This window comes from Novosphingobium sp. Sphag1I (assembly GCF_056279125.1).
The window spans coordinates 1-92,959 of sequence record NZ_JBWBQS010000017.1 but is presented as its reverse complement, the minus strand read 5'-3'; the positions used below and the strand labels follow the sequence as shown (position 1 = coordinate 92,959).

Sequence of the window (92,959 nt, the reverse complement as noted above, 5' to 3'; positions counted from 1 at the left end):
CCGTGACATTATGCCCCGCCTTGCAAAGCGCTATCGCGCTCGTCAGGCCCCCAATGCCCCCACCAATGACAAGTATGTCGAGTTTGTTCATGGCCTGTACCTTTGCGGATGCACCAACGCGTTGCGCGTGAAGATCAGTCTCTGAGCGCGCCACCCGTCGGCTTGGGGGCGTTCTCCTTTCGGAAGAAATCGAATTTTTGTTGATCTGGCCAAGGGGCGATCTGGGCCGTCGTTCCAAGGCGGAGCAACATCGGCGCCTTGGGGTCATAAACTTTCCAATGCAAATCGGGCGTTTCTGGGCTGCCGCTGCGAGCAAAGGCTACCAGCGAACGCGTCATCATCTTGCTGAACGCCACATCGGCAGGGGTCCACGCGCGGGTGGTGCGATAGCGATTGAAGCTGTCCAGCGTGCCCAGCCAGAACGGCACCTCCGATGTGTGATAGGCCCCTGCTGTGGCCGGATCGAGGTCCGAGAATTTGACCCCGACGGCATAAGAATGCGGCCGCGCAAATTCATAGGAATAGACCTTTGCGTGACCATGGGCCGTGATGGCATCGGCCCATTGCCCCATGGATGCTGCCATGGTGCTGTCACGGTCGGCAGCGCGGGCCTGATCGCGGGCTTGCTCGTCAGTGCTGGCGGGATAGAGGGCCAGAAACCTGGGCGCGTGATCACCGTAACGGGCCGAGGCCTTGGCTTGATAATCGGCAAGCCCTTTGACAGCGCCAAGGCCACCAAAGGATTCGTCATGCGTGAAACCCAGCAGAGTGGGCACATCTCGATGAGCGCCGCGCGCGAAACGCTGCTCGACACTTTCGTTCAGCACATAGCCATCGGTAATCGGACCAATCTTGGGCGCATCGGCTGTGCGTTGAACAACAATGCGGTCGGCAGGCATGGCGCGCAGATCCGCCAGACTTTTTGCGCGCAGCACAGTTTGAAGTTTCAGCCCTTCCTGTTCGGCATCTGCCAACGGCAACGAGGCACTGGGGCCACCGGCGGCGGCTCCGCTCATTCCGACAACGCGATGGAAAAGGCCCTGCGCCAGCGGACTGGCCTGCAGCGTCTGTACCGACATGGATCCGGCCGACTGGCCCGCGATCGTTACATTGTCCGGGTCGCCACCAAAGCGGGCGATGTTGCGCTTTACCCATTTGAGCGCCGCGATCTGGTCCAGAAATGCATAATTGCCAGAGGTCTTGTGCGGCGATTCAGCCGACAGTTCGGGCAAGGCCATGAAACCCAACGCGCCGAGGCGATAGTTGAAGTTCACAAACACTGCGCCTTCGCGAGCGACCGCTTCACCGCCATAAAGCGGCATGCCGGCGGTACCGATATAGAAGGCCCCGCCGTGGATATAGACAATCACCGGGGCCTTCTTCAGGCCCGGGCGCGCCCATACATTAAGGTAAAGGCAGTCCTCGCTGGTGATTTCGGCCCCCGAATATTGGTTGACCATCACGTTGCGCTGGGGCTGTGTGCATTGTGGACCAAAACGATCAGCGTGATATGTGCCCCGCCATGGCGCGACAGGCTGGGGATCTTTCCAGCGCAGATCACGCACCGGCGGAGCCGCATAGGGGATGCCAAGCCAAGCCTGAGAACCCGAGGCCAGGATAACCCCTTCCACGCGGCCACTGTCAAGCGTGACGACTGGCGCCACGGATGTTGCGCCATGGGTGGATGCGTGGACCGGCAATGACGATGCCAGCAAGGACAATGCAGCAGCAGACTTGAACTTCATGATACCGACACCCAAAGGTTGATACTTGCGCGGGAAAAGTGTCGGCCCACCCTGCGAGCGGGCCGACAGAAACCGGGCGATGAGGCTCGCCCGGCGCCATGGGCAGATCAGAACCTGAAGCGCGCGCCTCCCTTGAACGTGCGGCCCATCAGGTCGTAATAGGCGCTGCCATTGGCGGGCAGCGGCGGATCGCGATCAAACAGGTTATTGATATTGAAGAAGATCGTGTACTGTTTATCCGCGCCAAAACTGTAACGCATGCCAATGTCGACATAGGTCACGGCCGGAATATTGTTATTCGATATACTCGTTGTAAGGGTGGGGTCGTATCCTGCCTGATCCGGGCCAAAGAGCCCGTTATTCTGGCGCGAGGGAGATACGTAGCGAATATTGGCATTCGCCCCAAAACGCCCGACTTCATAATCCAATGAAGTGTTGATCAGCCATTTGGGCAAACCGGCCGGGCCGCCAAAAGCCGCGCCAGTTTGACCGGCGCGATCAATGCCGTTTGGAAACAGCGTCGAAATATCCGTCGACGACCAGAACGACATGACATGCGTGGCCATCATGTTCGCCGTCAGTTTACCATGCAGGCCGATCTCCTCCAGCGACTGGCGATAGGTGGCCTGAATATCCAGACCCCGCGTTTTGAACGAGGCCACGTTGGCGGTGACACCGCGTACGCCGGTCATCTGTCCGGCAACGGGATCGTTGTTGGCAAAGCTGATCAGCGAGCACCACGAATTGCCGGTGTAAGCCCCGCCGATGAAGCAGTTGTTGACCACGCCCTGCGTGCTGGTCGAGGTGATCGCGCCCTCAATGCGGATGTCATAATAGTCGACCGAGAGCCGCAGATTGCGCAGGAACGAAGGCTGCCAGGAGACGCCTGCGGTCTGCGTGATCGAGATTTCCGGTTTCAGGCCGGGATTGCCGCCGACAATGAACCCGGCCGTGTTGGTCGGAGCGGCCACGCCTCTGCGCGGATCGGTGGGCAACGGAAGCGACTGGGTCTGGGGGGTGTAAAGCTCGATCAGATTGGGCGCACGAATATCGCGTGAACGGGTGGTGCGGAACAGCAATCCGTCCACAGGCTCCCAGGTCAGACCTGCTTTCCAGGTCGTGACGCGCCCGGAGGTGCTGTAATCGGTGACGCGTGCCGCGCCGTTGAAATCAAGCTTTTTGGTAAAGGGGGCATCGCGCAGCAGCGGCACGATGGTTTCGATATAGGCTTCCTTCACCGTCTGGCTGACCGTGGGCAGGGCAGCGCCCGTGCCGGTAAGCCAGCCGGAGCTTTGTGAAAGGGCGTCCGTATTCAGGCGCACCGATTCCCTGCGGTATTCCGCGCCCACGCCAATGGAAACCGGCCCGGCCCATGTCGAGAAAGGCTCGCCCTGAATGTTGGCCGAGAGATCATGCAGGCCGGTTTTGCCCGACCCGGTTGCCGTGCCCAGAATATAGCTGGCGGCCGCTGCTGAAACATTGGCCTTGCCCAGAATGTTGATCGGAACGCAGCCTGCCGCCACCGCGGCGGCGCTGCGGCAGACAATCTGGCCGCCTACCGAAACGGCATCCAGCGCATTGCGGAAATTCGCGGTTTTAAAGGTGTTGCTGATCGCGACATGGGATGTGTTCTGACCAAAGAGATAGGAAGCGTCCCATTTCCATTTGTCGCCGAATTGCCCCTTCAGACCCGTATGAACCCGTATCAGTTCATTTTGAATGCTGCGGACACTGGGGCCAAAATCCTGCCCCGAATAACCGATGCTCAGCCCGCCCGCCGGGACAAGCGCCAGTTGGGCAGGCGTGAGCGCCTGCGCCAGATAGGCATTGTCCTTGGCAATGGTCAAAGCCGGACCAGCGCCGGCGCCATCGCGACGGATGATAATGATGCCGGTTGTTTTCACATTGGAATAGAGTGGCTCAACATAGGCGGTGATATTGTCATTGATGTCGAATGTCACCTTGCCCATGACATTGTAGCGGATCTGGGCCGGTCGCAATTGCTGCGTGTTGAGATTGTTGATCCCGGCCGCTGCGTTCGCGGCCAGCGCCGAGGGTGTGAAAAAGTCCAGCGATGATGACATGTTGCTCAGGCCGGGGCTGAAGGCCGTCGTGGTGACGCCGCCGCTGGCCGTGGGCACGAACGCCAGACCCTTGAGCGCGCCATTAGTAAGGATCAGGCCACCGCTCGTCGCCGTACCGAAATAGCCGCCATTAGGCCCGACGATCGTGTTGGCCGTGCCTGCCGGACGATTGGTGATGGTTTGGCTGCCCCATGCCTCGCGGCCCCATGCTCGCGCAGTGTTGTAATAAGCGGTTCCACCATCGTCATTATATTCACCACCAATGACAAAATGGCCACGGCCTCCGGCAAATTTCGTGCCAAAGGCCAGAGTTGCAAACTTGTCTTTGGCATCATTATAGCGGGTCTGGCTGTATTGGGCGGAACCCTTGACGCCAACAAAGCGGTCATCGATCTGGAAATTGATAACGCCCGCGACCGCGTCCGAGCCATAGGCCGCCGAAGCGCCGCCGGTCACCACGTCCGAAGTCTTGATCAGCACGGTCGGGATCACGTTGAGGTCGGTCGTGCCGGCCGAAGACGTCACGCCGGGGATGATGGTCTGCGGCATGCGCGCCCGGTCAAGCAGCACCAGCGTGCGGACCGAGCCCAGCCCCCTCAAGTCGGCGAGGAAAGCGCCGGTATTGCCAATGCCGCCCGCATTAGGCGAGACGGCCGCGCGAAACGCGGGAACAGCATTCAGAGCGTCGCCGATGTTGACCATCGCACGCTGCTGTACAAACTCCTGCCCGACCACCGTGGTCGGCGTGGGCGCGGTATAGCCGTCACGCGCGATGCGTGTTGCGGTCACCACAATATCGGCGGCTTCAGTCTTGGCCGCCGAGGTCGATGCGGGCGAAGTTGTTTGTGCCTGAACATGCATGGGCAGCAGCATTGCTGCACCAATCAGAAAGGAGGCGCGGCGTTTGAATGATCCGGTCCGATTGGAAATGTAGGCCGCGCCATAAGGCGCGTTCATTGTATGCATTATCATGTCCTCCCACCAACAATTTTCGGGGCTTGATTCCACCCATTGGTTAGGCCGATTGATGTATTCTATTTGACCTATGCATGATAATGATTATTGAAAATGGTAATCCATCGCTTTTAACGATGGTTTGGTGTGGGCCGAATGCCCGATCTGCTCCATCAAGAATTTTCAGTCATCTATATGTTTAAAAAAGATTTTTGTCTCAGCGAAATTCTGACTTCCTGTACTGATGCTGAGTTGTCAGTCGATGTCTTAAAATCTGTCAGTCCAATTTCATCGTGATATCAAATGATGCCAAGCCGATTTGGGGGCCAATGTCGCGCCATTTGGCCTCTTGACCAGATTGCGTGAATTTTGATGGTGACCAAGCCGGGCTGGCAGATTGAACCAGGAAAGAACGACAATGCGGCTTGACCAGTTTGACCTCAACCTTCTTATCGCCTTTGACGTTTTGCTAAGGGAGCGCAACGTAACCCAGGCGGCGGCGCACCTGCACATTACACAGTCGTCGATGAGCGCAGCTCTCAAGCGCCTTCGAGTCTCGTTGAATGACGAGATTTTGGTGCAGCATGGTAAGAAAATGATTCCCACGCCCCGCGCCTTGGCATTGGCGCCCGAGATTGCCGCCACCATCCAAAACCTGCGTAATCTTATCGCATCGGCCACCATTTTTGACCCGGCGCATTCGACACGTCGCTTTCGTATCGCGGCCTCGGACTACATTACCACCGTGCTCATCACGCCATTGCTCGCGACGCTGCAAAAAGTGGCCCCACGGATCGAGCTTGAAGTGCTGCTTCCGGACAACAGTTCGCGAAAGGCGATGGACGATGGAGAACTCGATCTTCTCCTTACGCCACAGCAGTTTTTAAGCCCGGATCACCCAAGCGACTTCCTTTTCAGCGAGCGTCACGTCATTATCGGCTGTGCCAGCAATCCGGTGTTTCGAGGTGAGCTGACGATTGAATCCTTTGAAAAATGCGGCCACGTGGGCGTGCATATTCAAGGCAGTCCGATCTTTATCGATGAGGCACTCCACGCGGTGGGCGATCACCGGCGCATCGAAGTCATCGCCCCTTCCTTCCTTCAGGTTCCCTGGCTGTTGCGCAACACAACCCGATTGGCGCTCATTCATGAAAGGCTGGCGAATTTATTGGCCGAACCTTTCTCGCTTGCCGTTGCGAATTGCCCAATCAACCTTCCCGCCATGAATGAAATGATGCAATATCATTGCGCAAGAGCAAATGACCAAGGTCTGCTTTGGCTAAGAGAATGTTTGAAGGATATTGCGGTGCGAAGTGAGCCATCGGTGATGGAATGGATCGGAAAAGGCGCATAATCATCCGTGATAATTATACGCCATCTCGTTTGCTTTGGGCCTATATGTTCAGAAAGGGAAGGCGCCGGCCATCAGTACGCAGAACTCAGCGTAACTTCATGGTCAATGGCTCCGGCTTCATTCCAGAACTGAACGGTCAATTCGGCTGATTTTCCGCTGCGGGGCGGAACAACATTCATCTTCAGAAAGCCGCCATCAGGACCAGCCTGCAGATAGGGCTGCTTGATAAGCGCATTGGGGGCGGTGCCTCTGGGGTTTCCGGGGGCGACGCCGGGACGGGAATTTTGCCGGTGGATCGTCCCACAGGAGAATTCCTGTGCGCCGGTCGGATGGATGGAATGATATTTCCAGTGGCGATCGCCATTCACGATATAGGTGTTGGCCAGTCTGGCGTTGGCCTTGAGAAATTCGAGGAAGTGCTCGCCTTCATTTTGGAAGCCACCCAATGATGCGTGGTTGTCGCGTTTGCGGGCGTCATCCGGGCCGATCACCGGGGTCGGGCTGATGATGATCCGGAAATCGGCATCGCTGGCCAACAGTGTCTTTTCCAGCCATGCCCTTTGCTCGGCGCCCCAAATCGTCTTGTCGGGTCCATCGGGCATGGCATTGGGCGAGCGATAGTCGCGTCCCTCAAGCATCCATATCTGAAGATGCCGGTTGACCCGCACGGTCCGATAGGTCGGCCCATGCGCGACCACGGGCACTTGTTCAAGGAATGCCCGCTTGCCATCGGAAACGGCCGGAAGCTCGGTCCCCGTGTTGTCGGCATCATCAAAGCGGAAATCGTGATCGTCCTTCATAAAGAAGGTGGCAATTTCGCCAAATGCGTCTTTGACCGAAGGCACGGCGAGTTGGCGATTCCACATCAACCGCATTTCGGGCAAGGTCTTGGCCCAAAACCGTTGGTCCCCCATCGGGTGATCGTAATAGACGGTATCGCCCGTGGCGATCATGAAATCGGGCCGCGCATGGCGAATATGGTCCATGGCGGGATAGCCTCTGCGCCGCACTTCTTCGCTCGCCAGCGGCCCGCCTTGCGCATAGGGATTGGCTGCCCGGTCGCCAAGGCCATAGAAATGCTGATAGCTCAGGCAACTGAACACCGCCACCGATACAGGCTCGGACGATGCTTCTTCGGGCAGGGTCCTGAATTGGCCCATGGTCTCGGGCTTGTGAATCTTGCCCATAGGGTCGCGGAATTCGACGCGGTAAAAATGGCTTTTGGCTGGTGCGAGACCTTTGACCTCGGCCTTCACAACAAAGTCATTTTCCGCAATGGCGGCATTCCATGGCGTTTTCATGGCGCGGGCAAACTGTGCATTGTCCGCGACCAGAAAGCGGATGCTGCCCTCGCGGCCGGGACTGCGGCTGGCAAAATCGCCGGGAGTGGCCAGAGCGCTGGATACTCTGGCCTGGAGGAGGGCGTAATCAGAAGGATTTTGCCCTGTTTCGCGATTCTTAGGTTCATAATAAATCAATATGTTAGGAAATTTGTCCGTCTGTGTTCACCCCCGTTCAGCACCGCTTATTTGACGCTTATTTGACAAGTTTGTATAGTCGAGGGATGTCAAAAACCCTTGTAGATGCTCCCCTTACCTCTCGTAGTTCGCGCAAGCGTTTGGAGCCAGGTGTGTACTGGCGCGTCGTGGATGCGGATATCCACCTCGGCTATCGGCGGGGTAAAAGAGTTGGTGCCTGGTTGGTCCGCTGGCGGAACGACAAAGGTTACAAACAAGCGGCGCTTGGAACGCCTGATGACGAAGTCAGTGTCGGGACGCTTGATTATCATGCAGCGATCAGAGCCGCCCGGCTTCATGTCGAGGCAGTCCGGACGGAGACCAAGGCTTTCGCCGAAGGTCCTATCCAAACGGTAGCATCGGCGGTGGCGGACTATATTGCAGAGCGGGATGCTCGAGATAGCCGCCGGGTCGGCCGTGCTACGCGCTCAGATGCTGCACGTCGGCTTGAAAAATATGTCATCGGTCGACCCTGCGTTGGAAATCGCGCCGCCGTACAGGCCGCTCCACTGGCAGCGATTCCACTCCACAAACTTAAAGATTCTGATTTAATTTTGTGGCGTGATAATCTGAATTCAAGTCTGAAAGAAACTGCTGTCCAACGCCTTCTGAATGATCTTAAGGCAGCTCTCAATAGGGCGGCCCAGAGGCATAAGGCAAAATTGCCGTTGGCATTTTCTGGTATTGTAAAATCGGCGCTGAAGGCGCGTGTGAGCGATGAAGATGAGGATGTTCCTCTCGCTCGAGAAAGTCAGATACTGAGAGATGATCAGATTCGGGAAATTTTGACGGCATGCAGTAAAGTAGATTCTGAAAATAATTGGGATGGTGATTTGTTTCGACTCATCTTGGTGATGGCAGCGACAGGAGCCCGCTTCTCACAGGTTGCGCGATTGCGGGTTGGCCATGTGCAGTATGAAATGGGCCGTGTCATGATGCCCAAGAGCAGGAAGGGAAGAGGTGGGAAGGGTGGTGAAATCCCTGTTCCAGCGGGCGAAGATGTGCTGGCTACCTTAAGGATTGTGACTACAGGGCGGGATAAAAATGATTGGTTGCTAGAGCGCTGGCGTCACGAGCAGCAGTCGGGAGAGATTAGATGGCGTCGTGTGAGTCGTGGCCCTTGGCAATTACCTGGAGAGATCGTGCGCCCCTGGTCGCTCATTCGACAGCAGGTCAATATTCCCGAGGCAATCCCCTATGCCTTGCGTCATTCCTCGATTGTTCGAGGCATACGCGCCAATTTGCCTCTTCGCTTGGTAGCGGCAATACATGATACAAGTGTTGTTATGATAGAGCGGCACTATGCACGTTACATTGCTGACGGTCTGGATGAAATGGCTATGCGTGCAGTCGTGCCACTGGTCTCATAAGATGCTCTATGGCGACCAAGATTTAGTATAGAAGATGCTTGTATAAGCCAATTTTGCAGGCATATTCAATTTTATTTGAAAAAATTGAGGTCGTCGTCAATGATTTTTATGAGGTCGCTGTTGCTTGTTATTGCTCAGCAATGCCTCAAGGCTTGCCACAGGAATCAATGTTGATCGGCCAATCTTGACGGTGGTTACGTCACCGGATGCCATCAGTGCATATAATTTTGTCCGGCCAATTCCGGTCATGCGAACGGCTTCAGGAATGCGGACGGCAAGCGGCTTGAATTGGGTGAAATTGCCATCGGGTTGCGACGCCGAGTTGATAGCATTAAACTTTTTCATTTGGAAACCATCCTTGGATGGTCTACCCGCCACGTCGAAGATATAACATTGAAAATGTTACCGCGTAACACTTTTTTTGCCCATTTTGGGGGGCGTTAATTCGCCTCCTGCCAAACCACTTGGTTGATGTATTGCCTGCGCGAGGATTTTTTCGTGGAAATCATCGAACCTGAAAACCCGTCAATAGGCAATCCTGCTTCGAAGACGAGTCCGCGTCTGCGCGATTACATCTGGCGCCCACATCTCGCCAAAGTCTGGTGGAGCGCATCCTTGCTCTGGTGGGATGGTTTTGTGCAGGCGCAGGAGACCGGCTGGCTGCTTGATTATTTCCAGACCGCTGTGGCGGGTTATCTCAACGTGCTGTTTTTCCCGGTGACCATCATCTTGGCGCTGGGCGTTCCCTTCGCCTGGGCAAAGCTTGATTGCGGCGATTGGGTGATCTCGCCAGAGCCATTACCGCAAGATCAGTCTTTTATGTCTCGCTCGGTCGGTGGCATGCGCGATCCCGCGTCCGACCCGCTGGATCCGAGGTCGGGCATTTTGCATTGGCGAAAATTCCACCCCGATGAATGAGATCAATCATCATGACGATCTTTGGAATCATTGTCACCATCCCCTGATCCATGGCCTGTATCAGTTGAGAAGCGGCCAGCCTTCAATACCGATGATTGCTCCATTGAGGTCAATGGGGCGGTGATGTCGAACGTTCCTCGACCTGCATCCGCGTGATTGAGGTAGCGGCTCCGCAGACCATCCTTGCCTAGAATCTGATTGCGCAATTCACTTGTGAAGGTTTCGGTCGGTGTTTGGGATTGGGCGGCCTTGCGTTCGGCAGCGGCAATTGCATGGCGAACATCGTAATTGACGATATCGATTTTGGCATCTGCGCTTTCTGAGGTCATCCCACGATCCGAACTTTGGAAGCCGACACTCCCGCTGACATTTGCCCCAATCGAACCGCCTGCTGCCCGACCACCCGCCTTGCCAGTCCCGCCAGCAAGCTGCCGCCCCGCCGACCCGGAAATCCCGGCATTGATGTCGGTCCCTGTCGAAGTCTGATCCTGCGCCGAGCGCGAGAGTGAGCGGGTCCATCCGGTCTGCGCGATGATCGCCTGAACATCGCGCTGGAGCGTGTCGGCGACCTGAGGCTTCAAACGCCATTGCCCCTTGCGGTCCATCTCGAACCCGCCTCTGAGCCAGCCTTCCATCATCGCCTGACCCTGCTGGCCGCCACTGAGGAAATGCTCTATCGTATCGGGCCCGGCCTGCTTGCCCGCCTCAAAACGGGTGCTGGTGTCCGAGCGGGCCGACTGGCTGAACCCGGCGCTGCTCGAGACAAGCAGATCGTTATGGGCAAAGCTGAACCGCGCCCGCCCGCCATTGGCAAGGGCGCCGAGCTGGTTTTCGTTGATCAGCCCTCCCTTCCACATCGCTGCTGCGCCTTCGGGCGAGAGATTGAGGTTGAGATCGCCATTCTGATCCATCGCGATCTGGCGCCGCGACAGATTAACGCCGTGTTCGCCCAGCAGCTTCTGCATGCGGGTGAGGCGTTCCTGCTCGATAATCCGGCCGAGCCTTTCGTTGCGTGCGCGATCGGCAATGCCAGTGGCACCGCCTTCCGCCATGTCGGTCTGATTGCCCGATGTGCGCCCCAGCGCCTGAATGAAACCGTCGAGCCGGGCCGCTTCGCGCACCGATGCGCCGGCAACTGCGGCTCCTTGGGCAAAACCGGTATTGTCGGCCTGCCGCCTTGCTTCGCCGATGTGCGCCGCCGAGCGGGTGCCTGCAGGCCCCACCTCACGCTGAGCATCGAGCTTACCCGCCCTTTCGGCAAAATCGTAGCGAGAGGCCTCATGGCTACGTCCATAGATGCTGGTATGTTCGCGCGCCGCCTCGGCATTGGCGCCATCGGCGGTGCCAAGCTGGCTGGCAGCATGATAGGTCGCCAAAGCGCGTTCGACCTGCGCCTCGTTGCGTCCGGTGCTTCGCGCCAACTGGGTAACCGCCGAAGAACGGGCTTCTCCTGCCAGCGTGTTGATGAAGCTGATCTTGCGGCTGGCCTCGTCGAGCGGCAATCCAAGCATGGATGCGGCCTGCCGCTGGCCCGCATTTGAGCCGCTGCGCCAGGCCTGTTCGGTTGCGACATTGCTGCGTTCGCTGGCCGCAACCCGGTTTCCGGCAAAATCCCGGCGTCCTTCCATCGCGCCAGCATTCACCTGCGCGCCTGTGAGATCGTTGCGCAGCATCTGCTCCTGATCGAAAGCATTGGCCGAGAGCTTGGCCAAGGTCGGGTCTGCTGAGGCCTGAGCGATCACGGTAGAGGCCTTGAGTGCGGCGTCCTTGGCTTCATAACCGCCGCGCTCAAAATGCCGCTGCGCACCGGACATCATCATGTCATAGGCATTGGTGTCGCCAAAGGCCTTCCACTGCACCATATTCTGGGTGAAAGCGGCAAAGGCGCGTTCGCCTGCCTGCCCATTTCCGAAATATCCCGTCCCAAGACGCCGCAGCGCATCCTTCTCGGCAAAATTATGGATGGCCCCGGTGGCGGCATTGGCGCGCACCGCCTGCGCGCTGGCCGGATCGGCCAGATCGCGCCCGGCCAGCGCGGGGGCGAGACCGCCCAATTCACGCGAAGCATCGATCCCGCCAAGCGCAAAAGCGGCACCACCTGCCAGAGCGCCACCATGTTCGCCGATCACGGTTCCGGCCATGCCAAAACTTCGATTGGCGCCAAAATTGCTGCGCTCGCCAAAGTCCCCGAAGGTGGATGACGCGGCGCTCCTGGCCATGGTTCCGCCTGCCGAAGCCTGAGCCTCAAGCGCGGAAGCATAGCCTTCCTTCGTCATCAGCGGGGCTGCGGCAGCGCTGGCCATGCCTTGCGCCTGCAGCGCCTCGCCGGTGAAAGAGGAGAACACATTGCCCGAGAAGCGGAAGACGGTGAAGGTAAAGGCGCCCGCCACGCCGGCCGCCGCCATGCGGAAGGAGCCGAAGATCGCCAGCGCCTTCATCGCCGAAGAGGGAGCCAGCAGCCAGGCATTGGCACCCAGATGGTTCGAGCGCATCTCGGCCAATACGGCCATCGCCCGTCCGAGGGTCAGCTGATAGATGCCTGCATCAATGACGCCCCAGAGCGCGACAAAAACGAAAAGCCCCAAGGCAAAGCTGGCCACCCGCAGATTGATCGGGGTGAGGATGAACATCAACGCGATCGGCGTCATAAACAGCATGATGCCAAACACCGTTGCGCGGATAGTGGGCATCCATTCATTGGCGACCGACATCAAGGCCAGCCCACCCGAGATCACCGCGCGATTGGCCATGACGCGCGAAGCGGTTGCCGGACTATCCTCGAAGAGGACATCGCCAACGGCATTGCCCAGCATGATATCGCTCATCAGCGCCTGCATGGTGAGCGAGGTGCCCATCATCATGTCACCCATCTGGCCCAGATTGCTGCGGCAGCGCGAAAGCTGCCCTACATCGCCCACATCATAGCCGGTGCGGGCGCAGACCTGCTTGGCATAATTGTCGAAAAGCGTTGGGTCGGACAGGCGCGTCTGGATCGCATCCCAGGCCTCGGCGCAGGTGACCGTGGTGCCGCCCTTATCGGTCGCGGAATAGACGGTGCTGTAGGTGGCGGGACCAGCCATCGCGGCAAAACTGGCGGGCAGGTTGGTTGTGCTGCGAAAAAGCTGGTCATCATCGACAGGGTAGGAACCTGAGGTTCGGGCGACCGGGTAGCACTGGCGGACATAATCCCTGATCGTCGCTTCAAGAAAGGTGTCAGCCATCGGCCCGCGCGGTGAGACGGCATTGAGGAACAGGTCGAAGGCATGGCCGCCCGCACCGAATTCGAGCTTGGCATTGGGATCGGTGGTGTTGTCATCGATCACCTCGGACAGTGCACGCTCCATCAGATTGGTGGTGCCCGCGACCATCACGATGAGATTGGGAACACCGTCGACACTCTGATAGGCATTGCGCACCTTGTCATAGACGTGGACGGTACCGGTCGTCGAGACGAGGCCGACGAAGAGACCGATGCCGAACAGCATCTGAAAGCCGAAGGCGACGATGCCCATGCCCTGTCCGCGAATGCCGGCGAGCAGCGCGCCCAGCGCGATCCCGGCCACCGCGCAGATCACCACCAGCGTCTCGTAGCGCGCGTCGGCGAAGATCAGCGAGACGAGATGGAAGGCATCGACCGTTTCAGCAAAGCCATCGTAACTGTAGAAACTCGCGTCCAGCGCGTGGGCCGGGCTGCCGAGCAGAGCCAGATGCGCGGTCAGCAGTCCGGCGGCGATCCGGTAGCAGGCGTTACGACGGCGACGGCGCGAAAGGATCTGGCGCATAGGCAGGGGCCTTCCCATCAGCGGTTGCGATAGGCGGCGGTGCCTGCGGCTTCGCGGGCATCGCGGTCGCGCTGGCGCAGAAGCCCGGCGTAGCTGGCCGAAAGATTGGCCTGACTGAGGGCGGCAAGATAGGACTGGCGCATCTGCGCGCGCTGGCGCAGCACGTCCTCGCGCAGATCACGCAATTGTTCGATCCCCTTCGAGAGAATCTTTGTCTGGCAGATCTTGCTGCTCTCGGAACTGGCAGCTCCGGCCACCGTGGCTCCGCGTTCTGCATTGGTCAGCGTAAAGTCGATCGAACGGGTCAGGTCGTTGAGCATCTGATAGGCTAGGCTCAGGGCCACCAGTTGATCGGTGTCGGAGATCACGGAATCAGGTACGCCCTGCCGCACGCCCCATTCGAGCAGGCGATAGACCGGCATGGTCTTCACATTGGCGACGAACTGCTTTTCCTCCGATGTCAGCCCGGCGCGGGTGCGGATCTTTGCGCTGATCGAGGCCATGCGCTCGCGGGCCAGTTCGAGGGCGCCCTTGCCGCCCTGCGCCGAACAGTCCGAGGCGGTTGCAGGCACATTAATGCTGCGCGTCTGCACCTTGCCGGTCAGGAAATCCTCGGGCGTGTCACTGTCCTGATGCGGGCAGGCCGGGATTGCCGAGAAGACCGGTACTTTGTCATTTGCGTCCCAGCGCATATAGACATCGCCCACGCGGGCGCGCATCACGCCTGCCCAGTCGCCCGCGCCCACGCGCTGGGCGGCATGGGCGAGCAGTGAGCCGGTCCGAAAAATGTCAGTGACTTCGGTCGGGCAGTTTTCCAGAGCCTCCTTCAGGTCCTCGGTCGGATTGCCATTGTTGGCTTTGAGCTTCTCCCGGCTCTGCTGATAGCTTTTGGCAAAACCAGCCGAGACCGATTTGGAGCCGGTCATCTCCTCGATGATCCCGCTCATATTATCATCGCCCCGCGCCATCTGGACCATGCGGTTGGCAAGGCGGCAATCATTGACCTGGATCGAGTTGAGGTAATTGGTTGCCGCCTCCATCTTTGAGATGATGTTGCCCATCTTCTCGTCGAGCGTTTCGAGCAGGTATTGGAAGGCAACGGCAGGAGCTGCCTGCAGGATGCTCTCGAGCTTTTGCACAAGGTAATCGGGATCGAGGAAGGACATGCCGCCCAGAAACATGTCGATGCCGCCGCAGCCCGCTTTGACCTTGGGCAGCGAGAGCGACATCAGATAATCGTCATGGACATCGAAGCGCCCTGACATGCCCCCTGCGGTAACATAGCCGCGCGTCTGATCGCTGAAGCTGCCGGGGGAACTGTAGGTCGCATTGTCGAACCAGCTTTCGGTCCAACTTTGCGCGAAGGCCGGTTCGCTGGCGGCGCAGCTTGTCAGCAGGGCAGCAAGGGGAAGGTTCAGGATCGGGCGGGTTTTGGGCATGGCGGGCCTCTTCGACTGGGGAAGGGATGAGGATGCACGCCCGCCCTGCGCGGCATCGTCGATTGCGAGGGGAAAGTTTTTTGCATCATTGGCCGCGCCTTTGCGGCTGGCTGTCGGTACCCACGATGCCGGTATATTTGGCCATGGCGCGAAGACCGACATCGGGCCTGACACCTGCGAGCATCTTGGTTGCCAGATAGGCATTGCGCGCCAGATTGGCGAGGTGATCGGCGCCGATGGCAATAGGGATGGCTCGTCGCTCGTCATTGGCGGGCCTGACCCAGGCGACCGGATGTCCCACCCATGGCAGGCCGAGCCTACCCGAGCGCAGCATGGCTTCATCGCGGCTTATGATCCGCACCTGCCAGTGATAGCGGGCGCGAAACTCGCCCAGCCTTGCCCAGAGGTCGGCGCAGGGGAAGCAGCCTGACGCGGTGGTCATTTCGATCACGTTGAGCGAGGCTGTGCTGAAAAGGGTTTCGGCAAAGTCGGGCGGGAAGTCGCGGGTTACAGGCACACGAGCGAGCCATGCCTGCATCTGGGCTGCATCATGGACGGGATGGATTGCTGCGCGGGCAGCATCGGCGCGGGTGATGGGGCGGGCCGACAAGGGGGCTATCCATGGAACCGCAAGAAGCAGGACAAGAATCTTGATGGTAAGGCGTTTTTGCATTACCTTGGCAAGGCTGCTAAGGAAATAAGCCATGACCACTCTGACCGTCACGACCAAGGGCCAGATCACTCTCAGGAGGGATCTGCTCCAGCACCTGGGAATCCATCCCGGATCGAAGATTACTGTGCAGAAGCTGCCCAATGGCCGGATTGAGGTTGCGGCCGAGCGGCCCAAGGGCAAGATTTCCGATGCCTTCGGCTTGCTGAAAAGAGAAGGCCAGCGGGTCATCTCGATTGAGGAAATGAATGAAGTGATCGCCAAGGGTTGGGCGGGTGAGCCGTGAAGATTACCGCCGATACCAATGTCCTGGTGCGTGCCGTCGCCGCAGATGATCCTGAACAGACCCGAATTGCCCAAAACTTGCTCGAACGTGCTGAACTGGTAGCGATGCCGGTTATGGCCCTGTGCGAGTTTTGCTGGGTCATGGGGCGGGCCTACGGATTTGCATCCGTAGAGATTGCTCACGCTCTTCGATTGCTGACCGGCGGTGACAATGTCTCCGTCGATGGGCCTGCTGTTGAAGCGGGGCTTGCCATGCTGGATGCAGGAGGTGATTTTGCAGATGGCGTGATCGCGCAAGGCGGACAATGGCTCGATGGCGAGACATTTGCCTCCTTCGACCGCAAAGCCGTTTCCCTGCTGCGGGCGCAGGGCGTGAAGGTCTTGCTGCCTCAGTGAAGCCAACTGCCTGATGGTCGCTTCTGTCACGGCCTCTTCCCGCTCACCATATCGCCGCCGATCACTCGCGGATCGCTGGCCGATACCGGCCCGTTGGCGAGTGCATCGAAGAACCCGTCCTCTTCGCCGGCCCCGGTCAGGAATTGCTCGGGCCTGATATCCCCTGTGAGCAGGCGCACGGCATTATAGGCGGTCTGGATGAGATTGGGATAGGCCTCGACGCCATTGGCGATCACCATGCGCTGGGACGAATTGCGGCGAATGACCATGGTGGTGGGCGTGACTTCGACCCCGAAACGGGCGGCAAGGTCAGTGCGCTGGTCGAGATCCATCCGCGAGACCTGCCAGCCCGTCTCCTCCTGAAACCGCTGGAGGATTGGCCATTGTACGCGGCAATAGGCGCAGGATGCGCGCGAGAACATGACCAGCGCGAATTCGCTGCCATGGGCGCGCAGATACTGGCGGCGCAAAGCGTCCTTTTGCGCGGTCATCCGGTCGCGCGCATCGCCCACCATCGGATTGGCCGATTTCGAATTGAGTTCGGGATGCGCGAGCATGGCGATCTGGGTGACCCCGGCAAAGGCGCGGGCCTTGCGGCGGGCAAAATCCTCCAGCTTCCAGAAATCGGCGACCGCCTCGACACTCAGGACCGTGGCGGCATAATCGCGCTGCGCCTCGATCAGCTTGCGGATTTTTGCCGGGGACAGGCGCGCAAGTTCGGCCATCGGCGGGATGGCGGGCTTTGCCAGTTCATCCGGCTCACTTGCAGGTTCATCTGCTGCGGGCCTGGGCCGCGGCTGATACCACCAATAGCCCTGCGCGCCGGGCCGGCTGGACGGTGCACTTTGCGCGAGTGCCATTGGAGCATGGACAAGAGTTACTGCGAGCAGCCCGGCGCGAATAAGCGGGTTCACAGCACTTTCTCCATGCGGTGCAGGCCGGAGATGGCGATGGGCCCGTAATAGCGGCTGTCGAAACCACGGGGATGGCCCGAGCCCACATAGACATAGCCTGCCGGAATGACCGCGTAGGCCGGCTGCCAGTGCGCCAACTTTTGACCTTTGCTCCCGACAGGCCGGCTCGAGCCAAGCAGCCTGCCATTGCAATAATACCAGCCGTCTTGAAATCCGGGATGCATCGGGGAAGGCCGCTCGACCATCGCGATCCTGTCGGCGGGCAGGCACAGGACATATTTGGTGACATCGACGGGCGCGGGACCGGCGAGCGGATGGGAGAGCTTGAAAGACACCAGATCCCCGCGCCGGATCGGACCGGGCGCGGCATGGACCAGATAGGCATCGATCGAAGGGCTGGCGACCAGTGTTATGCCGGGAAGAGCATACCAGGTAAAAAGGCCGATCGGCAGGACGATGCCACAGGCTTTCCAGAGCTGCTGCGGGCGTGGTGGCTCGCCAAGCCCCGCGCTGCCCAGCGCGACAGAGGCGCGTAAGGGGAGCAGCCTGACCTCAGGCCAGAGGCGCTTACCGGCGTTCCAGACGCGTCGTAACATCGCGGACCTCCTCTTTGCCGCCGAGGCGGCCATATTCATCGAGCAGTGCGGAGAGGGAAGCGTCGCCATAGATGAGATGAGCGCCGCGCTCGCTGTCCTCCTCGCGCTCGCAATAGGGCAGGGTGGGATCGCCCGGGATCAGGGTGAGGGCCGGGACCTGGCGCACATCATGCTGACGGAAGATCAGCGGATCGACGATCACCTGCACTTTGCGCATCGCGCAGGCAGGCCCTTCGCAGCCGGGATCGAGGCGCGGGGCCTGAGCGACCAGTTTCGCCATCGGGCCGACGCGGCCCATGCCGCCCACCATCCCCCGAAAAGCGATCACCCCGCCGACAGGTTCAAGCTGCCCGGCATAGGCGCGAAGCTGGGAAAGCGGCATCGAGGAGGAGGCAAACAGCACAGGGACATAGGCCTTGGGGCCGGTGGGGGCGATGGCACCTTCAAGCGCCGCGCGATCGGGGGCCTCCAGGCCCAGCGCCTGGGCCACACGTTTCGCCATGGCTTCGCGGCTTGCGGCAAGCCCGGCGCGGCCAGCATTCAGTGCCGCGCGGGCGCGGGTTTCCATAGCGGGCGAGGGGGAGCGTTGACGAAATCCTTCAAAGGCTCGGCGGGCCTTGTTGTCGGGAGCCGAAGGCAAGGCGATGGCTGGCAGAACGGGCTGCGGTGTTCCGGTCCCAGGCCGGCGCTTTTGCTGCGCGGCGATGGCGGCCTTCAGGCGCTTCATCGCGGCATCGCCTTGCGCCTGCGTGTTCACTCGATAATTGCCGGGCGCGGCCGGGGCCTGTGCCAGTGTGGCGGTGGTCAGCATGGCCGGGCCAAGCGCGAGGCAAAACCTAGGGTATGACCGTCTGCATATAGGCATCGATCCGCTCCTTCATGTCGATCTGGATGTTGCTCTGGGTTTTGGCGGTCAGGTCCGAATAATATTCGGAGAGATCCATCCTGCTGAAGTCGAGCGCCTGAAACTCTTCCGCCGTAAAGCCCCGGCAATAAGGGTCCTTGGGGCTGCCCCAGCCGATGCGGTTAAAGGACTTCAATTGTGGGCGGCCCTGTTCCTGAATGATCCGGCCAAGCTTGGTGTTGAAGCAGCAATTGCCGACCGACTTCTGGATGCAGATGCCAAGGATGTTCGAAGAACACCAGGCGCCGACCTCGTGGCACATGCCCGAGCCGCGCAGGATGCCCGCTTCCATGTCCTGCTGATCGCAGCCCGAGAGCAGGAATTCGAGGACGAGATTGATCGCCAGACTGATCGCGAGCGAGGTGGGATCGATGCCGATAATGGCGCCGGCCCCTGCGCTTGCCGCCTGACTGGCCGAAGCCCCCGCCTGGAAGGCGGCATAGGCTGCCCGCATCCCGGAAAACACGCCCTTGGCCACAGCGATCTTGGTCGAGAGCGAGGTGAGAGCCGAGCCGGTCCCGTCCTTGATGATTGATCCGCGATTACGGCAGCAATTGGAAAATGTCGTGAGCAGGCCCGCCGGTCGGCAGCGCAAAGCCCGCCCGGAAAAGATCTCGATCGCGCCGGTGCAATTGCCTGCATCATCGAGTGTCCCGTCATTGGCGACGCCCGGATCGTCGATCACCGGGCTGGTGGTGATCGCGCCGGCGCTGGGGGTGCAGGCATTGGGTGAGCAGGCGGGCGTCCCGCCGCTTTCGGGCGTCAGGCATTGATACTGGCTGCCGAGCGGACAGCTATAGGCGCCCTGCGCATCGGTGGTGCAATCCGTCCGTCCGAGTGGGCAGAGATAGGCATAGCCCGCCATGGCTGTGCAGTTGGCGATCTCGCCGGGATCCGCAGCATCGCCATTGCCGTTGAGATCGGCGGCGCAAAGTTGCGAGGTCTGCGCCCGGGCAGGCATGACGAGGACCAGACAGCTTGCCCCGAGCAGCGCGGGCAGGACCATGCGCCGGATGAGCGGTCGGGGCAGGGAAGGCGCGCGGTTCATCGCCGGCTCGCCGTGCAGACAAGATCGGCCCCGCCGAGACGCAGGCTCTGCATCATGACCGCTGCTTCGGGAAAATCATCGAGGCAGCCGCAGGCACTGACGAGTTCCTCGCCCGCGCCGAGCGGACAGACATTGTCGCTGCCGCAGCTATGGTAGAATATGTCATAGCCGGTCGGCGCATTCTGTTTTGTACCCACGACCCCATCGACCGCAGTGTCATTGTTGGCTTTGGGCGTGCGGGTCTTGCAGATGGCCTCGCAACTCGCCACCGAAGCCTGGCCCGGCAGGGCAAAGGCGCGGGTAGTCGTCGAAATTGTACCATCGGCAGCGGTGATGCGGTCGGCGAGCAGGCTTGGGCTCGAATGGTCGATAATATAGGTCGCGCGCGAAAGATCGGGTGTGGCGGTAGAGGCTACGCATTGATAGCGCCGCTCCTTCTCGAAAAAGCTGCGCGTCACGCTTTGTGAGCAAGCAACGGAACTCACAATCCTGGTCTGGGCCAGAGGTCGCAGGCCGGTGGCGACGCCATTGCGGAAGGTCTCGACCCCATCGACACTCTCGCTCTTGAGCGTGCAGGACGTATCGGCGGCATTGCCCATGCAGGCATCTGTAAGCGTTTCGCCAAGCTCGCAGGACGTATCGACTTCGGCATGGACCTGAAGGTTACCCTCGCCGCGGTCGCCCACCGCGACGCGCAGGACAATGGTATGATCGCCTTTGGTCATCCAGGGCATCAGGTCGATGTTCGGGTAGAAATAGCTGGTGCGCCCGCGATCGCAGGATCCGGGCGGATTGCCGGAACCGGTCCATGCGCCGGGCCCATAGGAAATCAGCTCGCCATCGATGCGAACCTGCCCCCAGTCATCGGCGAACCACGCGGGGATGGTGACGGATTTAAGTCGCTCGGGTTTCTCGACATGAAGCGTTATAGGATAATCGAAGAGGGCGCAGGAGCCGCCATAGAGTGTGTTGTCGCCGGGCGAACCTGTCAGGAAATCGGCGCTGCCGGGCGTTGGGCTCGAAGTTGCATAGCCGCCCGAGCTGCGCTGGATGACATCCTCGAGTGAGATGGCCGTCAGCGTCAGATCGCGGGTGATCGCGCAATCGCGTGTGCTTGAGGTTCTGCCGGTCCCGACGGGCGATCCGGCGAGCGTCTGGAAGACACCGCTGCTCTGCGCGGCGCTATAGGCGTCGCCCGAGAGCGCCGATGGATTGGCCGCATAGCTGCTGGCGGTGAGCGAAGGGCTTGATGTGCAGGCGGTGGTCTGCGCGCCGCTGTAGCGGATGAGCGGGCCATCGACGCTGGCTTCGAGCACCCCGATGCGCGGGTCTGCCGAGGTGAGCGCGCCCACCACGCCGCCGCCCAGATCCTTCAGGATCGAGGCAATATTGCCCCAGGCCAGATTGGCGCCGCAGGCATTATTGATGCAATAGCAGCCCGCCAGCTGGGTGAGATCGACTTCGGCCAGCTTGAGGTTGCCGGTTGTTCCGGTCGCCCATTGGAAATTCCGGCAATTGTTCCAGCTTCCAGGATCGCAGGCGATGATGCCATTGGCGCAGATGCCTGAGACCGGCCGGGGCACACTCAGCACCTCATCGAAGGAACCGTCGAGATTGCTGTCGCGCGAGATGGTAAGCGTAGCGATATCGCCGCTGGCCGCGGGCTGGGCGAGCAGTTCGAGCATGGTCGCGCTTTTCTGGCAGGCGATGGTGGGGGTGAAACTCTGACTGCCATCGATAGTGCTGACGGCATTGCCCGCCAGAGCAGGGGTAAGGTAATTCTGGCGCAGTGTGTCGCTGGTGCTGCTTTTGCCCTGCGCGGCGGAAGCGGCGGCGCGGGCGCGATCTTCCATGGTTTGGGCATTGGCGACATCGGCGATCATGAGGCTGATGGCACTCAGGAGAAGGGCGAGCGACAGGCGAAAAGTACTGGTCATCGCGTACCTCCTGTTACCAGGCGCTGTCCCTTGCGCAGGCGAAACAGCATGTCGTGCGGGAGTGCGGGTTCTTCGCTCGCCACGATCCGGAAGACGGCCTGCCCTTCAAAACAGGTCAGAACCGCGACCGGAACCACTTGCTGTATTCGGGTTGCAGATGGCTCGGTCTCGATGCTAAGAAAAAGGGGTGGAGCGACGCCGCTGAGAGGCGGCGGCGTCGCTCCTTCTGCGCAGTAAGCCGGACTGCCAGGGGGGCTGTGGCGGGCAGACCGATCCAGGCCCGGCTCGGCTTCGCAGAATGGGGGAAGAGGGGTGCTCATGGCGTGGCAATCCCTGCGCAGCAGATCGTCTTCTCAAAGACCATGAACTGGGCATTGTCCTTGCCCGGTGCGTGTTTGGCCGAGGTCCAGAGCGAACCGGGGCGGCCGATATTGACGCATTTGCCGCCTTTGACCGGCTCCATGATCTGGAGCTTGTAGCGGCTCTTGGTCCAGATCGGCTGGGCCTTGAACGAACAGCCATCCGATGAGGAAATGGTCGAAAGACCCAGCCGCCCCATCATGAAAATGCCGCGTGCGGCAAGGCCGGCCCAGGCCTCGACACTGTCGCTGAAATGGATGTCGCCCGCGATGGGATAAGTGTTGCCCCAACTGCCCATGCACCAGAACAAGGGATCGAGCGTGGTGCCCGCGGCCGCCGCTGCGCTGTCGGCCATGCAGGCAAGGCCGGCGGCGGGATTGCCGAACAGGATGCTCTCGGGCTGGATGATCGCGCCCAGTGTCCCTGATTGCCAGGTCGGCATGACCTCGGTGATGAGTGCGACATCGAAACCCTCGTCGGTAAAACAGGGCAGGTCGGTGAACATGTCGAGCATCTTCCAGACCGGAGCGATGTAATAGTGCATCTGAGCAAAGAGCTTTTGGGTGTTGGTGCCATCGGCCATCGAGGACTGGCTGCCCTGAAGTCTGCCGCCCGTTGCCATCAGGTCGGCGCCGAGACCCATCATGCAGCCCGGCTCGGTCACGACATCGACCATGCGGCTCGGCGACCAGAAACTGACCTTGAGCCCGAACCAGAAGCCGGCGCCCTTGCGGCAGGCGCAGAGCGGTTTGGAGGCGCTTTGCGCATCGAGCGATTTGTCGAGTCTGTCGCCGCCGATGCGCACGCCGCCGATGGTGATCGGGAAGATGCAGGACCAGCGGACCTTGGTCATCGGGTTGAAGACGGTGCCGGCCTCGCATTGCGAAGCATGGGCAGGGCTGGAGATAGCGGCGAGCGAGGCAAGGAGCGCGGCGCCGATGGCGAGTGCAAGGTGGGGTCGCCTCATGTGCCTGCCCTCCGGGGCGGCAGACGATATTCGTCGAGTTGGAGGCGCTGGCCGACCTGATGGACGATGACCGGGGCGACAGTCAGGCCGAGGCGTTCCTTCACCCGCGGTTCGAGGATGAAGAGCGCGCGCGCCTTCTTCCTGCCCAGAGTGATCGCATCGCTGTCCTTAGGACCGCCTGCCGCCAGCAGGATGAAATCGCTCTCCTTCGCGCGGGTAAGCGCCCAGTCGAGATCGCGCGGCGCCACGATGATGAGGTGCTGGGCCAATATCACATAGGAGAGCGGGTTAAACGTGTAGCCCTTGGCGTAGAGCAGGCGCCCGTCGGGCAGGCGGATGTCCTCCTCGAGCGTGTGGAAGGGCACGGAAAACCGGGTCCGGTTTACGGGCGCGGGAGCCAGCGCAGCGGCGCGAAGGGCCTGCCACCGGTTCATCGGCCCGAAACGGCCGGCCATTGTCGCGGGCTGGGCAGCGACCTTGCTCTCGATCTCGCTCAACGGGTCGGCCTCGGCGATCGGGAAGGTCCGCCCGATTTTGGAAACCTCGGCATGGGCGAAGCCGGGCAGGGCAAGCGCCAGCAAGCAGAGCTGCCAGACTGCGCAGGGCCTGACGGCGGCCCGGATGCCGCCAGGGAGTATGGTGGCCAGCGAGGTCATGGCCGCCACGCAGGCTTGGCTGCAAAGCCGGTGGCACAGGTGGCGAGAAGGCCCGCTATGCCCGATGCGAGGGGCGGCAGGCCGGAGGCCAGGGCGAGGCAGGCGATGGCAAGCCCTGCGGTCAGCGCCAGGGCTTCGTCGGCCATATCCATCCGGTCCTGGCCATCTGCCCCGACCTCGCCCGAGGGGCCGAGCAGATCCTCGATCAGATGGTCGTCAGCATCGTCTGGGACCGGCGCCAGACTGGCAAGGCTGCGGGGCAGCGTGGTCTTGCCGCCGCTCACCGCTTGTCGCTCCGCGCCTTGCGGAGCGTCTGCCGCCAGAGCGACATGCGCGTGAGCAACCGGCTCGTCAGCGCCGACAGGCCGATCAGCAGCATGCCGGTCAGCAGGCAGGCGATCCCGACCAGCACCGCGTTCTGCAGCGCGGTGCGGAAACCATGGTTCATGGCGAGACCTGCGCCCAACAGCAGGGCGGCCATCATCACGCTCTCGATGAAGACGAGACGCAGCCGCCAGCGGATCGCCTCGCGTTCGGCTTCGATCGCGGCCAGCTGCGAGGGCAAGGGTTGGGGGGACTCGCTTTGACCATAGTGGATCGGCAGCTGGTCGGGATGAGGCTTGCGTCCGTTCATGGTTGCATATCCTTCTCTTTGGGGAGGATCTCGGCCGGATCGACACCGGCCAGATGGCAGATCGCTTCGAGCGGGCTGGCGCCCTGCCGGATCAGGCTCTCGAAAGCGGCGACCTCGCGCGGGGCTGAGGTGTTGATCCAGTAGGAGAAAGGATCGACGACAAGCCGCGCGATGCCGACGCCCAGCGGGCTGTCGATGAAGATCTCGCTGTAATGGGGCTTGGCGTTGCGCACCGATTTGAGGAGGTCGAGCAGGAAGGGCGAATAGTCGATGATCCTGTTCTCGGCTGCCTGCGCATAGGTCGAGCCTTGCAGCAGGAAGCGCGTTGCGGCGTTCTCGAGGATCACCTGTCCGGTGCCGCCAAACAGCAGCAGGTCGTTGAGGCTTTGCAGCACCACGCCGAAGCTGCCCTGATATTTGCGGGCGCGGCGATAGCCCTGACCGAAGGCCTCGGCGAGACGCGAGAGATCCTGGCCTTCCGAGCGGGTGAGGAATTGCGCGGCCTCGTCACACAGCACGAAGCGGGGCCGGTCGCGGGCCGAGAGATAGAGCTCCTGCGTCACCGCATTGACCACGACCATGACGATTACATTGAAGAGATCGGGCATGGCCTTGAGGCGTTCGAGTTCGAGTACCACGAATTCGTCGCGGGAAATGTCGAAGCTCGAGGGACCGTTGAAGAAATGGCCGTAAGCACCGTCGGAGGCAAAATCGCGCAGGTTGAAGGCCAGTTCGCGCGCGGTGGGCACCAGATGCTCGACCCGGTCGAGGTCGCTGGTTGCTTCAGCGGGGTAGGCGCCGAGCCAGTGGCGCACCGCATCGATACCGTCCTGCGCTCGCCCGCTCTCGATCGTCCATTGCACGGCGGATTTGAGCAGATTCCACTGCGAGGTCGATACGCCTTTGCGGGTGGCGGCATTGGCCATCTCGGCAACGATGGCAACCGCCATCGAGATGGCCGACTGCTTGTCCTCGCCATCGAGGGCAAAGCCCATGTCGAAGGGGTTGAGCACGAGGCGTTCCTCGCCAATGTCGATGTAGCGGCCCGAGCAGAGCGTGCAGAGCTTGCGATAGGACCCGCCGATATCGATGATGCGGATGAGTGCGCCTTGCGCAAAATATTGCTGACACAGATTGTTGAGCAGGAAGCTTTTGCCGGCTCCGCTTTCGGCTGAGACGATGAAATTGTAATTGTTGATGCGCGGATCGAAGAGGTCGAGTGTGACGAGCTGGCCCTTCCGTCCGGCATAGAGCAGGGCCGGACGCCCGCCGCCGCGAAAATCGCTCTGGACCGGGCTGAGCAGGACGGCGGCTTTCACCGGCATTTTAAAATCGCGTTCGAGCAGGCGCATCGTGCGCTTTTCCGGATAGAGCCCGAAAGGCAGGCTCATCGGCAGCAGCACCGGATTGAGGTAGCTTTCCTCCTGTATCATCCAGGGCAGAGGTTCTGCTTCCCACAGCCGTTTGGCGCGCGCGGCCATCTCGCGGGCCTCGGCGCGGGTTTTGCCAAAGACCCAGACGATGGGAATGATGGTGAGGAACCGGCTGCTTCCGGCCTCGTCGAGCACCCAGCTGATCTCCTCGATCTGCTTGCCGACCTCGACGGCAAAGGAGCCGGCGGCCTTTTGGGCGGAAAGGATCTGGGCGCGCTTGTGGATCTCGAATTGCGAATGGTCGAAAAGCACGTTGAGGGTGAAGAGGAACGGTCCCCCGATCTGGTCGCTGTCTTCAGCCGCGCCGCGCATGCCGCCCAGCAGCCGGTTGGCGCGTTCGGCGGTGATGCGGCGCGCCGGGCTGCGCGGGGTCAGGCAGCGGGCGACCTGGTTGCCGAGAAAGACTTCGGGCCCATCAAAGACAAGGTCGGGTCCGGCATCGATGATCTGCTTGCGGATTGGGCGGTACAACGCTCCATCCTCGCCATCATCAAAATGGCCCGGAGCATGGGCAGTGAGGCCATTGAAGATGCGGCGATAGAGGCTGACCGTTTCCTGCGGCTCCATCGCACGGATGGAGAGTTTGGCGAGTTGTTCCTCGACCTGTCTCCGCAGATCCTGACCCAGCTTCTGCCTTGTCTTGACCGAGAGGAAGAGGCGGAAGTCGCGCAGGGGTATACCGCGGAGCGCATCCAGCCCGTCGGTGCCTGCGCGCAGATAGTCGGCCATCCGCCGCGCCGAGGCCTGGATCAGCGGGTCGGGCCTGGTCTTGAGATCGAGGAAAGCGTCGAGTGCGTCATCGATCACCGGATCGGCGAGGCTATGGAGCTGCAGCACCGTGCCTTCGGGGAAATGGATATTGAGGAGGCCTGTCAGCGCCTGCTGGACATGGGAAAACATATAGGCAGAGGGGGTCAGTTCCCAGCCATAGGCCCAGCCATCGTCGATGCAGATGAACGCCTGTTCCTCACCGTCCCAGGCGACGAGCGGCAGGAAGTCGCTATAGGCCTCGCGCGCGACCGCGCGCCGGAGCCGGGCGAAGGTGAGGCCGCCCGCGCCTTCATGAGCAGGCGCGTTCATTGGCCCTGTCCTTCGGGCGGCGCGGGAACGGGGGCGGGATCGCCCTGCGCCGCAGGATTGCCCGCAGACTTTTCCTTCACCTGTCCCAGCACCGGCAGGCGCGCGGCGGGCGCGGCGGAGCCTGCCAGATAGTCGCCGACCACCCATTGCGGGCGCTCAAGGATCGAATAGACGTAGCGCGGCATATAGAGCCGGTCGGGCTTCTCGCGATCAGCGTAAGGCATGATGAGCGTGCGCACGGTGTGTCCAGCGCGCAGCATCGGGGTCTCCGGCGCCTCGATCAGGCCCTGCATTTCGCGGTAGAGACTGTCGCGATAGGACAGATAGGGCACGGTTTTTTTGCCCTGCGTCTTTGCCTGCGGCGCAGCGGGCGCGGTGGCATCGCCGGTGATGGCACGATCCTTAAGCATCGCCTTGTCATGGGTGACGGCGGGATCGGAATGCGAGGGAATGCCTGTGACCGCATCGGCATAGGCCCGGTCGGGATGGATGCACTGCCCATGGTCGCGGTTCCTGCAGGAGAACTTCTCGCTATAGGGCGACATCATCGAACCGATGGTTGTGCAGCCGTTCAGCAGGGACAGCGCGGCGATCGCCAGAGCCGGGCATGGAAAACGGCGGGCGGCGAACCGGGCGGCGGCACGGTTTCTGCGGCGCTGGCCTGCACGGGACATCGACGTGGGCATGGGCTGATCTCCTGAAAAGTTGCGGGGCATCAGAACCTCTCCCCGGCGGCAGGCTTGATCTCGAGGGTCACGCCCTCCTGGATCACAACCACGACGTCCTTGGCGGCGCCGACCTCGACGATGGGACCGGCCTGACGTGCGAGATCGAGGTAGAAATCGCTCAATTTGTCCGAGGATTTGGAAATGCCGCCCGCAAGGCTGCTCTTGGCGGCATCGCCTGCATTGAGCGTGCGGATCGAACCCAGCGCCGAGGTCGAGGTCGAGCCGAAACTGCCTTCGACGGCACTCGCAAAGCCCGAGGCGGCGCCGGCGAGGAAAGTGCGGGCGAGCGCCGCGCCCGCGCGGGTGACGACCTTGCCCGACAGGCCCTTCTTGCCGTCGGTATCGACGAAGAAGCCTTTGACCGGCTGGTCGACCACCGAATGCTCGTCAAAATCAACACAGGAAAGCGAGACGAGCTGGACCTCGACCCTCTCCTTGGCGAGGCTGCCGGTGGCATTGCCGATGACAAAGCAGCCCGAGAGGTTCGCCTTAACGTCATTGGGCAGCACGGCAGGGGCCTGAACCCTTGCAATCAACGGTTCGGGGTTTTGCGTCGCATCACGGCTCGCCATGGCGTCGATACCGGTGAGCAGCCGCGCCTTCATGAAACCAGGCGGTAAAAAGATCGTCCTGGTCTTTTTTTTAGCGCCATTCGGGGACCGATCCTTCGCGCTCGAACCATCGGCGGCGGCGGGCAGAAGGCTGCTGGTGGCAGAACCGATGGCACCGACGCTCTTTTCCTGCGGCGGGGCGGGGGGAGCGGGCGGTGTGCTCTGGACTGACATGTTCGCGGGCGGCGGAGGCAGGCTGTCGAGTTCGCTGCGCTCCCCTGGCCGGCTGCGCCCGGCGACAGGCGGGCTGGCGGGAATGTCGAGATCGGGAAGCGCGGGGGGCAATTCACCCGTATCATGGGCGCCGCTGACGGGTTTTGCGGCAGGACTGATCTTGCCTTCCTCGATGGCGGTGATGCGCTCGGCAAGCTGCTGCTGGCCTTCCCGGATCTGCTGAAAGTCCCCGTGCAGCTTGGTCTCGAGACTGTCGCCGCGCAGGCCTGTTCCCATTTCCAGCTTGGTTGCACTGACCTGGGTGGCTGCCTCGTTCTTTGAGGGTGAGGAGGCGGTGTAGAGACCGTAAGCCAGCATCAAGGTCGCAAGGCCGACAAGGCCCTGCTTGACGCGCAGCCGTCTCCGGGCCGACAGCGCCTGCCAGCGTGCTCTGAAATCGGGAAACGGATTTGGCGATGAAGCCCTGTCAGGTGACGTGCTTTGCCTGTCTTCCTGTGCGGCGCGATTGAGCTGGTCCTGATAGGAGCTCGCATCACGAGGCATTTGCTGCTCAGCCTGTCCGTTATCGCTCATCGGATCGGGCGGGGGAGGATTGCTCATTGGCCTGCCTCCCGGCGTACGACGATCACCCGGGCGGGTTCTCCGACTTTGAGCGCCAGATGGTCGGCGCTCACCGCGAAAATCCGCGTGCCGAAAATGCGGTTGAGGAAGGCGCGTTCATCGAGCGTGGTGTCTGCCGCAACCTCGATCCGGTATTCCGAAGCCGAAAGGCCTGCGCCCTCGATCTCGACCCGGCGGTTCTCGGTGATGCGCGCACCGGGCAGGGCGGCAAGGGCAAGCGCGCCTGCGCGCGGCGCCACGCTCGAAAAGCTGGCGGGGATGCGGTCCTGGAGCATGGCAAGCGTGATCGAGACCGCACGTTCTTCCTCGACCAGCGGGCCGAGCAGATCGTCATTGGCCCGCGCGCGCTGGGCCTTGCCCGGCGCGAGCGTCACGGTCTGGGCGGGGATCTGCGAAGGCTCGGCATAGAGAGCATAGATCGCCCCGTTGCATGAGACGAAGAATTCCGACGGCTGGGTGACATAGCTGCGGGTAACCTGGCCTGCATCGTCGATTTCCTTGACCAGAAACTTGATCCAGGCATCCGACCCGGCCTTTTCGACGGCGATCGCTTTCTCGGCTGAGAATTTGACGTCCTCGATCTCGCCGCCAAGACACACGACATGGTTCACGTCGCGGTTGGACAGGCGGATCGTGCTGGTCTGATCGGGAAGGGCGGACATGGTACGGCCTGAGGCGGCAGATTCTGCTGCATGCTGGGGCTCGAGCTTTTGCGGTCCGACACTGCCTTTCTCAACATTGTGCTGAGCGAAATGCTGGATCACGGCCTTCTGGGCGCGAAGCGTTCCGGTTGCAGTCATGGCCAAAGCAGGGAGGAGCGAGATGGTAAGGGCGCGCGGCAGTGTGCGCACCGACCATGCGGGATCAGCGTGTTTGGGCATCGAACTTGTCCTCGATGAGATGGGTGAGCCAGAAGCGACCGTTCTCGATGGCGTAGCCAATGCGCAGGTTGCCCCGGAATTTGCGGATCGTGCCGCCGATGACCCGCACCTTCTCGACCGGCACGGTGATCTCGCTGGCGCTCCAGGTGACGGGCTGATCGGCGCGGATATAGGTGGCGATCGAGAGTGTCGGATTGTCCGAAAGATCATCAAGAATGGCGTTGAGACTGTCGCGCATCGCATTGTAGGCCGATGGATGGGCGATGCCGAGCAGCGCCTGAAACTGCTGGCTGGCAGAGTAGGCCGAATAGGTTCCGGCCAGCGCCACTACATTGCGGGTTATCGCGCGCAGATAGTCGCTCGAAGGCACACTGCCGGTGACATAGAGATCGCCGCCCGCGCCGAAGGGCACGATCACCGTGCGCCGGTTCTGGTCGGAGGAATAGATCTCGGCGCCCAGCACCGCCGTGATGGCAAAGAGGCCGACAATCGCGAATTTGAGCAGGCGGTTCTCTTCAAAGAGATTGGCCGAGCCCTGCAGGTAGCGATGGATGCCAAAGCTGGCAGGCTTGCCGAGCAGGGGATCAACCTCGTTCTGCCGATGGCGTTTTGGGAACAGCATCGCGCACCTCATTCGAAGAAGCGGGTCTGGGTCGGACCCGGATAGTGGGGGAAGGAGACGAGGCCCCAGCGCCAGGCCAGATGCGGCAGGAAACCGCGCGGCTTGGAGCGCTTCCATGGGATGAAAAGGAGAAGAGCCGCGACAAGACCCCAACCGGGCAGGCCGCCGACAATCGTGGCGACAAAGATGCCCGAGAGCGCCAGCACGAACTCGTCCGCGGCAAACCACAGGATCTGCACCGGGCGATGGAGGTATTGGGGCAGGCGTTCGTCCACGTCTCTTCTCCTTCCCGCTTACGAACCCGGACAGAAGCCCGAGTTGGGCCGGACCCGTTTGTTCGGGGCCGGTTGAGGTTCGCGCGCGGCAGGCGTATCGGCGCCCGCCGGGCCGATGGCGTCAGATCAGCATGCCGAAGGTCTGGAGGATCGAGTCCGACTTGATCAGACAGACCGCCGCCACGATCGTGGGGATACCGATCATGATATTGGAAAACAGGCGCGAGACGCCGAACAGGAAGGCGGCGACCCCGCCGACGAAGCCCAGCGGTCCCTTGACGCCCTTGTTCACGACGATGTCGTAAATGTCGTAACCCAGATCGCCCTGTGCCGGCGCTGCAAAGGCATGGGCAACGCCGGTCGTGGCGACCAGAGCGAGAAGGCCGATAAGCGCGACATCGGAGCGTGAAACGGTTCGGGCCAGCAACTGTGCCATCGTCCGGCCGCCGATAGGGTTCTTGTGAAAAAGTCTGATCATGGTGGTATTCCCTCTGCAAGAAAGCCGTCCGTGAGCCTGTGCCGCGGGGAAATTCCGTTGGCTGCCGGCGCGCGTGTCGGACGGCTTCATGGAGCCGCGTGCGTCGGCATTTCGATCCGCCGGGCTTGCGGGCGATCCCGCAGGCGCCGGAGCGGCCGCCAGAAAATGGGAAGCTGGATCAGCGTGTATCCGGTTTTGCCGGGAGGGCCGGGGAAGCAGCCGGAGGTTTGGCCGCCTCCGTCTTGGGTCCGGGTTTGGCATGGCTGGCCAGAAAGGCTTCGAGTTCGCCTTGCTGGAATCCGGAGACGAGCTTGCCGTCGAGGATCAGGGTTGGTGTGCCGGTGATGCCCACTTTGGCGACCAGCGCGGCATCATCGGCAACCTTGGCATGGCCTTTGGCGCATGTGGCAAGCGGGGCGGGCGCCGCGCCGCTGTAGAGCGCCTTGAAGCTGGCCGCAGGGTCAGGAGAACACAGGATATGCTCGGCCTTGGCGGCGGCTTCGGGATGGATCCCCGATACGAAATAGATGAGGCGTCGAACCCGCTTGCCTTCAGCCTGTTTGCTCGCCCAGAAGCGGTCGAGCGCTCGGCAATAGGGGCAGTCGGGATCGGTGAACTCGATGACGGTCGGGGCGTCTTGCGGGCCAAGGATGAGCGCTTTGGCCGGGTCGATGGCGGAGATGCGCTTTTGTACGCGGGCGCCTTCGGCCAGTGCCGTCACGTTGACGCCATTGGTGTCATAGACTGTGGCAAAGAGGATATGCCCGCTTTGCGGGGCGTAATAGAGGATGCGGTTGCCCGCGCTGGCTTGATAGATCGGGCCTTTGACAGGCGCCGGGCCGAAGTCCTCGAAGGCGAGATTGGCGAAGCTCTGATGGAGTTGGCGTTCGGCCTCGGCAGCGGCGCTGGCGATTATGGCGGACGGTTCGGACGTTTGGGCCATCGCGCTGCCCATGGCCAGCATGGCGGGGAGGGCGTGCAGCGTTGCCGTCAGCGTGCTGGCGCGGCTCACTTGCTTTGCTCCCGAACCTCAACGGGGGGCGCTGGCGAGGGATTGTTTCCCTGCAGCATCTCGCTGTCGAGCCAGATGTTGCTGCCGAGCCGTTGCGGGGGCAGGCGCAGGAATGAGGCTGTGCGGGGGGAGGGTTCTGCCACCGGGACGGAGCGCCGGGTGATGATGAAGCTGTCGGCCCGGTTGATGATAGCGAGCGGCTCTGTGCAGCTCGTCCCGTGCGCGTCGGCTTGCTGCGGGGGCTGACAGGCCTGTGCGAAGGAGGCTGGCAGCGCGAGTGCCAGCATGGCCGTCATCATCTTGCAGGGCGTAAGCATCATTCGCCTCCTCATGCCGCGCCGCCTTGGGCGGAGCGTGTTGGGGACGGAAGGGCGTATTTTGCCGAAATGGTCGGTACACCCCTCGTCGGGATGGATCAGGGGATGCGCTCTGATCGGCCGACCGGGCAACGGAGGAGGAAATGTGTTGCCGGTTTGGGGAAGTGAGGTGCCGATAATCGGAAGTTCATTGCCTCAAACCGGAAGTGAAGTTCCGGTTTCCTGGTTTGTTCTTGGGTCGCGGTGAGTCGGGATCTCGCGGCGGAATGGGTCTTTGGGCAGGGTAGATTCGCGGTCACGCTTCGGTGTGAGAGGCGGAAGGGGGGCGCCATGCAGACAACGAAATCGCGGGCCTACAAGCTTCAACTGTCGCCGGAAGGCATTCAGCTCTTTTTGCGCTGTCATTATCGGCTGTGCCGCTTGGCGGGTGATCTGTTGCCTTACGGCACGACCCTGCTGGTTGCGGTCACCCTGCTGGACGAATGTGATGGTGATGCGCAGGCGGGCGAGGTGCTCGATCCCGATCTTGCGCGTTATGGGGGCAGGATTTATCGCTATGTGGGGACTTCGTCAGCGCTCTCAGCGGCGATCAGCAGGATTGGGGAGAGCATCGGGCGGACCGGCCTGGTTCATCCGACGCCGCCGGTGTGGAGGCTGTTTCTGGCTGCGTTGGCGCATATGGAAGGGGTGGCGGTTGACAAGCTGTTACGAGGCTTGGGCATTGAGATTTATGATGCGATGGGAACACCTTCAAACTCATGACATTTTGTATATTTGTTCCTGGGTAGGATGACCGAGGCTGAAACTGTCCGGAAGGGCCGCTCTGGTTTTGGAAGCGCTCCGAATTGCCTTTATGGAATGGCCCGCCCCTTATCCTTCGGTATCATCTATGATGCCGGTGTCTGAAAAGGGAAAGGAACGGACCGGTGTCTATTGTGATCCTTGGTGTTGATCTGGGCAAGAACTCTTGCAGCATAGTGGGCGTTGATGGCGCTGGCGCAGTGATCGTGCGGCGCTCGATGCGCCAGCAGACGCTGATTGACTATGTACTGAAACTTTCACCATGCGTGGTGGCGATGGAAGCCTGCTGTGGCGCTCATCACATGGGTCGCCTGTTCAGGGCGCAAGGCCACGAGGTTCGGCTCATGCCACCGGAATATGTCCGCCCCTATGTCAAGGCGCAGAAGAATGATGACCGCGATGCCGAGGGGATCGCTGAGGCCGCATCGCGGCCAACGATGCGCTTCATCGAACTCAAAACCCAAGCGCAGCTGGATATCCAGACTCTCCATCGGGTACGTTCGCGTCTCGTGGCGGAGCGTACGAACCTCATCAACCAGGCGCGGGCAATCCTGCTGGAACGTGGCGTGATCTTCCCGGCAGGACGCCGCAAGTTTGAGCTGGGTCTCGATAGCATGCTTGCCCACAATGATGATGGGGCGTTATCGCCTCGCCTGCGCAAATTGATGCGCGACTTGCGCGCCGAATGGCAGGCACTCGACAAGAAGATCGAGACCCTCAACGGCGAGTTCATTGAAATGGCGCGGCACGATCCTGACGCGCGGCGGCTCACTTCAATTCCTGGTGTCGGGGTCTTGAACGCTACCGCTCTGGTGGCAGCTGTCGGCAACGCCAGCGGTTTTGCCAAGGCACGCGATCTGGGCGCCTGGCTCGGACTTGTTCCTCGTCAACACACGACGGGCGGCAAGCCACGGCTGCTCGGCATATCCAAGCGCGGTAACACCTATTTGCGTACACTGTTGATCCACGGTGCCCGAGCCGCGCTGCCGTCGCTCTCCAAGAGCGATACACCGTTGGGGCGTTGGTTGGGCGCAATGATCGAGCGAGGCGTTCACCGCAACGCGGTGGTCGTAGCGCTGGCCAACAAATTGGCGCGGATAGCTTGGGTGGTGTTGCGCAAGGAAACCAATTTCGAACGCGCCTATGCCGCTGGTGTATAATTAAGATCGCCGCGCGCCCTTACACGCGTAGCCCACGAGGTTTGCAGGAAGGATCGTAAAGATGGCCTGACAGTCAATCGGCGTTTGGAAAGCCCGGTGAACGAAGTGGCACTTGATGCCGTTGCCTTTTGGGGGCTCCAGACGTGCGGATGTCCATCTTGGCCATGGGATATCCCATGAGACCGTATACGTTGACGCAGACTGATCAGAACACCGAAAAATTCTGCTTGCAAACGGGGCGGGCCATACGTTCGTTCATGCAGATAGATTGCACCATCAACGTCCAGCATGCTGTGGTCTCTGTAAGGTCAGTCTCAAAAGCCATGGAAGGGCAATCCCCTTGCCATACTGCGAGCCTACCACCATCTTGCGTATCCATACGGGGGGCGTGGCCATGGAAGTTAATCTGCGGGAATTGCACGGCAATTGGGACAAAGGCTTCGCCCTTCATAAGCAAGTTTTGAAAAGCGTTTGCATTGGCCATTACGATAATGGGCGTCCAAAGTTCGATACCGAGCGTTCGGAGCCGGGAGAGGCGCTGTTTCGTCTCAAATATCGTGGTGATTACAACCAGGCCGAGCCGTTGGCACAAGCGATGCGCGATCATATCGTGCCTGCTCTGAGTGATTTCGCGATAGTCATACCGATGCCAGCGTCAACGCCACGCCCGCGTCAGCCGGTCCACGAAATCGCCAAAAAGCTGGCCGTGAAACTCGGTTTGTTTTACGCGAATGGGTTGCTGACCAAAATGCCACCGCCCCCCGGCACGCCAGCGATCAAGGATCTGGCGACCAAGACGGAAAAGGCCGCCGCCCTGGCCCACAGCTTCGTGCTGAATCCCGCGATCATTACGAACGACGGGAAATGGGGCGCTTTGCTGGTCGATGATCTATATGATTCCGGCGCAACGCTAGAAGCGGCTTGCGCGATTCTGCGCGGATATGCGAAGATCAGCCAAATTTTTGTAGCAACTTGCTCATGGTGACAGAGATGGAAACGGTCTTCATTGCAGGTTCGATCGCGATCAGCCGGCTCGATCAGCGGGTTAAGGATCGGATCTCGAAAGCGGTGAGTTCGGGGCTGTCCGTGGCGGTCGGCGATGCCGACGGCGCGGACACCTCGATTCAACAGCACTTGGCTAGCATCAACGCTGAGCATGTAACGGTCTATTGCAGCGGCGATCGGCCGCGCAACAATGTCGGCGACTGGGCAGTCGAACATGTCTATCCAGATGCTGAGCCGGGTACGCGCGCCTATTTCACAGCAAAGGACGTGAAGATGGCAGAGGCGGCCCATTACGGCCTGATGATCTGGGACGCGAAAAGCACCGGCACCTTGAGCAACGTGATTGAGCTGCTGAAGGCCAAGAAAGCGTCGGTGGTGTTCGTCAACAAGGCCAAAACGTTCGTGAACGTCAAGGATGGCCGCGCCCTCGAAACGCTGCTGGCCAATATGTCAGACGTGGCGAAGGCGAAGGCCGAAAAGAAGATGGGGCTGTCGTCAAAGGTCGCCGCGCTCAATCAGCCGCAATTCGCGCTGTAAGCGATGCGGTAAGGAAAGAATTGTGGGCATTTTGAAACGCGCACGCCGCATCGCGGTCGGCCTGATCGCCGGAGCCAGTCTGGCCACGTCAGTCCGTGCAGGCGAGCTGGTGCAATGCTCTCACGCCGGCGTGGCGGACATCTCAATATCGCTGGGAATCCGAACGCGGTTTGGTGAAGCCCTGGGCTGCATCAAGGCCCCGTTTGCGGTTGATATGACGCCCTGCGCGCCCGCGAACGGCTTTGGCATGTCGGCAGGCACGGGCACAGCGCCATTGGTGGGTATCACGCACCAATGGCAGGGCTATATGAACCATATGGGTCCGGTCATGGGCTTTCGGATGGACGAAAGCAGCTATGACTTTTCCGGCATGTTCGTTGGGTTCGGGAAGATGACGCGGCAGTGGGATTTCCACTTGTCGCGGATCACCGGTAAGGGGTTGGCCAAGGTGCCGGGAAAAGCCTCCGTCACCTATGATTGCACCTCGGTTCGACAAAAGCTCTGATCAGAGCCTTGACCGCGCGGAAGGGTTGTCGAGCCCACTTCGGCTGCGCCGCAAAGCGGCTCCGCTTCCCCGGCGAAATTTATTTTCGCCTAGGGGCAAAAACCGCCCGTTTTGGGCAGCGTTGAGCGTGGCAACGAATCTTCCTGTAACGGGTCCGCTAAACACATCTAGCTTGAAGGCCAGGGTCGGCGTGATCGGGAGAATGGGTTGATGCGGCGCGTCGGGCACGCAGAACTCACCCTCGCGGGCTGTCAGAAGGCCCCAGGAGTGTCCCGCCATATCAGTCACTACTCGGTCGATGTTGAGCCTGATGACGGGAGCGGCAATGTCGCGCGCAGCGATGCTTCCGTCCGCTCTGAAACCGATTATGCTATTCTTTTCGAGGTTTTCGAGTTCGTCCCGCGTATAAGCAACACGAGGCGTTCCTGACGTCTTTAGCGTCTGACTGACAAGCTGACGGTGGTAGGCACGCGTACCCCACAGAGCAAAAAATTCGGTGATGGTATGCTGCCGCGCAGGACTGGTGCGGAATTGACCTTCGGCCAGCACATCATCCGTGAGCTGCTGGAAACAGTCCTCGATCTGCTTCATGAAACCCTGCTCAGCCCCATGGCTCCACGCGCGATCGGCGCAGAACATAGAATCGTTAGGCCGTGCCTTTCGACGTTTACCATTTTTTCAATCGAGCAGATCGACGCCGCCGGCTTCGACGAACCGTTCGATGCTCTTAGCCGGGTAGACATGCTGCCTGATCGTCAATTCGTGCGGGTTACCCGGTTGGGTTTTCTCGGATCGGCTTGGCTTGTCCATGATACGTATCCCGAGCGCATTGAAATGGTCGTTTCGATGATTAGCAAGCCGATATTATCGCTTCTTTCGATATATGTCCGCTGGCTCTACGGTCGGTTGATCGACAGCGAAAGCACCGTTTAGTGTTCAGCTTGGCGGTTGCTGTATGAACGACCGGCTGCTGTCTGAGAGCTAATCCGAGGTGCTCAACAGCAACTCTGTCGGCGCGGTTCCGACAACACTCCGTGGACGATGGAGCAGGAAGCTTGGCGAACGTTTATGCATGCTGTTTTTCGATGAGGTGAACCTCGACCGTGAACCCCATGAGTTCAAGCCTTTGCGCGGCCGATCTCAGGCTGACCTTGCTGAAGAAGGGCAGGCCGAGCTTCTTCGAGCACTTGTAGGCATGGCGCATGATGCCATACACGATACGGTACTCTGACGTGGTTGGTTTCTTCTGCCGACCGTCAGGCAGGACGCTCTCAAAACCCTTCTTTTTAGTTTCCTTCTGCCGCTTTAGCGCTTTGGTGCGCATCTCATTGCGGAAGGTAGCATCGCGCACGAACGATTCCGCCGAGACTACGCCTTGATTCCATAAGTGGCTGATCGGGTCCGATCCATGCCCGTCCTTCAGATGAATAAAGGCCTTGTCCCGCGACAAGAAATCGCAAGGCTCGATATTGGCACCAGTGGCGCTTGCTGGCGAAACCTTGACTTGGTCTAGCATCAGCAAGTCAGGATCGGCATCGAGCTCTTTTATCAGCTCTCGTTCGTTGAGTGCCTTGGTCTTTGCAATCAAGGGCTTGTTGCTGAGAATCTTCTGGAAATCGGCTTCGACACTTCGGTAGAAATCGTTATCGACACAGTACCAATCTCCCGCAAACAAGACATAGGTGCTGCCCTTGTGTATGGTCTCGAACACCATGCAGTCGTAGACCTTGCGCCTGTTTGGTCGCTGACCTTGGCCGTCGATGACGACCCGGATCTCGTGGCTAGCCTTGATATCCTGTATGCCGGTGAGCTCGGCTGGCCTGCCGTTCTTCAATTCGTGGATGTAATCCTCGATGGTCAGCTCGCCGTAGGCCCTTTTGCTACCGCTACGGAAGCCGACGCCGAAAAAACCGATCTCGTGGGACTGTTCCGGATCGATAATCTCAGGGATCGTGAGGTGGAGGTCGGAGGGCTTGTCGGCCAGCAAAAGCTGAATCTCGTCGTAGACGAGATCGTCGAGGGCTTCGGCAATATCGGCCTCCCGCACAGGCGTAACCTGGTCGATGAAGGCATAGTCCTTCTTATAGTCCTGTGCCTCGAACAGCTTGAGCGCCGTCCGACACTTGTCTGCAATGGTGGTCGGAATTATACGGGTGTTTAGAGTCAGAGCGTCGCGACCAGCGAGAGAATTGGCGAAATCGGTATCGGTTGGCACTCCGCCTGCTAGACGGAAAAGGTCTCGTTCGACATCGATCCCGAAGCCGCCCAGGTCGGACTTGCGACTCGCCTGCACGCGCTTCTGGAACGATGTTGCATCGAGTGTTGCAACATCAACGTTTTTAAGGTTGGCCCTTGCCACCGAATTGAGCGCGACCTTAAGGCCGAAGTTGCGTTCGAAGGCATTCGCTTGGAGCGAGAGATGCGCCGCGCCAAAGGCGAAGGCGAAAGTCCGCTTACTTTTCTTCCCCGTGGTGACGTCGAGAAACAGTACCGCCGAACAACTTTGGTTCTGGAGTTTGAGTGGGTCGCCTGCAACGAAGGCGTTGACGAAGCCTAGCCAGCCGGGGGGAGACCCACCCGTCTGTTCGTGAAACAGTCTGCCGGTCGTAGTCGCCTGTTCCGTTAGCTTCTTGTTGTCGCGGACGGACTCATCGACTGTATAATTCTTGCGCAGCAGGCGAATTGAAATTGTGGATGTAGAATCAGCTGGCGCTTTGGTTCGTTTCGCAATCATCAACATTGACCTCACCAATTCCATATTTAGGGAGGATATAGAACGTTCTGTTGGATTTTGAGGAGTTTTTTCGTCTGAAATTGCCTCTGTTCAATTTGGGGGCGCTGGTCCGAAAGAATGTGTACATCCTCTCTCACCCAAGTCACGCATCAGATAATTTGTCTTCCTACCAACGTGACAGTGCGAGGCCATAAAACTTCGCGTTCGGTGCCCATGCTGACCGGCTTGACCTATGACTCCCACGATCAGATCAGGGGTAGGAAATGTCGGGCGTGTCGGCGGATAAGTTTATACCTAGGATGAAATGTGTGCGTCCAGAAAGCGCAGCTGGTTAATGCGATGCTCGGGTCAATCCACAATTTAAGCGTAATGTTGTGAGCTTGCTCAAGAGCGATCTGCGGTGTCATGTCAGGTATTGCCCATAGGAATGTTGACATTGTCAGGTTCTTATGTCACTCAAGCTGACAGGAGGGCTTCGTATGAGTGATGGTCCGTACCGTTCGTTGCCGATGTCGCCGAAGTGGAAGCAGGCCGCTAAGCGGGCCTATCTGTCATCGTTCTCGCCTTCTGAAGTCTCTGAAGCCCTTCAGCAGGCAGCGGAGCGTGACTGTCGTGCGGAGCTGTCGACCGGCCTCTTGCGCAAGGTGACAGCGTTGCTTATCGGGCCGGCCGAGCCGGGGCTCTTCTTCGATCTACCGATCACCGATCTAAATGCGCTGCACCGAGAATGCGCTTCGACCATGGAGCATGGGTTCGTGAACAACGCGATCGAAGCACTGCAGGGCGGCGAACGCGGCCAAGCAGCGCTCCACTGGGCGGCGGAGGCCAGCGTGTCGGATCGCATGCTCGCTGGCTGCCGTCAAATTGAGGAGCATATGCACCGTGAAGCCAACGATTACCGTGCTCGATCGACTCGCGCGCGGCTCGAAGAGGCGCATGGAGGTGTTGATGTGGCCGGCGTCGCGCGGATGATGTTGGGTACTCCTGACGCGCCAGCGCGAACCCGTACCACTGTCTATTCCGGCCTCGACGATGGACCTGCTTTGTGACTGCTAAGGCATATCATGTCGCAGACGCGGTGCCCTACCGCGTTGATGCCATCGAGCCTGGAGAGCCACCGCGCGATGGCGCGCGCGTGGCGACGCTTGGCGAAATCATAACTTTGTCGATTGAAGGGCTGAAGGACTTCTTCTTTGCCAGTTGGCGGCCTGATCTGATTGACCTGCTCGTGATCGCAGCCGCCGTCGAATATTGCGATCTTAGCGTTCGGCGGCCTGCATGGGGCTGGGCACGGTCGTTTGACCTGTTAGTCGCGGTGGATGAAGATGAGAAATGGAGCTCGCCGCCCGTGCGTGACGCACTCGAGGAAGCTCTCGCCTTTCTTACCGGAGATCGGTGGAGCCTGAGCTTTACCAAGCGCCGCAATCCCGTCGAGGAGACCAAATCTCGTCGCCTCGATCTCGACACCCCCGACAAGGTGATCATGCCTTATAGCGACGGACTCGATTCCCGGGCAGTCGCCGCGATCGTCGAGGAACAAGAGAAAGGCGGCCTCGTCCGTGTTCGCCTCGGCTCTAAGGGCGTCGATAGTGCGAAGGTTCCGCGCAAAAAGCGTCGTTTCGCAATTGTCCCATTCGACGTGAAGCTGGGCAAGCGCCAGCGCGTCGAATCGTCTGCTCGCTCACGCGGCTTCAAGTTCGCGGTCATTACAGGGATCGCAGCGCAACTGGCGCCCGTCACTCGTATCGTGGTTACAGAAAGCGGGCAGGGCGCGCTTGGGCCCATCCTCACTTCGTCCGGACAGAGCTATCCTGACTATCGCGTCCATCCCGCATTTACTCGACGCATCGAGAGGCTGCTCTTAGCCCTCACCGACAAGGCCCCAACCTATGAATATCCTCGTATCTGGAACACCAAAGGCGAAACTCTCGCTGCGGCGAGCGCGCTTGCCAACCCACCAACCTGGCACGATACGCGTTCGTGCTGGCAGGATTCTCGTCGCGTTAGCTTTGAAGGTGAGCGTCGCCAGTGCGGTATCTGTGCAGCTTGCATGTTGCGACGCATGAGCGTCCACAGCGCTGGGATTGACGAGCCAAACTCGCAGTATATTTGGGAAAACCTCGGCGCGGCCGAGATGGAAGACGGCGTCGTGGCGGGTTTCTCCGGCATGTCACCCGCTTTTCGCGAATATGGGCTCGCCGGTATCCTGCATCTCGATCATCTCGCGGCGCTCAGCGGTTCTGCTCTGCATGAGCGGGTCGTCCGCCGCGTAGCGCGTGAAACCGCCGATGCGCTTGGGATCGAGATGGCCGAAGGCGAACGGGCTCTGAAGAGTTTGCTGGAACGACATCGATTGGAGTGGCTTGGTTTCCTAGCCAGCCTAGGCAGTCGTTCGTTTGTCGCGCGGGTGGCCATGGTGTCGCCATGGCACTGATTCCGGGCAGCCTATCGCCGAAGGATTTGGGAGATTTACTCCGTCAGGCTCGGGAGAACGCGAAGATCACTCAGGCTGCTGCGGCAGCCGTGCTTGATGTCGCGCGCACCACTTTGGTCGCGATGGAACAGGGGCAGCGTCGGCCGCGGGTCGACGAGCTGCAAAAACTCGCGGTGTTCTATGGCCTGTCGCTCAATGAGTTGCTCCGCCAGGACAGCGTCCGCGTCGATTTGCGGCCGCGCTTCCGTCAATCCGGCGAGCAGAACGAGAGGCTGCAAGCCGCAGTTGATCTGCTCAACCATCTCGTTCAGGCCGAGGTCGAGTTAGAGGATTTATTGGGCATCCAGCGCGCGCGGCTCGATCCGCCCGAGCGTCCGCTGCTGCCGGGCAATGTTGGATCTCAGGCTGAGCAGGATGCAGCTGAACTGCGGCTATGGTTGGGCCTCGGACTGGCGCCGGTCCATGATATAGTGAGCCTGCTTGAACTGCAGCTCGGCGCGCGTGTCTATATTCGCAAGCTCGATCCTAAGATTTCCGGCCTTTACGCCTTCGACGAGCGTGCAGGTGCCTGCATCCTACTCAATGCCGACCATCCGCGTGAGCGCCGCACTCAATCCGGCGCGCACGAACTGGGGCATTTCATCTCGACTCGTCACGCGCCGGATACGCTGCATGACGGCACGCTCGAATCGACCCGAGAGGAGCGCTACGCGAACACCTTCGCGCGCTGTTTCCTCACTCCAGCTCGGGCCGTGCATGTCAAATTTCAGGAGCTGACTGCCGGTGCTTCCAAGCTAACCCGTCGGCACATCATCCTGCTGGCCCATATCTTCGGGGTGTCACGTGAGGCGATGGTGCGTCGCCTTGAAGAGCTGGGGCTCGCGAAGCCCGGCACCTGGGACTGGTTTATCCATCAGGGTGGGATCACCGATGCGCAGGCACGAGAGGTGCTCGGTGACCTGATCCTGCCGGACGATGCAAAAATAGACGCGCGGCGTCAGATTTCGATGCGCATGGGTGTAATGGCCAGCGAAAGCTGGCGCCAGGCTCTGCTCAGCGAGGGGCAGATCGCTAGGCTCCTTCACATTGACCGTGTCGACGCTCGAGCCCTGATTGACGAGTTTGAAGCGGAAGGAGCTGAGACGGATGGATCCCGTTCGTTTTCGGCCTGAACCGCCGCTTGTCGCCGACGCAAGCGTCTGGATAAATCTTGTCGCCGGAGGGCGTGCAGCCGACGTGCTGCGGCCTTTGGCGAAGCCCACGATCATTCCGAGCATCGTGCTAGGCGAACTTGAACGCGGTCGCGATACTGGGCGTAGCGCTTATGCTGCCATCACGCCTCTGATCGCGGCCGGTCACGTCACCGTCATGGATTTGCCGGAGGCAGCGGAGGACATATACCTGAGCTTGGTCGCGGGACGAGCCAGTCAGACGTTGGACGACGGAGAGGCGGCTACACTTGCACTCGCTCTTCACCTCGGTACAACTGCTTTGATCGACGAGCGCAAGGCGATTGGCATCGCTAGAGCGCGCTTTCCTGACTTGATCGTCGCGACTACCACCGACCTTCTGTTAAGCGCATGTGTCCGCTTGGTGCTGGACGCTGACACGCTCGCTGTAGCGCTGTTCGCTTCGCTTACGCAAGCGCGCATGCGGGTTCCCGATCATCTTCTCGATGAGGTCTGTGACTGCCTCGGACCCGAAAGAGTGCGGCTGTGCTTGAGCCTTCCCGCGCGTGTCCGTGCCGGCCTGGCCGAGGCAGCCGAAGCTTCGGAAATTCGCGACTCCGATTGAAAGAAATCGACGCACTCTTGGTCAGTCACTGCCGCCCCAGCTTATTCATGCTTATGGACCTACGGCAGCTATTGACGGGCGATTTGGGGCCCGCGAATGCCGCTTAGTCAGCGGCTGGGAGCCTTATAGTGCGATATTCCAATATAGGAGCGCGTCACGCACTTTCTCTCGAGGGTAGAATTCGCCAGCGTTTTCGAGATCGCGTTTAATGGCTACCTTGCGGTTTCGCGCTTTGCCGCGAATCTTGTCATTGATCGGGACGATCCCTAGCACGAAACCCGACGATGCGTGCTTCCAGCTTTCAGGATAATCGGCAGGATCGAAGGCATCGTCTGCTTGTGGCAGCAGGTCGGGATGATCGCAGGACCAGCCGAAGAGGTCACCGGAGCACCGACGCAGCATTGCCTTCACCTCGGGCATGACATCCGTGAACGCTTTGAGGGGTGTCGGCAAAAGAACCATGTTAGCGATGCAGGAGAAGAAGCGATGGTCCTGCACGACCGAATTTGTTTTTACGAAGGTCGGATCATCGACCCCCCAAATATGGCAGCAGGTCCAATGCGGCCTTTCTTTGAGGGTGATGCTCATGGCCTCGCATAGCGCCTTGTTTGCCTGGGTATTCCCCTCGATCTTATCATTGGTGTCACCTGACAGGCGGTTAGTGTTCTGGCGGCGGACTGACCAGTTCGCATTGTAAAGTGCGCTACGCCGCGCAAATTCGGGATACCATACGGGCAGGAGTTTGAAGGTTTCGGGATCAACCCAACGTGCAGTCCGCTCGATGAGCGCCGCGACACTGCGGGTATCTATATGGCGTTTGAGAACCTGCAAGCCATCTTCCACTTTGTTACTCCCGCTTGTGGCCGAACTTTAGAGGACCCGCCAGCCTTTAGCTTCCTGCCTTCGCATCCAGGTGCCGGCACCTCTATATGATGAATCAACAGCCGGTTCGACAACCGTGCAAAGAGCCCTTGAACGTCGACTTTGCGGGCGGTAATTTCCATCACGCCGCGCCGACGGTAGTCGACCAACTTAAGACATTGGCGCGGTTGCCTTTAGCGTCAGCTTTTATCGTAAGCTGGCCATTCATGGGCGTCCAGACAAAGCCTCTCGCGCCCGGACGACACATTATTTAATGCTGGACGTAACAGGAATTTCACAGGACGCGCGTTGCGCCTTTCTCGCCTTGCTTCCATCGTCTGCGCTTGGGGAACCCTTATGACGCCGATCGAGCTGAAAACGATCAGGGAAGCACTAGCGGATGGGCGTGCCGTTAACCCTGTGACTGGGGGTGCTACGCCCCATGGTCTTGGCGCTGTTACATAAAAGGCTTAGCCTTGCAGATTAGAGGGCTTTGTGGACACTGACGGCAGCGTACTCGATAGCACGGAAAAGCTGGTATGCAGTTCCTGCATTGGCGACAAAATCTTGAGTGCCGAAATCCATGCCAACGGGAGCGTAGGCAAATGCGCTTTCTGCGGACAGATGGGTCCAACAGTCTGGATCTCTGGCATCGCATGTGAAGTCATGAACCTCTACATACGCTACGTAGATGCGTGGGAACCAAATCAAAACGGCAATATCAATCAACATGGACTGACTGCAGCTTCTGTTGTCGGCAAAATGCTGAAATGCAACATTGAGATCGGCATGGCGATTTTCGATCAATTGCGGATAATCGATGCTGGTGAATATGAACAATTTTCTCAAGGAATTCGGCTCTTCGACCCGAATGGACTTTATCGCTTACACATCACCTTTTGCGATATCGAGGACTTGCATTGGAGGTGGTTTTGCGAATATCTCGAAACCGGTAGCGAATTCCTCAGAGATTTTGTGAGCGACAGGCTCGAGAGAATTTTCTCCGATCTTCCCGTTTCAAGCGTCGTCGACATTGACCCGAAAAGGGATGGAATCGTTCTCTATCGGGGGCGTCCTGCGCCTAACCGTTCAAGCCTCGCTACAATACTGGCTAATCCGGCTGGAGAGTTCGGCCCCCCCCCTCCCGACAGGTGCCAACCGGGCAGGATGAACACGCCAGAAATGGTGGTTCTCTACACAGCGTTGTGCCCGGAGACGGTCAAGGCAGAGGTTCGTTCTGAGGTCGGAGGCTTCATTGCCGTGGCTGAACTCATTCCTAATCATTGCTTCAAGGTGCTCGATCTCACCCGTCTCGGCGATTACGATCTGGATGTTCATTATTGCGATCCCGGCGTTGATGAGAAATTGAACAGGCAGGATTTTTTGCAGGGCTTTGCAGATCGATTGGCGCGACCGGTTGATCTCGAGACAGATAAAAATGGATATTTGGCAACCCAGGCCATATCGAAATATCTCCAGTCAAAAGTCCAATCTGCATTGGACGGTATCAAGTATAAGTCTGCGGTTCATAACGGTGGAATGAACATATTACTCTTTCAGCACATGACCTCATTAACACCCGACCACCCCGAATTTCCTATCTCCAAAGAGAATGTGATCGTCGATACGGACGACGCAAGCATTGACATCTCATACAAAATGAACCCAATTTCCACACCCTGCGCCGATTCCAACTCTGCTCTCACAATTTTGACAGGAAAAACAAAAGTCTCAAGGATTTGCGGTTGAGTTAGTGGAGCAAGCCTGCCTGTTCGGTCCGAGCTACCATATCGAAGGCCCGCGCAACGCCCCCTGTAGGGCCTGGGGGCCATTTGCCGCCACGCCAAACGGTTCCGCAAGAGTGCCACGCAGGTAAACAGGTGAGCGCCTGTCGACTGCGTAGCAGCGCCAGTGTGCGCTCATCATCGCCCGCGTTCCTCTTGTATCGCGTTCTGCAAGATGCATTGCATTCCACGCTTATATAAATATATTCAGCATCAACGTGAATGCGAAAGGCGATTCGATGAATATGGAAACCGGGTCAATCTTGGCGGAGGTGCGGGCATCGTCGGGACTGACGCAGCGGCAAGTCGCTGAACGGATGAGTGCCAATCAGACCCGGGTCTCGCGGATCGAAACGGGCCACGGTGACGAAACTGACGTCTCCGCCTATCTGTCGGCGGTGGGCACGCCCGAGGCCGCCGAACTTGCGGAGCTTCTGGCGCTTGAATGGGTGCATTTGCCGCGGCCTTCGCTGCGCCATCCTGATCTCCCCACCTTGGTGGCGGTCGAACGGGGTCTCCGTACGGTGCGAGAATTCCTAGGCGACGGCCACGTGCCGACCGTGCTCGCCGGGCAGGCGCAGCTGCTCGATCGGCGGCTCGAGGACGCCGGACGCTATCTCCTCTCGCTGGATCACGAACTGGTCTATGTCGGCGAGATCGGCGTCGGCAAGACGACCGCGGCGTGTCGGCAGGCCGGGCTGGTGATCGACGAGGCGACAGCCGCCGACCTCAAGGGCATGCTGCTGGATACCGGCGGAGGCCGCACCACCTTGTGCGACGTGCGCGTGGAGACAGGTGAGCGGTTCGCGCTCACCGTCGAGCCGGTGAGCGACGAGGAAATCTACAAGCTCGTCGGCGAGGTCTGCAAAGGCATATTCGAGAAGCTCTCCGGCGAGCCTTCCTCCAACAGCGTGGAATTCAGGCCGGCCGAGGAAGTCGAACGTGCGCTGCGCAACATGGCCGGACTACCGCGACCGGCACGGGCGCGAAAGGGCGCCGCAACCGCGCCCGATCCTGCCGCCGAACTGGCGAAGGGTTGCGATACGCTGGAGGCGTTTACGGCCGAATTCGCCGCGCGGCTCAGCCTCTGGCGCCGCAACCGGCGCACGGTCGAGTTCGAAGGAATCGATGCCAAAGCGGGGCGCCAGTGGCTACGCACGACCTTCACGGCGATCAACAATGGCCGGCACGAGGATTTCTCCTTGCCCGACCGCATCACCGTCACCGTCCCTTTCGCGCTGATTTCCGACGCGCGATTGTCGATCACGGTCATCGACACCCGCGGAGTCGACGGAAGCGCGGTGCGCCCTGACATCCTCCTGCATCTGAAGGATCCGCGCGCAGTCACCTTGCTCTGCTCGAAATGGGGCAGCGCGCCTGATCCGAGCGCGCAAGCGCTGCTCACCCATATCAATGAAACCGATGCTGATCCGACCCTGCTCGACCGCGTCGCGATCGTGGCGCTGGCCCGCTCGGGGGACGCCTTGTCAATGCGGCACGATTCCGGCGAGGCGGCAGGGGACGTCGCCGAAGGCTATGAGATCAAGCTCGGCCAGGTCGAGGACGCCTTGCAGAAGATTGGCCTCGCCGGAATCGAGAGCTATGCCTTCGACGCGAGCGGGGACGATCCCCGCGAGCTGACGGCCTTTGTCCTCGACCGCATCCTCGCGGTCCGGAACGCCCAAGCGCAAGCGGCGACGGCGACGGTCGAAGCGATCAACCAGATGATCGAGAACCGTGCCGAAGCCGAGGCGATAGCGGCATTGGCCACGGTCAGCGGCAATCTCACCCGGTTTGCCGATCGCAAGGCTGGGCTACGCGGGGCTAGGCGTCATCCGTACGAACGGCTTCTCAGCGCCGTGACCAGCCTGCACGCGCGGACGGTGTGGGCCGCCACCCTGCGCAACGGCCGATTCTGGAACTTCGACGTCTTTCAGTATCTCGGCGATGGCGCTGCCGCCGAAGCCAAGATCCGATCATCCGAGGTGGTCGCGGGCCTGACCGCGATCATCGAGTCGGATCTGGACAATGGCGAGCTGGAGAGCGCGCGCGGCTTCCTGATGCAGGTTCTTGCCAATATCGCACAATGGGAAGCGGACTTCGTCAACGCCGCGCGGCATCACGGCAGCGCGGTCTACCTGCAGCCGCTCAGCCGCGCGCAAGAGCTGTGGGACGCCTGCGAGCACGACTACGGGCTGGGCATAGGTGGATATCGCGATGGCGTCGCCGAGCGGTTGCGGACCTGGTTCGAGGACAGTGTCGAGCTGCGAGAGGAACTCGAGCGGCGGGTCGCGCGGGCCTGGGAGACGAGCTTCATCGCGCCGCTCAAGCAGGCGGCCGGCATCAGCCCGGATCGCGCGCCGGAAGCAGCTTCGTCACAGGACTCGCAAGCGGAAGTGGAGGAATAAGAGATGGTCAGCTTCAGTAATTTCCACCGGCTCGATCCGGCGGCGCGCGATGTCGCCATCGAATTGCTCGCCAACGCGCAGGGGCAGCCGCCCTCGTTCATGGCGTTCATGTACCGGTGGATGGCCTTCAACGGGTGGATGTCTGCGGTCACCCTGAAGGACACTGACCGGGAGATGATCGATGCGTTCGTGGCTGCGCCGCGGCTGATCGACGCTTTCGATCAGCTGATGGCCGGCGATCCCGATTTCCGGCAGATGGTCACCGAGTTCACCGCCTTGTGGCCCGTGCTCAACGTGCGCAGCGTGCGGGCGAAGCTCGGCTATGACGCGTTTCGCCAGCACGACCGCGCCGCGCTGCTGGCGCTCTGCGCGGCGGAGCATGTCAAGCAACAGCCCCCCGGCTGGGTCGCCGGCGGCCAGCCAAGCTGGGAGCAGCTGCTGCGAACCATCTACCAGGTTCGATGCAATCTCTTCCACGGCGAGAAGTCGCCCCAGAGCTTCCGCGACCGTGATCTCGTGTTCGCCTCGGATCGTATCCTCGCGCGCTTCATCGCGGCAACGGACTGCTTCGACTGGTACGATCTTTGAGCACGCTCGCGCTCTGGGCAGCCGACAAGACGGTGGCGCTGACCGGCCAGCGCCGCCATCTCCACAAGGGCGCAATGGTGGCCCCGGCCTTCACCGCGCCGGTGCTGGCACCGCACATCCAGTTCGGACCAACCGCCCTGGCCGCAGCGATCGCGCGCACCGCTACTCTGCGCAACGCGCCACCGGCCTTGCTCGCGCACATGAAGGACAGCGCGCTGAGCGAGGCGCAGATTCTGCTCGCCGACGGACCTGGTTTCGAACTGTCGGACCTGCTGTCCCACCTGGCCGATAGCGAACGCACCCATTTCGCCTCGCGGGTGGGCGCAGGCATCACCGATCTCTACATGAATGCGCTGGGCTATGGCTGGCGCGACAATGCGGCCTGCCTGTCGTCATCGCTCGAGCCTCATGCCGATTTCCTCTATCATGGCGGCCCCGCGCTCGGTCATGGCGTCGTGCTCGCCGAGGCGCGCGGTTCGTTCGCCGCGAAGGCCAGCGACGCCAAGATGGCGGCGGAGGCGCAGCGTAAATATCTGCGTCAGGTCCGGCCCTATATTGGCGCGGCCTCACCCCACGGCCAGGTCATCCACGGCTACTCGATCGCGTTCGGCGCGCGTCCGGGGATACCCGGTGCCTTCCTGCGGCTGTCGCAAACGCTGCGATCCAAACCCAAGGCGGGGAAGCCGGCCGCACCGGTGCCGGCGGCGGGGCCATCGAACCCCGTGCCTGCGGCGATGGCGTTGGCGACGCACCGCTCGAACTTCATCCTTATGGACGCGCTGCCGGTGGCAGGCTGGATCGACTGGCTCAATGGCGCTCGCGATTTCCCGGAAGATGCCGAGCCAGTGACCTTTCTCAGGTTTGATTATGCGGGCCGGTCGTTCCTTGCCTCGACCGACGCGCTGGCGCCGTATCGATCCACCTATCTGTGGTTCGACCAGCTCCATGACCATCCGTTCTGGCGTCATCGCTGGGAGCGGCGCTGGGCGAGCGGCCTGCCGCCGCTCTATATGTTCGTCATCGAAGAGAAAGCCGGCACCGCGTTTCTCGACGCATTGACCGGCATGATCCGCTTCGGTCCGCGGGAACGACCCGAAACCCTGGAATTGCCGGTGAGCGACCTTGCGGGCTTCGCCACCGGCGACGCGGAACCGGTCGGCCGACGCACCCGCGAGGATTACGACTATGCGCTGTTCCGCGACGGCCTCGCCTTGCTGGCCGGGCCGCCGCCGCGGAAGCTGACGGGTATTCGGACCTGGCACCCGAAGGAAGGCTTGATGTGAGGACGGCGCACGCCTGCGAAGCTGTGCGGGCGTAGCCCCAGCCTTTCAGCGCGTGAAGTTGACCAGCAGGGGCTCGTCAACGAGCGAGAGCAGCTCTTCCCCCGCCAGCTCGGCGAGTGCCCGGGCTTCGGCGGTGACATGGGACAGTGGCACGCCGGCATTGTCGACCGCGAAACCCTTCTGAACGGCCATCATCACGCGGTCGCAGGGAACATGTACATCGCCGACCGCGTGCAGGCCGAGCAGGGCGAGAAGCTGGTCCGGTCCCCGCGCGCGGAGGAAGTGCTTGCGGCACAGGCTGACCGGATCGCGCGAGCTGCCGCGGTGCAGATCCTTCATGATGTCGCCCGCGAAGTCGGCCCGGTCCTTGGCGGGCTGGCCGAACGCCTTGTAGGCACGGCGCGAGGCCTTCTCCTTGACGATGAGATCGGCCAGCGCCTGGATCACGTAATAGTCGCTATAGAGATAGCTGACGTTTCCTTCGTCGTCGGTGTCGTCGATCTCGATGAGCACGAAGCCGCCGCCCACGCCGCAGTCGCCGGGCGCGAGACCAAGCTTGTCGCCATAAACTTCCTCGAGGCGCATGAACCGCTTGGTGCTGGCCCAGGATGCGGTCTTTGCCGTCTTCAGCACCGTTTTGAGCTGGACCCGCCGCTGGGCGTCGCCGTCGTCCAGCATGACATCATAGGAATCTCGATCCACCTCGGGCTCGAACAGGCTGAGCGCATAGCCGCGGCGCGCAGCGGCCAGCTTGAGATCGAAATAGAGCTTGTGGAAGAAGATGCGCTCGCGCGTAACGCTGTTCGAGGGTATGCGACAGAATTGGGCGATCGTCATTGTCATGGTGAGTCCAGCTCGGGCGGGGGTGGGTCCGTTGCGGCCACCTCATAGCCTGGCGACGGGCGGAAACCCAAGTCCGGCGATTACGGTGCCGGTCTATCGAGGCCCTATTAGGCGAGGGCGACGAACATTCGAATGGCCGTCCGGCGTGAGACCGCAGGGACATCCGGAGCTGTCTCCACTTGGCTTATGATTCGGCCGGCGTCGACCGCTTGGTCTGATCCTGCCATGCTAATCAGGCCACAGATGAGTGCCCGCTTTTGATCAGAGTTGCCCTTCGACCTATGGCTTTGGAACGTCAGAAATGTCCCACACCCCGGCATTCCTGCACCCCGTGATATGGTGTACCAACGACCGGTTCCGACGCCCCAGGCAATGGGCCTGAACGTCAGGAATGTCAGCGGAGGTGGCACCGATCACCTATTTGTTTTGATTCTCACGAATATTTGATACCCTTCATCATTGCCATGGCAAGGGCAGTGCAATCGGGAGAGTTGGTTTGCGCACTGTCTGCATGAAACAAGGCTTGGCGGTCTTGGCTCTCCTATGCGGCATGGCTTCTTCCGCTGAGGCGGACGTGACCGCAACCTTTGCTGACAAGGGCCGACTGCGCACCGTGATCGAAGCTGCCTCGGATGGTTCTGCGCGCATCAAGCTGGACAGTGGCGGCATGATCGATCAGGGCTACACGCTCATTCGTGATGGCAAGGTCTATCAGGTTTCTCCGGCCCCCGGTGGGCCCGTGGCGGTTTCGGCGGAGGCCGAGGCTTACAGCTATCGGCAAAGCGTGGCGCGCGGCGAGATCATTTTTACCGAGAGCCGCCATAAGCGAAGTAAGCAGCGCACATTGGTCGCCAAAGGGGCGGCTCATATCGCGGGCTATCACGGCACGCGGTATGAATTTGCCGATGGCAACGGGCCAAGTCTGGTGGTGACCGATGATCCTCGGTTCAAGCCGCTCGGCATGGCTCTGAATCGGTATCTCAGCCAAATTCTCACCGAAGGGCCGGAGTCCAACCTTGCCCAGTTTCGAGCTCTGGCCGCAACGCATGGCGTCCTTTCCCTTTTTGGGGAGCAGGATCTGACGCAGGTCACATTCACGCCTATCGACCCCAAACGCTTCGACCTTCCAGCCAAAGTGGTGGAACTGGCTGATGTGACATCACCGGATGCCGGGACGGCAGCCCCGAAGCGCAACGAACTCAAACCGGAGGTCGTCAAGGGGGCATACCACAATGGACTCCTCTACCTTCTTGACGACAGCGGTGCGGTTGAAATCTGGCCTGAAGGCAGTGATCGTGGCACGCCTTACAAGACGCCCGGCCCCGTCACCAGCTTTTGCTTTGCCGGTCAGCAAATGTGGGCCGCGACCGTGGATCGCAAGGCGAAACAAACCTTGTTGTGGTCGCGCCCAGTGTCAACCGAGCAAGAGGCCAATGCTGGCGTCTGGTCTAGGGCTGGCACCTTTCCTCAAAGTGATGAAAGCTCGGTCTTGGCGGTCGATTGCAGCGGGATCGAACCGATTGTGGTGTTCAGCGATCACTTGACGATGCCGCTTTCCGGAAGAAACGTCGCCCTGAAGGGGGGCAAGCCGATCGGCCCGGGCTATGTGGTGTCGCAAGTGCAGGGCGGTGTGCTCTGGCTCGGGCTCAATGCCGGCGAATGGGGTGGCGGGCTGCGGCGCATCACCCTGGCAGATGGTGTGATGGGCGCACCGTCAGACATTGATCCAAAGACCTTGTGCGGTGGAGCACTCAATCCTGGCTGTCATCCCGTCACAGGGCTGGCGCCTGACCCTTCGCATCCCGATTGCGTGTTGGCCGCGGTGGGGTTGGTCCACATGATGTCGCATGGTGGTGTGGTTCGCGTATGCGGCAAGGACGTGTCGCTTGCTTATGCCAAGCCCTATACGCTCAACCCGGACTGGCATTGGGATGGCAAGGTGAGTGACAAGGAATCCAGCGTGGCATTTCACTCGATGGCTGCGGGCACAAAGGATGATCAGGCATTCGCGGTCGGCGAGGATGGCGTCTATATTTTCACGCAGGCGCCGCTTCCCGAATTCAAGGCATTTTCAATGCAGCAAACCGGCGCCGTGGATTGGTCCCATCGATCTTACGTGCTCATCACAACCCACATGAACCAGCGCCATTCGTTGAGCGGAAGCAGCTTCATTCTTGTGCCCCGATAACAGTGGAATCGCCGTAAGAAGTGCGCAACAAACGCGTGTTGCGATTCCACGCTGTCTCAGCAAGGGCCGAACCTGTGAGCTTCGGTCGCTGAACCAAGGGCAGGTTCCAACGAGGCGAGATGGTGCTGGGAATGGCCGCTTTGCGGGCGACAATCGTCGGCCCGTGGAACCAGGGCGCCGACGGTGGCTATCGCCATCTCGCGCAAAGGCCGGGCTTGCCGGACACGACAGCATTGCGAACTTTGCCTCTTGATTGTCTGGCCTCTTGCGCTGGGTAGGGCCAACTGCGAAAATCCCACGATGATTGAGATCGCGACGATAGCGGACACTGTCCCTCTCCCGACTACGCCGGAGGGTTGGTTCGATTACGGCTACACTGCGCTGGCCGATGGACGATTGGCGCTCGTTCGCACACGCCAGGATGTTCATGCCGAACACATGCGTTGGAGGGAGGCCGTGAACGGCGGCGACCAGTCGCGGAAATATCCAAAGGTCTGGGATGCCAACATGCGGCTGTCGATATTTGACGGAGCAACCGAGACTGACGTGGCGGTCATGCAATCGCGCGCGCACCCTATCGTTGACAAGATGGCAGACGGCAGATGGCTCGTCGCCGGATCACGCGCGCAAGAGGGCGAGAAAAACGGGCGTATCCATGCCGTTGACGGACAGGTTGAGCATACGATGATCCTCGGGGATGGGATCGAAAACCTACTGTGCTCTGCGGACGGCACGGTATGGGTGGGCTACTTCGACGAGGGCGTTTTTGGAGGGCCGAACAAGGGCGGAAGCTGGCCGGTGTCGTCCGGAGGAATCGTCCAGTTCGACGCCGCTGGTACGCCGCTATGGTCGTTCAACGAGCAAGTTCGCGAGAACCACTCGATTGCTGACTCATATGCGATGACGCTCTCCGGCACCGATTTGTGGGCCTGCTTCTACACGGACTTTCCAATCACCCGAATCAGCGGCGGTAAGCCGGTGTTCTGGTCGAACAGCGTCGCCGGAGCGAAGGCCATCGCCGTAAAGGATGACATTGTGATGCTGGGCGGCGGCTACAGCGAGGACGCCAACCGCATCACGCTCGTGAAGCTCGACGGCGAGTCCAGTCGTGAGCTTGGTAGCTTCAGCTATGGCAAAGGGAAGCCCGGCGCAGCAGGCCTGCTTCAGGGGCGGGGAAGCGTCATCCACATCGTCAGCGATGGCGTTTGGTCCAAGGTGCCAGTCTTCAAGGCGGCGGAGGCCATCAGCCGAAAGCGCGACCAATAATGCTTCCTGATGCATCTGTGTGCGAAGGGGGTAATGTCAATCGACAGCTCTCCCCGCCATTGCCGCCGATCGGCGATGCATACGGCCGCACTGTCAGCCGCCGTTCGCCGCCTCTCCCCAGAAGATGAACGAAGGAGCGGTTTCGTGGTCGGCCTCCAGTCCCTGCAACGTCGCCTATGGCGGCCGGAATCGCATCGTAGACGTCAGCCAGGTTGTCCTTAGACCAGATCCTTCCTTGCCGACCTTTCGATGCGGAAACTAGCCCGCCCCTGTCTATCAGGCGATCGCGCTGCGCATAACAGAGATGAATGCGTTAGCAGCTCCTGATAAATTCATCGGCGCCGTTCGCGGCAATGGCGGCCATGCCAGAGCGATGGCTCAAGCCACCGGACAGGACGCCGATGTTGCGGTATGGGAGTGTCATGACGACCGAACCCGATTCCACCTTCATTCCGCCCAAGTATGCCGATCGGCTCCATCAGCTATATGATCTTGCGACCGATGAGGTGATCGATGCCATTCGCGCGCAGCTCGGCGAGGGCAAGAAGCCCAAGCGCGTCGCGCGCCCGCAGGTCTCGGTTCGCGACAATGGTATGGCCACAATCTCTGACCCACCGTTCATGGGACACAACGGTCCAGTCGAATACAGCAGTGTCCTCGAGCCGCCTTGGGGCGACGACGCGGCGCGCGCCGAGGGCAAGTTCCCGCCCGCGCGCTTTCCCGCGCTGCGCGCCCTGCTCGATTTCATTCGTGCTGAGTCCGAGGTGTGGGTCAGCTACATGTCGGCGCCGCACGAGCGCATCTTCGAGATTCTTGTCGAAGGCGGCGTGGAGGGTGCAGCGAACAGCCATTTCCTGAGGTTCGGCGAAACTGCCTCGAGCCCCAGGACCCGCAAGAGCGTTCTGGCGCCCGTCCTCAAAGGCCTATTGGAGCCGAGGCTGCCGACACCCGTGGTCATCCCAATTGCACTGACGCGCTTCGCATGCGACCGCGCCCGACTCGCCGAGGACGCGCTGCTCATTAGGATGTCAGAGGGGCTTCAGAGGGCGCGATGGGATAACAAGGCGCACGCGGCCAACGGCCATGATGTAGTGCTGGCCTCGGCGACGCATGCGCTGGTGCTCACCACTTGGTCAATCGCTAATCAGCCGAAATGGGACCTGGGGCAAGCGCTGTCGGCGCCCGAACCGGCAGTCACCCAAATGGTCGATTCCTTCTTCGCTGCGCTCAGGCTCGAACTCGGGATCGCGACCGGCTATGCGCAGGAGATCCGGCTGGCGAAGGGCTGGCGCTCCTACCGTCGCCTGGACGAGCCCGAGGTGTACGCTGTCGGTGCGCGCCGCTACCCCGCCTGGTTCGACGACTACGGCTGGAACGCCGATCCGCTGCCGCTGGTTGATAAGGACGGCGTCTATGCCGTCGCTCGCACCTGGCAAGCGCTACGGTCGATCGATGACAACCGGTTCGCGCTCGCGTTGCGCCGGCTGAACGCAGCGATGACGCGCGACGAGCCAGCCGATGCGATCCTCGACGCGACGATCGCACTTGAAGTCCTGCTCGGTGACGGCGACGGCCAGTCGATTTCATGGAAGCTGCGCATGCGCGCGGCGGCGCTCATCGGAATCGAGGCAGATCGCGAAGCAATGGAGGAGGTTAGAACCGCGATTCGCGACACCTACGAGGCGCGCTCGGCGATTGTTCATGGTGGCCGCAGAAAGAAGTCTACGTCCGACGATGGTGGCTACGCGGCGTCCCAAACGGCGATCGACGTGCTGCGCCAGGTGCTCAAGGCGCTGGTACGGCATCCCGCATATCTAGACCCGCTAAAGATCGACGCCGATCTCCTGCTGACCTCATGTCTGGTAATTTAGGTGCTCGGCAGCTGCTTTACAAAGCGCTGAACAAACGTCAGCTGTCAGGATGCCGGTTTGAACGGCTGAACGTCGGCTAAGGCGGCGATTCTGGTGGCCGGTCGGGTGGTGCTGGAACCGGCAGCACCCGACCACAATATGCCGTTCCGATGCGGTGTAGGGTATGTCGGCTCAGCTCGAAACATGCCATTCGCCTCTTCTCGAACTGTCATTTGACCGCCCACTCCGTCGCTCGGAACTAATCCCCGAGTGTCAGCCTTCCATCAAAATGATCAAGCATTGCTCCCCCCAAAGATTTTCGTCGAGAAAAAATAGGAAGCATGGTGCAACACTAGAGCATAATCCGATCACTCTGGCTCATATCCTGTTGCTGTGAAGAAGTTTGCGCATTCCTGGGGAGTGAAGCAGGTCAGCGCCACGCGGATTGCGTCCCACAACTCGGAGACAGTTCGAGCTGGAGCCTTTCGCAGGATAGGCTTGAGTTTCGAGAAGGCGTTCTCGATTGGGTTGAAGTCGGGACTGTAGGGCGGCAGGAACAGCATCCTTGCCCCTGCAGCTTCGATGGCTTTCCGGGCCGCCACCGTCTTGTGGGCCGGCAGATTGTCGAGGATGACGATGTCGCCTGGGGACAGTGTCGGGGCCAGAACCTGCTTGGCATAGGCTGCGAACCATTCGCCGGTCATGGGGCCGTCCAAAACCATCGGCGCGGTCATTCCAGTCAGGCGCAGCGCGCCTGTGAAGGTAGTCACTTTCCAGTGCCCATGTGGGATCGGCGATCGACATCGCGTGCCGCGCGGGGCCCTTCCTTGCAGGCGCGCCATTTTCGTCGATGCGCCGGTCTCATCGATAAAGACCAGCCGTTCAGGATCGAGATCAGGCTGGGCCTTGAACCAGGCGCGCCGCCGCGCGAGAACGTCGGGCCGCTCCTGCTCGCTGGCGTGCGCCGTTTTTTTTGACAGTCATCGAGTGGCGATCAAGAAAACGCCAGATCGTGCTCGGGGCGAAGACGGCCCCATGTTCGAAACGGAGCAGCTCGGCCAGCTCAACGAGCGTGATGTCCACCTGCGCTTCGATCGCGCCAAGTATGACGTCGTGATACGCTTCAATCCGCCGCGAACGCATATCGCCGCCTTGAGGCTTGGCCCGCGTCGATCCTGTCTCCTGCCATGCGCGAACCCAACGGACCGCGCTGGCGACAGCAACGCCAAATCGCTCGGCTGCCGCGCGTCGTGAGAGCCCCCCATCAACCGCTGCAATAACCCGAGAACGCAAATCCTCCGAGATGGACTTCGTCATGCCGCGCTGGCCTCCTTGTCCAGCAGACATGATGAATCACATTTGCATGGCCAAGGGAATCACCAGCGATTCCGTTAGGTCGGATTATGCTCTAGCGCGATGGACCAAGAGCCGGGCAAGGCCGCCAAGGATGAGGAAGAAGGCTCCAGCCCGATCGGGCGCGGGGGCGCTGAAACCTATATAGAGGGTGAACTGGGCGCTTTCTACCTTCTGCAGATGCTCGCGGGCAGTGAAGCGCGCGGTTTGCCGGACGCCCGAATTGATCGGGTTCAATTTCAGGGCGAGAGCGAGGGCTTTACGCTCGACGGCTCTACCCGGGGCAACTGTGAGTTCGACCATCATCCCGATCAAGGTATAGCCCCGCATCTATGGCCCGACGGAAACCCGGCCCCATGACGGAGCAGGGGCCAGCGGTGGATCATGCCTGCGTCACGAACTCCTGCGCGGTGATGGCGTTGGCCTAAAACGGCGCAATCTCTGACACGAAGTCGTCCTGCTGCTTGCGCGTATAGCCGGCCGACGCGTCGTAGATGACGTTGGTGTTGTAGCCAAGGTCATGGGCATTGCGCATCGATGATTCGACGCACTGACGCAGCGAGAAGCCGGCGAGGTAGATATCGAACACGCGGTTGTTGCTCAGGTAGCCGTCGAGCGTGGTTCCGACGAAGACGCTGCTACCGCCGGCGCGCTCACGCACGACATGCTCGCCCGCCGCCGGCTCGAAACCGGGGAAGAAATCGGCCTGCTCGCCCAGGAACGCGCCATGGTCGCGCACCATCTTGCGCAGGCCGTACTTGGCCTCGCCCAGCACCTTGAAGGTCGGCTCGAACTTCAGCGCTGCGTGGATCACGTGCATGCCGCGACGGCGGGCCTCTTCGAGGATGATCCTCGAAGAGGCGATGGCGGTGTCGACCTGCTCCCGGTCCTGAAACACCGGATAAATGCCGCCGGTCGGGGAGAGCCAGTCGTTGACATATTCGACCAGGATCAGCGCGCTATTGGATGGGTCGGTCATGGTATCACTCCTTGGAATTCTGGTTGTTAAGCTGCAATCATCGCGCCTTGCCGGCGCAGGTGGTCGCGAAACAGGTCGGGATAGGTGTCGATCACGGCGTTCCTGACGCTGGATCGCTCGGCAAGTGCTGCGCGCCACGCCGTCACACGGGGCAGGCCAGCAAAGATCGGGTCCGCCACGGCCGGATCAATGATCCCGAAATAGCGGAACAGCGGTGCGTAGACCGCATCGACCAGGCGAAACTCCGCCCCGGCGAAATACGGGCCGTCGCCCAGTTCCGCTTCGATCTTGCTCAGCTGATCGCGGAAGGCAGCCCGCCTGACGTCGGCGTTCGCCATGTCCTTGGCGTGAAGGAACTGCCATCCTTCCGTAAAGGTTTGGGTGGCAAAGTCGATCCAGGCGCGATGCCGGGCACGCAGCAATGCATCGTCGGGATACATCGCCGCGCCACCCTGCGTCTCGTTGAGATATTCGCAGATCACCACACTTTCGAAAAGGATCGCATCTTCACCGGTCGGCTGGCGCACCATCAGCACCGGCACCTTGCCGGTCGGCGACAGGGCCAGAAACCAGTCGGGCTTGGCCGACAGGTCGACGTTGACGCGCTCGAACGGAACGCCTTTTTCCAGAAGTACGATCGCGGCACGCTGGACGAATGGGCACAGCGGATGGCTGACAAGAGTGAGGTTTTGCTCGGTCATGACGGTGTCTCGATGTGCTGGAACAGAGATCAGAGCGACTGGCCGCCCGACACGTCGAAGGTCGTGCCGTTGGCCCAACCCATGTCGTCGGACAGGATCGCTGCGACCGCGCCGCCGATGTCGTCGGGCTGACCGACGCGGCCCAGCGCGATCTTGCTCGCGACGAAGGCATGAGCCTGTTCGTTATCGCGGACCCGCCCACCGCCGAAGTCAGTGGCGATGGCGCCGGGCGCGATGGCGTTGACGCGGATCTGCCGCGTGCCGAGTTCCAGCGCCATGAACCGGGTCAGCGTCTCGAGCCCCGCCTTGGCCGCCGCATAAAGGCCGAAGCTGGCCATCGACGTGCGCGTGAAGCCCGACGAGACGTTGAGGATGCGTCCGCCATCGGCGAGAACCGGTAGCAATGCCTGCGTCAGGAACACCGGCCCGCGCAGGTGCATGTCGATCATCGCATCGAACTGTTCCTCGCTCGCGTCGGCAACCTGCACGTTGACGACGGCACCGGCGTTGTTGACCAGATAGTCGAACCGGTCGCTGCCGAAGCGGCTCTGGAGCGTCTCGGCGAAGGACGCGGCGAAAGCCGGAAAGCTCGCCACCTCGGTGATGTCGAGCGCGAGCATCGCCGCCGTGCCGCCCAACGCCTGGATCTCGCTTACCAGCGCATCGGCTTCCGCCGTGCCCTGGCGATAGGTGCCGACGATGCCGACGCCGCGACGGGCGAGGTGCAGCGCCATGCTGCGACCGAGGCCGCGGCTGGCGCCGGTGATGAGTGCGATCTTCTGAGACATGGCTGCGTTCCTTGCGATTTGAATTTTCCGGACGGCGCGCTGCTTAGGCGTCGCGTTCGCTGCCAGTCGGATAGGGGATTGGCGTGTCCGACGCCTCGCCTGATGCTCTCAATTTCTTGCCTGATTGTCTCAGGCTCTTTGCGGACGTGAGGATTGATGTCATACGCCTTGGCATGACCGACAGCCTGAAGCCCCTTTGCGATCTCGCGCTCCGCCACGGGCGGACAGGAATGACCCTTACGCCCATCCCGCGCCTTGAAATCGGCGTAGGACAAACGACCTCGGGCACGTCACCGTGTCTCTATCGCTCGATGATCTGCTTCATCCTGCAGGGATCGAAAGAGGTAGCCATCCACGACGACCTGCTGCGATACGATGCGTCTCAATATCTGGTCAGCGCACTCGATCTGCCGTTGAGCGGCCAGATCCATGACGCTGACGACGGCAGTCCCTATGTGTCGGTTTCGTTGATCCTCGACCCGGCGCTTCTCGCCGAGGTCGCATCGACGATGCCGGCGGTGCGCGACGCGGACGCGCCAGGCAGCGGCATCGCGATCAATCTGATGACGCCCCCGCTGCGCGACACGCTGCTGCGACTGCTGGCGTTGCTCGACACGCTTGCGGACATCCCGGCGCTCGCGCCGATGGCCGAACGCGAATTGCTCTATCGTCTCCTGCAAGGCCCGCAGGGGCGACTGTTGCGTCACATCGCCCGCCCGGAAGGCGCAATTGGCCGTATCCGCCGCGCGGTCGAATGGATTCGCGACCATGGTAACACGCGGCTGCGGATCGACGCGCTGTGCGAAGCCGCTGGCATGAGCCGTGCGAGCCTGCATCGCCACTTCGTCGCACTAACTGGACTGAGCCCGATCCAGTATCAGAAGCAGCTACGCCTTCAGGAGGCGCGCCAATTGCTGCTCGCCGGCGACCGTAGTGCCTCCGACGTCGCCTATGCGGTCGGTTATGAAAGCGCCTCTCAGTTCAGCCGCGAATATCTGCGGCAGTTCGGGGCACCGCCCTCACGCGACCTGCGCAAGCTCAGGCAGTCGATCGACAATCAAATGATCAATTAGTCGACCGTCAACTTCGAAGCTGTTTGCTTCAAGGCTGTTCAAGGGAACCGGGGACACCGCGAAATGGTGAGCCTCGGCGTGGGACTTTCCCGTTCACCCTCTCTGGAAGCGCGAGGCGCAACGTCACTCATCATCCCCGGGAATTGTTTTTTCGCTGATCCATGCCCGGGTCTCGGACAGGAGTTCATCAGACAGCGCGGGGTTATCGATCGACCGGGCGAGGATGAGCGCGCCGACCATCGCCGACCAGCTGCCGATTGCCGCCCGGCGGCGCTTGGCGAGATCCTCACCCGGCATGACTTCGGCGAGAGTGGCGATCTGTGCGGCGAGAACCTGTGCCATGGACGCGCGGGCCTCGGGGGCCTGTTGCCGCATGAGCCCCGCCAGCGCGGCCATCGGGCAGCCCCGATCCGGATGATCACGATGGGGTACTGAAAGATAGGCGTCGATCGCGGCGCTGAGGTCGTCGATCACGGACTGGCTGCCGATGGCATGAGCGATGGTCTGGGCGACCAGATCGTCCTTTGACTGAAAATGTCCGTAGAAGCCGCCATGGGTCATCCCGGCGGCTTTCATCACTTCGGCGACGCTCACGGCATCAAAACCCTTCTCGCGAAACAGCCGTCCCGCCTCGGTCAGGATGCGGCTGCGATTCTGCGCCTTCTGCTCCTGGCTCACCTTCATTTCGCTTTGCCTCCGCTCGGTATTGACATTTTGATGATGGCCATCATATTTGCGATCAATGATGACAATCATCATGAATATAGTTTCGATCCCGCGAAAGGGCAATGCCATGACCGACAAGCCAACCGTCCTCGTTACCGGTGCCTCAACGGGCATCGGCGCAGCCTACGCCGAGCGCTTCGCGCGCCGGGGCCATGACCTGGTGCTGGTCGCCCGTAACGCGGCGCGGATGGAGGCGCTGGCCGATCGTCTGCGACGCGACACCGGCGTTACGATCGACATCGTGGCGGCGGACCTCGTCAATCCGGCGGAGCGCGCAGTGGTCGAGGCGCGGCTGCGCGATGACGCGCGGATCGGAATCCTCATCAACAACGCCGGGGCGAGCCTGGCGGGCACCTTCCTCGAACAAGCCGCTGACGATATCGACAGGCTGGTGGCGCTCAACACGACGGCGCTCGTGCGCCTTGCCCGCGCCATAGCCCCCCGCCTTGCGCAGGCGGGTGAAGGCGCGATCGTGAATATCGGCTCCGTGGTCGGCCTCGCGCCGGAATTCGGCATGCCAGTCTATGGCGCGACCAAAGCCTTCGTGCTGCATCTCTCCCAGGCGTTGAGCCTCCAGCTCGCGCCCCAGGGCGTCTATGTCCAGGCTGTGCTTCCGGCGGCGACCCGCACCGAGATCTGGGGCCATGCGGGCGTCGATGTCGACACCCTTTCAGGCGTGATGGAGGTGGACGATCTGGTGGACGCGGCGTTGGTCGGCTTCGACCGGCGCGAGCCCGTCACCATCCCGCCACTTCATGATGGGGAACAATGGACCGCTTTCGAGAGCGCGCGTCAGGCCATGATCCCCGGTTTCGCGCAGTCCCGGCCCGCCGATCGCTACCGGACGAGCGTGTGAGACGCCACGGAATTACGCAAACACTTTCAACGCATTCGAACGGAAACTGAGACAATGACCGATACCGATCTGTTTAACCCTTATGACCTCGGGGGGCTCGTGCTTGCGAACCGCATCGTCATGGCGCCCTTGACCCGCAACCGCGCGGGGGCGGGCCTCGTGCCCAGCCCGTTTGCGGCGGACTATTATGCGCAGCGCGTGAGCGCCGGGCTCATCATCACCGAGGCGACGCAGGTCTCGCGGCAGGCCCAGGGCTATCAGGACACGCCCGGCCTCTATACGCCCGAACAGATCGCAGCTTGGCGCAAGGTGACCGACGCGGTCCATGCCAAGGGCGGCCGCATCTTCGTGCAGCTCTGGCATGTCGGCCGTGTCAGCCATATCGATCTTCATGACGGAGAGGCGCCGGTCGCGCCATCGGCGATCCGTGCCGAGACCAAGACGTTCGTGAACAATGGTTTCGCCGATGTATCCGATCCGCGCGCCCTCGAAGCGGAAGAGATCCCCGGCATCGTCGAGGATTTCCGCAAGGCTGCGGCCAATGCGATCGCGGCCGGTTTCGACGGGGTCGAGGTCCATGGCGCGAATGGCTATCTGCTCGACCAGTTCCTGCGCGAAACCGCCAATGTCCGCACGGACGCTTATGGTGGTTCGATCGAGAACCGAGCCCGGCTGCTGATTGAGGTGACCGCCGCCGTGGCGAAGGAAATTGGTGCCGAGCGCACGGGCGTCCGCCTCTCGCCGGTCTCACCCGCAGGTGGCTCCGTGCTGTCGGGCAATGAGCAAGCGCAATACGGCTACGTCGTCGAAAAGCTCGATGGTCTCGGCATCGCCTATATCCACGTCGTCGAGGGTGCGACCGGCGGACTGCGCGATGCGGCACCTTTCGATTACGATGCACTGCGTCAGCTTTTCCGCAACACCTATATCGCCAACAACGGCTATGATCTTGATCTTGCCAAGTCGCGCCTCAGCGAAGGCAAGGCCGACCTGTTCGCCTTCGGCCATGACTACATCGCCAATCCCGATCTGGTCGAGCGGTTCAAAAACGGCGCACCGCTCGCCCAGATGAACCCGGCCACGCTCTACGGCGGCGACGCGCAGGGCTACACCGATTATCCCGCCGCGATCGTTTCAGCCGACGCCTGATCTAGGAGCAGCAGTAACATGAAAGCGTTTATTCTGGACCGCTATGGCAAGAAACAGCAGTTGCGACTGGGCGACATGCCCGAACCCGTGGCAGGTCCCGACGACGTGCTGGTCGAAATTGCCGCGGCAGGGCTCAACCCGATCGATTCCAAGATCCGGGACGGCGCATTCAAGCCGGTCCTGCCCTACAAGACGCCGCTCGTGCTTGGCCATGATCTGGCGGGCACCGTGATCAGCGTCGGCGCAAATGTGCGGCGCTTCAAAGTCGGCGATACCGTCTATGCCCGCCCCCGTGACGGACGGATCGGCGCCTTTGCCGAACGGATCGTCGTCAACGAGAGCGATCTGGCGCTCAAGCCGGGGAATATCTCGATGGCCGAGGCCGCATCGATCCCGCTGATCGGGCTGACTGTCTGGCAGGCGATGGTTGAGCGCGCGCCGATCAAGCCGGGACAGAAGGTGCTGATCCACGCCGGGTCGGGGGGTGTCGGCACCTTCGCCATCCAGATCGCCAAGCACCTCGGGGCCACCGTCGCTACGACGACGAGTGCCGCCAACATTCCGATGGTGAAGGCGCTCGGGGCAGATGTCGTCATCGACTATCGCAGCCGGAACTTCGAGGAAGAGCTGTCGGGCTACGACCTCGTCCTCCACACGCTCGATGCCGCGACGCTGGAACAATCGCTCAAGGTGCTGAAGCCCGGCGGCAAGCTCATCTCGATCTCCGGCGCTCCCGATCCCGCTTTCGCACGCAGCCAGGGCTTGAATGTGGTGCTTCGGCTCGTGCTGCGCCTGCTCAGCGCGGGCATCCGGCGCAAGGCGAAGCGCGCGGGCGTCGACTATTCCTTTCTCTTCATGCACGCCGATGGAGGGCAGCTTGAGCACATCGGCAGGCTGATCGAAGACGGCGTTATCCGTCCGGTGGTCGATCGCACATTCCCGTTCGAGAAGTTGAACGATGCGTTCGCCTATGTCGATACCGGTCGCGCCAAAGGGAAGGTCGTCGTCACGCTCAAGTGACGCGATCCCGACACAAGGATTACATGATGGTCACCCATATACGTAGCGCAGACTGGAAGACGACGCCCACCCACCATATCGAGGCTGCCGGTACGCGCTTCGCCTATCGCCGTCTCGGGCCTGATACCGGCGTGCCGGTGGTGCTTCTCAACCACTGGGGCGCGAACCTCGACAACTTCGATCCCTCCATCGTCGAGGGACTGGCCGCGGATCGGCCGGTCTATGCCCTCGACTATCGCGGCATCGGTGCGTCCGGCGGCGCAACACCTGTGAGCGTCGCCGAAATGGCAAGCGACACCATCGCCACGATCCGCGCGCTGGGACTGACGTCGGTCGATCTGATCGGCTTCTCGCTCGGTGGCTTCGTTGCCCAGCAGATCTTGTTCGACGCACCCGATGTTGTCCGCCGCATCATCCTCGCCGGCACGGGTCCGGCGGGCGGAACCGGAATCGAACGGGTCGGCCCGGTGTCGTGGCCGCTCATCATCAAAGGCCTGCTGACCTTCCGCGATCCCAAATTCTATCTCTTCTTCACGTCGAGCGCGGCAGGGAAGCGTGCGGCCAAGACGTTTCTCGCACGCTTGAAGGAGCGCAAGAGGGATCGCGACAAGGCTGTCTCGCTGAAAGTTTTTCTGCGCCAGTTGAAGGCCATCAAGGCTTGGGGCCAGCAGGCGCCGCAGCCGCTGGAGACCATCGCTAAGCCCGTCCTCGTGGCGAACGGCGATCATGACATCATGGTGCCGAGCGAGAACTCGTCCGACCTGGCACACCGCATCCCCGGCGCGGAGCTCGTCCTGTTCCCCGACGCCGGCCATGGCGGCATCTTCCAGTATCACGACTCCTTCCTGACGAAGGCAAAGACGTTTTTCGGCGTCTGACCGCCAGTGCCGCACCGACGAGGAAATTTGCGATAGACTATGTGGCATTCGGCCGTACGGACACCGCTCTATGCGCTGTTCGAATTCTTCGACCTGCCGACGGCATTGGTGAATGAGGAACTGGCGCGGATGCGCCGAGGCAACTTATAGATAGAGGCGCTGGCGGGTCTGGTTAACCGTCGGCTTTGTCGGCTGGGCGAGGTGCCGGACGCGGAGGAGCTTGGCGCTTACCTGAAGCAAAGGATCGCCCTGTTTCCGCAAGGGCGCGCTTGCTAGGTCCGGTCCATGCCAGAGGCTCGCCGTTTGCTGATTTGAATTAACGGCAGGCCGCTTTCGATGCGCTCGATTTTTGCCTTGAATGACCGCTAAGAGGGCGGTTCTTGCCTCTGCGGGGAGGCTGTCCAACAGGACTATCGAAGGGCATATAAAGTGACCTTACCGTAGTTTACAAAAAACTGATAAACTGCCATAAGCTCACTATGGATCCACGTCGCAATCCGTTTGCCCCTGGGGCTGGAACACCGCCCCCCGAACTTGCCGGTCGTGAAGATCTGCTTGAACGCAACGCAATTGCCCTCGATCGTATCCGCGCGGGAAGAGCTGCCCGTCCCAGTATTCTTTATGGCCTGCGCGGCGTTGGTAAAACCGTTTTGCTTTCGCGGATGCGTGATGCCGCTGAGGCGGAGGGCTTCGCTATCGTTTCTCTGGAGGCACCAGAAAATCGCTCTCTTCCGGGAGTGTTGGTGCCATCGCTGCGCGCCTCCCTGCTGCGGCTTGACCGGATCAGCCGCGCGACGGCGGGCGTCACGCGGGCACTGCGGGCATTGGCTGGTTTTGCCAAGCTCAAGGTCAAATACGAGGACCTTGAGGTCGCTCTTGATTTCGAGCCGGAACCGGGCCTTGCCGACAGCGGCGACCTCGATGCCGATCTGGCGGATCTGATGATTGCCGCGGGCGAAGCCGCGCGCGAGCGCGGCAGCGCAATCGTGCTGGTGATCGACGAATTGCAATATGTGCCCGAGGAGCAGTTGGCGGCACTGATCAGCGCGTTGCACCGTGCAAACCAGCGTCAGGTGCCCGTAACGATGCTGGCCGCGGGCCTGCCGCAATTGCTCGGCCAGATGGGCCGCGCCAAGTCTTATGCCGAACGCCTCTTCGAGTTCATCGAAGTCGGCCCGCTCGACGCGCAAGCTGCCAAATATGCGATCCGCGTGCCGATCGAACGCGAGGATGAAGCGATCGAACCGATTGCGCTGGATGCGATCGTTGAGCAGACTCAAGGGTATCCCTATTTTCTGCAGGAATGGGGCAAACACTGTTGGGACGCAGCCGAAGCCTCGCCGATCACGGCGGAACACGTTGCCGCCGCAACCATCACAGCGCTGGCCGACCTCGATGCCAGCTTTTTCCGCGTGCGGTTTGACCGGTTGACCCCGGCAGAGAAACGCTATCTGCGCTCGATGGCCACGCTGGGGCCGGGACCGCATCGCTCAGGCGATATTGCCGAGGCGCTCGGCGTGAAGGTATCGAGCGTGGCTCCGACCCGCAATAGCCTGATCACCAAAGGCATGCTCTACAGTCCGGCTCATGGCGACACGGCTTTTACGGTTCCCCTGTTCGACGCCTTCATGCGGCGGGTTATGCCGGCGGCATGATCAGTATTGCCCTCGACGAGTTTCGGCGGGTAGAAGCCAAGATCGTCCTGATCTGGGCCAACATGGCCAGGGTGGCTTCAAATTGAGGCGGTATGGCGTCATGTCTGCAGGATTTGATGATCTGAACTGCCATGTCGATGGCAAAGTTACGCTTATCTCCAAAGGCCAGAGTAAAGAGGAAATCATTCGCAGACCTTGGTGTCTGGCGAGCAGGTAGATCGGTATCCGAGTTGCACGGTCTCATGTCCATGCGTCCATGGACGGCATCGCAATGCCCCGCGCTAAAACAACAAAATTACCCTCGCGCCCGCGATAAGTGGCTGGTTGACCCATGGATTTTTATACACCAGTTTTGGGGTGGGCGATGCGCTTTGGACTTCGGGCCGCTGACAGGGAGACCTGCAGATGGTGCTTCAGAATCCATACGGAAGCGATGATGATATTTTCTCGGTAATCAAGGATCTGTCCGGCCGGCTGATCGAGCGCCGCCGCCGCCGGGACAGTGTTTCGCAGCGTCATCTCGCGCAGGCGGTGGGCCGCAGTGAGCGCTGGCTCCGAGAAATCGAGGGCGGTTCGCCTCATTCGATGATCGAGGATCATGTGCGCTGCGCTCATAGCCTGCGCATGACAACGCCTCACCTGTTCATTCCGATCCTGGCGATGGAGCACAAGATGACGATACCGCGGGAATTGCTGATGCAGGACGATCTGTGGGATCTGGAGCATGACATGCTCGAGGTCGTGGCCCGGTATAATGCTGTGGTGCTGGCACGGCAGGTCAGCCGATCCGGTCGCCCGGACAGCCTGCGATAGGTTCGCCCTGATGATGGCTCCTGAACCCGTTGCCGCAGAAAGAGCTTATCAGCTGCTCAGAAAAGACATCATGCGCGGCCGCTTTGCACCGGGCAGCACGGTGATCGAACGGGTGATGGCCAGCGAATATGGTGTGTCAGTCTCTCCCCTGCGCGATGGCGCGCAACGACTGGTGGGCGAGGGCATGCTCGAGATTGCCGGGGGCGGGGGCTATTGCGTGCCGCCGATGCCGGGAGAGGCACTGCATGACCTCTACGCATGGCATAGCCATCTCATCCGTCTTGTCGTTAAATCTGAACCGCAACGGCGCGATAGTGCGAATGAACGGGCGCCATTGGCTCGAGACGCGTCCGACGTCGACATTGCCGAAGCGGCGACCGCCCTGTTTCATTCCTTGGCGCAGGGCGCCAGCAATCAGGAATTCGCCCGCGCGCTCCATGCGGTCAATGACCGGCTTCATCCGGTTCGACTCCAGGAAGGGCGGGTGCTCACCAATCTTGCCCATGAACTGGAAGCGGTGATGTTGGCGACCGTCCATGGTTCAGGTCCGGACCGTTTCGAGGCTCTGTGGGCCTATCACCGGCGCCGTCTGCGCCGGGTGGAAAGGATCGCGGCGGCTCTCTTGATGTCGTGATTGCTCAGCAATCCCATGTGTTTGGGTTCTGTCCGGACCGGTCGGGTGGGAATTTGCTGCTCAAATGGTACCGACCACGAGATCTTATGAGATCGTCGATTTTCGCGTCCCGCTCCTATCCTGACGCCGGCTGCAATCAGGCAGTCAATCTCGATGGAGGTAATGATGGAACGGATGAACGAACAGCAGGGCGACCTGATCGATCTGGGCGAAGCGACCAGCGAAACCCGGGGCGCGCAGGGCAACGGCCTGGACCAGGTCGGCGAGCAGATTGCCGGCGGCGGTCTGAGCGACTGAACATGAAGGGCAATCCGGCGGGGTCGATCCTGCCGGATTGTTTTTATGCGGGAGATCCCATGGCCTTCGCTCTGAAACCCGGCATCCATTGCTGCCTGCGTGATAACACTCCCATCTTGCTGGACCTTACCGCCAATCGCTATTTCCAGCTGGGCGACGAGGCGAGCCAGGCCTTTCTCGCTCTTGTCCAGGGCGCGGTGCTTGCCGAGGATCAGGCTGCCTGTTTGCGGCGGCTGGAGGCGGGCGGGCTGCTGGAAGAGGTTCCGGGGGACGCAGAGGATGCCGCAGCTATCGTGACATGTCACGCCCTCCCCACCCGTCAAATCGCGGGGAAGCCTGGTATGGCCGCGTTGGCGCTGCTCTTTCTTGTTCTGCCGATGTTGCTGGTGACGCGCCTTCGGCTGCATCTGTTTCCGAAGTCTGTGCTGCAACAGGCCGGGAAGCGTCGGTTTCACCGCGCTGCACTGCGCCCTTTGGTCAGCAATGCTTCGCTTATTGCGGCCTTCGATCTTGCCGGTCTGATCCTGTCCCGTGCAGATCGCTGTCTGGAACGTTCGCTGGTCATGCGCGACCTGCTTCTACTGTCCGGACACAGTGTGGATCTGGTGCTGGGCGTGGCCACGCGCCCGTTCGGCGCCCATTGCTGGGTCCAGCAGGGCGACCGGCTGATCGGCGACAGCATCGAGCGCGTGTCCTTCTTTCAGCCGATTGCCGTGCTGTGAGACAGGAGGACTATCTTCTGCTCGTCCCTTCACAGGGTGACGGCGCCGGTCTGGCAGAAAGCCGATTGCAGCATATCGAGCGGCAAACCGGCCTGTCGCTGGTGCAGCGCTGGCCGGGGGCGGCGCTGTTTTGCCGCAGCCGGGACACCATCCTGCTGAGCGATCCGAGCGGCGCCTTTCTCGGCCGGGCATGGCAAGGGGGAGAACCGCCCTACCGCGCAGTCACCGCTGATGAAGTCGCCGGCGTTCTGCAGAGGTGCGACGGGGCCGAACTCTCCCAAAAGCTCTGGGGCGATTTTATCGCCATCCGCATCGATCACGGGCAAGCAGGCGGCCTCAGCCTGCTGCGATCCGCGATGGGGCTGCTGCCCTGCTATTATCGCCGGTCGCCATCACGCGAACTCGTGGTATGTTCTCTGGTCCGTGATGGGTTGGCGGTCACCGGTGAGCGACCGTCCATCGTCTGGGGGCAACTGGCGCATCATCTCGCCCGGCGGCAATTGCGGCTTGATGCCACCTGCATCGAGGGTTTCCAGGAACTGGCCGGTGGCTGTGAGCTGGTGCTTGAGCAGGGCAGGGCGCCAGCGGTCAGACGCCACTGGAACCCTTTGGGCTTGGCTCATCCGAAGATCTCGATCACCAGCGAGGATGAGGCGGCGTCACGCCTGCGCGATGGGATCGAGGGTGTCATAGCCGCGCAGGCTTCTCGGCACAGTCATCTGCTGCTGGGCCTTTCGGGTGGACTTGATTCCTCGATTGTGGCAGCGGGGCTGAAGGCCTGCGGGGCGCAATTTTCGGCGATCAACCTTGTTACCTCCGATCCCACTGGTGACGAGCGTGATTATGCCGCAATCGCCGCGCAGGCCACCGGCGCTGATCTCCACCTTGCTCCCGAAAGCGAGGCGCTGATCGACTGGCGGCATAGTGACGCCGCGCATCTGCCACGACCCGTTGCCGCATCCTTCACCCAGGCAGGAGATCGTCAGCACCAGCATCTCGCCCGCCGCCTTGGCGCCAGTGGTTATGTGACCGGCGGGGGCGGCGATCATATCTTCTGCTACACCCAGTCCTCTACACCGCTGCTCGATTGTCTCAGGTATCACGGTCCGGGACGGATGGCGCTGCGCACCTCTATCGATATTGCCAGAAGCGCCGACGTATCGCTGGGCAGCGTGTGGCAGGCCGCTTTGCGGCGAAGTCTGCGCTTTTCCAATAGCTATCGCTGGAAGGCTGACCTTTCCTACCTTGCCGGCGATGTCGCTCGCACCGTAACGCAGGCCCCCCGGCACGGCTGGGGCGATCCGCCGCCTGCCATTCTTCCGGGCAAGGCCATGCATGTCGCATGGCTCCAGCATGCCCAGAACCATATGGAGGGCTATGGGCGCGAGCGGGATCTGCCGATGGAATGGCCCTTGCTGGCCCAGCCGGTGGTCGAATTGTGTCTGCGCATTCCAAGCTGGATGTGGGTTTCAGGCGGGTACAATCGGGCGGTCGCGCGCCGGGCCTTTCGGGGCGCTCTGCCCGATATCCTGCTCGACCGGCGCTCCAAAGGGTCGCCGGAATCGGTGCTGATCCGAACCTATCAGGCAAGCCGGGACAATATACTCGGGACACTACGCGACGGGCATCTTGTGGGGCAAGGGCTGCTTGACGTCGCTTCTTTGCGCGCGATCCCCGAGCGGGAGGCCGGCTTTCGCTCGGTCGATTACCGGCGCATCATGGTGCTGCTCGATACTGAGATCTGGCTGCAAAGCTGGCTGGGCGGCTGAGGCAGTCTGGCTTCGCGCTTCACGTGCCATCTTGTCCCAGCGCTCAAACACGGCCGGTGTCATATCAGGCGCGCGAATACCCCTCAGCCAATAATCGAACCATGCCAGATTACGCTGGTAGATCGCGGCGCGATGGGCGGCTTGCGTCTTGAGGTGATATTCGTCGGGGAAACTGTAGAGCTCGAGCGGCCAGTGATGGTTGCGCAGGACCGTGTAGGTTTCCAGACCCAGCATATATTCGTGATCGGCCAACTGCATGAGCAGGGGGACTTTGGGCAGATCGGGATTGAAGGCGAGCGAAGTTGCTTTCCAATAGGCCTTCCCCTCATCGTCAAACGGCGGGTCATAGAGCGGAAAACCCATCTTCGCCCGTTCCTCGATCAGCGCGGGCCCGCCATAGACCATCATCTGGCTGTCGCTGCCCATCGAACTCAAGGCCGCAACAGAAAACAGGCGCGAATGCACGAGCGCGAATTGCACCGTGGCGGCCCCGTCGCTCAGGCCCGTGATGCCGATGCGGGTCGGGTCTACAATCCCGCGATCAATCACCATCTGCACGCCGGTCGTGAGCGACGAGAGAACATTTTGCCGCTCATGGGCATCGCGGACATTTTCCCGCTCGGCCTCCTTCCATGTTGCCCAGCCCCAGTCCCCGAGACGCATGTAATAGGGCGGGGGATTTTCGACGCTGAGGACCGCATAGCCGCGCGCGGCAAAGAGCTGGATCGGATATTCGTCACCCACACCGCCGCGCAGGAAACCCCGCGTGCGATATTGCACGACAATCAGCGGCAGACGCTGTCCTTGTTCGTAGGAGGGCGGCAAAACCAGATCGCCGAAACTCTCGACCCCATCGGCATTGCGCCAGTGCAGTCTCTCGACCTTCCCAAGACGGATTGCGGCAAATTCCGGATTAGGATCGAAAATCACCCTTTCCTTGCCCGTCTCCGTATCGAAAGCGACGATCCGGCGCGGCTCATTCGAAGTCTCGCGGGCGCAGAAAAGGAACCTGCCTGACATCTGGCAGCCTGCAAGCAGGTCTTCTGTACTGAAAACGGTACGGGCGCGAGCGGTGCCGGGACGCCAGCGCATCAGGCTGGTCTGACTGTTGCCCTGACCTGTGCGGCGCAGGAACAAGACATCCTTGCCCGATGCCGACCACCACAGCCCGAACAGGCTGTTCATTTCATGGCCGGTGCAGTGAGGATCGGGGCAGCGGTAGGCCTTGCCGTTACGCTGCGCCCAGAGCGAGATCGGCGCCATCCAGCGCTTCATATCGTCCTTGATCGTCCATGCGCTGGCGCCGCTGCCGCTTTGAGCGCGCAGCAGACGAAAGGCCGTGGTGTCGGCGGCGGGCAGGGGGATCAGTCTTTCCTGCTCCTGCATGCTTGCCGGACGTAACTGGCGCGAAGACAGGGGCAGGGCAAAGGAGGCATAGGCAGGATCCTCAGCGAGCGCGGGAGTGTTGGCATGGAACGGGACCATGCGGCGATCATAAAGAAAACCCGACTTCCCTTCCTCCTCCGTGGCCCGTCTCGCCGCATTGAGCGACGGGCGCGTCGCGAAGAGGACGGATGCACCATCATCTGACCATGCGACCAATTCGACATCGTCGGGCATATGCGTCACCTGCTCGGCGCCGCCGCCATCGCTGTGTGCGATCCAGAGCTGGGTGGAAGCCTTTTCCCGCCGCAGATAGGCGATCCACCTGCCATCCGGCGAATATTGCGGGCGATTGACCGAAGGGTAGCCGTAATCGCTGGCAATACCCCTGATGTTGACGAGATCAAAGATCGGTTCGCCGCCGGAATCGAGGATCAGTGGCTTGCCCTTGCCATCAAGGGCTATGCTGATCAGCGCCCGGCATTCCGAATTGTTCTGCGGATCGCCGCGCGTGAGGAAGAAGGCCATTCTGTTGCCATCGGGCGAGATCGCGCTGAAGACTTCCTGTGAGGGCCGCCAGCGCGGGCCGATGTCGCGCAGGCCTAAAAGGTCGTCAGGACGAATGTCCCGACTTCCTGCCGCTGCCGGTTGGGGCGCAGGAAGCATGTCCGTGCAGACTGGGCTGGCGAGCCCATCCGGCATGACTGCCCCATGCGCGCTGCTGATCGCCATGGCGTAGCCCAGACCGGCACAAAGGGCTCGACGGCGCGGCCTTACCATTGCCGCGACACCGTGAGCCCGACTACGCGTCCAAAGGGCGTGTAATTGGTCGAGTCATAAGGCGTTTCATAAGTGAGGCCGCTTATCGGGGTCGGCTGGGCGTTGAGCGCATTGGTGACCGACAGGGCCAGGGACAGGCCGTGCAGCAGGCCATGGCCTACCTGCGGCGTATAGGTCGCCGCCAGATCCCAGGTCATCATCGCCCCGATCCGGGCATTTCTGGCCGAGCGGATGTCATTGAGCCCGCCGGTGTAATTGAGCGAGGTCGAAAGCGTCAGATCGGGCTGGGCCCAGATCAGCCCGCCATTGGCGCGGACATGGGGCGGGTTGAACAAGGTTCCCGCCAGCGAGGTGGTCGGCTGCAGATCGCTCAGCTTCTGCGTGCTTTGGAGATAGCTGCCGCGCAGATTGAAAGTCAGCGAACGATGACGATCGAGGCCCAATTTGTAACGCGCCGAGACATCCACGCCGTAGATCTTCTGGCTTGAGGCATTGGTGCTGTTGTCGTTGACGATGGCGACCACATCGGCCGGATTATAGGTCCGGCCCAGCGCATTGGAGAAAGCCCCGGCATTGGCCAGCACGGCAGCCTTGTTCGCATCGGACGGGTTGAGTTCAACCAGATCGGCATAGATCGGATTGCTCAGCGATTGGGCGAGATAGGTGATCGGGGCGACGATGCGGTCGCGGTAGAAGACCCGGAAGAAGCTGACCTCGAGTTGCGCCCCCTCGAGCGCGCGCGGGTGCAGCGCGGCTGTGGCGCTCCAGGTTTCCGCGCGTTCGGGCTTAAGATTGGGGTTGCCGCCGGTGAGCAGCAGGACGGCAGCCGTGGCGGGATAGCCGGTGCCCCCGGCATTGGCGGCAGGCCATGCGGTGACGCCCAGACTGTTATATTGCTGGAACAGCGTCGGCGCCTTGAAGGAACGGCCCCAACTGCCCTTGATGTCGATATCGGGCGTGGGGGCATAGATCAGCCCCAGCTTGGGCGTGACCACTTTGCCCACGCCGGGGTAATTGTCATAACGCAGCGCGGCGGAAAGGTTGAGACGGTCAATACCCGTTACGCCCATCTCCGGTGAGACCAGCGGCAGGCTCAACTCACCATAGGCATAGTAATCCTTCTGCGAGACGGCGATATTCTGCGCGGTGCCGAGCGTGCGATAGGCATGAAAGAAATTGGTGCGCAGGCCCCCGCCCAGCGCAACCCGCGCCTCGCCGGCAGGCAGGCGCAGCAGCGCGCCATCGGCGGAAAGCTCGACCGAATTGGCTTCGTTGCAATAGCAGCCATAGTTCTGGGAGGTTTTGACGCCTCCTGAATAGCTGATCCCCCGGTAATGCGACTGATCGAGGCCATACGTGCCGCTCAGCGCGAATTTCCAAGCGCCAAGCCGGTATTTAAGCGAGGGCGCCACCGTGAAGCTGTCGCTGTCATTGGCAAAGTCGCCGCCGCTCGCCAGCACATTGCCCGCACTGGTCAGGGCATAGGCCATGTAACTCCAGCGCTTGCTGTAGAGCGCGTCAGCGGAAACTTCGAGATTGGGAGCCAGCGACGTATGCCCGCTTAGAACCACGCTGTGATGCTTGAGGCTGGGATAAAGTGTCAGGCCGGGCGAGCGGGTCGCGGCATAGGAGCGGTCCGAAGCCCTGATGGCTTCGCTCTCGCCATATTCATAACCCATGATGAAGCCGCCTGTGGACCACTTGCTGCCGGTGACCAGATTATATTGCTGCTGGACCCCGCCGCCATCGGTCGGAACGCCGACATGGGCCGAGGTGATCAGGCCCTTCATATCGCGCTTGAGGACGACATTGGCGACGCCTGCCACCGCATCGGAGCCATAAAGCGCCGAGGCGCCATCGGCGACGATCTCGATGCGCTCGATCATGCCGATGGGAAGCGAGGAAATGTCGATACTCTGGAGCGAGGCATTGTAGGACAGGCGCTGGCCGTTGAGTAAAGTCAGCGTAGCATCGCCTCCCAGCCCGCGCAGATTGAGGCCGGTGCTCGCCCCGATATAGGAGCCGCTGCCCTGCGGCACGTTGCGGCCGATGCCGGGGTTCTGGCCGCCGCTGAAATTCTGCGGAATGTCGCGGATCGCCTCGCCCATCGAGGTCTTGTTCTGGGCGAGGAGTTCGGTTTGCGAGAGCGTGATGACAGGCGAGGTAGGCGGGGCGCCGCGAATGCGCGAGCCGGTGACGACGATGCCGTCATCGCTGCGCGAGGTATCATCCTTGCGGCCCTTGCGGATGAAGATGCTGCCATTGCGGATGTCGGCTTCAAGCCCGCTATGAGCGAGGATAGCGCGCACGGCTTCTTCGGCCGAATAGCTGCCGTCCAGCGCCGGGGCGGTGAACTGGCGAACATCGCCCGGCTGGAACAGGATCTCGGTATCGGTGGCCTGACCGATGGCGAGCAGCGAGGTTGCCAGATCCTGCTTTGGCAGATGCAGCGGCCGTTTGCCGTCGTTGCCGCATTGCGCGGGTTGGCTGACAACAATCGCCAAAGCCGACGCCGCGATGAGAATGTGTGAACGCTTCAAATACCTCATGAAAGCCCCCTTCGCAGCGCGATAGACGCGGTGCTTGAAAGGCATGGATGCTCACGAGGTGCAGTTTATGAGAGGAGGCGCAAAAAAATGCGCCTATCAGTTTTTACTTCTGCTCCAACACAAAGGCATCGGGCCTCTCGCTTATCGAGAGATCAAGCAGGGAGGCGATTTTGCTCGCGATCAGCCTTGTGTCCTGAAGCCGGTATGTGCCAGAAACACGGCGCTTTCCTGTTGCGGGATCCCCCAGCATGATCGGTCGTTGCGCATAGCGATTGGTCTCGGTTATCAGATCGGCGAGCGCCACATCGTTGAAAGCCCGCACGCCCTCGATCCATCGCGCGTCACCAAAAGGAGCAGCTTGCCGTATCGGATGATGCGCCGGACTTGTTGAGACAAGCTGGCCTTTGGCAAGGGAGGTCACGGCAGGCGCCGAAGGGCCGGTCGGAGCGCCATCGGTTTGCGTTTGTACATCAAGGGTGCCTTGCAGCGAGAAGACCGTGACTTGCCGGTTTGCCGAAAGGGCAACGTCGAAGATCGTATCTTTGGCCCGGATCAGCGTCGTATCGGCGCGCACCACGAAGGGGCGGGTTTCGGTCGCCGCGCGAAAACGGGCGCGGCCCGCCATCAGGCGCAGACTGCGTTCGCCTTGCGTGTAGGACGCGAGCACGAGGCTGTTGGTATCGAGCGTGAGCTTCGAGCCATCCTTGAGGGTAAAACTGCGGATTTCTCCGATGCCGGTGGCATAACGCACCTCAAAGGTGAGGGCGCTGGCCTGCGTCTCGCCGGGAAAGGGCAAGCCCGGATATTGCCTGCTCAGCCCGTACCACCCGGCACTCAGGAGTGCGGTTCCTGCGGCGCAGGACAGCATGGTTTTGACAAGCCCTGCCCGGCGATGCTGAGTTGCAAGGCGGGCCTCGCTGATCGCCTCATCCTTAAGCGCTTTGCCCAGATTGAAGGTCTCGGTAACGCTGTTGTAGGCATGGCGATGCAGGGCGCCGCGCGCCAGCCAGCGATTGAAGGCCTCGCGGCGCGCCTCACCATCGGGTCCGCGCAAAATGGCGAACCACTGCGCCGCTTCCTCGCGGAGCTGATTGCGCGGCACCGGTGCCGGGTCGATGTTTTCGCTCATTCCTGCCCCAGAGCGGCGTCAATATGCGCCAGAGCGCGCGCCATGTGATATTGGACCGTCGGAATGCTGATCCCGAGCCGTTGCCCGATCTCTCTATAGGCAAGCTCATCGACCCGGTGAAGCAGAAAGACTTCCTTTGTCTTGGTGGGCAATTCGTTGAGCGCTTGCCGGTAGGCTCTGGCCATGTCGTCATATTCCAGCCTGTGACTTTGCTGCGGGGCGATAGCGGTTTCCGGCCCCTCCAGGACCTGCCCATCGAGAAAAGGCGGCCTGTGCCTCAGGCGCCTGCCACGCTCGAACAACAGATTGCGGGCGATGCGGCGAAGGTAGCGATGAGGTTGCAGGATCGGCTGGGCGGACATGATCCGCACCAGTCGGGCAAAGGCTTCGTGGACATAATCGGCAGCCTCGTCATGGCCGCGCAGTTTGCGCCCGAAATAGCGGGTGAGATTGCCCGCCTCGGCGCGGTACATCGTTTCGATCACCCCCGGCGCATCAGCCCCTGCAACCTGCTGGGCCGTGGTCAGAGTTTCCGAAGCGGCTTTGGTATCGCGCCTCGTTCCGCGCTCTGTTGGCGGCATCGCCATGAAAACACATCCTAGCCATGCGGCAGTAACCGCCCGCCGCCTGAGGCAGGGCAGTCAATCGCAGAGGTGTGCCTTCATTTTGGCCGCCCGACCCGTATGTCGAGCGTGGTAATACCTGACAAATCAATCCGCAGGTGGCTGCCAGCGGTCCAGCCTGCTGGGCTAGATTATGATACAGCGGGCAGGGCCGTGCAATGACCTATATTGCGTAGAGTTTTCGGGCGCATTGACAGGATCGCCATTTCCCAGAGCAGACCGCTACCGAACGGCGTCGCCATAAAGCTAGCTCAGCAAAAACGCGATGTCCTCATCGTCGAGCGCGCCTCCGCCGCCTGCACCGCCCTCGCTCCACAACAGATCGGCCAGTTCCTGCTTGCGTTCCTGAAGGGTGAGGATCTTTTCCTCGATCGTGCCCGAGGCGATCAGGCGATGGACGAAGACCGGCCTTGTCTGGCCGATCCGGTGGGCGCGGTCGATGGCCTGCGCTTCGACGGCCGGGTTCCACCATGGGTCATAAAGGATGACCGTATCGGCGGCGGTCAGATTGATGCCCGCGCCGCCTGCCTTCAGGCTGACAAGGATCAGCGCCACTTCGCCATTCTGGAAGCGTTTGACCGGGCGCGCGCGATCACGGGTGGTTCCGCGCAACTGCTCATGGTCGAAGCCTGCCGCCGTCAGGTCTGCGGAAATCCGGTCGAGCATGGCGGTGAACTGGCTGAAGATGATGACGCGCCGGCCTTCGCTGATCAGTTCGGGGACCATTTCGAGCAGGCGTGCGCGCTTGGCCGACACGATCCCGGCGCCCGCATCGCCGGGCAGAAGGCCGGGATCGCAACAGATCTGTCGCAGTTTGAGCATGGCATCGAGAACGATGATCTGCGCGCGCATCAGACCAACCCGCGCGATCTCGTCGCGCACGCGGGTGTGCATCAGCAGGCGCTGGCTTTCATAGAGCCGCATCTGGGCGTCCGTGAGTTCGATCCGTTCAGGGATCAGCGTTTTGGGAGGCAGTTCGGCGGTTACCTGATCCTTGGTCCGGCGCAGCATAAAGGGACGCAGGCGGCGTGCGAGGGCTTCCTTTGCCGCAACATCGCCATGCTTCTCGATGGGGGTGCGATAGCTCTTGCGGAAATGCTCAAAGCTGCCGAGCAGGCCGGGATTGGTTAGCGCGGCAAGCGCCCAAATATCGTTGAGGCGGTTTTCGATCGGTGTGCCGGTCAAGGCGATTGTCTGGCCTGCGCGCAGACAGGCGGCAGCCTTGAAACCGGCGGTCGCCGGGTTTTTAAGCACATGGGCCTCGTCCAATACCGCGATGGCCCATTCCCTCGCGCTCAGAATATCCTTGTCGCGGCTGAGCAACGGATAGCTGGTCAGGACTATGTTGGCCTCGGCCATGGCCGCTGCAGCGTCGCGCCGATTATGGCCATGCCAGAGATGGCAATGGAGGTCAGGCGCAAAGCGGGCCAGTTCGGCCTGCCAGTTGGGCAGCACCGATGTCGGCGCGACAATCAACGATTGTCCCTTGCTGTTCTGGAGCAGGTGACTGATGGCCTGCAGGGTTTTGCCCAGTCCCATGTCATCGGCAAGGATGCCGCCAAGGCCCGCACCGTGGAGTGCCTGAAGCCAGTTGGCCCCGGTTTGCTGATAGGCGCGCAAATGTGCCTGCAGGCCCGTAGGCGGGACATAGAAAGTACAGGTGGGATCGTTGAGGGTCGCGGCAAGGCGGCGCAGCGCATCGGCGCTGGCCCAGGGCATGCCGCTACCCGCCAGTTCATGAACCACGCCAAGATCATAGCGGTTGACGCGCAGGGTTCCTGCCTCCCTATCGACAAGGGCAAGGCGCAGCAGCGAGGTGAGGAGCGGGCGCAGCGGCCCCAGCGCAACCGTGGTAAAGCGCGTTTTGTCGATGGGAATGGCAATCTGGTGATCATCGGCCAGCGTGAGCAGGTCTTCGCCGGCATTGGCGAGCAATTGCCGCAAAGCGGGCAAGACATCGATCCGCGTGCCATCGACCAGAGCGGGCAGTTCCAGATCGAACCAGTCGATGGACGCCCCAGGTTCGGCGGGTCTGGGCTGCAGTTCGAGGCCGAGATCAGTCGACGCAAAGGGTGTGAGCCGATGCGGCCAGTCGGCAGAATATTCGATCAGCCAGCCTTCGCCCTCCAGCACGCGCACCGCATTGGCCAGGAAGTCAGGATAGTCGTGGCCATCTTTGGTCAAAGAATGATCCCAGCCCTGATGGGGCTTGAGGCGCACATCGCCGACCAGCGCTAGCGCCATCAAAGGCAGATCGGCGAGCCTGTCGGCAGCGGCCTGTTCGGCGGCAAGGTCACGGATCAGGCGAGCGGGGCCTTGCCCACCTTGCACGATGGCCTCGCTGGCCGTCGCAGGCGCCACCAGCCGGTGGCCAGCATAGTCGAAGGCAAGCCGCACGATTTTGCATGGACGGGCGCGCCAGCTATCGCGGCTCCAGTAGCGCTGATCCTCCTTCAGATCGAGCTTCTCGATCAGGAAACGCAGAACGGGGCGCGGTGTGACCTTGATGTCCTGACCGGTCTGGCTGGTTGGAGCCGGGATGGCATCGCCCGCCAGTTCCTCCCAGCGTCTGGCAAGGAGGGGAATGTCTGTTGGCGTGATCGGGGGCATGGCCAACAGGCGACCGGCGCGGGCAGGGGCGATCCCGGTATCGATCAGGCTTAAGGTGCCGGCGACCTCATCGATGGCCAGCGGCGGATCACCGGCGCCAATGAGCAGCCCCGATGGCAGGCCGGAAAGATCAAGGCAGCGGCTGCCATCGGCCAGCAGGCGCCAGATGAATTCGGCCCTCAGATTGTCCTCGGCAATGGTTAGGGCCTTTCCCTCGGGTGTCCGCCAGTGCAGCAGGCCAAGCTTGGCTGCTTCGCAAAGCCATTGCCAGCCATGGCGACCATGAGGCACCTTGTCGCTGTTAAAATCCCCGCCCAAGGCTTCAGGCGCCATGCGCGAGAGCAGGCGCAGGGCGGGCAAGGGGATCTGCAGGCGGTTCTGCTGGATTTCCCAGATCTGGATCGGCGTCCAGTCGCCCGCGCGGTTGCGCTGGCGATAGGCGCGAACACAGAGCAGGTAGCGTTCCGGCACATCGTCGGCGCGGCCCTTGGTGCGCGGCGGCTTTTTGAACGCGCGTGTGGGTTCGATAGTAAAGCGGACCGACTCAGTCAGCAGGCCCTGAACCATGGCATCTGTGTCGACCTGCGCCAGCCATTTGCCGACCGGGCCAGAAGCGATTGCGCTGGCCGCAGGGGTAGCCTCTATCCGCAGGCGCGGCTTTTGCGGCTGGGCCTCGCGCATCGCAAAGGCGACAGCGGCGGCATGTTTGCAGCCATAACCAACCGGGCAGGAGCACTCGCTGTCGATACCGATATCGTTGTCGATGAAGACAAGCGATGTGAAGTAATAATTCTGCCCGCTGCCCTTCACGATGGCGGTGATCAGGCTCATGTCCTCGTCAATATCGAGGGCGCTGACACGGCCCTTCCGGGCATAATCGAAACCTGCCCGCATCATCGCCGCCGTCTGGACCATATCGCTGATCAGCGCATCGGTGATGGCGGGGAAAGCACTGGGCATCGGGGAGGCTCCGCTGGATTGCGGGCCTTGCATAGGAGGTTAAGCCGGATCTGACTATCGGTCACGGCATGGTGAGTGCAGTTCGTCGCGGCGCACATGCGGCAACGAACAATTGGTTGCCTTAAATTTGCGCGGTCGCTTCGAGAGCCGCCAGACGTTCGGTGCAGATGGTATGGACGATGCGCCCCAGTTCCTCGACACGTTCGCCCAGCCATGCCAGTTCCTCGGCGGTGATCCGGTAATGTTTGGAATAGCGGGCCTTAACGTAAGCGTCCTTGAGCTTCTCGAACAAGGCGCGATCTTTGCGCGTTTCGCGGGGCCAGGCATCGACCAGCCGCAGGTCGATGCGTTCGGCCTGAGTACGCAGGAAGGCAATGTTGTGGTTATGTGGTGCATAGAAGGTACTGACCAGCAAGACGCAGTTGTAAAGTCGCTCGGTCGTCTGGTGCAGATCGAATGCAGCCTTCTTGAAATCGCCATCATTCACAGCATGGCGGAATCCGCGCATGAAGCTGTATGCGCTTGGAAACCACTCCTCAAAATATTCCCGCGCCATATCGAGATTGGCCTGCGGGGTCTTGGGCAGCGGTTCGCGCAGATCGCGGTCATCGCACTGATAGAGGGCAATCCCGTCCCGCGCGACATCCATGAAAAAGAACCGCCCATGGGCCAGTCCGTCATTCACTTCCTGAAGCGAATGGACAATGAAATTGACCGGTGTGCGCAGCCTACCGGCCAGCTTCTCCTCGATCAGCCTTTCATCGGCCCTGACCCAGTGCGCCGCGCGGTCGGCCAGTTCCTTGCCGCTGACGATCACCAGCAGGTCGAAATCGGACACATAGCCTTTGGCGGTATGGGGTTCATCAACCCAGCCGCCGCGCGCATGGCTGCCATAGAGGATCACCTTGACGATCTTGCCGCGCCGCTTGTTGCTCTCCGCCTCGTCATGCGCGGCGCCAAATTCTTCGAACAGCAGTTGCACCACGCGGTCGAGTTCGCGCTGCTTATGGGCCGGGAGGTGATCGAGATCGGTGCGCATCAGAAACCTTTGCGGGCCGGAGCGGCGGCGTCAAGCATCTCTAATTCACCACTTCGATGCGAATGCCAAGGTCGAGAGCGGCCCAGACCGGATCGGCGGTAAGCGCTATGGCCTTGTTTGTCCATGCAAGAGCAAGGCAGGAGCGGTCCCCCAACGACAGTCCGGCGCCGTGCGTCAGCGGGCGCAAGGCCGCGCCTATATGAGCCTGAGCGCGGTCAAAAGGCACGACTTCGATGTCGAGTTTTTCGAGCATGCACTGCGCTTCCTCTGTGGTGATGCCCCGGTCGATAAGGCTGGCCAGCACTTCGTGGTAATTGACCGCCGAGATCAAACCATGCGCAAGGCATGCTTCGACTTTGCTGGCTCCGGGCTCATTGAACAGGAGGCAAAGCAAAGCCGAGGCATCCAGAACATGGATCGAGGACGGGGCGCTAGCGGCCATGGGCCGCCTCAATCCTGCGCATGGCAATGAATTCTGCCGAGGCCAGTCCCATCGTCGGCGCGAACATGTGCAGACGCTCCTGCACCATGCCCAGCAGGTTGCGCGATGGCCGGATACGAAGTTGGTCATGATCCAGTTCAAATGTCACAGCGTCACCAGTTTGCAGCCCGAGCGAACGGCGGATATGGGCGGGTAGCGCGATGCGCCCACCTGCCATCACCCTGCCGTGCCGCAGCCGCCCATCGGTTTCGGTCAAGAACGCGGCGCTGTCGAATTTGCGTCGGAAATTTCCTCGCTCCATCGGCGTATCCGGTGATGCCGATGGACGGACAACCGTGGGCGCCATCAGCCCGTCCATTGCCTGATCGAGCGCCTCGCGGATTTTTGGTTTGAGCCTCAGATTGACGCGGCGATGGTCGGCTGGGTCTGCCTCGCGCTTTAGCGCTCCCAGTTTTGCGAGTTCAGCCGCGCGGCGATGGGCATTGGCCGGTGGCTCATCGGTGGCAATACAGGACTGGAAAGTGGGTTTTCCTTCCAACTCGGCCAGATAGAGTTCGAGTAGGAAGGTGAGATAAGGCGCCCCGGCGAGACGCCGCCCCAGCCTGTCTGTGAGCATAGTATCGAGACGCAGCAGCATTCGGCAATGGGCCGCCCGAATATGGGCGGACTGAAGTTGCCCTTCAGGAGCATCGCGAGGGCCAGGATGACGGCTCGTCATGGCCGGTCGCTCGCAGAGTGTGACGGACGACAGGGCAAGGCCATCAGATCGCCCGCGCTTTCCACGGTGCGTCGGCGCCGTGCTGGGCCAGTCGTATCTGATGACGCCATGTCGCAAGGATCAGCATGGCCTGCGCTGCCCAGCCCCACAGAGCGGTGGTGTCCATATAGGTCCGCCAGTTCACCTGCGGGGCGACGATCAGCCCCAGATGAACGAGGATCTCTGCATTGATCAGGGCGGCAAGCCAGATCGGCCAGAAACGGGTGCTTCGCAGCGACAGCCATAGGAATACTCCCAGAATCGTCAGGTCGATCAGCAGGATGCCGGTCTCGACATGGCGGAAGCGCAGGCCATGCGGGCGAACGGCCCATGCGCTGATCCATGCTCCGGCAAACAGGGTGACCGCGCCGATCTTCTCAGGGCGGCCACCCCTCAGGCAGGCGAACAAAGTGCTGAAGATCAGCAGCGCCAGAAAGGCCAGTTGTCGGGTCATGGCTGGCCAGAATGATGGCGCATGGTTTCGCCTATTGTGCAACGCGCAGGCAAGGCTTTGTCTCGTGCAACGCGCGAGCGGGCTTGATGAGATCGCCATAGCTCAGTTCGCCAAGGCCGATATCATCGCTGGCCTGTTTAAGACTGGCATGGGTGGCGACGATCTTGCCGCGGGTCTCGGCCAGCAGCACGAGGGCGGAGGCTGAATTGAGCAGTGCCTCCTGACCGATGACGGCGGCAAGGCGGGCATCAAGCCGGGCGAGCGGAAGGGCCGCATGAAGTTCGGCGATCCGCGCGACGGCAAGATCGACCGCTTCCTCGGCAGCGAAAAGCTGTCTGGCGACATTTTGGGCAATGGTCTGGCGTTGGGCACGCATAGTTTCCCTTTCCTGTTTCCGAAATGAAGCAGGCATGCAGGATGTGTGAACTCGCCGCTCTAATAATGGTGATACAGGCTATCGACGCCTGTGAGCAGCGATACGGCGGAACCGACGGCGACAAGGGCGCCGACGGCAAGGACCGCAATGGCGATCATCGTATGGGCGATAGTCAGGTCATTGGCTTGTCTCCCGCCTCTGCGGAGCGGCACCAGATCGAGCAGCGATGATCGAAGCCCGTGTCCTGCCTGAATTTGAGGTGGGATCACAAGAACATCGCCTGCCGGATCGGGCGCCGCTGCGCTGTCATCGACGGGATCAGAAAGCTCGAGAACCCCGGTTTCCTGAAGACCCAATGATGGGGAGGCCATAAATTGGGTGGGGCTTTGAGCGATGGTCTGAAAGCTTTCCCATTCGATGAACTGGCGTACCGCTTCCCCTCGGCTGACCCCGCCAAGCTTTTTCCGGGCGTTTTGAATGAGCTTATTCACCCGATCCTCAGAAATATCGAGGGACAGTGCGATCTCCTTGGTCTGATGATAGCCTTGCCCGGAAAGGCGCAAGCAATCGCGCTCGCGCGGGGACAGGCTGGCAATGGCGGCCCATTGTCGGTCGGTTATTCCGGAAGGTGGTTTCTCGTTCACAGCGACCATGTCCCCCTTATTGGAAATGCAGTGCATTTCTTTGGTGGTGCGCTCCGATCTGGTTAATGAGGAGCGTTGCGGGATGAGGTTAAGCTATAGATTGGACGTGGTTTTGTCGATTCGGCAAGGCTATGTATGACATTTTGATGACGTTCATAAATTTGTCTCGCCCGCTGATGGCCGTGTTGCAAAATGCAAAGGGCAATCGCTCGTTACTATGACGCTTTTGGCAATTTCTTGAGGTGATGAGAAACCACATAGGGAATTGCACTGGAATGTAAGGGCATCGCGCCGGTTGGGAGCGGAGCGGGGAGAGGGGCGTGACATGGTATGCACGCAAGGAGCAAGGTGATGCTTCTCTCCAGATTTTCGAACCGAATGGCCGGTTTACGGCCCGGAGCAATCCTCCCCTTCTTCAGATGGCTTATATCCCCGAAAGTTGAGGCCTGCGTGCCAGAGTCTGGCGCCGGGCAATGGCACGATTGCAGCGCACGCTTCTATGCCGCGCTGGCCGCTTTGCCCGACAGCGCCCGGCACATCTATCTCGCCCACAGCCGGGACAATCTGCCTTATTCAGCGATTGCCTTGCAGATGGGGATCGCCGTTGAAGAGGTCGAACAGGAACTGGCCTATGCGCTAAACCTGCTTGCTGCCGCGCTCTATGACACATGATGGGGGGATACGCCGGCCGCAGGCTGCGTGCGATCTTGCCACGCAGGGTGCAAACCTTGTCAAAACTCTGGGTGGAAGCTGGCAGGGCGATCATGGCATGTGTCTTTGCCCGGCCCATGATGACAGGGAGCCCAGCCTGTCGGTGCGTGTCGGGGATCATGCCTTGCTTTTTACCTGTTTTGCGGGCTGCGAACGGAGGGATGTAATCCGCGCTATCGGGCATCGGCAAAGCGATGCGTTGAAGCGCAGTGCTGGGCGATCCTCATTCCGGCATGGCGGAGCAGGAGGCAGCGCGTTACCACAATTGTCTTTGGTGCCGATCCGCCGACTTTGGGACCATGCCCAGCCTTTGGCGGGAACAGTAGCCGAGGCTTACCTGCGCCGACGCGCTCTGTTCCTGCGCCCGGGCGCTTTACGCTTTTTGCGGGCAACGCCGCTGGGCCGGGGGAAGGCGGTGGTCTTTCGCCCGGCGATGCTGGCCGCGGTCCATCAGGGCTGTGAACTGGTCGCGGTTCAGCGGACTTTCTTTGCGCCCGGTCGGCCCATTCGGGCCCGCGATCTGGGCAAGCCGCGCCGGATGCTGGGGCGACCGCTGGCGGGCGCGGTGCAGCTTGCACAGGCGGGCGACATGCTGGGCCTCGCCGAAGGAACTGAGACGGCCATGTCGGCCATGGTCATGCTCGGCATTCCGGTCTGGGCAACGCTGGGCGCCGAACGCCTCCATCGCATCGCCATTCCCGCCGGCGTCTCGCGCCTTATTCTGCTTCCCGATCATGACCATGCCGGGCGCATCGGGCTGGCAAAAGCGCTCAATGCTTATCAGGCGCCGGGACGAAGCATCGAGGTGATTTGGCCGCCAGCGGGCTGCAAAGACTGGAACGATGCCCTCCTGATGGGAGGAAAGGGGGGCGGGAAGGTTGGCGACGGGCAGCCCGAATGGACGGACTGCTCCGCCCGGAGACCATGACTTATGTCCCAGCTTCCTATTCTCGTTCCGGCGGCCAACCTTGAAAAGTCGCCTGCCAATGTCCGCAAGAGCAGCGATCCCGAAGCCGATGCGCGGCTTGCTGCCAATATTGCCGAGCGAGGCGTGCTTCAGAACCTTGTCGGGGTGCCGGTGGCGCGCAAGAAGGGGTACTATCGCATCACGGCTGGTGGGCGGCGGCTCGATGCGGTCCACCGCCTGATTTCCGACGGGAACCTTCCTGCCGATTATGCCCTGCCGCTGCTGGTGCTCAAGGACCCCAAGGATGCGGTCGAGGTCAGTCTTTCGGAAAACTTCTTCCGTCTGGCGATGAACCCTGCCGAGGCCTGCCGCGCGTTTCGCGATGTCATCGAGGTCGAGGGCAAATCGCCTGCCGATATCGCGAGGCGTTTTGGCGTGACCGAGCGCTTTGTGCAGGGACGTTTACGCCTTGCCGGGCTTGCCGAACCGGTGTTTGACGCGCTTGAGGCCAATGAAATCACGCTCGATGTCGCCAAGGCCTATGCCTCGACAGCCGACACAGCGCGTCAGGCGGCGGTCTTTGAATTGCTGCGCCACAGCTATTCGCGCGACAATGCCGGGGAAATTCGGCGCCAGCTTGCCTCCTACAGCTACCGTGCCAGTGATCCCAAGGCGTTACTGGTCGGGCGCGATGCCTATGTCGCGGCGGGAGGCAGGATTGAGGAGGATCTCTTCTCGGATGCGAGCAGCGAGCGCTGGCTCGACACGCAGATCCTCGACGAACTGGCCGAGCAGAAGCTGGCCGAAGCCGCTGAGGCGATCCGCCAGCGTGAGGGGTTTGGCGAAATCCGCGCGGTGGCGGCAACCCATGTCCCCTATGGCCAGACCTGGGGATTGCGACAGTTGCACGGCGCGTTGCCCGATCTCAGCGAGGAGCAGCAGGCGCGCAAAGGAGACATCGAGATCGAACTGGCCGAATGGAGCGCGGCCATCGACACCGGTGATTTTGAGCCCGACGATGAGGATGAAGCCCATATCGGAGCGCTCGAAGCTGAACTGGCGGGCTTGACCGGGCCGGCCCCGGTGATCGAGGCGGGCGTGAAAGCTTCGGCGCTGGCCTATGTCATTCTCGATGAGGATGGCACGCCGCGTATCCACGAGCAGATTTATGCGATGCCAACCCCGGAACCTGAAATCGAGCCCGATGTCGCTGGGACGGCTGAGGGGCAAGAGGCCGACGAGGCAGCGTCTGGCGGCGGGGAGGAAGCAGGCGAGGATAAGCCTGTACTGAGCCAGCGGCTACTCGAACGCCTTGCCATGATGAAGGTTGAATTGCTGGCTCTGCATGTGGCGAGCGATCCGGCCTTCGCGCTCGATCTGGCGGGCTTTATCCTCGCTGATGCTTCGACCACGGCCTATGGCTATCGGACCCCAAGCGAATTGCGCGGGCCGGAACCGGCGCAACTGGCGGCGGATTTCTCCAGTGATATGCCTGCGGCGCGCGAATGGGCGAAACTTCAGGACGGGCTCGATCGCAGCTGGCAGGGGCATGGCTCGGTGATTGCCCGCTATGATGCCTTTTGCGCCCTTCCCGAGGAAGTGCGCGCGGCATGGCTGGGCTGGGCAGTGGCGCGCACGTTGCGGGCCGTGCCCCATGGCCACGGGGCGGCGGATTTCCTCGATCACCTCGGTGTCCGCCTCGATATCGATGTCGCCAACTGGTGGCGGCCAACGGCCGCGGCCTATTTCGACAAGATCAACAGGCCTGCGATCCTCGATCTGTTCGAGCAAATCGGCGGGGTGGATCTGCGCTCGCGCTATGCCGGGGCGAAGAAACATGATCTGGCGGCGGCGGCAGAGCGCCTGTTCTCCGGGGACATGCTGGTTGAGGCGGAGGTTAAGGACCGGGCGCTTGCCTGGTTGCCTGAGGCCATGCGCTTTGATCAACGGGACCAAGTCGCGGCGGGGCCGATCTTGGGCAACGACAAGGGCGATGGTTCTGACGCATTGGCGGAGATCGACGGCGACCTCGTGGGAGACGATGGGCCTCTGTCCGATGCGGCCTGAACGGTTGGCGGGATAGTCTGGGTTCCATGGTGTCGGTGATGGCGCATTGAGACTGGCTTCCGTCTTGCGATGCGCCATCATCAGGCAAGCTTAAGCCTTTGGTTTCGCGAAAGTCCGGGGTGGCACAATTTCGTGTGCAATGTGACGCAGCGGGGTGAGCCGCAAGCAAATGGGGGGAGAGGGGGAGGGCAGGGGGCCGGAAGCAAGGGGTGTCCCGGGCGACTGGCACGATCTATCCCTGCGAAAGGCTCTCCCATGGCGTTTGCTGTTCAACCTGAAATCCAGCCGCATCTGCTTTACAGCCAGACCCCCTATGACGAACGGAGCAATTTCGATTATCGGGGTGACCTTTATCGCCCCGGCGAGGATCTGTCGGTGCTGCGCCAGCGCATCGGGCAGCATCTGGGGGAGGAATTTCCCGATCTTGGCATCGCCTTGCGGTCGTCGCGCTTCTCGGGCGGGCGTAAAATCATGGTCGAAATTCTCGATGCGCCGGATGACCTGACGGGTCGCGATGCGCGCGAGGCGTTCATTGCCCGACTGCGCGATCAGATCGAACGTTTTGGTTACACACGCACCAATCCCTTGCAGGACTATTGGAACTGCTCGTTCTACGCCGAAGTCGTGGTTGCCCGGACCTATTGGGCAGCACTTGCCGCGCGTCGGGGACAGGCAAATCCGGTCGAGCAAGCTGTGTCGCTGGTCAGTTTTAAAAAGCGCCTGAAAGCAGGCGATAGTTTGACGTTGCTCCATGCCACTTATGGCCATCGCGCCATGGGGCAGTCGCGCAAAGTGGTTGAGGTTCGCTCAAAGGATTTTGTGTTTGAGGGGCGCAGTTTTTGCGATTTTCCGCGGGCGGCCAATTTCGCCTGCGATGGCAGGCTGGTGCGTATCGCGATGGGCGACGAGCACAATCCCGATGCCCATCTGCTCTATGAGTGGCTCCCACAGAAGGGCTGATGGCCGGTGCTTTGCCGAATGCCGCAGAGCGGGGCTTCCCCCCCCCCAACCACCAGCGGTGGCAGCTTTGGTAAGATCTACAGGAGATGCCTATGGGCAATTCTCATCTGGCGGCGATGCGCAAGCTCTTCGAGAACTGTCAGTATCGCTACGACACCTGGACTTTATTCGGCGATTGCATGGAGATGATGGCGATCACTTTGTCCAATGCCGTCGACTGGCGCCAGCGCGAGGGCCGTGAAAAGCGCTATCTTGAAATCGCGGGCCGCTATGACCGGTCAACTCTCGATATCTTTGCCCAGGTTCTGGGTGAACTCGTCGAGGCGTTGGAATACGAGCGCTGCGACATTCTGGGCGCCTTGTTCCATGATCTTGAACTGCACAACAAGGCACGCGGTCAGTATTTTACGCCCTATTCGATTTGCAAATTCATGGCCGGGACAACGCTGGGCGAGGAGGATGCGTTACGAAGTCATATCGAGGCCCGTGGTTTTCTGACTGCCTGCGAACCGGCTTGCGGATCAGGGGCTATGGTGATCGCGCTGGCCGACACGATGCTGGAGCGTAATATCAACTACCAGTCCCATCTTCATGCAACCGCGATCGATATCGATCCCCGCGCGATCCATATGGCCTATTGCCAGTTCACGCTGCTTCATATTCCGGCCCATCTGGTTGTCGGCAACTCGCTTTCCGGGGAAGTGCGAGAGAACTGGTTTACGCCGGTGCATATCATCGGGGGCTGGAATGCGCGTCTTGCGGCTGCGCGCGATGGTAGGGGAGGGGTAGGGGATGTCGATCCGGCTCCTCGTCTGGCGCTTCAGCAGCGCGCCGCAACCCGGACCACGAATGAGGAAAGTGGGTCATTGCCGATACGCGCTGGCCCACAGCAGCTCACCCTGTTTTGAACTGGCATCGGGTCACCTGAATGCGGGATATACATTGTGTATCTTAGAGCCGATCTGCAATAGAAGGTCAGGGTCATGCCGCGCACAACCGCCTCATCATCCACGCCGCTTCAGACGGTCAATCTGCGGGTCCGCACGGACACGCAGTCTCTGATTGATCGTGCGGCCAATATGCTTGGGCGCTCGCGGTCGGATTTTATGATCGAAGCCTCAAGGCAGGCTGCTGAAGATGCCATCCTCGACCAGCGTGTCATCGCGGTTTCGGGTGAGGCTTATAATGCGTTCGTGGCTATTCTTGATCGGCCAGCGCAAGCCAATGAACTGCTGCGCAAAACCATGCAGACGTCCGCTCCCTGGGACCCCGGTGAGCGTTACTGCGCCTGCTAAGCTGGATGATAGCGAACTGCTCGACGAATTTACCTGCGGAGCCTCATCACTTAATGACTGACTGCGGTGACGCGCGCTGGCCAATCAGAACAGCGGTGCCAGCAGGACCTTTGTCGTTTGCCCGGAGGGCAAAGTTGCTGCGTATTACGCGCTTGCCCCCAGTTCAATTGCCTGTGCAGAGCCGGCGGGGCGTTTTCGTCGGAATATGCCTGACCCTATTCCGGTCATTACGCTGGCTCGGCTTGCGATCGATCAGTCCTCGCAAGGTCAGGGTTTTGGGCGAGCGCGTGTTCGAGACGCAGCCAGCAGAGTCATAGCCGCAGCGGATCTCATTGGCGTACGCGGTATGATTGTTCATGCGATCAGCGATGACGCGAAGCAGTTCTACCTTCGCTGTGGTTTCCTCCCATCACCGACGAGCGACATGACGCTGATGATCCCGCTTTCCGACCTGAAGATGGCTGCCTGAGAGCGCAAAAATATTGCTTTGATAACTTAGGCCACCCCACGAGCAGGCGTTTGATCACCTGATTGATTTTTGTCAATAGAGGTCCTTGGTTCAGAAAAGTTGGGGCTAATTTCTGCCTGGGTGTAGACCCGCGAGCGACTATGACGGTAGCGGCGCAAACCATGGGTATCATAGCAACCATCATGAATTCGTCGACGGGCTTGGCCATTCAGAAAATGAAGTTTGAGCGCATGCCCAAGCCTTGGGTTACGCTCCATCTCGAAACGGGTGAACAGGTTACGGCTGACCGTGTCCATGTCGGTAAACCAGCACCGGGCAAGTTCATCACTCCGGTGGAAGTCTGGGTAACGCCCAAGGGATAACCATGAGTTGCCGTGCCGGGCAAGAGGCGCCCGGCACCAAAGCCGATGTTCAGCGGCCCGAACTGTGGCGTCGGAACCAGTCGTTCGGTCACCATTGCCCCGCGCCACGTGAATGACTTGGTCTGGGACAAGTACGAACCCGCTGGCGCGGGAGTGGCGCTTGTTTTGAGGCCTGGCCAGTGATCGGCGGTCTGGGTCTAAGTTGAGGTCTGGGCCAGGTAGGCAG

86 protein-coding genes and 1 pseudogene are annotated in these 92,959 nt (G+C 61.1%); 41 read left to right on the top strand and 46 right to left on the bottom strand.

The genetic code is table 11. The features are described from left to right. Positions 1 to 134 precede the first annotated feature (134 nt). Positions 135 to 1,745, bottom strand: coding sequence for a carboxylesterase/lipase family protein (locus ACZ9HU_RS18120; protein WP_476107007.1), 1,611 nt, complete (start codon positions 1,743 to 1,745; stop codon positions 135 to 137). A gap of 107 nt (positions 1,746 to 1,852) precedes the next feature. Then, entirely contained in the window at positions 1,853 to 4,786 is a 2,934-nt protein-coding gene (locus ACZ9HU_RS18115) for a TonB-dependent receptor domain-containing protein (protein WP_476107005.1), read from the bottom strand. Positions 4,787 to 5,201: 415 nt separating this feature from the next. On the opposite strand from ACZ9HU_RS18115, the gene ACZ9HU_RS18110 reads away from it, so the two are divergent. Next, positions 5,202 to 6,137 carry a LysR family transcriptional regulator gene (locus ACZ9HU_RS18110; protein ID WP_476107003.1) on the top strand — a complete coding sequence of 312 codons (936 nt, stop codon included), beginning with the start codon at positions 5,202 to 5,204 and terminating at the stop codon, positions 6,135 to 6,137. A 71-nt stretch (positions 6,138 to 6,208) separates the two neighbouring features. On the opposite strand, the gene ACZ9HU_RS18105 is transcribed toward ACZ9HU_RS18110, so the two are convergent. Next, positions 6,209 to 7,615: an alkaline phosphatase D family protein gene (locus tag ACZ9HU_RS18105; protein WP_476107002.1), complete on the bottom strand. Its 1,407-nt coding sequence runs from the start codon at positions 7,613 to 7,615 to the stop codon at positions 6,209 to 6,211. 86 nt (positions 7,616 to 7,701) lie between these two features. On the opposite strand from ACZ9HU_RS18105, the gene ACZ9HU_RS18100 reads away from it, so the two are divergent. Continuing rightward, entirely contained in the window at positions 7,702 to 9,024 is a 1,323-nt protein-coding gene (locus ACZ9HU_RS18100; RefSeq protein ID WP_476107001.1) for a tyrosine-type recombinase/integrase, read from the top strand. A gap of 96 nt (positions 9,025 to 9,120) precedes the next feature. Here the strand turns inward: ACZ9HU_RS18100 and ACZ9HU_RS18095 are convergent, their stop codons facing one another. Beyond that, on the bottom strand, positions 9,121 to 9,369 hold the full coding sequence (locus ACZ9HU_RS18095; protein ID WP_476107000.1) for a helix-turn-helix transcriptional regulator: 249 nt from the start codon (positions 9,367 to 9,369) through the stop codon (positions 9,121 to 9,123). A gap of 153 nt (positions 9,370 to 9,522) precedes the next feature. Here ACZ9HU_RS18095 and ACZ9HU_RS18090 point away from each other — a divergent pair, with 153 nt between their 5' ends. Beyond that, positions 9,523 to 9,942, top strand: a complete 420-nt coding sequence (locus ACZ9HU_RS18090; protein ID WP_476106999.1) for a hypothetical protein — start codon at positions 9,523 to 9,525, stop codon at positions 9,940 to 9,942. 2 nt (positions 9,943 to 9,944) lie between these two features. On the opposite strand, the gene ACZ9HU_RS18085 is transcribed toward ACZ9HU_RS18090, so the two are convergent. The 3 genes from ACZ9HU_RS18085 to ACZ9HU_RS18075 all read right to left on the bottom strand — a co-directional run bounded on the left by ACZ9HU_RS18085 (position 9,945) and on the right by ACZ9HU_RS18075 (position 15,836). Next, a complete protein-coding gene (locus ACZ9HU_RS18085; protein WP_476106998.1) occupies positions 9,945 to 13,724 on the bottom strand; it encodes a conjugal transfer protein TraG N-terminal domain-containing protein in 3,780 nt (1,259 codons plus the stop codon). 17 nt (positions 13,725 to 13,741) lie between these two features. After that, positions 13,742 to 15,163 carry a conjugal transfer protein TraH gene (locus ACZ9HU_RS18080; protein ID WP_476106997.1) on the bottom strand — a complete coding sequence of 474 codons (1,422 nt, stop codon included), beginning with the start codon at positions 15,161 to 15,163 and terminating at the stop codon, positions 13,742 to 13,744. A gap of 85 nt (positions 15,164 to 15,248) precedes the next feature. After that, positions 15,249 to 15,836 carry a hypothetical protein gene (locus tag ACZ9HU_RS18075; RefSeq protein WP_476106996.1) on the bottom strand — a complete coding sequence of 196 codons (588 nt, stop codon included), beginning with the start codon at positions 15,834 to 15,836 and terminating at the stop codon, positions 15,249 to 15,251. A 31-nt stretch (positions 15,837 to 15,867) separates the two neighbouring features. Here ACZ9HU_RS18075 and ACZ9HU_RS18070 point away from each other — a divergent pair, with 31 nt between their 5' ends. After that, positions 15,868 to 16,119 carry an AbrB/MazE/SpoVT family DNA-binding domain-containing protein gene (locus ACZ9HU_RS18070; RefSeq protein ID WP_476106994.1) on the top strand — a complete coding sequence of 84 codons (252 nt, stop codon included), beginning with the start codon at positions 15,868 to 15,870 and terminating at the stop codon, positions 16,117 to 16,119. Continuing rightward, the gene (locus tag ACZ9HU_RS18065) at positions 16,116 to 16,514 is read left to right on the top strand and encodes a type II toxin-antitoxin system VapC family toxin (protein ID WP_476106991.1); all 399 of its coding nucleotides are present in this window, start codon (positions 16,116 to 16,118) and stop codon (positions 16,512 to 16,514) included. The genes ACZ9HU_RS18070 and ACZ9HU_RS18065 overlap by 4 nt, the downstream gene beginning before the upstream one ends. Positions 16,515 to 16,540: 26 nt before the next feature. Here the strand turns inward: ACZ9HU_RS18065 and ACZ9HU_RS18060 are convergent, their stop codons facing one another. From ACZ9HU_RS18060 to ACZ9HU_RS17975, 18 genes are all read right to left on the bottom strand, one after another. Beyond that, positions 16,541 to 17,374, bottom strand: a complete 834-nt coding sequence (locus tag ACZ9HU_RS18060) for a conjugal transfer protein TraF (protein WP_476107018.1) — start codon at positions 17,372 to 17,374, stop codon at positions 16,541 to 16,543. A gap of 50 nt (positions 17,375 to 17,424) precedes the next feature. Continuing rightward, positions 17,425 to 18,024 (bottom strand): S26 family signal peptidase, encoded by a 600-nt coding sequence (locus ACZ9HU_RS18055; RefSeq protein ID WP_476106989.1) that lies wholly within the window; start codon positions 18,022 to 18,024, stop codon positions 17,425 to 17,427. After that, positions 17,996 to 18,835, bottom strand: a complete 840-nt coding sequence (locus ACZ9HU_RS18050; protein WP_476106986.1) for a type-F conjugative transfer system pilin assembly protein TrbC — start codon at positions 18,833 to 18,835, stop codon at positions 17,996 to 17,998. The genes ACZ9HU_RS18055 and ACZ9HU_RS18050 overlap by 29 nt, the downstream gene beginning before the upstream one ends. A 25-nt stretch (positions 18,836 to 18,860) precedes the next feature. Beyond that, positions 18,861 to 19,976, bottom strand: coding sequence for a conjugal transfer protein TraN (traN, locus tag ACZ9HU_RS18045; protein ID WP_476106985.1), 1,116 nt, complete (start codon positions 19,974 to 19,976; stop codon positions 18,861 to 18,863). Further along, positions 19,973 to 21,913 carry a hypothetical protein gene (locus ACZ9HU_RS18040; protein ID WP_476106984.1) on the bottom strand — a complete coding sequence of 647 codons (1,941 nt, stop codon included), beginning with the start codon at positions 21,911 to 21,913 and terminating at the stop codon, positions 19,973 to 19,975. The genes traN and ACZ9HU_RS18040 overlap by 4 nt, the downstream gene beginning before the upstream one ends. Before the next feature lie 316 nt (positions 21,914 to 22,229). After that, the gene (locus ACZ9HU_RS18035) at positions 22,230 to 23,240 is read right to left on the bottom strand and encodes a TraU family protein (protein WP_476106983.1); all 1,011 of its coding nucleotides are present in this window, start codon (positions 23,238 to 23,240) and stop codon (positions 22,230 to 22,232) included. Next, positions 23,237 to 23,896 carry a conjugal transfer protein TraW gene (locus ACZ9HU_RS18030; RefSeq protein ID WP_476106982.1) on the bottom strand — a complete coding sequence of 220 codons (660 nt, stop codon included), beginning with the start codon at positions 23,894 to 23,896 and terminating at the stop codon, positions 23,237 to 23,239. Before ACZ9HU_RS18030 ends, ACZ9HU_RS18035 begins: the two co-directional genes overlap by 4 nt. Continuing rightward, complete coding sequence (locus ACZ9HU_RS18025; RefSeq protein ID WP_476106980.1) at positions 23,893 to 24,180, bottom strand: hypothetical protein; 288 nt, start codon at positions 24,178 to 24,180, stop codon at positions 23,893 to 23,895. Before ACZ9HU_RS18025 ends, ACZ9HU_RS18030 begins: the two co-directional genes overlap by 4 nt. After that, positions 24,177 to 24,530, bottom strand: a complete 354-nt coding sequence (locus ACZ9HU_RS18020) for a hypothetical protein (protein WP_476106979.1) — start codon at positions 24,528 to 24,530, stop codon at positions 24,177 to 24,179. The genes ACZ9HU_RS18025 and ACZ9HU_RS18020 overlap by 4 nt, the downstream gene beginning before the upstream one ends. Continuing rightward, positions 24,527 to 27,043 (bottom strand): TraC family protein, encoded by a 2,517-nt coding sequence (locus ACZ9HU_RS18015; protein ID WP_476106978.1) that lies wholly within the window; start codon positions 27,041 to 27,043, stop codon positions 24,527 to 24,529. Before ACZ9HU_RS18015 ends, ACZ9HU_RS18020 begins: the two co-directional genes overlap by 4 nt. Next, entirely contained in the window at positions 27,040 to 27,729 is a 690-nt protein-coding gene (locus ACZ9HU_RS18010; protein ID WP_476106977.1) for a TraV family lipoprotein, read from the bottom strand. The genes ACZ9HU_RS18015 and ACZ9HU_RS18010 overlap by 4 nt, the downstream gene beginning before the upstream one ends. A 29-nt stretch (positions 27,730 to 27,758) precedes the next feature. After that, the gene (locus tag ACZ9HU_RS18005; protein ID WP_476106976.1) at positions 27,759 to 29,156 is read right to left on the bottom strand and encodes a TraB/VirB10 family protein; all 1,398 of its coding nucleotides are present in this window, start codon (positions 29,154 to 29,156) and stop codon (positions 27,759 to 27,761) included. After that, entirely contained in the window at positions 29,153 to 29,839 is a 687-nt protein-coding gene (locus tag ACZ9HU_RS18000; RefSeq protein WP_476106975.1) for a type-F conjugative transfer system secretin TraK, read from the bottom strand. The genes ACZ9HU_RS18005 and ACZ9HU_RS18000 overlap by 4 nt, the downstream gene beginning before the upstream one ends. A 202-nt stretch (positions 29,840 to 30,041) precedes the next feature. After that, the gene (locus ACZ9HU_RS17995; protein WP_476106974.1) at positions 30,042 to 30,680 is read right to left on the bottom strand and encodes a TraE/TraK family type IV conjugative transfer system protein; all 639 of its coding nucleotides are present in this window, start codon (positions 30,678 to 30,680) and stop codon (positions 30,042 to 30,044) included. 8 nt (positions 30,681 to 30,688) lie between these two features. After that, the gene (locus ACZ9HU_RS17990) at positions 30,689 to 30,955 is read right to left on the bottom strand and encodes a type IV conjugative transfer system protein TraL (protein ID WP_168603471.1); all 267 of its coding nucleotides are present in this window, start codon (positions 30,953 to 30,955) and stop codon (positions 30,689 to 30,691) included. A gap of 121 nt (positions 30,956 to 31,076) precedes the next feature. Next, the gene (locus ACZ9HU_RS17985) at positions 31,077 to 31,391 is read right to left on the bottom strand and encodes a hypothetical protein (protein WP_476107016.1); all 315 of its coding nucleotides are present in this window, start codon (positions 31,389 to 31,391) and stop codon (positions 31,077 to 31,079) included. 220 nt (positions 31,392 to 31,611) lie between these two features. After that, on the bottom strand, positions 31,612 to 32,397 hold the full coding sequence (locus ACZ9HU_RS17980; protein ID WP_476107013.1) for a DsbC family protein: 786 nt from the start codon (positions 32,395 to 32,397) through the stop codon (positions 31,612 to 31,614). 44 nt (positions 32,398 to 32,441) lie between these two features. Next, complete coding sequence (locus tag ACZ9HU_RS17975) at positions 32,442 to 32,765, bottom strand: hypothetical protein (protein ID WP_476106973.1); 324 nt, start codon at positions 32,763 to 32,765, stop codon at positions 32,442 to 32,444. 327 nt (positions 32,766 to 33,092) lie between these two features. Between ACZ9HU_RS17975 and ACZ9HU_RS17970 the strand changes: the two genes are divergently transcribed. The 5 genes from ACZ9HU_RS17970 (at position 33,093) to ACZ9HU_RS17950 (ending at position 36,770) form a co-directional block, all read left to right on the top strand. Continuing rightward, positions 33,093 to 33,524: a hypothetical protein gene (locus ACZ9HU_RS17970; RefSeq protein WP_476106972.1), complete on the top strand. Its 432-nt coding sequence runs from the start codon at positions 33,093 to 33,095 to the stop codon at positions 33,522 to 33,524. Between the two features lie 176 nt (positions 33,525 to 33,700). Then, complete coding sequence (locus ACZ9HU_RS17965) at positions 33,701 to 34,723, top strand: IS110 family RNA-guided transposase (RefSeq protein WP_476107011.1); 1,023 nt, start codon at positions 33,701 to 33,703, stop codon at positions 34,721 to 34,723. Positions 34,724 to 35,111: 388 nt separating this feature from the next. Beyond that, positions 35,112 to 35,708, top strand: coding sequence for a ComF family protein (locus ACZ9HU_RS17960; RefSeq protein ID WP_476106971.1), 597 nt, complete (start codon positions 35,112 to 35,114; stop codon positions 35,706 to 35,708). Between the two features lie 5 nt (positions 35,709 to 35,713). Beyond that, positions 35,714 to 36,265: a hypothetical protein gene (locus ACZ9HU_RS17955; RefSeq protein WP_476106969.1), complete on the top strand. Its 552-nt coding sequence runs from the start codon at positions 35,714 to 35,716 to the stop codon at positions 36,263 to 36,265. Between the two features lie 22 nt (positions 36,266 to 36,287). Further along, a complete protein-coding gene (locus ACZ9HU_RS17950) occupies positions 36,288 to 36,770 on the top strand; it encodes a hypothetical protein (RefSeq protein WP_310015650.1) in 483 nt (160 codons plus the stop codon). On the opposite strand, the gene ACZ9HU_RS17945 is transcribed toward ACZ9HU_RS17950, so the two are convergent. The 3 genes from ACZ9HU_RS17945 to ACZ9HU_RS17935 form a co-directional block, all read right to left on the bottom strand. Continuing rightward, the gene (locus ACZ9HU_RS17945) at positions 36,771 to 37,361 is read right to left on the bottom strand and encodes a hypothetical protein (RefSeq protein WP_476106968.1); all 591 of its coding nucleotides are present in this window, start codon (positions 37,359 to 37,361) and stop codon (positions 36,771 to 36,773) included. Positions 37,362 to 37,448: 87 nt separating this feature from the next. Further along, positions 37,449 to 37,580 (bottom strand): hypothetical protein, encoded by a 132-nt coding sequence (locus tag ACZ9HU_RS17940; RefSeq protein WP_476106967.1) that lies wholly within the window; start codon positions 37,578 to 37,580, stop codon positions 37,449 to 37,451. A gap of 256 nt (positions 37,581 to 37,836) precedes the next feature. Next, on the bottom strand, positions 37,837 to 39,510 hold the full coding sequence (locus ACZ9HU_RS17935; RefSeq protein WP_310015647.1) for a DUF6119 family protein: 1,674 nt from the start codon (positions 39,508 to 39,510) through the stop codon (positions 37,837 to 37,839). Between the two features lie 473 nt (positions 39,511 to 39,983). On the opposite strand from ACZ9HU_RS17935, the gene ACZ9HU_RS17930 reads away from it, so the two are divergent. From ACZ9HU_RS17930 to ACZ9HU_RS17915, 4 genes are read left to right on the top strand one after another with little or no spacing between them, the layout of a single operon-like run. Beyond that, the gene (locus ACZ9HU_RS17930; protein WP_310015646.1) at positions 39,984 to 40,553 is read left to right on the top strand and encodes a hypothetical protein; all 570 of its coding nucleotides are present in this window, start codon (positions 39,984 to 39,986) and stop codon (positions 40,551 to 40,553) included. Between the two features lie 29 nt (positions 40,554 to 40,582). Beyond that, positions 40,583 to 41,938: a 7-cyano-7-deazaguanine synthase gene (locus ACZ9HU_RS17925; RefSeq protein ID WP_476106966.1), complete on the top strand. Its 1,356-nt coding sequence runs from the start codon at positions 40,583 to 40,585 to the stop codon at positions 41,936 to 41,938. Beyond that, positions 41,929 to 43,110, top strand: coding sequence for a helix-turn-helix domain-containing protein (locus tag ACZ9HU_RS17920; protein WP_310015642.1), 1,182 nt, complete (start codon positions 41,929 to 41,931; stop codon positions 43,108 to 43,110). Before ACZ9HU_RS17925 ends, ACZ9HU_RS17920 begins: the two co-directional genes overlap by 10 nt. Continuing rightward, entirely contained in the window at positions 43,085 to 43,732 is a 648-nt protein-coding gene (locus ACZ9HU_RS17915; protein WP_476106965.1) for a PIN domain-containing protein, read from the top strand. The genes ACZ9HU_RS17920 and ACZ9HU_RS17915 overlap by 26 nt, the downstream gene beginning before the upstream one ends. Before the next feature lie 123 nt (positions 43,733 to 43,855). Here ACZ9HU_RS17915 and ACZ9HU_RS17910 read toward each other — a convergent pair whose 3' ends face one another. Beyond that, positions 43,856 to 44,575 carry a hypothetical protein gene (locus tag ACZ9HU_RS17910; RefSeq protein WP_476106964.1) on the bottom strand — a complete coding sequence of 240 codons (720 nt, stop codon included), beginning with the start codon at positions 44,573 to 44,575 and terminating at the stop codon, positions 43,856 to 43,858. A 513-nt stretch (positions 44,576 to 45,088) separates the two neighbouring features. Between ACZ9HU_RS17910 and ACZ9HU_RS17905 the strand changes: the two genes are divergently transcribed. The 4 genes from ACZ9HU_RS17905 to ACZ9HU_RS17890 all read left to right on the top strand — a co-directional run bounded on the left by ACZ9HU_RS17905 (position 45,089) and on the right by ACZ9HU_RS17890 (position 50,656). After that, on the top strand, positions 45,089 to 46,342 hold the full coding sequence (locus ACZ9HU_RS17905) for an RES family NAD+ phosphorylase (protein WP_476106963.1): 1,254 nt from the start codon (positions 45,089 to 45,091) through the stop codon (positions 46,340 to 46,342). A 274-nt stretch (positions 46,343 to 46,616) separates the two neighbouring features. Further along, a complete protein-coding gene (locus ACZ9HU_RS17900) occupies positions 46,617 to 48,785 on the top strand; it encodes a helix-turn-helix transcriptional regulator (RefSeq protein WP_476106962.1) in 2,169 nt (722 codons plus the stop codon). Positions 48,786 to 48,788: 3 nt separating this feature from the next. Beyond that, positions 48,789 to 49,373: a hypothetical protein gene (locus tag ACZ9HU_RS17895; protein ID WP_476106961.1), complete on the top strand. Its 585-nt coding sequence runs from the start codon at positions 48,789 to 48,791 to the stop codon at positions 49,371 to 49,373. Then, a complete protein-coding gene (locus tag ACZ9HU_RS17890) occupies positions 49,370 to 50,656 on the top strand; it encodes a hypothetical protein (protein WP_476106960.1) in 1,287 nt (428 codons plus the stop codon). The genes ACZ9HU_RS17895 and ACZ9HU_RS17890 overlap by 4 nt, the downstream gene beginning before the upstream one ends. Positions 50,657 to 50,701: 45 nt before the next feature. On the opposite strand, the gene ACZ9HU_RS17885 is transcribed toward ACZ9HU_RS17890, so the two are convergent. After that, a complete protein-coding gene (locus ACZ9HU_RS17885) occupies positions 50,702 to 51,493 on the bottom strand; it encodes a hypothetical protein (protein ID WP_476106959.1) in 792 nt (263 codons plus the stop codon). 517 nt (positions 51,494 to 52,010) lie between these two features. On the opposite strand from ACZ9HU_RS17885, the gene ACZ9HU_RS17880 reads away from it, so the two are divergent. The 3 genes from ACZ9HU_RS17880 (at position 52,011) to ACZ9HU_RS17870 (ending at position 56,824) form a co-directional block, all read left to right on the top strand. After that, positions 52,011 to 53,687, top strand: coding sequence for a hypothetical protein (locus tag ACZ9HU_RS17880; RefSeq protein WP_476106957.1), 1,677 nt, complete (start codon positions 52,011 to 52,013; stop codon positions 53,685 to 53,687). A gap of 300 nt (positions 53,688 to 53,987) precedes the next feature. Then, entirely contained in the window at positions 53,988 to 54,953 is a 966-nt protein-coding gene (locus ACZ9HU_RS17875; RefSeq protein ID WP_476106955.1) for a hypothetical protein, read from the top strand. A 422-nt stretch (positions 54,954 to 55,375) separates the two neighbouring features. Beyond that, a complete protein-coding gene (locus ACZ9HU_RS17870) occupies positions 55,376 to 56,824 on the top strand; it encodes a hypothetical protein (protein ID WP_476106954.1) in 1,449 nt (482 codons plus the stop codon). A gap of 347 nt (positions 56,825 to 57,171) precedes the next feature. On the opposite strand, the gene ACZ9HU_RS17865 is transcribed toward ACZ9HU_RS17870, so the two are convergent. After that, a protein-coding gene (locus ACZ9HU_RS17865; RefSeq protein ID WP_476106953.1) for an IS630 family transposase occupies positions 57,172 to 58,120 on the bottom strand; the annotation gives its coding sequence in 2 pieces (ribosomal slippage) (positions 57,172 to 57,781 and positions 57,780 to 58,120; 951 coding nt in all). Between the two features lie 99 nt (positions 58,121 to 58,219). Here ACZ9HU_RS17865 and ACZ9HU_RS17860 point away from each other — a divergent pair. Further along, the gene (locus ACZ9HU_RS17860; protein ID WP_476106952.1) at positions 58,220 to 58,516 is read left to right on the top strand and encodes a hypothetical protein; all 297 of its coding nucleotides are present in this window, start codon (positions 58,220 to 58,222) and stop codon (positions 58,514 to 58,516) included. A gap of 64 nt (positions 58,517 to 58,580) precedes the next feature. Here the strand turns inward: ACZ9HU_RS17860 and ACZ9HU_RS17855 are convergent, their stop codons facing one another. Genes ACZ9HU_RS17855 through ACZ9HU_RS17845 form a run of 3 tightly spaced genes read right to left on the bottom strand, consistent with a single transcriptional unit; the run spans position 58,581 to position 60,624 of the window. After that, entirely contained in the window at positions 58,581 to 59,135 is a 555-nt protein-coding gene (locus tag ACZ9HU_RS17855; RefSeq protein ID WP_476106951.1) for a cysteine hydrolase family protein, read from the bottom strand. Between the two features lie 26 nt (positions 59,136 to 59,161). Next, on the bottom strand, positions 59,162 to 59,836 hold the full coding sequence (locus ACZ9HU_RS17850) for a glutathione S-transferase family protein (RefSeq protein ID WP_476106950.1): 675 nt from the start codon (positions 59,834 to 59,836) through the stop codon (positions 59,162 to 59,164). A 29-nt stretch (positions 59,837 to 59,865) separates the two neighbouring features. Beyond that, positions 59,866 to 60,624 (bottom strand): SDR family NAD(P)-dependent oxidoreductase, encoded by a 759-nt coding sequence (locus ACZ9HU_RS17845; RefSeq protein ID WP_476106949.1) that lies wholly within the window; start codon positions 60,622 to 60,624, stop codon positions 59,866 to 59,868. Between the two features lie 173 nt (positions 60,625 to 60,797). On the opposite strand from ACZ9HU_RS17845, the gene ACZ9HU_RS17840 reads away from it, so the two are divergent. Then, positions 60,798 to 61,697, top strand: coding sequence for an AraC family transcriptional regulator (locus ACZ9HU_RS17840; RefSeq protein ID WP_476106948.1), 900 nt, complete (start codon positions 60,798 to 60,800; stop codon positions 61,695 to 61,697). Between the two features lie 123 nt (positions 61,698 to 61,820). Here the strand turns inward: ACZ9HU_RS17840 and ACZ9HU_RS17835 are convergent, their stop codons facing one another. Beyond that, positions 61,821 to 62,456, bottom strand: coding sequence for a TetR/AcrR family transcriptional regulator (locus tag ACZ9HU_RS17835; protein WP_476106945.1), 636 nt, complete (start codon positions 62,454 to 62,456; stop codon positions 61,821 to 61,823). Between ACZ9HU_RS17835 and ACZ9HU_RS17830 the strand changes: the two genes are divergently transcribed. The 10 genes from ACZ9HU_RS17830 to ACZ9HU_RS17785 all read left to right on the top strand — a co-directional run bounded on the left by ACZ9HU_RS17830 (position 62,440) and on the right by ACZ9HU_RS17785 (position 72,216). After that, on the top strand, positions 62,440 to 63,279 hold the full coding sequence (locus tag ACZ9HU_RS17830) for an SDR family NAD(P)-dependent oxidoreductase (protein ID WP_476106943.1): 840 nt from the start codon (positions 62,440 to 62,442) through the stop codon (positions 63,277 to 63,279). The two genes, ACZ9HU_RS17835 and ACZ9HU_RS17830, sit on opposite strands and share 17 nt — an antisense overlap. Before the next feature lie 54 nt (positions 63,280 to 63,333). Then, positions 63,334 to 64,428 carry an alkene reductase gene (locus ACZ9HU_RS17825; protein ID WP_476106941.1) on the top strand — a complete coding sequence of 365 codons (1,095 nt, stop codon included), beginning with the start codon at positions 63,334 to 63,336 and terminating at the stop codon, positions 64,426 to 64,428. Between the two features lie 18 nt (positions 64,429 to 64,446). Continuing rightward, positions 64,447 to 65,448 carry an NADP-dependent oxidoreductase gene (locus ACZ9HU_RS17820; RefSeq protein ID WP_476106940.1) on the top strand — a complete coding sequence of 334 codons (1,002 nt, stop codon included), beginning with the start codon at positions 64,447 to 64,449 and terminating at the stop codon, positions 65,446 to 65,448. 23 nt (positions 65,449 to 65,471) lie between these two features. Further along, on the top strand, positions 65,472 to 66,326 hold the full coding sequence (locus ACZ9HU_RS17815; RefSeq protein WP_476106938.1) for an alpha/beta fold hydrolase: 855 nt from the start codon (positions 65,472 to 65,474) through the stop codon (positions 66,324 to 66,326). A gap of 479 nt (positions 66,327 to 66,805) precedes the next feature. Further along, complete coding sequence (locus ACZ9HU_RS17810; protein WP_476106937.1) at positions 66,806 to 67,981, top strand: AAA family ATPase; 1,176 nt, start codon at positions 66,806 to 66,808, stop codon at positions 67,979 to 67,981. A gap of 405 nt (positions 67,982 to 68,386) precedes the next feature. Then, positions 68,387 to 68,794 (top strand): helix-turn-helix domain-containing protein, encoded by a 408-nt coding sequence (locus tag ACZ9HU_RS17805; protein WP_476106935.1) that lies wholly within the window; start codon positions 68,387 to 68,389, stop codon positions 68,792 to 68,794. 10 nt (positions 68,795 to 68,804) lie between these two features. Further along, a complete protein-coding gene (locus tag ACZ9HU_RS17800) occupies positions 68,805 to 69,428 on the top strand; it encodes a GntR family transcriptional regulator (RefSeq protein ID WP_476106933.1) in 624 nt (207 codons plus the stop codon). 162 nt (positions 69,429 to 69,590) lie between these two features. After that, the gene (locus ACZ9HU_RS17795) at positions 69,591 to 69,725 is read left to right on the top strand and encodes a hypothetical protein (RefSeq protein ID WP_476106931.1); all 135 of its coding nucleotides are present in this window, start codon (positions 69,591 to 69,593) and stop codon (positions 69,723 to 69,725) included. A gap of 59 nt (positions 69,726 to 69,784) precedes the next feature. Beyond that, positions 69,785 to 70,447 carry a lasso peptide biosynthesis B2 protein gene (locus ACZ9HU_RS17790; RefSeq protein WP_476106930.1) on the top strand — a complete coding sequence of 221 codons (663 nt, stop codon included), beginning with the start codon at positions 69,785 to 69,787 and terminating at the stop codon, positions 70,445 to 70,447. Beyond that, the gene (locus tag ACZ9HU_RS17785; RefSeq protein ID WP_476106929.1) at positions 70,444 to 72,216 is read left to right on the top strand and encodes an asparagine synthase-related protein; all 1,773 of its coding nucleotides are present in this window, start codon (positions 70,444 to 70,446) and stop codon (positions 72,214 to 72,216) included. Before ACZ9HU_RS17790 ends, ACZ9HU_RS17785 begins: the two co-directional genes overlap by 4 nt. 93 nt (positions 72,217 to 72,309) lie before the next feature. On the opposite strand, the pseudogene ACZ9HU_RS17780 reads toward ACZ9HU_RS17785, so the two are convergent. From ACZ9HU_RS17780 to ACZ9HU_RS17730, 11 genes and pseudogenes are all read right to left on the bottom strand, one after another. Continuing rightward, positions 72,310 to 74,265: pseudogene (locus ACZ9HU_RS17780) on the bottom strand (Atxe2 family lasso peptide isopeptidase); the annotation flags it as partial. A gap of 107 nt (positions 74,266 to 74,372) precedes the next feature. Further along, positions 74,373 to 76,928: a TonB-dependent receptor domain-containing protein gene (locus ACZ9HU_RS17775; protein WP_476106928.1), complete on the bottom strand. Its 2,556-nt coding sequence runs from the start codon at positions 76,926 to 76,928 to the stop codon at positions 74,373 to 74,375. A 103-nt stretch (positions 76,929 to 77,031) separates the two neighbouring features. Continuing rightward, positions 77,032 to 78,057 carry a FecR family protein gene (locus ACZ9HU_RS17770; RefSeq protein WP_476106927.1) on the bottom strand — a complete coding sequence of 342 codons (1,026 nt, stop codon included), beginning with the start codon at positions 78,055 to 78,057 and terminating at the stop codon, positions 77,032 to 77,034. Further along, positions 78,054 to 78,644: an RNA polymerase sigma factor gene (locus ACZ9HU_RS17765; protein WP_476106926.1), complete on the bottom strand. Its 591-nt coding sequence runs from the start codon at positions 78,642 to 78,644 to the stop codon at positions 78,054 to 78,056. The genes ACZ9HU_RS17770 and ACZ9HU_RS17765 overlap by 4 nt, the downstream gene beginning before the upstream one ends. Before the next feature lie 282 nt (positions 78,645 to 78,926). Next, entirely contained in the window at positions 78,927 to 82,250 is a 3,324-nt protein-coding gene (locus ACZ9HU_RS17760; protein WP_476106924.1) for a DEAD/DEAH box helicase, read from the bottom strand. A 121-nt stretch (positions 82,251 to 82,371) separates the two neighbouring features. After that, positions 82,372 to 83,289 (bottom strand): HEPN domain-containing protein, encoded by a 918-nt coding sequence (locus ACZ9HU_RS17755; protein WP_476106923.1) that lies wholly within the window; start codon positions 83,287 to 83,289, stop codon positions 82,372 to 82,374. A 40-nt stretch (positions 83,290 to 83,329) separates the two neighbouring features. Further along, positions 83,330 to 83,731: a type II toxin-antitoxin system VapC family toxin gene (locus ACZ9HU_RS17750; protein ID WP_476106921.1), complete on the bottom strand. Its 402-nt coding sequence runs from the start codon at positions 83,729 to 83,731 to the stop codon at positions 83,330 to 83,332. Beyond that, a complete protein-coding gene (locus ACZ9HU_RS17745) occupies positions 83,721 to 84,449 on the bottom strand; it encodes an AbrB/MazE/SpoVT family DNA-binding domain-containing protein (protein ID WP_476106920.1) in 729 nt (242 codons plus the stop codon). The genes ACZ9HU_RS17750 and ACZ9HU_RS17745 overlap by 11 nt, the downstream gene beginning before the upstream one ends. A gap of 43 nt (positions 84,450 to 84,492) precedes the next feature. Further along, positions 84,493 to 84,942: a hypothetical protein gene (locus ACZ9HU_RS17740; protein ID WP_476106918.1), complete on the bottom strand. Its 450-nt coding sequence runs from the start codon at positions 84,940 to 84,942 to the stop codon at positions 84,493 to 84,495. A gap of 31 nt (positions 84,943 to 84,973) precedes the next feature. After that, a complete protein-coding gene (locus tag ACZ9HU_RS17735) occupies positions 84,974 to 85,318 on the bottom strand; it encodes a hypothetical protein (protein WP_476106916.1) in 345 nt (114 codons plus the stop codon). 59 nt (positions 85,319 to 85,377) lie between these two features. Continuing rightward, positions 85,378 to 85,971: a helix-turn-helix domain-containing protein gene (locus ACZ9HU_RS17730; RefSeq protein WP_476106915.1), complete on the bottom strand. Its 594-nt coding sequence runs from the start codon at positions 85,969 to 85,971 to the stop codon at positions 85,378 to 85,380. Between the two features lie 441 nt (positions 85,972 to 86,412). Here ACZ9HU_RS17730 and ACZ9HU_RS17725 point away from each other — a divergent pair, with 441 nt between their 5' ends. From ACZ9HU_RS17725 to ACZ9HU_RS17690, 8 genes are all read left to right on the top strand, one after another. Continuing rightward, positions 86,413 to 86,634 carry a sigma factor-like helix-turn-helix DNA-binding protein gene (locus ACZ9HU_RS17725; RefSeq protein ID WP_476106913.1) on the top strand — a complete coding sequence of 74 codons (222 nt, stop codon included), beginning with the start codon at positions 86,413 to 86,415 and terminating at the stop codon, positions 86,632 to 86,634. Between the two features lie 313 nt (positions 86,635 to 86,947). After that, the gene (locus ACZ9HU_RS17720; RefSeq protein WP_476107009.1) at positions 86,948 to 87,601 is read left to right on the top strand and encodes a DUF7146 domain-containing protein; all 654 of its coding nucleotides are present in this window, start codon (positions 86,948 to 86,950) and stop codon (positions 87,599 to 87,601) included. Between the two features lie 3 nt (positions 87,602 to 87,604). Continuing rightward, positions 87,605 to 89,647 (top strand): ParB/RepB/Spo0J family partition protein, encoded by a 2,043-nt coding sequence (locus tag ACZ9HU_RS17715; RefSeq protein ID WP_476106911.1) that lies wholly within the window; start codon positions 87,605 to 87,607, stop codon positions 89,645 to 89,647. A 255-nt stretch (positions 89,648 to 89,902) separates the two neighbouring features. Beyond that, positions 89,903 to 90,607, top strand: a complete 705-nt coding sequence (locus ACZ9HU_RS17710) for a hypothetical protein (protein WP_476106910.1) — start codon at positions 89,903 to 89,905, stop codon at positions 90,605 to 90,607. A 92-nt stretch (positions 90,608 to 90,699) separates the two neighbouring features. Beyond that, positions 90,700 to 91,515 carry an N-6 DNA methylase gene (locus ACZ9HU_RS17705; protein WP_476106909.1) on the top strand — a complete coding sequence of 272 codons (816 nt, stop codon included), beginning with the start codon at positions 90,700 to 90,702 and terminating at the stop codon, positions 91,513 to 91,515. A 75-nt stretch (positions 91,516 to 91,590) separates the two neighbouring features. Continuing rightward, on the top strand, positions 91,591 to 91,902 hold the full coding sequence (locus ACZ9HU_RS17700) for a type II toxin-antitoxin system TacA family antitoxin (RefSeq protein WP_476106908.1): 312 nt from the start codon (positions 91,591 to 91,593) through the stop codon (positions 91,900 to 91,902). A 76-nt stretch (positions 91,903 to 91,978) separates the two neighbouring features. Beyond that, positions 91,979 to 92,371: a GNAT family N-acetyltransferase gene (locus tag ACZ9HU_RS17695; RefSeq protein ID WP_476107008.1), complete on the top strand. Its 393-nt coding sequence runs from the start codon at positions 91,979 to 91,981 to the stop codon at positions 92,369 to 92,371. A gap of 161 nt (positions 92,372 to 92,532) precedes the next feature. Beyond that, positions 92,533 to 92,733, top strand: a complete 201-nt coding sequence (locus ACZ9HU_RS17690; RefSeq protein WP_476106907.1) for a hypothetical protein — start codon at positions 92,533 to 92,535, stop codon at positions 92,731 to 92,733. Positions 92,734 to 92,959: the final 226 nt, after the last annotated feature.

Excerpts from the sequence above, each read along its gene's own strand:
- ACZ9HU_RS18120 (WP_476107007.1), bottom strand. The coding sequence starts at position 1,745 with ATGAAGTTCAAGTCTGCTGCTGCATTGTCCTTGCTGGCATCGTCATTG.
- ACZ9HU_RS18115 (WP_476107005.1), bottom strand. The coding sequence starts at position 4,786 with ATGAACGCGCCTTATGGCGCGGCCTACATTTCCAATCGGACCGGATCA.
- ACZ9HU_RS18110 (WP_476107003.1), top strand. The coding sequence starts at position 5,202 with ATGCGGCTTGACCAGTTTGACCTCAACCTTCTTATCGCCTTTGACGTT.
- ACZ9HU_RS18100 (WP_476107001.1), top strand. The coding sequence starts at position 7,702 with ATGTCAAAAACCCTTGTAGATGCTCCCCTTACCTCTCGTAGTTCGCGC.
- ACZ9HU_RS18095 (WP_476107000.1), bottom strand. The coding sequence starts at position 9,369 with ATGAAAAAGTTTAATGCTATCAACTCGGCGTCGCAACCCGATGGCAAT.
- ACZ9HU_RS18085 (WP_476106998.1), bottom strand. The coding sequence starts at position 13,724 with ATGCGCCAGATCCTTTCGCGCCGTCGCCGTCGTAACGCCTGCTACCGG.
- ACZ9HU_RS18080 (WP_476106997.1), bottom strand. The coding sequence starts at position 15,163 with ATGCCCAAAACCCGCCCGATCCTGAACCTTCCCCTTGCTGCCCTGCTG.
- ACZ9HU_RS18075 (WP_476106996.1), bottom strand. The coding sequence starts at position 15,836 with ATGCAAAAACGCCTTACCATCAAGATTCTTGTCCTGCTTCTTGCGGTT.
- ACZ9HU_RS18070 (WP_476106994.1), top strand. The coding sequence starts at position 15,868 with ATGACCACTCTGACCGTCACGACCAAGGGCCAGATCACTCTCAGGAGG.
- ACZ9HU_RS18060 (WP_476107018.1), bottom strand. The coding sequence starts at position 17,374 with ATGGCACTCGCGCAAAGTGCACCGTCCAGCCGGCCCGGCGCGCAGGGC.
- ACZ9HU_RS18055 (WP_476106989.1), bottom strand. The coding sequence starts at position 18,024 with ATGTTACGACGCGTCTGGAACGCCGGTAAGCGCCTCTGGCCTGAGGTC.
- ACZ9HU_RS18050 (WP_476106986.1), bottom strand. The coding sequence starts at position 18,835 with ATGCTGACCACCGCCACACTGGCACAGGCCCCGGCCGCGCCCGGCAAT.
- traN (WP_476106985.1), bottom strand. The coding sequence starts at position 19,976 with ATGAACCGCGCGCCTTCCCTGCCCCGACCGCTCATCCGGCGCATGGTC.
- ACZ9HU_RS18040 (WP_476106984.1), bottom strand. The coding sequence starts at position 21,913 with ATGACCAGTACTTTTCGCCTGTCGCTCGCCCTTCTCCTGAGTGCCATC.
- ACZ9HU_RS18035 (WP_476106983.1), bottom strand. The coding sequence starts at position 23,240 with ATGAGGCGACCCCACCTTGCACTCGCCATCGGCGCCGCGCTCCTTGCC.
- ACZ9HU_RS18030 (WP_476106982.1), bottom strand. The coding sequence starts at position 23,896 with ATGACCTCGCTGGCCACCATACTCCCTGGCGGCATCCGGGCCGCCGTC.
- ACZ9HU_RS18020 (WP_476106979.1), bottom strand. The coding sequence starts at position 24,530 with ATGAACGGACGCAAGCCTCATCCCGACCAGCTGCCGATCCACTATGGT.
- ACZ9HU_RS18015 (WP_476106978.1), bottom strand. The coding sequence starts at position 27,043 with ATGAACGCGCCTGCTCATGAAGGCGCGGGCGGCCTCACCTTCGCCCGG.
- ACZ9HU_RS18010 (WP_476106977.1), bottom strand. The coding sequence starts at position 27,729 with ATGCCCACGTCGATGTCCCGTGCAGGCCAGCGCCGCAGAAACCGTGCC.
- ACZ9HU_RS18005 (WP_476106976.1), bottom strand. The coding sequence starts at position 29,156 with ATGAGCAATCCTCCCCCGCCCGATCCGATGAGCGATAACGGACAGGCT.
- ACZ9HU_RS18000 (WP_476106975.1), bottom strand. The coding sequence starts at position 29,839 with ATGTCCGCCCTTCCCGATCAGACCAGCACGATCCGCCTGTCCAACCGC.
- ACZ9HU_RS17995 (WP_476106974.1), bottom strand. The coding sequence starts at position 30,680 with ATGCTGTTCCCAAAACGCCATCGGCAGAACGAGGTTGATCCCCTGCTC.
- ACZ9HU_RS17985 (WP_476107016.1), bottom strand. The coding sequence starts at position 31,391 with ATGGCACAGTTGCTGGCCCGAACCGTTTCACGCTCCGATGTCGCGCTT.
- ACZ9HU_RS17980 (WP_476107013.1), bottom strand. The coding sequence starts at position 32,397 with ATGCTGGCCATGGGCAGCGCGATGGCCCAAACGTCCGAACCGTCCGCC.
- ACZ9HU_RS17975 (WP_476106973.1), bottom strand. The coding sequence starts at position 32,765 with ATGATGCTTACGCCCTGCAAGATGATGACGGCCATGCTGGCACTCGCG.
- ACZ9HU_RS17970 (WP_476106972.1), top strand. The coding sequence starts at position 33,093 with ATGCAGACAACGAAATCGCGGGCCTACAAGCTTCAACTGTCGCCGGAA.
- ACZ9HU_RS17955 (WP_476106969.1), top strand. The coding sequence starts at position 35,714 with ATGGAAACGGTCTTCATTGCAGGTTCGATCGCGATCAGCCGGCTCGAT.
- ACZ9HU_RS17945 (WP_476106968.1), bottom strand. The coding sequence starts at position 37,361 with ATGAAGCAGATCGAGGACTGTTTCCAGCAGCTCACGGATGATGTGCTG.
- ACZ9HU_RS17940 (WP_476106967.1), bottom strand. The coding sequence starts at position 37,580 with ATGGACAAGCCAAGCCGATCCGAGAAAACCCAACCGGGTAACCCGCAC.
- ACZ9HU_RS17935 (WP_310015647.1), bottom strand. The coding sequence starts at position 39,510 with ATGTTGATGATTGCGAAACGAACCAAAGCGCCAGCTGATTCTACATCC.
- ACZ9HU_RS17930 (WP_310015646.1), top strand. The coding sequence starts at position 39,984 with ATGAGTGATGGTCCGTACCGTTCGTTGCCGATGTCGCCGAAGTGGAAG.
- ACZ9HU_RS17920 (WP_310015642.1), top strand. The coding sequence starts at position 41,929 with ATGGCACTGATTCCGGGCAGCCTATCGCCGAAGGATTTGGGAGATTTA.
- ACZ9HU_RS17915 (WP_476106965.1), top strand. The coding sequence starts at position 43,085 with ATGGATCCCGTTCGTTTTCGGCCTGAACCGCCGCTTGTCGCCGACGCA.
- ACZ9HU_RS17900 (WP_476106962.1), top strand. The coding sequence starts at position 46,617 with ATGAATATGGAAACCGGGTCAATCTTGGCGGAGGTGCGGGCATCGTCG.
- ACZ9HU_RS17895 (WP_476106961.1), top strand. The coding sequence starts at position 48,789 with ATGGTCAGCTTCAGTAATTTCCACCGGCTCGATCCGGCGGCGCGCGAT.
- ACZ9HU_RS17885 (WP_476106959.1), bottom strand. The coding sequence starts at position 51,493 with ATGACGATCGCCCAATTCTGTCGCATACCCTCGAACAGCGTTACGCGC.
- ACZ9HU_RS17880 (WP_476106957.1), top strand. The coding sequence starts at position 52,011 with ATGAAACAAGGCTTGGCGGTCTTGGCTCTCCTATGCGGCATGGCTTCT.
- ACZ9HU_RS17875 (WP_476106955.1), top strand. The coding sequence starts at position 53,988 with ATGATTGAGATCGCGACGATAGCGGACACTGTCCCTCTCCCGACTACG.
- ACZ9HU_RS17870 (WP_476106954.1), top strand. The coding sequence starts at position 55,376 with ATGACGACCGAACCCGATTCCACCTTCATTCCGCCCAAGTATGCCGAT.
- ACZ9HU_RS17860 (WP_476106952.1), top strand. The coding sequence starts at position 58,220 with ATGGACCAAGAGCCGGGCAAGGCCGCCAAGGATGAGGAAGAAGGCTCC.
- ACZ9HU_RS17855 (WP_476106951.1), bottom strand. The coding sequence starts at position 59,135 with ATGACCGACCCATCCAATAGCGCGCTGATCCTGGTCGAATATGTCAAC.
- ACZ9HU_RS17850 (WP_476106950.1), bottom strand. The coding sequence starts at position 59,836 with ATGACCGAGCAAAACCTCACTCTTGTCAGCCATCCGCTGTGCCCATTC.
- ACZ9HU_RS17845 (WP_476106949.1), bottom strand. The coding sequence starts at position 60,624 with ATGTCTCAGAAGATCGCACTCATCACCGGCGCCAGCCGCGGCCTCGGT.
- ACZ9HU_RS17840 (WP_476106948.1), top strand. The coding sequence starts at position 60,798 with ATGACCGACAGCCTGAAGCCCCTTTGCGATCTCGCGCTCCGCCACGGG.
- ACZ9HU_RS17830 (WP_476106943.1), top strand. The coding sequence starts at position 62,440 with ATGATGACAATCATCATGAATATAGTTTCGATCCCGCGAAAGGGCAAT.
- ACZ9HU_RS17835 (WP_476106945.1), bottom strand. The coding sequence starts at position 62,456 with ATGATGATTGTCATCATTGATCGCAAATATGATGGCCATCATCAAAAT.
- ACZ9HU_RS17825 (WP_476106941.1), top strand. The coding sequence starts at position 63,334 with ATGACCGATACCGATCTGTTTAACCCTTATGACCTCGGGGGGCTCGTG.
- ACZ9HU_RS17820 (WP_476106940.1), top strand. The coding sequence starts at position 64,447 with ATGAAAGCGTTTATTCTGGACCGCTATGGCAAGAAACAGCAGTTGCGA.
- ACZ9HU_RS17815 (WP_476106938.1), top strand. The coding sequence starts at position 65,472 with ATGATGGTCACCCATATACGTAGCGCAGACTGGAAGACGACGCCCACC.
- ACZ9HU_RS17810 (WP_476106937.1), top strand. The coding sequence starts at position 66,806 with ATGGATCCACGTCGCAATCCGTTTGCCCCTGGGGCTGGAACACCGCCC.
- ACZ9HU_RS17805 (WP_476106935.1), top strand. The coding sequence starts at position 68,387 with ATGGTGCTTCAGAATCCATACGGAAGCGATGATGATATTTTCTCGGTA.
- ACZ9HU_RS17800 (WP_476106933.1), top strand. The coding sequence starts at position 68,805 with ATGATGGCTCCTGAACCCGTTGCCGCAGAAAGAGCTTATCAGCTGCTC.
- ACZ9HU_RS17795 (WP_476106931.1), top strand. The coding sequence starts at position 69,591 with ATGATGGAACGGATGAACGAACAGCAGGGCGACCTGATCGATCTGGGC.
- ACZ9HU_RS17790 (WP_476106930.1), top strand. The coding sequence starts at position 69,785 with ATGGCCTTCGCTCTGAAACCCGGCATCCATTGCTGCCTGCGTGATAAC.
- ACZ9HU_RS17775 (WP_476106928.1), bottom strand. The coding sequence starts at position 76,928 with ATGAGGTATTTGAAGCGTTCACACATTCTCATCGCGGCGTCGGCTTTG.
- ACZ9HU_RS17770 (WP_476106927.1), bottom strand. The coding sequence starts at position 78,057 with ATGAGCGAAAACATCGACCCGGCACCGGTGCCGCGCAATCAGCTCCGC.
- ACZ9HU_RS17765 (WP_476106926.1), bottom strand. The coding sequence starts at position 78,644 with ATGGCGATGCCGCCAACAGAGCGCGGAACGAGGCGCGATACCAAAGCC.
- ACZ9HU_RS17760 (WP_476106924.1), bottom strand. The coding sequence starts at position 82,250 with ATGCCCAGTGCTTTCCCCGCCATCACCGATGCGCTGATCAGCGATATG.
- ACZ9HU_RS17755 (WP_476106923.1), bottom strand. The coding sequence starts at position 83,289 with ATGCGCACCGATCTCGATCACCTCCCGGCCCATAAGCAGCGCGAACTC.
- ACZ9HU_RS17750 (WP_476106921.1), bottom strand. The coding sequence starts at position 83,731 with ATGGCCGCTAGCGCCCCGTCCTCGATCCATGTTCTGGATGCCTCGGCT.
- ACZ9HU_RS17745 (WP_476106920.1), bottom strand. The coding sequence starts at position 84,449 with ATGACGAGCCGTCATCCTGGCCCTCGCGATGCTCCTGAAGGGCAACTT.
- ACZ9HU_RS17740 (WP_476106918.1), bottom strand. The coding sequence starts at position 84,942 with ATGACCCGACAACTGGCCTTTCTGGCGCTGCTGATCTTCAGCACTTTG.
- ACZ9HU_RS17735 (WP_476106916.1), bottom strand. The coding sequence starts at position 85,318 with ATGCGTGCCCAACGCCAGACCATTGCCCAAAATGTCGCCAGACAGCTT.
- ACZ9HU_RS17730 (WP_476106915.1), bottom strand. The coding sequence starts at position 85,971 with ATGGTCGCTGTGAACGAGAAACCACCTTCCGGAATAACCGACCGACAA.
- ACZ9HU_RS17715 (WP_476106911.1), top strand. The coding sequence starts at position 87,605 with ATGTCCCAGCTTCCTATTCTCGTTCCGGCGGCCAACCTTGAAAAGTCG.
- ACZ9HU_RS17710 (WP_476106910.1), top strand. The coding sequence starts at position 89,903 with ATGGCGTTTGCTGTTCAACCTGAAATCCAGCCGCATCTGCTTTACAGC.
- ACZ9HU_RS17705 (WP_476106909.1), top strand. The coding sequence starts at position 90,700 with ATGGGCAATTCTCATCTGGCGGCGATGCGCAAGCTCTTCGAGAACTGT.
- ACZ9HU_RS17700 (WP_476106908.1), top strand. The coding sequence starts at position 91,591 with ATGCCGCGCACAACCGCCTCATCATCCACGCCGCTTCAGACGGTCAAT.
- ACZ9HU_RS17690 (WP_476106907.1), top strand. The coding sequence starts at position 92,533 with ATGGGTATCATAGCAACCATCATGAATTCGTCGACGGGCTTGGCCATT.